The following is a 115,343-nucleotide window of genomic DNA, read 5'->3' on the forward strand; positions in this document are numbered from 1 at the left end:
GGCACTCTAATGAGACTGCCGGTGACAAACCGGAGGAAGGTGGGGATGACGTCAAGTCCTCATGGCCCTTATGAGCAGGGCTTCACACGTCATACAATGGTCGGTACAGAGGGTTGCCAAGCCGCGAGGTGGAGCTAATCTCAGAAAACCGATCGTAGTCCGGATCGCACTCTGCAACTCGAGTGCGTGAAGTCGGAATCGCTAGTAATCGCAGATCAGCATGCTGCGGTGAATACGTTCCCGGGTCTTGTACACACCGCCCGTCACACCATGGGAGTGAGTTTCACCAGAAGTGGGTAGGCTAACCGTAAGGAGGCCGCTTACCACGGTGGGATTCATGACTGGGGTGAAGTCGTAACAAGGTAGCCGTAGGGGAACCTGCGGCTGGATCACCTCCTTTCTAGAGAATGGCGATTGCCAAGTACTTACAGCCTATCGGTTATTCAAGTTAAGGGCATTTTGATGAAAACCGGCGCGACTCTGCGTTGGAAAGCTCCTCGTGTACTGGATGTACACGTCGTCGCCTTCCGCCTTGATTCGCTTGGTTTTGATCAAAATGAAGTTGTGGATGCCACGACTTCATAAGTCAACTGGGTTTGTAGCTCAGCTGGTTAGAGCACTGTGTTGATAACGCAGGGGTCGTAGGTTCGAGTCCTACCAGACCCACCAGTTACACTCTGGGTGTTCTGATGAGCACTACAGAAAGCCATTTTTGTGCCAGGCAAGGCGCGAGGGCGCGACGTGTACAGATGTACACGAGCGACGGAGCAACGCAGCATGGGACAAAAAGAGGGGGATTAGCTCAGTTGGGAGAGCACCTGCTTTGCAAGCAGGGGGTCGTCGGTTCGATCCCGTCATCCTCCACCATACGCCGCAAACAAAATCGAATTGAGAAGTTTGATTCTGTTTGCGTTGTTAGCGTGCAGCGAAAGCTGCTCAGCAATACGCCCGATCTTTAACAAACTGAAGAAGCCGAATATATAAGACGGCGAGATGAAAACGTAGAGTTAACTCTTTACGCAGACAAATCGTCATCTTGGGTATTTGATTGTATCTAAGGCTGCGTCGCCATATCAAAAGGGGCGGTGCAGTCGTCGCACAAACACTCTCTGTCGTTTTGGTGATCTAGGTTACTGAAATGATAGGGTCAAGCGACTAAGTGCATCTGGTGGATGCCTTGGCGATCACAGGCGATGAAGGACGTGTAAGCCTGCGAAAAGCGCGGGGGAGCTGGCAATAGAGCTTTGATCCCGCGATGTCCGAATGGGGAAACCCCTCCGCAAGGAGATCCCTGACTGAATCCATAGGTCAGTGGAGGCGAACCGAGTGAACTGAAACATCTAAGTAACTCGAGGAATAGAAATCAACCGAGATTCCGTAAGTAGTGGCGAGCGAACGCGGAACAGCCTGTATGTGTTATGAGTTGCGTTAGTGGAATGGAATGGAAAGTCCAGCCGTAGTGGGTGATAGCCCCGTACACGAAAACGCATCGCAAGAACTAGGCATACGAGAAGTAGGGCGGGACACGCGAAATCCTGTCTGAAGATGGGGGGACCATCCTCCAAGGCTAAATACTCGTGATCGACCGATAGTGAACCAGTACCGTGAGGGAAAGGCGAAAAGAACCCCGGGAGGGGAGTGAAATAGAACCTGAAACCGGATGCATACAAACAGTGGGAGCGGACTTGTTCCGTGACTGCGTACCTTTTGTATAATGGGTCAGCGACTTACGTTCAGTAGCGAGCTTAACCGAATAGGGGAGGCGTAGGGAAACCGAGTCCGAATAGGGCGATTGAGTTGCTGGGCGTAGACCCGAAACCGAGTGATCTATCCATGGCCAGGATGAAGGTGCGGTAACACGCACTGGAGGTCCGAACCCACTAGTGTTGCAAAACTAGGGGATGAGCTGTGGATAGGGGTGAAAGGCTAAACAAACTCGGAGATAGCTGGTTCTCCCCGAAAACTATTTAGGTAGTGCCTCATGTATCACTTCCGGGGGTAAAGCACTGTTATGGCTAGGGGGTCATTGCGATTTACCAAACCATGGCAAACTCTGAATACCGGAAAGTGCGAGCATGGGAGACAGACGGTGGGTGCTAACGTCCATCGTCAAGAGGGAAACAACCCAGACCGCCAGCTAAGGTCCCAAATGATCAGTTAAGTGGTAAACGAAGTGGGAAGGCCTAGACAGCCAGGATGTTGGCTTAGAAGCAGCCATCATTTAAAGAAAGCGTAATAGCTCACTGGTCGAGTCGTCCTGCGCGGAAGATGTAACGGGGCTCAAACTGATAACCGAAGCTGCGGATGCACAGTTTACTGTGCGTGGTAGGGGAGCGTTCTGTAGGTCTGTGAAGGTGTCTCGTAAGGGATGCTGGAGATATCAGAAGTGCGAATGCTGACATGAGTAGCGATAAAGCGGGTGAAAAGCCCGCTCGCCGAAAGCCCAAGGTTTCCTACGCAACGTTCATCGGCGTAGGGTGAGTCGGCCCCTAAGGCGAGGCTGAAAAGCGTAGTCGATGGGAAACGGGTTAAAATTCCCGTACTTTTATGTAGTGCGATGTGGGGACGGAGAAGGTTAGGTCAGCAGACGGTTGGAAGTGTCTGTTCAAGCCGGTAGGCTGGAGAGGTAGGCAAATCCGCCTCTCCTTAAGGCCGAGACGTGATAACGAGGGTCTACGGACCTGAAGTGACTGATACCACGCTTCCAGGAAAAGCCACTAAGCTTCAGCTACATAAGAACCGTACCGCAAACCGACACAGGTGGGCAGGATGAGAATTCTAAGGCGCTTGAGAGAACTCAGGAGAAGGAACTCGGCAAATTGATACCGTAACTTCGGGAGAAGGTATGCCTGTTGAGGTGTAGTGATTTACTCACGAAGCTTTGACAGGTCGCAGAGAATCGGTGGCTGCGACTGTTTAACAAAAACACAGCACTGTGCCAACACGAAAGTGGACGTATACGGTGTGACGCCTGCCCGGTGCCGGAAGGTTAAGTGATGGGGTGCAAGCTCTTGATCGAAGCCCCGGTAAACGGCGGCCGTAACTATAACGGTCCTAAGGTAGCGAAATTCCTTGTCGGGTAAGTTCCGACCCGCACGAATGGCGTAACGATGGCCACACTGTCTCCTCCTGAGACTCAGCGAAGTTGAAGTGTTTGTGAAGATGCAATCTCCCCGCTGCTAGACGGAAAGACCCCGTGAACCTTTACTGTAGCTTTGCATTGGACTTTGAACAGACTTGTGTAGGATAGGTGGGAGGCTTTGAAGCTGAGACGCTAGTTTCAGTGGAGCCGACCTTGAAATACCACCCTGGTGTGTTTGAGGTTCTAACCTTGGTCCGTGATCCGGATTGGGGACAGTGCATGGTAGGCAGTTTGACTGGGGCGGTCTCCTCCCAAAGTGTAACGGAGGAGTTCGAAGGTTACCTAGGTACGGTCGGAAATCGTGCTGATAGTGCAATGGCAAAAGGTAGCTTAACTGCGAGACCGACAAGTCGAGCAGGTGCGAAAGCAGGACATAGTGATCCGGTGGTTCTGAATGGAAGGGCCATCGCTCAACGGATAAAAGGTACTCCGGGGATAACAGGCTGATACCGCCCAAGAGTTCACATCGACGGCGGTGTTTGGCACCTCGATGTCGGCTCATCACATCCTGGGGCTGTAGCCGGTCCCAAGGGTATGGCTGTTCGCCATTTAAAGTGGTACGTGAGCTGGGTTCAAAACGTCGTGAGACAGTTTGGTCCCTATCTGCAGTGGGCGTTGGAAGTTTGACGGGGGCTGCTCCTAGTACGAGAGGACCGGAGTGGACGAACCTCTGGTGTACCGGTTGTCACGCCAGTGGCATCGCCGGGTAGCTAAGTTCGGAAGAGATAACCGCTGAAAGCATCTAAGCGGGAAACTTGCCTGAAGATGAGACTTCCCTGGAGGCTTGACCTCCCTGAAGAGTCGTTCGAGACCAGGACGTTGATAGGTCGGGTGTGGAAGCGCTGTGAGGCGTGAAGCTAACCGATACTAATTGCTCGTGAGGCTTGATCCTATCATTTGAGTGGCTTGGGATAGCGTGCGAATCTGTGATTCGTTCAGCAGCCAAGGCGCGAGATGGAGTGTGTGTGCGACACAATCAGATACCGAATATTCGAGAATCAGGGCGATGCTTTGATTCAGGCTTCTTGAGTTTGTACCAGTTTATGTCTGGTGGCCATAGCGAGGTGGTCCCACGCCTTCCCATCCCGAACAGGACCGTGAAACGCCTTAGCGCCGATGATAGTGTGGCATTCGCCATGTGAAAGTAGGACACCGCCAGACGCCCGATAACGAAGCCCAGCTCAGACGAGCTGGGCTTTGTGCATTGGTGGGCCGCGCCGCGCCCCAAACACAAGCCCCGCCGGGTATCCGGCGGGGCTTTGTCGTTTCAGCGGTACTGCATCAGCTCGACCGGCGCGCCGTTGACCTCGATGAAGGCGACGGTCAGTCCCGGGCTGGGACTGTTCGGGGCGATCAGCAGCTTGTGTCCGGCCAGCGCCTGCTCCAGATCGTCGACCTCGAACGCGATGTGAGGCACCCGCTTGACCAGCTCGGGATAGGGCGCGTCTTCCCAGTAGCGCTGCCACTGGATGCCGAAGGCGTTGTCCTGGTGGTCGCTGACCGTCATCTTCAGGTGGGGCAGGTCGATCTCGTTGTCGAAACGCCCGCTCGTCGGTATCCCGATGTGGTTGTATCTCATACGCAGTCCCCGGTGAACGGCGATAAAAAATCCCCGCTGTCTTGGACAGCGGGGACGGCGGGGAAATCCTGTCTATCGATGACGAGGCTTAGCGATCCAGTCCGCCCAGCAGCACGTATTTGATCTCCAGGTAATCCTCGATGCCGTACTTCGAGCCCTCGCGGCCCAGGCCGGATTGCTTGACGCCGCCGAACGGCGCCGCCTCATTGGACAAGAGGCCGCTGTTGACGGCCACCATGCCGTATTCCAGGCCTTCGGCGACGCGGAAGATGCGGCCGACGTCGCGGGCGTAGAAGTAGCTGGCCAGGCCGAACTCGGTGTCGTTGGCCAGGCGGATCGCCTCTTCCTCGGTCTTGAAGCGGAACAACGGCGCCAGCGGGCCGAAAGTCTCCTCGCGCGCGACCTTCATGTCGCTGCTGACGTCGGCGATCAGCGTCGGCTCGAAGAAGGTGTGGCCGAGCGCGTGGCGCTTGCCGCCGGCGATCAGCCGGCCGCCCTTGGCCAGCGCGTCGGCGATGTGCTCTTCCACCTTGGCCACGGCGCTCTGGTCTATCAGCGGTCCTTGGGTGATGCCGGCCTCCAGGCCGTTGCCGACCTTCAGCGTGGCGACGGCGGCGGCGAACTTCTCGGCGAAGGCGTCGTAGACGCCGTCCTGCACGTAGATGCGGTTGGCGCAGACGCAGGTCTGGCCGGCGTTGCGGTATTTGGAGATCAGCGCGCCCTCGACCGCGGCGTCGAGGTCGGCGTCGTCGAAGACGATGAAGGGCGCATTGCCGCCCAGTTCCATCGATACCTTCTTGACGGTGCCGGCGCATTGGGCGATCAGCTTGCGGCCGACCTCGGTGGAGCCGGTGAACGAGAACTTCTTCACGGTGTCGCTGCCGGTCAGCACGGCGCCGATTTCGCTGGAGCCGCCGGTGATCACCGAGAACACGCCCGGCGGGATGCCGGCGCGCTCGGCCAGCTCGGCCAGCGCCAGAGCCGACAGCGGCGTCTGGCTGGCCGGGCGGACCACCATGGTGCAGCCGGCGGCCAGCGCCGGCGCGGCCTTGCGGGTTATCATCGCGCTGGGGAAGTTCCACGGCGTGATGGCGGCGGTGACGCCTATCGGCTCCTTGCTCACCAGCACGCGGCGGTCGCCGGCCGGGCCGGGCACGATGTCGCCGTAGACGCGCTTGGCTTCTTCGGCGTACCACTCGATATAGCTGGCGCCGTAGGCGATCTCGCCCTTGGCCTCGGCCAGCGGCTTGCCCTGTTCCGAGGTCAGGATCACCGCCAGGTCCTGCTGGTGGGCCATGATCAGGTCGAACCAGCGGCGCAGGATGGCGGCGCGTTCCTTGGCGCTCTTGGCCTTCCAGGCCGGGAAGGCGCGGGCGGCGGCGGCCACCGCGCGCTCGGCTTCGGCTGCGCCCATCTTCGGCACCCTGCCTATGGTTTCATCGGTGGCCGGGTTGTGCACGGCGATGGTCTGGCCGCCGTCGGCGTCCAGCCATCGGCCGTCAAGATAGCACTGCTGGCGCAGCAGCTTGGAGTCTTGCAGATTCAGCATGCGGGGTATTCCTTGAGCAAACGAGCGGACGCGCCGTCAGGCGGGACCGCTCGCGTAGGGGAGATCAGTCGATCAGGCCTTCAGCGCCGCTTCCAGCTTGCCCAGCGCCTCGGCGAAGACGTCGTCCTCTATGGTCAGCGGGAACAGGAAGCGCACCACATTGGCGTAGACGCCGCAGGTCAGCAGGATCAGGCCGTTGTCCAGCGCGTGCTGCTGCACTTTCTTCGCGAACTCCGGATCCGGATTGCGGCTGCCGGCCTGGTTGAACTCGACGGCGATCATCGCGCCCAGGCCGCGCACTTCCGCGATCTGAGGCACGGCCGATTTCAGCCCGTTCAGCTTTTCCTTCAGCGCGTCGCCGAGGCGCACCGCGCGCTCGGTCAGCTTTTCGCCGTCGATGACGTCCAGCACCGCGTGGGCGGCGGCCAGCGCCAGCGGATTGCCGGCGTAGGTGCCGCCGAGACCGCCCGGCGCCGGCGCATCCATCACTTCGGCGCGGCCGGTGACGGCGGACAGCGGGAAGCCGCCGGCCAGCGACTTGGCCATGGTGATCAGGTCCGGGACCGCATCGAAATGCTCGCTGGCCAGCAGCTTGCCGGTGCGGGCGAAGCCTGACTGCACCTCGTCGGCGATCAAGAGGATGCCGTGGCGGTCGCACAGTTCGCGCAGCGCCTTCACCCATTCGGCCGGCGCGGCATAGAAGCCGCCTTCGCCTTGCACCGGTTCGTAGATGATGGCGGCGACGCGGGCCGGATCGATGTCGAATTTGAACAGCTTTTCCAGGCCGGCCAGCGAGTCCTGCACCGACACGCCGTGCAGCGCGTTCGGATACGGCGCGTGGTAGACGTCGCTGGGGAAGGGGCCGAAGCCCAGCTTGTACGGCGCGACCTTGCCGGTCAGCGCCATGCCCATCAGCGTGCGGCCGTGGAAGGCGCCGCCGAAGGCGATGACGCCGGGACGGCCGGTGGCGGCGCGGGCGATCTTGACCGCGTTTTCCACCGCCTCGGCGCCGGTGGTGAACAGGGCGGTCTTCTTCGCGTGCTTGCCGGGCGTCAGCCGGTTCAGTTTTTCGGCCAGGCTGATGTAGGACTCGTACGGCACCACCTGATAGCAGGTATGGCTGAAGCGGGACAGCTGCTCGGCCACCGCGGCTTCCACCTTCGGGTGCAGGTGGCCGGTATTGAGCACGCCTATGCCGCCGGCGAAGTCGATATAGCGCCGGCCCTCGGTGTCCCATACCTCGGCGTTCTTCGCGCGTTCGGCGAAGAAGCCGCACATGACACCGACGCCGCGTGGGGTGGCGTCGGCCTTGCGTTGCAACAGTTGCTGCTGGCTCATGGAATTCTCCTGGGGCCGGGCGATCGTGGCGCCGCCGCGGCATGGTCGATACGGCGCCGGCGGGAGCCGGCGCGTCTGCGGATCATTCTATGAGCGTGTTTAGCAAAAAGCCACACGTGCAGTAAAAAATTAAACACGTGTGGCGCGGCGGGTACAGCGGTGTCAGCGGGCGATCAGCTGGTTGACGTCGCTGAGCACCTGCGGCTCCAGCTGGCCGGCCGATTGCGCCAGCGCCAGCCGCGCGGTCAGATAGCTGTACTTGGCGTTGGCCAGCGTGGTCAGCGCGCTGTAATAGGCCTGCTCGGCCTGCAGCAGGTCTATGCTGGTCCGTATGCCCACTTCCTTGCCCAGCCGGGTCGATTCCACCTTGCTCTTCGCCGAGACCAGCAGCTGTTGCTGGGCGCGCACCAGCGCGGCGCCGTTGGTGACCCCGAGAAACGCCTTGCGCACGTCTTCGCGGACCTGGCGGCGGGAGGCCTCCAGCTGCTCGCGCGCGGCGTCGCGCAGCGCGACCGCCTCGCGAACCTGGGAACTGATGCCGCCGCCGGCGAACAGCGGCACGGTGACGGTGACGCCGATCTGGCTGCCGCGGCTGTGTTGCATGCCGGGCAAGGTGGTGGTGGACTGGTTGCTGACGCTGTCGTTGTAGCCGGCCGTCAGGTTGACGGTGGGCAGGTGATTGCCGCGTTTTTCGGTGATGGTCTGCTCGGCCAGTTGAAGATTCTGCTCGGCGCTCTTGATTTTCAGGCTGTTCCGCTGAGCCATGTCTATCCAGGCGTCCAGGCCGGCCGGTTTCGGCGACTCCAGCGGCAGTTGCTCGCGCACCGTCTGGATGCCGGCCGGGTCTAGCCCGGTCAGCCGTTGCAGATTGTGCTGCGCCAGCTCCAGATTATTGGCGTCGCTGATCTCCTGCGCGACGGCGCCGTCGTAGCCGGCCTGCGCCTCGTTGGTGTCGGTGATGGTGGCGGTGCCGACTTCGAAGGCGGTCTTGGCCTGCTGCAGCAGATTCAGATAGGTCTTCTTGCTGGCGCGGGTGGCGGCCAGCGTGTCCTGGGCGCGCAGCACGTCGAAATAGGCCTGCGAGATGTCGAGGATCAACTGTTGTTCGGCGGCGTCGTAGGTGGTGTCGGCCAGCTCGGTGCCTATCTTGCCCTTCTTGTAGCCGGTGTATTTGCCGACGTCGAACAGCGGCTGCTGCACATTGACGCTGTAGCCGTGGGTTTCGTAGTGCATGTCGGAGGCCGGGTTGCCGGAGGCGTCCAGCAGGACCTTGGGCTGCAGCGGATTGTTGTAGTTGTAGCTGCCCGTGGCGCTGATCTGCGGCAGAAGCTGGCTGCGGCCCTGCACCAGCTTCTCCTGGCCGGCGTCGCGCTGGGCGCGCGAGACCGCGAAGTCGGCGTTGTAGTTGCGGGCAGCCTGCCAGGCGCCGACGAGGTCGAAGGCGTGGCCGGGAGAGGAAAGGCCCAGCATCAGCATGGCGGCGGGCAGGGCGAGGCGAGTGTTCTTCATCTGTTGCTCGTTATTCTTGCTGTTGAATCGGACGCCGCTGTTCGCCGCGCGACACGCCGAACCACTGGGCGTACAGCGCGGGCAGGAACAACAGGGTCAATACGGTGGCCACCAGCAGGCCCCCCATGATGGCCACCGCCATCGGTCCCCAGAAGGTGCTGCGGGTCAGCGGGATCATCGCCAGGATGGCGGCCAATGCCGTCAGCATTATGGGCCTAAAGCGCCGGACTGTGGAACCGATGATGGCTTCAAAGCGGTCTATGCCCTCGCCGATGTCCTGTTCTATCTGGTCCACCAGAATCACCGAATTGCGCATGATCATGCCGGACAGCGCGATCACCCCCAGCATCGCGACGAAGCCGAACGGGGCCTGGAAGGCAATCAGCGTAAGGGTCACGCCTATCATGCCCAGCGGCGCGGTCAGCACCACCATCAGCGTGCGCTGGAAGCTGTGCAGCTGCAGCATCAGGAGTGTCAGAACTACAACAATCATCAACGGCGCCACCGCGGCGATCGCCCGCTGCGACTTGCCGCTGGACTCCAGCGTGCCGCCGGTCTCGATGTGGTAGCCCAGCGGCAGCGTCTTCTCCAGCGCCTGCATCTGCGGCGCCAGCTGGCTGGAGACGTCGGCGCCCTGGACGCCGTCGGCGACGTCGGCGTTGACGGTGATCGTCGGCAGCCGGTTGCGGCGCCAGATGATGCCTTCCTCCGGCTGGTAGCGGATATGGCCGATCTGCGACACCGGCACGAAGCGGCCGCTGCCTGTCTGTATCATCAGATTGCCGAGGCCGGCGACGTTCTTCTGCTCGGCCGGATTCAGCCGCGCGACGATGGCTATGCTCTGGTTGTCCTCGCGGTAGGCGCTGACGGCGGAGCCGGAAATCAGCATCTGCAATTGCTGCGACAATTGCTGGGAGCTCAGGCCCAGCGCGCCGGCCTTGTCCTGGTCTATGTCTATCCGCAGCGCCTTCACCTGCTCGCCCCAGTTCTGGTTGACGTGCAGCGCGGCCGGATGCTTGCGCATCAGCGCCTCCACCTTGTCGGCGATCGCGCGCACCTGATCGTGGTCCGGCCCCATCACGCGGAACTGCACCGGATAGCCGACCGGCGGGCCGTTCTCCAGCCGGGTGACGCGGCCGCGCACCAGCGGGAAGTCGTTGTCGAACAGCTTCTCCAGCCGCGCCTTCACCTTCTCGCGCACGTGCTCGTCGCCGGTCATCACCATCAGCTGCGCGTAGTTGACGTGCTGCTGCTGCTGGTCCAGCGGCAGATAGAAGCGCGGACTGCCGCTGCCGACATAGCTGGTGACGCTGACGACGTCCGGATCGGCCTTGACCAGTTTCTCCATCTTCTCCACCTGCTCCAGTGTCGCGTGGTAGCTGGCGCCGCGCGGCAGCCACATGTCCACCATCAGTTCCGGCCGGTTGGACGAGGGGAAGAACTGCTGGGCGACGAAGAGCTTGAACGCGATCAGAGACAGGACGAAGACGGCCAGCGTGGCGGCGATCACCGTCTTGCGGCGGTCCAGGCACCATTCGACCATCCGGCGGAAACGCTGGTAGAACGGTCGCTGGTAGACATCGTGATGCTCGCCCTGGTGCGCGTGCGCCGGCAGCAGCTTGTAGCCCAGATAAGGCGTGAACACCACGGCGACGATCCATGACAGCACCAGTGCGATGCCGACGACGGCGAACAGGCTGAACACGTACTCGCCGGCCATGGACTTGGCCAGGCCCACCGGCAGGAAGGTGGCGGCGGTGATCAGCGTGCCGGTCAGCATAGGGAAGGCGGTGCTGGTATAGGCGTAGGTGGCGGCCTGGAACTTGTTCCAGCCCTGTTCCAGCTTCAGCGCCATCATTTCCACCGCGATGATGGCGTCGTCGACCAAGAGGCCCAGCGCGATGATCAGCGAGCCCAGCGAGATGCGCTGCAGGTCGATATTGAAGAAGTACATCGCCAGGAAGGTCATCGCCAGCACCAGCGGGATGGACAGCGCCACCACGATGCCGGTGCGCAGGCCCAGGCTGAAGAAGCTGACGGCGAGCACGATGACCACCGCCTCGACCAGCGAGCGCATGAATTCCCCGACCGCGTCGTGGACCACCTTGGGCTGGTCCGACACCGCGTGGATCTCGACGCCTATCGGCAGCTTGCCCTTGATGGCGGCGATGGAGGCGTCCAGATTGGCGCCCAGCTTCAGCACGTCGCCGCCGCTCTTCATGCTGATGGCCAGCGCCAGCACCGGCTTGCCGTTGTAGCGCACGCTGGTGGCCGGCGGGTCGATGTAGCCGCGCGAGACGGTGGCGATGTCGCCGAGGCGGAAGGTCTTGCCGCCGACGGCCACCGGCGTCGCGGCGACGGCCGCCACCGAGTCGTACTTGCCGGTGGGCCGCACCCAGATGCGGTCGCTGGCGGTCTCGAAGGTGCCGGCCGGCGTCATCGCGTTCTGCTGCTGCAGCGCCTGCCAGATCGCGCGGCTGTCCAGGCCGAGGCTGGCCAGCTTGGCGCTGGACAGGTCGACGTGTATCTGCTGCTCCTGCCTGCCCAGCACCTGGACCTTGGCCACGTCCGGCACCCGCAGCAATTCCTGCTTGGCGGCCTCGACGTAGCGGCGCAGCTCCTCGTAGCCGAAACCGTCGCCGCTGAAGGCGTAGATATTGCCGAAGGTGTCGCCGAACTCGTCGTTGAAGAACGGCCCCTGCGTTCCCGACGGCAGCGTGTAGGCGATGTCGCCCAGCTTCTTGCGCACCTGGTACCACAGCTGCGGCACGTTCTTCGGCGGGACGTCCTCGCGCAGCGACACCACCAGCAGGCTCTCGCCCGGCTTGGTATAGCTTTGCACGTAGTCGATCTCGCCCATCTCCTGCAGCTTTTCCTCCAGCTTGTCGGTGACCTGCCGTTCCATTTCGACGGTGCTGGCGCCGGGCCAGTTGGCCTGCACCAGCATCGCCTTGAACGTGAATTCCGGGTCTTCTTTCTGGCCCAGCTGGGTGTAGGCCCAGGCGCCGGCCAGCATCAGCATCACCATCAGGTAGCGCACCAGCGGCTGGTGGCGCAGCGCCCATTCGGACAGATTCAATTTCTTCATCGCGCCTTCCTCACCGGTCCAGCAGCTTGACGCGCTGGCCTTCGCGCAGCAGGTGCACGCCGGCGGTGACGATCTTGTCGCCGGAGGCGACGCCGGAGGCGATGGCGGCGCCGCCGTCGTCTATCGCCGCCACCTCGACGGGCCTGCGGCTGACGCGCAGCGTCTTGCCGTCTATCGCCCATACATAGTGACGGCCTTGCAGGTCCAGCACGGCGGTCAGCGGCAGACGCAGCCGGCCGGCCGCGCGAGCCGGCAGCTGCACGCTGGCGGTCATGCCCAGTTGCAGCGCGTGGCTGTCGCCGGCCAGCGCGATGCGCGCCGGATAGGTTCGGGTGGCCGGATCGGCGTCGGCGGCCAGCTCGCGCAACTTGCCCTCCAGCGGCGCGCCGCCCTTCCACAGCGTCACGCGGAAGGCGGCGGCCTTGCGCACCGCGTCCAGCGCGTTTTCCGGCACCTGGATGGCGACCTCGCGCGCGCCGTCCTGCGACAGCCTGGCCACCGGCTGGCCGGCGGCGACGACCAGGCCGGGCTCGGCCGTCATCTGGCCGACGACGCCGTCGGCGTCGGCCGTCAGCGTCGCGTAGCCGGTCTGGTTGCGGCTGGACGACAGCGCCGCGCGGGCCTGGTCGACCTTGGCCTGGGCGGCGTTGACGCCGTTCTGCTGCGCGTCCACCTGGGCCTGGCTGACGAACTGCTTCGCCAGCAGCTCGCGGTAGCGTTTCAGATTCAGTCGCTGCTGGGCGAGGTCGGAGTCGGCGGCGGCCAGTTGCGCCTGCTTGGCGGCCAGGTCCAGCTGGTAGTCGCTGGGGTCCAGCCGCGCCAGCGCCTGGCCTTTCTTCACGTGCTCGCCGCTGTTGACGAGTTTGGCCACCACCTTGCCGGCGACGCGGAAGGCGAGCTGGGTCTCGTGGCGGGCGCGGATCTCGCCGGCGTAGCTGTCGCCGGCCTGGTCGGCGTCGGCGCCGGCGACGACGTAGCGCACCGGGCGGATGTCTTCGGGAGCGGCGGCCTTGTCCTGGCAGGCCGACAGGCCAAGCGTGGCGGCGAGCGCTAGGCCGGCTGTGAGCGGGCGTTTCATCATTGCGGGTCCTGGGGGGCGGTCTGGTGCATGCCTTGCAGCATCAGTTGCAGCGAGGTCTTGAGGAATTGCAGCGGGTCCTGGGAGATGCTGTCGCAGCAGCCGGGGACCAGCGCGAACGAATGGCTGAGTATCATCGTCATCATCATCGGCGCGGTCAGCGTGTCTATCGCGTAATCGAGATGGAGCGGGCGGAACTCGCCGCTGTCCATGCCGCGCTGGATGATGTGGCCGAGCAGCTGGCGCGCCGGCAGTATCGCCTCGTCGTAGTAGAAGCGCGTCAGTTCGGGGAAGTTGGTGGCCTCGGCCGCCATCAGCTTGCACAGGCCGGCGGCGCGGGTGGAGCCGATGTGGATCCACCAGTCCTCCAGCGCCAGCATCAAGAGCTGGCTGCTGCTGAAGCCGTGCAGCTGTTCCAGCTGCGCGCTCATCGCGTGGACGCGGGCGACGATGGTTTCGCGGACCACCGCCTTGAATATCTCTTCCTTGTTCTGGAAGTACAGATACGGCGTGCCCTTGGTGACGCCGGCGGCGCGGGCGATGTCTTCCATCTTGGTCGCGAGATAGCCCTTGTCGACGAACAGCGTCAGCGCGGCGTCGAGTATCTCGCCCGGGCGGGCGTCCTTCTTGCGCTGCCAGCGGCTGGAGCCGGTTTCTCCCATGTCGATCTTTCTGAATGTTCGTTCAGTAATTTCGGCACTGTAGGCCTTTCGGCCAGGATCCGGCAATTAATAAATCACAGTTCAGCAATTGTCGTGATTAAAATGCAACACCGTAATCCGAAATCGCCGACCAGCCGTTAAGCGTTGGAGAGCCAGCTACAAGGAGAGAAGAACGTGGCAACAGACGCAGCCGAGAAGGCGAACATCCTGGCCGAGGCACTGCCTTACATCCGCCAGTTCGCCGGCAAGACCATCGTGATCAAGTACGGCGGCAACGCGATGACCGACGAGGCGCTGAAGGAAGGCTTCGCCAAGGACGTGGTGCTGCTGAAACTGGTGGGCATGAATCCGGTGGTGGTGCACGGCGGCGGTCCGCAGATCAACGACCTGCTGGCGCGGGTCGGCAAGCAGGGCGAGTTCGTCCAGGGCATGCGCGTCACCGACGCCGAGACGATGGAAGTGGTGGAAATGGTGCTGGGCGGCCTGGTCAACAAGGAGATCGTGTCGCTGATCAACAAGCACGGCGGCAAGGCGGTGGGCCTGACCGGCAAGGACGGCCATTTCATCCGCGCCCGCAAGCTGTTCCTGAAGGCCGACGGCGACGAGGCGGTCGATATCGGCCAGGTCGGCGAGATCGAGGCGATAGACCCGTCGCTGGTGTCGCTGCTGGACAGTCAGGACTTCATTCCGGTGGTGGCGCCGATAGGCGTCGGCGTCGACGGCGAGGCCTACAACATCAACGCCGACCTGGTGGCCGGCAAGCTGGCCGAGACGCTGAAGGCGGAGAAGCTGGTGCTGATGACCAATACGCCGGGCGTGCTGGACAAGCAGGGCCAGCTACTGACCGGGCTGACCGCGCAGCGCATCGACGAGTTGTTCGCCGACGGCACGATTTCCGGCGGCATGCTGCCTAAGATCAGCTCGGCGCTGGACGCCGCGAAGAACGGCGTCAACTCGGTCCACATCATAGACGGCCGCGTCAAGCACGCGCTGCTGCTGGAAATCCTGACCGCCACCGGCGTCGGCACGATGATACGGGCCTGACCTGGCCCGGCGGCCCCTCTCCCGGCGGCGGCCATTGTTCTATAGTAACGGCATACCGAGGCGGCGGCGCGATGCGCCGCGGCCGCGGCGTCACAGAGCGAAAAAAGGGGAGAGGCAGCATGCAAACCGTAAGGCAACTGATGGATGGGAAGTCCAACCGCGCGCTGGTGTACGTGACGCCGGACAGCACGGTGTTCCAGGCGCTGCAGGTGATGGCCGAGAACGATATCGGCGCGGTGCTGGTGATGGAGTCCGGCGACATCGTCGGCATCTTCTCCGAACGCGACTACGCGCGCCGCATCGTGTTGCAGGGCCGCACCTCGGCCGGGACCAAGGTGCGCGACATCATGACCAGCCGCGTCGTCTACGTGACGCCGCAGCAGACGCTGGACGAATGCATGTCGCTGATGACCGAGAAGCGCATCCGCCACCTGCCGGTGATGGAGGGGCAGACCGTGCTCGGCATCCTGTCGATCGGCGACCTGGTGCGCGCGACGATAGACGAGCAGGCGCAGGTGATCAACCACCTGGTGCACTACATCCAGTCGGCCTGAGAGACGGTTCACGCTCTTGTCCGGCGGCGGCCTGCCGCCGGATGCCGGGCGCGGAAAGCGGCCCGCCTTGTGCGGGCCGTCGTCGTTCGCTACATCGGCACGATGCGCAGCCGCAGCGCCCGCAGCGCCGGCGCCACCGTTTCCCGCATCGCGGCCTCGTCGAAGGCGAAGGCCGGGCCGCTGGCGTTCAGCGCCATCGCCGGCTGGCCGGGCAACAGCGCCGGCAGATGGATGCCGACCGCCATCACGTCCGGCTCGTACTCGCCGAACGACGCCGTGTAGCCGCGCAGCCGGTAGTCGGCGCAGGCCTGGCGCAGCCGCGCCTCCAACTGCGGCCAGTCGCCGCCGTGGCGCGCGGCCAACAGCGGCAGCAGCGCTTCGCGCTCGGCCGGCGGCAGGCCGGCGAAATAGGCCCGGCCTATCGCCGTGGTGGCCAGCGGCACCCGCGAGCCGGTGGCCAGCTGCACCGACACCCGCGCCTGGCTGCGGCAGGTTTCCAGATACACCATGTCGCTGCCGTCGCAGAGCGCCAGGCTGACCGACACATTGTTGGCCAGCGCGAACTCCCGCATCAGCGGCGCCGCCGCCGCGCGCACGTCGTAGCCGGCCAGCGCCGCCGTCCCCAGCGCCAACAGCGCCAGCCCCAGCCGGTACTGGCCGCCGTCGCCGTCCTGCTGCAGATAGCCGAGCCGGGTCAGCGTATGGCTGAGCCGCGATACCGTCGATTTCGGCAGCCCGGTGCGCCGCGCCAGTTCCTGGTTGGACAGCGTGCCCTCGCCGGGGCGGAAGGCCGCCAGCACCTCCAGGCCGCGCGCCAGCGCCGTGATGAATTGCCGATCTTCCTGTTGCATCCCTGTCCTCATTGCGGCAACGGTTTTGCCACATGACAGGTAAATCGCTTTACAAGTCGGTGGCAGAGTGTTTAGTCTATTTTGCATAGTGAAATCGAATTCCGCAATGCGGAACTGATTGGGAGAAGGCAAATGGCAGCACACTCGCAGCGCGCCCGGTTCGCCTGGGAAGATCCGTTGTTGTTGGACGAGGAGTTGACCGACGAGGAGCGCCTGGTGCGGCAGAGCGCGCACGAGTATTGCCAGCAGCGGCTGATGCCGCGGGTGCTGACCGCCAACCGCGAGGAACGCTTCGATCGCGAGATCATCAGGGAGATGGGCGAGCTGGGCCTGCTGGGCTGCACGATAGAAGGCTACGGCTGCGCCGGCCTGTCCCACGTCGCCTACGGATTGGTGGCGCGCGAAGTCGAGCGGGTCGATTCCGGCTACCGTTCGGCGATGAGCGTGCAGTCGTCCTTGGTGATGCACCCGATCTGGGCCTACGGTTCCGACGCGCAGAAGGACAAATACCTGCCCAAGCTCGCCAGCGGCGAGTGGCTGGGCTGCTTCGGCCTGACCGAGCCCGATTCCGGCTCCGACCCGGCCAGCATGAAGACCCGCGCCCGCAAGGTCGACGGCGGCTACCTGCTGTCCGGCAGCAAGATGTGGATCACCAACAGCCCGGCCGCCGACGTGTTCGTGGTCTGGGCCAAGGACGACGACGACGAGATCCGCGGCTTCGTGCTGGAAAAAGGCATGAAGGGCCTGTCGGCGCCGGCGATACACGGCAAGTTCTCGTTGCGCGCGTCCATCACCGGCGAGATCGTCATGGACGACGTGCTGGTGCCGGACGATCAGCTGCTGCCCGGCGTCAAGGGCCTGAAGGGCCCGTTCGGCTGCCTGAACAAGGCGCGTTACGGCATCGCCTGGGGCGCGATGGGCGCCGCCGAGTTCTGCTGGCACGCGGCTCGCCAGTACACGCTGGACCGCCAACAGTTCGGCCGGCCGCTGGCCGCCAACCAACTGATACAGCTGAAGCTGGCCAATATGCAGACCGAGATCGCGCTGGGCCTGTCGGCCGCGCTGCGCGTCGGCCGCCTGATGGACGAGGGCCGCGCCGCGCCGGAAATGATCTCGCTGATCAAGCGCAACAACTGCGGCAAGGCGCTGGACATCGCCCGCGTCGCCCGCGACATGCACGGCGGCAACGGCATCAGCGATGAATTCCATGTGATCCGTCACGTGATGAATCTGGAAGCCGTCAACACTTATGAGGGCACGCACGATGTGCACGCTCTGATTCTGGGCCGAGCCCAGACCGGTATTCAGGCATTTGCCTGATAAGCCGGCGCGGCCGGAGGGCCGGCCGCGCCGTTGATTCCTGTCTGTCCTTTGTTGGCCCGGCTTGCCGGGCCACTTTTTTTATCGCGGCCGAGCCAGCGGCTCGGCGGCGACGGGCGCCCGAAAGGCGGAAAGCTTGCGCCGGCGGGCGGCATCATGATGGCGAGCGGTGAAGGAGAGCGCGATGGCGGGGGCGTTGGCGGGCATCAAGGTGGTGGATCTGAGCCGGGTGTTGGCGGGGCCGTGGGCCGGCCAGCTGCTGGCCGATCTGGGGGCGGACGTGGTCAAGATAGAAAAGCCCGGCAGCGGCGACGATACCCGGCAGTGGGCGCCGCCCAGCCTGCCGGACGGCCGCGCCGCCTATTATCTGTGCGCCAATCGCGGCAAGCGCTCGCTGACGGTGGACATCGCCCAGCCGGCCGGCCAGGAGATCGTCCGCCGGCTGGTCGCCGACGCCGACGTGGTGCTGGAGAACTACAAGGTCGGCGGGCTGAAGAAGTACGGGCTGGACTACGACAGCCTGAAGGCCGTCAATCCCAGGCTGGTGTACTGTTCGATCACCGGCTTCGGCCAGACCGGCCCCTATGCCGACTCCGCCGGCTACGACTACATCGTCCAGGGCATGTCCGGGCTGATGAGCATCACCGGCCCGTCCGACGGCGAGCCGCACAAGGTCGGCGTCGCCGTGTCCGACCTGTTCACCGGCCTCTATGCCGCCAACGCGGTGCAGGCGGCGCTGATCGCCCGCGAGCGCACCGGCGCCGGCCAGCATGTCGACATGGCGCTGTTCGACTGCTCGCTGGCGATGCTGGCCAACGTCGCGTCCAACTGGCTGGTCGGGCATAATGTGCCGCCGCGGCTGGGCAACGCCCACGCCAATATCGTGCCCTACCAGGTGTTCGCCGCCTCCGACGGCCATTTCATCCTGGCCTGCGGCAACGACAAGCAGTTCGCCGAGGTGTGCCGGCTGGTCGGCCAGCCGCAATGGGCGCGCGATCCGCGCTACGCGACCAATCCGCAGCGCGTCGCCCACCGCGTGCAGCTGGTGCCGCTGCTGGCCCAGGCCTTCCGCCATCACGGCCGCGACCACTGGTTGGAGACGCTGGACAAGGCCGGCGTGCCCTGCGGGCCGATCAACACGGTGGCCGAGGCTTTCGCCGATCCGCAGGCGCAGATCCGCGGCATGGAGATGACGATGGAGGACGCCGCCGGCCGGCAAGTGCCGATGGTAGGGTGTCCGATCAAACTTTCCGGCACGCCGGTCGAGTACAATCTAGCCCCTCCCGATCTGGGAGAACATACTGAGCAGATCTTGCGCGCGTTGGGTTACGTGGATTCGGACATTGTCGCATTGCGGCACAATGGCACCGTTTAAACGCTTGTTTGATTTTGACGAGGTGACATCTTCATAGCATGATGTCCGGAAAATCAAACCCGTCCCGGCGGGCGCAAAGGAGAAACGGTGCAACGCGAATACATGGAATACGACGTGGTGATCGTCGGCGGCGGCCCTTCCGGCCTGACCGCGGCGATCCGTCTGAAACAGCTGGCGGCCGAACAGGGCCGCGACATCAGCGTCTGTCTGCTGGAGAAGGGCTCCGAGATCGGCGCCCACATCCTGTCCGGCGCGGTGATCGAAACCGGCGCGCTGGCCGAGCTGCTGCCGAACTGGCGGGAGCTGGACGCGCCGCTGAACACGCCGGCGCTGTCGGACCGCTTCCTCTATCTGACCGAGACCGAGTCCATCCAGCTGCCGACGCCGCCGCAGATGCACAACAAGGGCAATTACATCGTCAGCCTGGGCAATTTCTGCCGCTGGCTGGCGCAGCAGGCGGAAAACCTCGGCGTCGAGATCTATCCGGGCTTCGCCGCCGCCGAAGTGCTGTACCACGAGGACGGCTCGGTCAAGGGCGTGGCCACCGGCAACGTCGGCACCGGCAAGAACGGCGAGCTGGAAGGCGAGCCGGGCATGGAGTTGTGGGCCAAGCAGACCATCTTCGCCGAAGGCTGTAGGGGCTCGCTGACCAAGACGCTGCTGTCGCGCTTCCATCTGAGCGACGGCGCCGATCCGCAGACCTTCGGCATAGGCATCAAGGAATTGTGGGAGGTGAAGCCGGAAAACCATCAGCCCGGCCACATCACCCACACCGTCGGCTGGCCGATGGACACCGCGACCTACGGCGGCTCCTTCCTCTACCATCTGGAAGACAATCTGGTCGCCGTCGGCTTCGTCGTCGGCCTCGATTACCAGAATCCCTATCTGTCGCCGTTCGAGGAGTTCCAGCGCTTCAAGACCCATCCGGCGATCAAGACGGTGTTCGACGGCGGCCGCCGCGTGTCCTACGGCGCCCGCGCGCTGAGCGAGGGCGGCCTGCAGAGCCTGCCCAGGCTGACCTTCCCCGGCGGCCTCCTGGTCGGCGACACCGCCGGCTTCCTCAACGTGCCGAAGATCAAGGGCACCCACACCGCGATGAAGTCGGCGATGCTGGCGGCCGAGGCGGTGTTCGAGCTCTTGGGCGACGAGGCGCAGGTCCAGGGCGGCGAGGCCAAGGCCTATTCGGCCAAGTTCAAGCAGAGCTGGCTGCACGATGAGCTGCACAAGGTGCGCAACATCCGGCCGTCGTTCCGCTGGGGCCTGTGGCCGGCGATGATCTATTCGGCGCTGGACACCTATGTGTTCCGAGGCCGCGCGCCGTGGACCCTGCATCACAAGCATGCCGACAACGAGGCGTTGCGCCCGGCCGACGAGTTCAGCCCCATCGCCTATCCGAAGCCGGACGGCGTGCTGACCTTCGACCGCCTGTCGTCGGTGTTCATCTCCAACGCCAACCACAGCGAGGACCAGCCGGCCCACCTGAAGCTGAAGGACGCGTCGGTGCCGATCGCCGTCAACCTGGCCAAGTACGACGCGCCGGAACAGCGCTACTGCCCGGCCGGCGTCTACGAGATCGTCGGACGCGACGAAGGCAAGCCGCGGCTGCAGATCAATGCGCAGAACTGCGTGCACTGCAAGACCTGCGACATCAAGGATCCGACGCAGAACATCAACTGGGTGACGCCGGAGGGCGGCGGCGGGCCGAACTACCCGAATATGTGATCGGGCGTTTCGCGCCGCGAGGCCGGGTTTTCCGTCGGGAAACCCGGCTTTTTCGTTTTGATCGCCGCCAGGTCTTGCGAAACAATGGCTTGACGGCGGCCGCCATCGTTGGCAGCATGGACGGCATGCTCGAACGCACCGTGTTTTTCGCCCATGCCTATTATTGGTACCGCCCCTCCCGGCGGCGCCAGGGATAGGCTCGGCAGCGAGATTCGCGAAGCCATCGAGTCATTCCCGACCATGCCGCCGGACTCCGGCGGCATTTGTCTTTTCAGCGTCACGCAACAAATGGTCTCCGGAGAGGCGGCAAGCTTCCCTCCAGGAGACAGTGCCATGAACGAAGTCAGCGACGTCCTTACACTCGCCATCAGCCGCAGCCTGCCCAGCGCGGCGCTGCCGCTGTACCCGGTCGCCCTGGCGGCCGACGGCGAGGCGCTGGCCTATCGTCCCGGGCCGCCGACGGCGCTGCCGGACGGCGCCTGCCTGTCGGAGGCGCTGTTGCCGGAAATCCGTCTGCTGGCGCTGCGCCTGGCGTTGACCCGGGGCTGGCCGGAAGGGCGGACGCCGGACCGTGTCGCCGACGCGGCCGACTGGCTGGCGGCGCGCATCCTGCTGCTCGAATGGCGGCAGGTGGAACTGGCGCTGGGCGAGCTGGCGCTGCTGGACGAGGCCAACCGCCGCGCGCGGGCGCTGTCCGACGCGCGGGGGATGGTCTTCGAGCCGGTGCTGCCGATATTGCTGCCGGCCGGTCGAGCGGCCGGCGCCTGGCGGGGCTGGCGCGCGCATCCGCTGCCGCAAGGCGGCGTGGCCGAGGCCAGCCGGCGCTGTCGTGAACGATTGGCGGCGCGTTTTGCCGAACTGTCTGGACAATGAACAGGAGAACCGGCCCATGGAGCTGGAGTTGCACGACGAGAACGAGCGCAAGCTGAACAATCTGACGCTGGCGGTATACATTCTGCAGGCGGTCGGACTGCTGGTCGGCGTCACCGCGCTGATCGGCGTCATCGTCAACTACGTCAAGCGCGACGATGTGCGCGGCACGCTGTACGAAAGCCACTTCGAATGGCAGATCCGCACCTTCTGGCTGGCGCTGCTCGGCTATGTCGTCGGTTTTGCGACGCTGTGGCTCTTGGTCGGCGGCGTGGTGCTGTTCGCGGTGTGGGTGTGGTACATCTACCGCGTGGTGAAGGGCTTCCTGTACTTCAACGACCGCAAGACTATGCCGGCGCGCTAGGACGCGCCCGGGCCGGGGGTTTTGCCGACGGCCCGACTTTGGCACAATGCCCAACCTCTATCTATACCTGCCATCATGCAAGCTGAAGACCTGCAAGCCCTGACCACCCGAGTGATGCCGTTCGGCAAGCACAAGGGCACGCTGATCTGCGAATTGCCCGGCAATTATCTGAACTGGTTCGCCCGCGAGGGTTTTCCGCCCGGCGAGATCGGTCGGCTGCTGCAACTGATGCAGGAACTGGACCACAACGGTCTGACTTACCTGCTGGACCCGATTAGAAAGCGTTGAACAATGGCAATCCAATGGTTCCCCGGCCATATGAACAAGGCGCGCAAGGACGTCGCCGAGCGCCTGAAGGACATCGATGTCGTCATCGAGATGCTGGACGCCCGGCTGCCGGCGTCCAGCGCCAATCCTATGCTGGCGCGCATGGCCAAGGGCAAGCCCAGGCTGATGCTGCTGAACAAGCAGGATCTGGCCGATCCGGCCGTCACCGAGCAATGGCTGGCCTGGTACCGCGCCAAGAAACAGACCGAGGCGCTGGGCATGGACGCCGGCGAGCGGGCGCCGGCGCAGCGGCTGATCGCCGCCTGCCGCGCGCTCGCCCCCAACCGCGGCGGATTGGAGAAGCCGCTGCGCGTGCTGATCTGCGGCATTCCCAATGTCGGCAAGTCCACGCTGATCAACAGCATGTCCAGCCGCAAGATCGCCAAGACCGGCAATATGCCGGGCGTCACCAAGAACGAGCAGCGCATCATCCTGGCCGACGATTTCGAGCTGTACGACACGCCGGGCATGCTGTGGCCGAAGATCGAGGTGGAAGAGGGCGGTTACAACCTGGCCGCCAGCGGCGCCGTCGGCCGCAACGCGATGGATGAGGAGGAGGTGGCGCTGGAGCTGCTGAAATACCTGCTGGCCCATTACCGCGCCGAACTGGCCGCCCGCTACAAGTTCGACGAGGAGGCGCTGGACGGCGCGCAGGACTGGCAGGCGCTGGAGCTGATAGGCAAGCGCCGCGGCGCGGTGCTGTCCGGCGGCCGCATCAATATGCAGAAGGCCGCCGAGATCGTGCTGACCGATTTCCGCGACGGCCAGACCGGCCGCATCACGCTGGAGCGCCCGGAAGAGTGGCAGGAGTGGGAGAAACGCGCCAAGATTCTCGCCGCCGAGCGGGCCATTCTCAAGGAAGAGAAGCTGAAAGAGAAAGAAGGCCGCAAGCAAGGCAGCCGCTGACGTAAAAAAGCCCGGAATATCCGGGTTTTTTTATTGGCGGTGGAAGGCTCTTAGGCCATGGTGTCGACGATGCTGCCGTTGGTGCTGTCGGCCACCGCCTCGCCGGCCAGCGACGGATTGCTCTGCAGGATCGTCGCCCAGTTGCCGTTCAGGGCGGAGGCGGCGCCGCTGCCGCCGCCCAGCATCTGCGACACGATCTGCTGATCGCTGCTGTCCTGCGCCGACTCGCCGCCGCTGGGCGTGAGCACGCCGCCCTGCAGCGTGCCGGCGGTGGCGAAACCGTTCAGCAGGCCGGCGGCGTCGTAGGTGGAGACGTCGCCGCCGCTGCCGCCCAGCAGAACGATGGCGCTGGAATCCTGGGCGAGCTGGGCCGCCTCGCCGGCGAGGGCCGGCGTGGCCTTGCCGTTCTGCACCACCGGCGACGGCACGGTGCCGCCGTTCAGAAGCGCGGCGCTGGCCAGCGAAATCTGCGCGGTTTGGCTGATGCTCATGACGGGCCCTCCGGTGAAACTGCCTTCGGTATCAGTATCGGCAGTTTGTCCCTTGGACTCAACGGCGCTTAACGGCTGCTAACAAAACAAGGACTTGGCCCGGATTTCATCCGCGCAGAAGCAGGGCGACGCCGGCGGCGGCGAACAGCAGCATCAGCAGCTGGCCGGCCCGCACGCTCCAGTGCGCGCCGGCTTCCAGGCAGGCCTGCTGAGGGTCGGCCGGGTTGTAGCGCACAGACACCGCCGCGCCGACCGGATAGCGGCCGACGGTGTCGGCGGCCAGCGTCTGGCTGCCGCCGAAGCCGGCGTCGGGAATGCGGACGTTGCCGGCGCGGTAGGTCCGGCCGTTGGCCTGGTAGCGGTAGACGACGTCGGCGCGGTATTCGCGCTGATCGCCGTTGTCGCCGCCGCGGCGCAGCCGCCATTCGACGGCGCTGCGCTCGACGGCGCCGACGGCGAGCGGCCAGTCCTGGGCGGCGTTGGCCAGCTGCGCCTGGCGCCACAGCCAGCAGAAGCCGGCGACGCTGGCGGCGATCAGCAGCAGGGCGAAGAGTTTGGCCGGCATCAGACCGAGTTGCCGGGCTGTTCGAACCAGCCGGCCAGGATGGCCTGGGCGGCGACCTGGTCCAGCGCCGGCTTCTGCTTGCGGCCCTTCTTGACGCCGGCTTCCTCCAGCAGCTGCTCGGCGATCACCGAGGTGTAGCGCTCGTCCACCAGCCATACCGGCAGGCCGAAGCGGCCCTTCAGCCGGTTGGCGAAGCGGCGCGACAGCGCGGAAAGCTCATGTTCCTCGCCGTCCGGATGCATAGGCAGGCCGACGACCAGCTGGGCGGGCCGCCATTCCTCTATCAGCTTGGCGATGGCGGCGAAGCGCTCGTCGGTGACCGGCGTGTCTATCGTCGCCAGCGGATGGGGGATGCCGAGCATCGTGTCGCCGACGGCGACGCCGATGCGGCGCTCGCCGAAATCGAAAGCCAGTGCGCAACCTTCAGGCATGGCCGACATCCGACGACAGCAGCGAGGGGTCGAAACCCAGCAGCGCCATCGCGGCGTCGTAGCGCGCCTCGCACGGCAGTCCGAAGATGATGGCGGGATCGGCCGGAACCGTCAGCCAGCCGTTGTCGGCGATCTCCTTTTCCAGCTGGCCGGCCGACCAGCCGGCATAGCCGAGCGAGATCAGCAGCTGTTCGGGCTTCTTGCCCTCGGACACGGCCACCAGCACGTCCTTGGACGTGGTCAGCGCGATGTCGTCGGTGACCATCAGGCTGGACTGCCAGTTGCCGGCCGGCTGGTGCAGCACGAAGCCGCGGTCCGGCTGCACCGGGCCGCCGAAGTAGACCAGGCCGGTGCGGGTGTCCTCGTCGTCCAGCGGCAGGTCGATCTGGTCGAACAGCTGGGCCATCGCGATGCCGGACGGCTTGTTGACGATCAGGCCCATTGCGCCGTGTTCGCCGTGCTCGCACAGGTAGACCAGCGATTTGGCGAACAGCGGATCACCCATGCCGGGCATGGCGATCAGGAAGTGATTGCACAGCGATAAGGATTCCATACGGCCATTATGGCACAACTGCCATGCCGGCTGGCTAGGGCATTTTGCCGCGGGAACGCGACGCCACCGTTGCCGGCGGCGGCCTGATAAAATAAACGATTGCCCCCTTCGCAGCGAGGATGTTTTGCGCCTGACCCATATCAAGCTCGCCGGCTTCAAGTCCTTCGTCGATCCCACCAGCATCGCGGTGCCGGGACAATTGGTGGCGGTGATCGGCCCCAACGGCTGCGGCAAGTCGAACGTGATCGACGCCGTTCGCTGGGTGCTGGGCGAGTCGTCGGCCAAGCAGCTGCGCGGCGAATCGATGCAGGACGTGATCTTCAACGGCTCGTCCGGCCGCAAGCCGGTGTCGCGCGCCTCGGTGGAGCTGGTGTTCGACAACGCCGACGGCCAGCTGACCGGCCCGTGGGGCCAGTACGCCGAAGTGGCGATCAAGCGGGTGCTGACGCGGCAGGGCGAATCCAGCTACTACATCAACAGCCAGCAGGTCCGGCGACGCGACATCACCGACCTCTTCCTCGGCACCGGCGTCGGCGCGCGCGGCTACGCGGTGATCGAGCAGGGCATGATCTCGCGCATCATCGAGGCGCGGCCGGAAGAGCTGCGCGCCTATCTGGAGGAGGCGGCCGGCGTGTCCAAGTACAAGGAGCGCCGCCGCGAGACCGAGAACCGCCTGTCCGATACCCGAGCCAATCTGGAGCGCATCGCCGATCTGAGGCAGGAACTGGAACGTCAGGTGGAGCGGCTGTCCGAGCAGGCCGAGGTGGCCGCGCAATACCACGACATGCGCGGCGCGCTGAGCCACAAGCAGAACCTGCTGGCGCTGGCGCGACGCGAGGAGGCCGCCCGCAGCGAGGCGCACGCCCGCGGCGAGCTGGCGAGGATAGAGACCGAGGAAGCCGCCTTCGAGGCGGCGGTCACCCATCTGGAAACCGAGCAGGAGACGGTGCGCGAGCAGCATTTCGCCGCCAGCGACGCGGTGCACGAGGCGCAGCAGCGCTTGTTCGAGGCCAACGCCCAACTGGCGCGTTTGGAAGAAGCGCAGCGCCACCGAGAGCAGAGCCGGCAGCGGCTGGAGCGCGATCTGGCCGCCGCCGGCAGCGAGCGCCAGCAACTGGCCGACAGCCGCCGCCAGGCCGAGTCCGAGCTGGACGACTGGCTGCCCAGGCTGGAGGAGGCGCAGCTGAGGCAGGAGGAGGCGCAGATGGCGCTGGAGGACGGCGCCGACGAGCTGCCCGGCGCCGAGGCGGCCTTCCGCCAGCTGGACCAGCAGCAGTCGCAGCTGACCGCGCAGCAGGCCAATCTGACCCGCGAGCGCGATCTGTCGCGGCAGAAGATCGAACACTGGCAGCGCGGCATGCAGCAGCTGGACGGCCGCGACGCCGCGCTGACGCGCGAACTGTCCGATCTGAACCTGCCCGAGCACAAGGCGCTGGACGCGGCGCAACAGGAAGTCGACAAGGCCAGGGCCGCGTTGGACGCGGTGCGGGCGCGGCTGGTGGCCGACGAAGCCAAGCAGGCCGACCTGGCGGCCGAACGGGAAAAGCTGGACCAGCAGCTGGCCGGCCTGCGCACCGAGATGGCGCGCGCCGAGGCCGAGGCCGCCGCGCTGGCGGCGCTGCTGCAGCGCGAGGCGGCCGACGAGCAGCTGGCCGGCTGGCTGGAGACGCACGGCCTGGCCGACGCGCCGCAGCTATGGCAATCGCTGCGGGTGGGCGCGCGCTGGCAGACGGCGCTGGAGGCGGTGCTGGGCGAGCGTCTGTCGGCCCGCGCGGCAGGTCTGCCCAAGGCGCAGCCGCCGGCGGCGCTGGCCGTGGTCGACGGCGCGGGCCGCGCCGAGCCTGCGCTGCCGCGGCGAAGCTGGCCGGCCCTGCTGGACCAGGTCGGCGCGGACGCGCCGTTCGACGCCGCGCTGGCCGACTGGCTGGCCGGCGTCTATCTGGCCGATACCTTGGACGAGGCGCTGGCGCGCCGAGGCGAGCTGGGCGCCGGCGAGTGCTGGCTGACGCCGGAAGGCCACCGCGTCGACGCCGCCAGCGCGCGCTATCACGCCGAGGCCAGCGGCGACGGCCTGATGGCGCGCAAGCAGCTGCTGGACCAGGCCCGCGCCCGCGCCGAGACGCTGGGGCCGGAAATCGAGGCCTTGCAGAGAAAGCGCGACGGCCTGCTGAGCATGGGCAATATGCTGGCCGAGGCGGTGCGCGGCCAGAAGGGTTCGCTGACCCGGCTGGAGGCCGAGCTGAACGCCGCGACGCTGGAGCACGTCAAGCTGGACCAGGCGGCGCGGCAGGGCGCGGCGCGCTTGTCGGCGATAGAGGCCGAGCGCGGCCGCATCGCCGAGGAGCGGCAGCACGCGGCCGAAGGCGTCGCCGAAGCCGAGTTGCTGGGCGAGGAGGCGGCGCTGACGCTGGAGGAACTGGCCTTGCAGCTGGAGGAGGTCAGGCTGGCGCGGCTGAACGCCGAGACCCGGCTGGAGCTGGCACGCAACAAGGCGCGCGACGCCGAGCGCGTGCTGCACGAGATCAAGCTGGCCCTGCACAGCGCCGAACAGAAGGTGGCCGAGCTGTCGCGCCGCGGCCGCGAGCTGGCCGACCGCGACGAGCAGCTGCAGGAAAGGCTGGAGACGCTGGCCGTCGAGGCGGACACGGTGGACGAGGCGGTGCCGGAGGAGGCGCTGCAGCTGGCGCTGGCCGAGCGCGAGACGCGCGAGGGCGAACTGTCGGCCGCGCGCGACCGGCTGAACCAGCTGACCGAGCGGATGCGCGAGATCAGCCAGCGCCAGCACGAGGCCAACGCCGCCTTGCCGGCGCTGCGCGAGGCGCGTTCCGATTGGTTGCTGAAGCATCAGGAGGCCAGGCTGGCGATGGAGCGCTTCGCCGAGGAGCTGGCGCAGGCCGGCGCCGACGAGACAGCCTTGCTGGCCGATCTGAACGAGGGGGTGAAGCCGAACGCGCTGGCCGCCGAGATCGCCCGGCTGGCGCGCGCGCTGGAAGGACTGGGCGCGGTCAATCTGGCGGCGTTGCAGGAGCTGGAGGAGGCGAAGAAGCGCGGCGAATACCTGCAAAGCCAGTCCGACGACCTGAACCAGGCGATGGCGACGCTGGAAGAGGCCATCGCCAAGATAGACGGCGAGACCCGCGACATGCTGCAAGTGACCTACGACGCCGTCAACGCCAAGATGCGCGAATTCTTCCCGACGCTGTTCGGCGGCGGCCGCGCCGAGCTGGTGCTGACCGGCGAGGACCTGCTGGACGCCGGCGTGCAGATCATCGCCCAGCCGCCGGGCAAGAAGAACAGCACCATCCATCTGCTGTCCGGCGGCGAGAAGGCGCTGACGGCGATGAGCCTGGTGTTCTCGCTGTTTTCGCTGAATCCGGCGCCGTTCTGCCTCTTGGACGAGGTGGACGCGCCGTTGGACGACGCCAATACCAGCCGCTTCTGCGACCTGGTCAAGCAGATGTCCGAACGCACCCAGTTCCTCTATATTTCCCACAACCGGCTGACGATGGAAATGGCCGAGCAACTGGTCGGCGTGACGATGCAGGAGCAGGGCGTCAGCCGCATCGTGGCGGTGGACATCGTGGAAGCGCTGAAGATGCGGGAGACGGCCTAGCGTTCGTCGGTGCCGGTGTTGACGCCGCGCAAGGCCGGGCGGCGGCCGGCGATGGCATACTGCGCCGCCGGCCTGTCGGACTGACGAGGACAGTCCGGCCGCGTCGTCCTGTCATTGTGGAAGTCGAGTCATGACCGTAAGCATCAAACGCTGGGAGCCGGAGAATCCCATTTTCTGGCTGAGCCGCGGCCGCGGCATCGCCCGGCGCAATCTGTGGCTGTCCATTTTCTCGCTGCACCTGAACTTCAATATCTGGATGATGTGGAGCATGGTGGTGGTCAATCTGCCGGCCGTCGGCTTTTTGATCTCCGCCCAGCAGCAATTCCTGTTGGTGTCGATTCCGCCCTTGGTCGGCGCGCTGATGCGGCTGATCTATTCCTGGATCTGGAGCTGGGTAGGCGGCGGCCTGTGGCTGGGCTTGTCGACGCTGCTGCTGCTGTTGCCGGCCTGGGGCGTCGGCGCGGTGGTGACCGACATCTCGTCGCCGTTCTGGCAATTGCTGCTGGTCGCCGGCCTCTGCGGCGTCGGCGGCGGCGCCAGCGCCTCGCATCTGTCGAATACCAGCTTCTTCTTCCCCCGCGCGGAAAAAGGCCTGGCGATGGGGCTGAACGCCGGTTTCGGCAATCTCGGCGCATCGGTCGCCCAGCTGCTGATCCCGCTGTGCATACTCTACCCGCTGTTCGGCGGCTGGGCCGGCGAGCCGCAGGTGTGGGGGCATGGCGGCGAGGTGCATTTCGTCTGGTTGCAGAACGCCGCCTATGTCTGGCTGCCGGCCATCCTGCTGATCGCGCTGGCCTGCCTGTTGTACGCGCACGACCTGCCGAAGCTGCGGATCACGCCGCGGGACCAGCTGGACGCGATGAAGGATGCCCATACCTGGTATATCTGCCTGCTGTACATGGGCAGCTACGGCACCTTCCTCGGCTTCGCCGCCGCCTTTCCGCTGCTGGCGCGCAGCATGTTCCCGCTGGTGGACGCCAGCCCCTATCTGTTCGTCGGGCCCATGGTCTGCGCCTTGTCGCGGCCGCTGGGCGGCTGGATGGGAGACCGCGTCGGCGGCGGCATCGCCACCGTCGCCAGCAATCTGGCGATGGCCGTGGGCACGGCCGGCGTCTATTTCAGCCTGCCCGCCGCCGGCGACGGCGGCTCGTTCTGGCTGTTTCTGGCGATGTTCCAGCTGATCTTCTTCGCCTCCGGCGTCGGCAACGGCTCGTCCTACCAGCTGGCGCCCAAGGTCTTCCTGATCCTGGCCGGGCGCGAGGCGCAGCGTCTGGGGACCGATCCGCGGCTGGCCTATCAGCGCGGCGGCAGGCGCGGGGCGTCGGCGATGAACGTCAGCTCGGTGCTGGCGGCTTTCGGCGGCTTCGTGATCCCCAAGGCCTTCGGCTCTTCGTTGAGCTGGTTCGGCAGCGTGCTGCCGGCCTTCGCGATGTTCTTCGCCTTCTATCTGCTGTGCACGGCGGTGGCGTGGTGGCAGTACAGCCGGCCGCAGGCGGCGCTGCGGTGCTGAAGCGCAGCTGAACGGGCGCCAAAAATTCAGCCCTCCGGCGCGGCGCCGGTTTCGGGGCCGCAGCGGAGGGCGTCCTGGCGCGGTGGGAGCCGCGCCATTCGGGAGGCCGAGGGCCTCCCGGCGCTACCGGATCACGCCGGTTCGTTCTCCTGCTGCTCCAGCGCCTGGCTGAAGCTTTGGCGCAGGCGGCCCAGCTCGTTGCAGAAGCCGGACAGGTCCTGTTCGCCGAATTGCTGGAAGGCGTTGTGCATGTAGTCCAGATGGGCCGGAAACGCTTGATTGAACAACTGCTGGCCATATGGAGTCAAAGCGACGAAGACACTGCGGCGGTCGTTGGGTTGCATGCTGCGCGTGACGATGCCCTTGTCTTCGAGGCGGTCGAGTACGCCGGTCAGCGTGCCCTTGGTGATCAGCGTGTGATCGGACAGTTCCTTGCAGTTCATGCCCTGGCTGTTGCCCAGCGTCGTCACCACGTCGAACTGTGGCGGCGTCAGCCCCAGCCGGCGGATGTTGTAGCTGGCGAACTGTTCAAAGGCCTGGTAAGTGCGCGACAATTCGCGTACGACAGGCAGGAAACTGGCTTGATCGGATTTTTTCATCGAAAGAGTCCCCGTGCTGTTCTAAGCAGTGTTGTACAGACTAGTACGGCCCTGTAACAGAGTTATCTCCAATTCTGGCACGCGATTGGGATAAATTCGCCTGTCTGAAATGTCATGTTCATCTTGGCGAACTTTCCCGGCTCGGCCAGTCCTGATTGCGCCGAATTTCCCGGGCGACGCGCCGTAAACGCTTGGACCGCATGACGTCTGCTTGGCAGGCGGTTTTGTCAAGCGTTTTTGTATTGCCAAATGGTGCGCGGCAGCGGGCTTTCGTTATAATGAGCGTGGAATGCCCGTGCCGGATGCGGGTTGGCCGCCTGGCAGACTGCAGCCGGCCGGCGACAGGATAATAGCGGGAAGCCGCCGAACGATATGGCCCTACCGGACAGGGCGGCTTCGATTATTCGCCTTAATGCGGACTGGCTGATGAGCGAATTGCAGATTGGTGTTTTGATATTGGGCGGCGGCGTGATCGCCCTGGTGGTCGGTTTCAACATGTTTCAGGAATGGCGCTTCCGCAAGCGGACGCACCAGGCTTTCGCGCGCCCGCACGGCGACGTGCTGCTGGACGTGCCGAAGAACAATGTCCGCGACGGCATGCGCGCCGACCGGATGGAGCCGGTATTGCTGGACGACGAGCCGGACGACGCCGACATGGACGAGCCGTTCGAGCCGCAGCTGCCGGACGAGCCGCCGCCGGCGCGCCCGTCGCAGGACTTCGCCGCCGCCTCCGCGGCCAGCGTCGAGGTGCCGGTGATAGACGAGGAGGAGGAGGCCGAGCTGGCGCTGGACTCCGCCGACCATCAGGCGCTGGTGGTGGCGATGCTCGATCCGTCGCTGGATTTCATCGCCGAGGTGGTGTTCCACGAGCCGCACGAACTGGCGGCGATGCCGCGCTTCAACGTCGGCAAGCGCACGCAGCTGATAGGCCGCACCGAGCGCGGCCTGTGGAAGGTGGCCGAGGCGCTGCCGGGCACCCGCTACAAGCAGATCAACGTCAGCATGCAGATGGTCGATCGCTCCGGCGCGGTCAGCGAGCAGGAACTGGCGGCCTTCTGCCAGCAGGTGTCCCGCTTCGCCGAGGACCACGACGCCGCGGTCAGCTTCCCGCAGCGCCAGCAGAAGCTGGTGGCGGCGCGCGAACTGGACCGCTTCTGCGCCGACGTCGACGTGCTGATAGGCATCAACATCGTGCCGAAGTCGTCGATAGAGGGCGCGCGGCTGCGCAGCTTCGCCGAGGCCGCCGGCCTGCAACTGGAGCCGGACGGCGCCTTCCACTATCTGGCCGATTCCGGCAACACCCTGTATTCGCTGGTGGCGGCCGACCAGATGCCGTTCACTTTCCACACGCTGCTGGACAAGTCCTTCCCGGCGCTGACGCTGCTGTTCGACGTGCCGCGCGTCGCCGGCGGCGTCGACGTGTTCGACCGCGCCGTGCATTTCGCCCACCAGCTGGCGCAGGAATTCGACGCCCAACTGGTCGACGACAACCGTCGCACATTGAGCGACACCGGCCTGGCCCGCATCCGCGACCAGCTGCTGCACATCTACGGCAGCATGGACGACCGCGGTATCGCGCCGGGCAGCGTGGCCGCCTTGCGACTGTTCGCCTGAGCGATAAATTCATTATCACGGGGCCGGCCTTGCCGGCCCTTTTGCCGTTCGAGAGTTTCCGATGACCGCACACGAACTGCGCGCAGCCGAGCTGCGCGAGCTGCTGAACCGCTACGGCCACGAATACTATGTGCTGGACGCGCCGACGGTGCCCGACGCCGAATACGACAGGCTGTTCCGCGAATTGCAGGCGCTGGAGGAGGCCGACCCTGGCTTGGCTGTTTCCGATTCCCCGACCCGCCGCGTCGGCGGCGCGCCGCTGGCCGAATTCGACGGCGTCGTCCACGCGGTGCCGATGCTGTCGCTCGCCAACGCTTTCTCCGACATGCAGCTGACCGACCCGGCCGAACGCCACGCCGAATTGATCCAGTTCGACGAGCGGGTGCGCAAGGGCCTGGACGCGGCCGAGATCGAGTACGCGACCGAGCCGAAGTTCGACGGCCTGGCGATCTCGCTGCTGTATGAAAACGGCGTGTTGAGCCGCGCCGCCACCCGCGGCGACGGCGTGACCGGCGAGCAGGTGACCGAGAATGTCCGCACGATACGCGCGATTCCGCTGCGCCTGGCCGGCGCGAATCCGCCGGCGCTGCTGGAGGTGCGCGGCGAGGTGCTGATGCTGAAGCGCGACTTCGAGCGCTTGAACGCCGAGCAGGCCGCCCGCGGCGACAAGACCTTCGCCAATCCTCGCAACGCCGCCGCCGGCAGCCTGCGCCAGCTCGATTCGCGGATCACCGCCCAACGCCGGCTGTCCTTCTTCGCCTATGCGATCGCCCGCGTCGACGGCGCCGCCTGGCCCGCCACCCACGCCGGCGAGATGGCCTGGCTCGCGGCGCTGGGCTTCCCGGTCGTCGACGAGAGCCTGCGGCCGGTGGTCCGCGGCGTCGACGGCCTGGCCGGCTACTATCAGGACGTGCTGGCGCGCCGTGCCGGCCTGCCGTTCGAGATCGACGGCGTGGTGTACAAGGTGAACCGCCGCGACCAGCAGGACGCGCTGGGCTTCGTGTCGCGCGCGCCGCGCTGGGCCATCGCCCACAAGTTCCCGGCCGAAGAGGCGCTGACCTGCGTCGAGGCCATCGAGGAGCAGGTGGGCCGCACCGGCGCGATCACGCCGGTGGCGCGGCTGAAGCCGGTCTTCGTCGGCGGCGTCACCGTCACCAACGCGACGCTGCACAATGAGGACGAGGTGCGGCGCAAGGACGTGCGCGTAGGCGACACCGTCGTCGTGCGCCGCGCCGGCGACGTGATTCCCGAGGTGGTGTCGGTGGTGCTGGAGCGGCGGCCGATGAAGCCGGCCGAAGGCGGCGACCTGTTCAGCGACGGCAAGGAGCCGCAATATCCGGCCTACCGTCTGCCGACGGCCTGTCCGGTGTGCGGCAGCCACGTGGTGCGCGAGGAGGGCGAGGCCATCGCCCGTTGTTCCGGCGGCCTGTCCTGCCGCGCGCAGCGCAGCCAGGCGATACAGCATTTCGCCGGCCGGCGGATGATGGACATCGACGGCCTGGGCGAGCGCTATATCGACAAGCTGGTCGAGTACGGCTACGTGAAGAGCGTGGCCGACCTGTACCGGCTGAAACTGGACGACCTGCTGGAGATGAAGCGCCGCGCCGACGAGGACGAGGGCGTGACGCCGGAGACGGTCAAGGCCGGCAAGGTGGCCAGCAAGTGGGCGGAAAACCTGATAACGGCGATAGACGCCAGCCGCGCGCCGCCGCTGGCGCGGCTCTTGTTCGCGCTGGGCATACGCCATGTCGGCGAATCAACGGCCAAGACGCTGGCCGACTGGCTGGGAACGATGGCGCTGATACGCCGCAGCCCGGCCGCGTTGTTCGCCGCGCTGCCCGACATCGGCGGCGTCGTCGCCGATTCGCTGGCCGACTTCTTCTCCGAGGACAACAATGAAAGGGCGCTGGACGCGTTGCTGGCCGAGGTGAGGCCGGCCGACGAGCGCGCGCCGTCGCCCAGGCTGCGCGAGCGGCTGGACGACGCGGCGCTGCTGGCGCGGCTGGCCATCCCGCGGCTGACCGAGGTGCGCAGCCAGCAGCTGGCGGCGCAGCGCAGCCTGTCCTGGCTGGCGGCCAGCGAGCGGCGTGCGCTGCTGGAGCTGGAGCTGCCGGCCGAGGTGATCAACGCGCTGGCCGACTGGCTGGACGAACCGGGCCGCCGGGCGGCGCTGGCCGGCCTGGCCGGCCTGCGGGACGAAATACTGTCCAGCCTGCCGGCCGAGGCCGAGACGGCGGCGCGGCCGCTGGACGGCAAGACGCTGGTACTGACCGGCACGCTGCCGACCCTGAGCCGCGACCAGGCCAAGGCGCTGATCGAGGCGGCCGGCGGCAAGGTGTCCGGCAGCGTGTCGAAGAAGACGCATTACGTGGTGGCTGGCGAGGAGGCGGGCAGCAAGCTCGCCAAGGCGCAGGAGCTCGGCGTGGCGGTATTGGACGAGGCCGGCCTGCAGGCATTGCTGGCCGCAAATTGACGGAGGCCGCATGGCGTTGAAGGCAGTGGTGACGGCGGATTTCGACGAGGGCAACCGCCGGGTGGCGGCCGGAGACTGGCAAGGCGCGATCGCGGCGTTCGACCGCTGCCTGCTGGCCAATCCAAAAGACTGGCAGGCGCTGGCCAACCGGGCGGGCGCCCGCCTGCAGTCCGGCGACAACGCGCGCGCGCTGGACGACTACATGGCGGCGGCGGCGCTGAATCCGGCCTCGGCCAATATCAAGAGCAATCTGGCGGTGCTGCTGAAGGAGCTCGGCGAGCTGGAACTGGCCGGCCAGTTGCTGGAGGAGGCGCTGGCGGCCGAGCCCGGCCATGTGGACGCCTGGAGCAATCTGGGCGTGGTGCGCCAGCATCAGCTGCGCTACCAGGACGCGATCGCCTGTTTCCTGAAGGCGATAGAACTCGACGGCCTGACGCCGGCCCGCTGCAATAATCTGGGCAATGTCTGCACCAGCGCGCTGCTGCTGGACGACGCGATCGCCGTGTTGCAGGGCGGGCTGGGCCTGGCGCCCGACGACGCCAATCTGCAGTTCAGCCTGTCGATCGCGCTGCTGCTGGCCGGCCGCTACGCCGAGGCCTGGCCGCTGTACGAGGCGCGCTGGCGCAGCATACTCGAACCGCGCCATGACGGCCGCCGCTGGGACGGCGGGCCGTTGGGAAAGCGCGTGCTGCTGCTGTGGGCCGAGCAGGGCCTGGGCGACAGCCTGCAGATGGCGCGTTTCCTGCCGCGCCTCCGCGCCGAGCATCCGGACGCCAGGCTGTTGCTGGCCTGCCCGGAACCGTTCCACCGCTTGTTCGCCCAGTTCGACGGCGTCGAGCTGCTGCCGCCGGACGCGTCCCCGGCCCACGACTGCCAGCTGCCGCTGATGTCGCTGCCGGGCGCGCTGGGCGTGACGCTGGACAATCTGCCGTCGGCGCCGTATCTGCGGGCGGTGGCGACCCGGACGCCGCCGCTGCCGGACAGCGGGCGGCCGAAGGTCGGCGTGGTGTGGGAAAGCGGCCGCTGGGGCGTAGGCATAGCCGACGCCTGGCGCCAGCACAAGTCGGTGCCGCCGGCGCTGTTCGCCGAGATCTGCCGCGTGCCGGGCGTCGACTTCGTCGCGCTGCAGCCGGGCGAGTTGCCGGCCGAGCTGCAAGGACTGGTCGCGCAGCCGGCCATCGCCGACTTCGCCGACACCGCCGCGCTGGCGGCGCAGCTGGATCTGGTGATCTGCGTCGACACCGCCATCCTGCATCTGGCCGGCGCGATGGGCAAGCCGGTCTGGGCGCTGCTGCGCGCCGAGAGCGCGCCGTTCTTCCTCGCCGACGCCGCCGTCGCGCCGTGGTATCCGTCGGTGCGGCTGTGGCGACAGCCACGGCCCGGAGACTGGACGCCGGTGATCCGGGACGCGGCGGCGGCGCTGTCGGCGCCACAGACATTTTGAGCGCGGGCGAAGAAGGGCTAGAATGCGGCGCTGTCTATATCGCAAAACACTTTTGTGGCAGAACCAAGATGAAGAAGATCACCAAAGCCGTGTTTCCGGTTGCCGGCCTGGGCACCCGTTTTCTGCCGGCTACCAAGGCCAGTCCGAAGGAGATGCTGCCCATCGTCGACAAGCCGCTGATCCAGTATGCGGTGGAGGAGGCGATCGCGGCCGGCATGACCGAGCTGATCTTCATCACCGGCCGCAACAAGCGCTCGATCGAGGATCATTTCGACAAGGCCTACGAGCTGGAGACCGAGCTCGAGTACAAGAACAAGCAGAAGCTGCTGCAACTGGTGCAGGAAATCATTCCGCCCGGCGTCAGCTGCATCTATATCCGCCAGACGGAGGCGCTGGGCCTGGGCCACGCGGTGCTGTGCGCGCGGCCGGTGGTCGGCGACGAGCCGTTCGCCGTGATCCTGGCCGACGACCTGATCGAGGGCGCGCCGGGCGCGATGGAGCAGATGGTGAAGCTGTTCGACGAAACGCACACCTCGGTGCTCGGCGTCGAGACGGTGGCACCGGAAGAAACCGGCTCCTATGGCATCGTCAAGACGGTGCGTGACGGGCAGGGCCATCAGCGCGTCGAGCACATCGTCGAGAAGCCCAGGCCGGAAGAGGCGCCGTCGAATCTGGCGGTGGTCGGGCGCTACATCCTGACGCCGCGCATCTTCGACAAGCTGGTCAATACCGCGGCCGGCGCCGGCGGCGAAATCCAGCTGACCGACGGCATCGCCGCGCTGATGAAGAGCGAGTCGGTGCTGGCGCTGCCGTTCAAGGGCACCCGCTACGACTGCGGCTCCAAGCTGGGTTATTTGAAGGCCACCGTCAACTATGGCCTGCGGCACCACGAGGTGGCGGATGATTTCGCCGCTTTTCTGCGAGAGCTGAAACTCAGCTGACCGTTTTTTCGATCGCGCCGCCGCTGGCGGCGCAGCCTGTTCTGTAAGGAGTCATCATGCCTAATATTGCCGAAGCCCGCGGCCTGATCAACAGCGCCGACGTGCTGTTCACCGCCGAGGAAGTCAGCGCCGCCGTCGATCGGATGGCGGTGGAAATCACCGAAAAACTGGGCGAGGAATATCCGCTGGTGCTGTCGGTGATGGGCGGCGCGGTGGTGTTCACCGGCCAGCTGCTGCCGCGTCTGGCCTTCCCGCTGGACTTCGACTACGTCCACGTTTCCCGCTACGGCGACAAGACCCACGGCGGCGAGCTGGTGTGGAAGCAGGCGCCGAAGGAAGACGTGCGCGACCGCGTGGTGCTGGTGCTGGACGACATCCTGGACGAGGGCCACACGATGGCCGCGATCCGCGACAAGGTGATGGCCATGGGCGCCAAGGCCTGTTACAGCGGCGTGTTCGCCAACAAGCTGATCAGCAAGGAAAAGCCGCTGAGCGCCGATTTCGTCGGTCTGGACGTGCCGGACCGCTACGTGTTCGGCTACGGCATGGACGTGCGCGGCGCCTGGCGCAATCTGCCCGCGATCTACGCGCTGAAGTAAGCCGTCCATCCGGCGATATCCGGCCGCGACGGGCTTTGCCCGGCGCGGCTTTTTCATGGCTCAGGCCGGCGGCGCCTGCATCAGCTCGCGCAGCCGCTGCAAGGTGTTCTGCAACTGCCGGTCGATGCCGGCCTGCATCAGGTCCAGATGGCGTATGGTGTCGCCGAACTCGCCGACGGCCTGGTCCAGCTTGTATTCCTGCTCGTCGGTCAGGCCGAAGCCTATCGCCAGCTGCTGCACGCGGCCGCAGAACTCCAGCACCTGCTCGCTGATCTCGGCGTTGGCGCGGGCATGTTGCGATTCCAGCGCCGCCAGCGCCTCGCTCATCTCGCGGACGCTGACGCCGAGCACCTGGGTCTGGCGCTGAAGCAGCGCCTCGTTGCGTATGTTCTGCAGCCGTCGCTCGGCGGCGTCGGCGATCAGCGCCAGGTGGTCGCGCAGGCGGCCGATGCGGTCCGGGTCGTCCTCCGGCATATTGTGCAGCAGCAGCGTCAGGTCCGGGTAGTTGATGCACATGCGGTTGCGGAAGGTGAAGATGCGCTCCATCGCCTGCATATTGTCGAGGATGGAACTGGCCAGCGGCGAGCAGACCTCGCCGTCGGCGTCGAGGTCCAGCACGCTGTAGTCGGGCCGACGCAGCCGCAGGCTGGCTATCAGGCCGTAGCCGCTGCGTATGCTTTCCAGCACCTGGCGCGCCAGCATGGTCTCGCTGACGCAGTCCTGGGTGCGGCGCATGAATTCCAGCACGGTGCCGAGTTCGCCGGCATTGGTCATCACGTCGAAGGCCAGCGTGCGGGCGCTGGCGATCTCGGCGGTAAGCTGCTGTTTCTGCCGGCGCGCGCGTTGCGCCAGCTGCACCTTGTAGCGCAGCTCCTCACCGTCTATCGGCTTGCCGAGGAAGTCGTCGCAACCGGCGTCCAGCCCGGTCAGCTTGGCCTCGTTGCCGGTGTTCGACGACAGGAAGACGATCTGCATCTGGCCGTCGGCGGCGCGCAGCTCGCGGCAGACCGTGAAGCCGTCCATGCCGGGCATGATCACGTCGCACAACGCCATCTCGGGACCGCCTCCGTCGTTCAGCGCCGCCAGCGCCTCCTCGCCGGACGCGAACAGCCGCAGCGGCCAGTCGCCGCCCAGTTCGTCCTGGATGAACATCCGCTGCAGCGGGTCGTCGTCTATCGCCCAGATGGTGAAATCCGCGTTTTCCATTGCCTCCCCCGTCTCTGTCGGCCGCGCGGGCCGTTCCTGTTCAATCTATAGTCCGTTCGCCGGCAGGCAGCCCGACCGCCTGGCCGATCTGCCGCAAGACCAGGCGGAGCCGGCGCCGGACTTCCTGCTGCAGCGCGGCGGCTTCCGGCGCTCCCGGCTGCTCGCAGGCCTGTTCCAGCAGGCTGGCCGCTTCCGCCAGCGATTCCGCGCCGACGGTGCGGGCGCCGCCCTTCAGCGTGTGCGCGTGGCGCAGCAGCGTCTCCCAGTCCTGCCGGCGGACGCAGCTGTCCAGCCCGGCGCTTTCGCGCTGCCAGTGTTCGGCGAAGTGGCGCAGCATCCGGCCATAGCGTTTCCGGTTGCCGCGCATACGCTCCAGCGCGCCGGCGGTGTCGAATTGCACCAGCGCCGTCAGGTCCGGCTCGTCGTCGTCGGCCGCGGGCTCGACGGCTGCCGGCGCTTCGGCCTCGGCCTGCGGGCACCACCTGGCCAGCGTCTGCCAGAAGGCGTCCAGATCGATGGGCTTGCTCAGGTAGTCGTCCATGCCGGCGGCCAGCGCCTGCCGCCTGTCCTCGGAGCGGGCGCTGGCCGTCATCGCGACGATGGGCAGGCGCTGACGGCCGGGCAGCGCGCGGATGCGCCGCGTCGCCTCCAGACCGTCCATCACCGGCATCTGCATGTCCATCAGCACCAGGTCGTAGTCGCGGCGGGCCGCGGCGTCCAGCGCCTGCTGCCCGTCGGCGGCCTCGTCGATTTCGGCGCCGGCCTCGCTCAGCAGCTCGTGGGCGTATTCGCGGTTGAAGGCGTTGTCCTCCACCAGCAGCACGCGGCGGCCGCGCAGCGAGATGTCGCCGACGGCCACCTGCTGCGGAGGACAGTCTTCCTCCCCGGCCCTGGGCAGCGGCAGGTCTATCGTGAAGGCCGAGCCCTGGCCGACCTGGCTCTCCACCCGTATGGCGCCGCGCATCGCCTCCACCAGCTGGCGGCTGATCGCCAGGCCCAGGCCGGTGCCGCCGAAGCGGCGGGTGGTGGACGCGTCGGCCTGCATGAACTGGTTGAACAGATTGGCCAGGGTCTCCTCGTCCATGCCTATGCCGCTGTCGCGGATGACGAAGCGGCAGACGACGGCCTGTTCCGTCTCCTCGAGGAAGCCGGCCTCCAGGCTGACGTAGCCGTTCTCGGTGAATTTCACCGCATTGGACAGCAGATTGGTCAGCACCTGTTTGAGCCGCAGCGCGTCGCCGAGGACGGCGCCGTGGAAGCCGGACGGCCAGTCGGCCCGCAGTCGCAGCCGCTTCTGGTCGGCCAGCGGCTCGATCAGCGACAGCGCCTGCCGGCAGATGTCTTCGAGTCGGAACGGATGGACGTCCAGCGTGAAGCGGCCGGAGCGGTATTTGGAGAAGTCCAGGATGTCGTTGATGATGCCGAGCAGCGATCTGGCCGCCTCGTGCACTTTCTGCAGGTAGTCGCGCTGCTGCTCGTCGAGGCCGGTGTGCAGCGCCAGATCGGCGAAGCCTATGATGGCGTTCATCGGCGTGCGGATCTCGTGGCTCATATTGGCGATGAACTCGTCTTTCAGCCGGTCGGCGGAATGGGCCTCGTGCAGCGCGCGCTCCAGATCGTTGGTCCGCTCGGCCACCAACTGCGACAGCCGCGCCTGCTGGTCGACCAGGAAGGCCTCGGCCTCCTTTTGCAGGCTGATGTCGGACAGGGTGCCGCGCACCCGGCGCGGCTGGCCGGCGGCGTCGCGCTCTATCACCGCGCTCTTGTTCAGCACCCAGCAATACAGACCGTTGCGCTTGCGCACCCGGTAGCGGGTTTCGACGAAGGGCGCCTGGTCTGCCAGCAGCGCGCGCAGGCCCTGATTGCGCGAGGCCACGTCGTCCGGGTGGATCAGCGCGTTCCACTGGCTGGCGGAGCCGTTGATCGCGTCGGGCAGATAGCCCAGCTGGGCCAGCCAGCCGGGGGACAGCTGCATCGCGCCGCTTTGCACATCGTATTCGAACACGCCCATGCCGGTCGATTCCAGCGCCTCGCGCCAGCTTTGTTCATTGCTGCGCACCGATTCGGATGCTTCGACCTGGGCGCTGATGTCGTGCTGCTCGGCGACGAAGTGGGTCAGCAGGCCGTGGTGGTCGAAGATCGGGGTCAGCGCCAGATTGTTCCAGAAGCGGCTGCCGTCCTTGCGCTGATTGCACAGCAGCGCCGACACCGGTTCGGCGTTGGCGATCGCGTGGTCCAGCCTGGCCAGCGTGGCCGGATCGTTGTCGTCGCCGCGCCAGAAGCGCAGGCCGCGGCGGCGGATCTCGTCCTTGTCGTAGCCGCTGATCCGGCACAGCCCGTCGTTGACGAAGACGGTGGACAGCCGGCGGTCGCGGGCGTCGGCGATCAGCACGCCGGTCGACATCGACTCGATGCCGCGCAGCAGCAGGTGGACCTGCTCGTCGGCCTCGCGCATCCGGGTGATGTCGTTGAAGATCAGCGCCGTGCAATCGTGGTCCGGCCCCTTCTGCCGCAGCGGCACGCCGACGAGCCGGAGCCAGATCCGCGCGCCGTCGCGGGGCACCGCCAGCACCACCCCGTCGCGCGCCAGCCTGAGGCGGCCGTTCTGCCGCTCCGGCGCGAACGGCGTGCCGTCTTCCAGCGTGCCGTCCTGCCACAGCGCGGCCACGTCGCTTCCTTCCAGCTCGGCCTGCGGCGTGCCGAGTATCCGCGCCGCAGACGGATTGCAGGCCAGCACCCGGCCGGCGCCGTCGTGGATCAGCACGCCCTCGTCCAGCGCGTCCACTACGGCGCGGTAGCGCTGTTCGCCGGCGCGCAAGGCCATTTCCAGCCGCTGCTGCTCGCTGTTGTCGACGATGATGCCGACGAATTGCCGCTGGCCGTTGGCCTGGAACTCGCTGGTCGACAGATGCAGGGGAAAGATGTCGCCGTTCTTGCGCAGGCCCTGGGCATGGACCTCGAAGCGCTCGGCCGCCGCGGCGCCGCGCTGCAGATAAGCGGCGAGATAGTGTTGGTGCCGGCTGTGGTAGGGCTCGGGCATCAAGACCGTGACCGGTTGATCCAGGAGCTCGGCGGCGGCGTAGCCGAACATCCGCTCGGCGGCATGGTTGAACAGGCCGATGCGGCCGTCGACGTCGATGGTGATGAAGGCTTCGCCGGCGTTGTCGATGATGCTGGACAGATAGGCTTGCTGCTGGCGCAGATTGCGCAGTTGCCGGCGTTGGCGCAATAGGAGCGACGACGCCGGGCCGAGCGCCGCCGCGGCGACGGCCAATGCCAGCCACAGCCCGGCGGGGACGGTCGCCGGGAAGGCCGGGTACAGGATGGACGCGATCAGCGCCGGCGGCAGCGCGGCCGGCAGCAGCCAGCGGTACAGGAAAGGTTTCAGCAAGACCCACCTCATGACGAACGGGGAAAATGAGGAGCGCGCTGATCTAGTTGTAGTACGAGAGCGGCGCCTGGGGGAAGGCGCCGTCGCTGTCCCGAAGGCCGAATCAGGCGGCCAGCGGGGCGTGGTGCTGCAGCCGGACCGGCCAGCGGTAGACCGACAGCAGGCGCTCAGGCGTCAGCGTCTGGCGCGGCGCGCCGCAGGCGACCAGCCGGCCGTCCTGCAGCAGCGCCGCCTGGTCGGCGTACTCGGCCGCCAGCGCCAGATCGTGCAGCACCTGGACCACGGTCTTGCCCTGGGCCGCCAGTTCGCGCAGCAGCAACTGCAGCTTGTGCTGGTGGCGCAGGTCCAGGTGGTTGGTCGGCTCGTCCAGCAGGATGACCGGCGCCTGCTGCGCCAGCGCGCGGGCGATGGCCGCCCGCTGCCGTTCGCCGCCGGACAGCGAGTCCAGCCGGGAGCGGGCGTGGCCGTCCATTTCGACGACGGCGATGGCGGCGTCCACCGCCTCGCGGTCGAGCGGGGCCGGGCGGCCGAAGGCGCCCAGATACGGCATCCGGCCCAGCGCGACGAATTCGGCCACCGTCAGCGGCAGGTCGGCCGGCAGGTGCTGCGGCACCCAGCCTATCCGCCGGGCGCGTTCGCGCGGCGCCATCCGGCTGACGCACTGCCCGCCGAGACGCACCGCGCCGGCGCTGGGCGCGGCCAGGCCGGCCAGCAGCCGCAGCAGCGTGGTCTTGCCGGCGCCGTTGGGCCCCAGCAGCGCGCTGACCTGGCCGGCAGGCAGGTCCAGCCGGATGTCCTGCAGCAGCGGACGGCCGCCGACGCGGTAGCCCAGTTCGCGGACCTTCAGGGTGTAGGATTCAGCCATTGCTCGCGCTCCGTTGTTGACGGCGGAAAAGCCAGATGAAGAAAGGCGGACCGGCGAAGGCGGCCATCAGGCCCACCGGCAGGTCCAGCGGCCAGGCGATATTGCGCGCCAGCGTGTCCACCGCCAGCAGGAACAGCGCGCCGGCCCAGGCCGACAGCAGGATCAGCCGGCGGCGGCAGCCGCCGACCAGCAGCGACAGCGCGTTCGGTATCATCATGCCGACGAAGCCGATGACGCCGGACAGCGCGACGGCGCCGCCGGTGGCCAGCGCGGCGCCTATCGCGGCCAGCCTGCGGGTGCGGCGGGTGTCTATGCCCAGCGAGCGCGCGGTCTCCTCGCCCAAGAGCAGGCAGTCGAGGTCGCGGCCTATCGCGCACAGCAGCGCGACGCCGAGGCCGGCGACCAGCAGGCAGACCGACAGCCGGCCCGGCAGCGCCGAGCCGAGGTTGCCGGCCAGCCAGCTGCTGGCCGAGCGCAGCGTCAGGTCGTCGGACAGGAACAGGATCAGGCTGGATGCCGCGCCGCAGAAGGCGCCGACGACCAGGCCCATCAGCAGCAGGCCGGCCAGTCCGCCGCGGGCCAGCCGCGCCAGCAGCAGGATCAGCCAGGTGGCGGCGAGGCCGCCGCCGAAGGCCGCCAGCGGCAGCGACAGGCCGGTCAGGCCCAGCGCCAGCACGGCGATCACCGCCAGCGCGGCGCCGCCCGAGGTGCCGATCAGGCCGGGATCGGCCAGCGGGTTGCGGAACAGCGCCTGCAGCGCGGCGCCGCTGGCGGCCAGCGCCGCGCCGACGCCGAGCGCCGCGGCCACGCGCGGCAGCCTCAGCTCGCTGACCAGCGGATCGGCGAAGTCCGGCCAGGCCAGATGGCCGGCCGAGCTGGACAGCGCCAGCAGCGGCAGCGCGACGCTGGCGACGACGAGGGCCGGCCACAGCCAGCGGTGGGCGCCGCTCACATCTTCACCATCTGTTCCACGACGGCCGGGCTGCCCAGGCCGATCAGCATGCCCTGCTGCGGGGGCAGCTGGTAGACGCGGCCCTGCTTGCCTGCCGGCGTCGCGGCGATTTCCGGACGGCGCGAGAAGGCCTCCTTGCCGCCGTAGACCGCCGAAGTGTGGCTGCCCAGGATGATGACGTCGGGCTTCAGCGCCTGCCAGGCGTCGCGGCCCAGCGGCTTGAAGCCGCTGAGGCCGGCCGCGGCGTTGACGCCGCCGGCGGCGCGGATCAGCGTGTCCGAGGCGGTGTCGCGGCCGGCCACCAGGCTGCCGTCGTAGCTGACCAGGTAGCGGACGGCGCGCGCCGGGCGCGGCTGCATGCCCCGCTGCCAGTCGCCGGCCAGCTTGGCGGCGGCGGCGTCGCGGCCCAGCAGGCCGCCTATCCTGCGTATCGCCTCGGCGAAGTCGCGGCCGTCCTCGCGCGCGCCGACCTCCTCGGCGCGCAGCTTCAACCGCTTCAGCTGCGGCCACAGCGTAGTCGGTTGGGCGGCGGCGCTGCCCAGCACCAGCGTCGGCTTCAGCCTGGCGATGGTCTCGGCGTTCAGGGCGCGCGAGAAGCCGACGACCTGAGCGTGGGCGAGCTCGGGCTCGCGGCTGCTGCGGTCGCGGCCGACGACTTCGCCGGCCGCGCCGAGCGCGACGACGATTTCGGCGATGTCCGGCGTCACCACCACCAGCCGCTCGGCAGCGGAGGCGGTCAGCGGCAGCGCGGCCAGCAGCAGGCCGGCCAGCAGGGGCTTACGCGACATCGGCCTGCTCCAGCGGCGGCAGCTCGCCCAGCAGCTTCACCCATTCCGCCCGCTCCGGACGGCCGGGCTTGCGTTCGCCGAAGAAGGTGGCCAGCGATTCGCCGGCCTCGTCGAACAGTTCCAGCGAGGTGACCACGCCGTTGTCGCCGGGCTTGCGGGTGACCCAGGCCTCGGCGATCAGGTCGGTGCGCAGATGCAGGTTGAAGTCGGGATCGAGCACGTTCAGCCAGTCGCCGACCACCTGCACATTGCGGACCGGGCCGGTGTGGATCTGTATCATGCCGCGGTTGCCGGCGAAGACCATGATCGGCGCTTCGATGGCGGCGGCGCGGCGCAGCAGCTGCTCGACCGCGTCTTCGCGGACGCGCCAGGCCTGGCCGGCCGGCGCCAGCCTGAAGCCCTGGCGGCGCGACACCTGCCAGCGGCGCAGGAAGGGGTGGAAGGCGTGCACGTCGGCGAGGCTCTGCCACTCGGCCTGGAAGGCGTCGCGGTCTATGGCCTCGTCCGGCTGCTCGGCGGCGGCCGCGGCGACCGGCTCCAGTTCCAGCGCGGCGGCGGCCGGCGCGGCGAAGCGCGCGAGCAGCGCGTCGAAGGCGGCGACGTCGCTGTCGGCGGTCAGGTAGACCTTGTGCACCGCCTCGCCATGGCGGTCGAAGAACTGCAGGCTACGCTGGACGCCGCGCGGCGTCTCGCTGCGCAGCGCGAAGCCGTGGCGCCAGTGGAACAGGAAGATGCGCAGGTCGATGACGGGGTTGATGGCGAGGCCGACCTTGCCGTCGATGTCGACATTGGCGTAGTCGCCCTTGGTCTCATGGACGCAGGCGTGGTTGCGCGTCAGCGCCATCACGCGGCCCAGCGGGGCAAGCGACGCCAGGATCTCCGGCCATTCGGCGCGCAGCGGCACGGCGGCCGGATCGGCGGCCACCAGCTCGCATTCGCTGACCTCCAGCAGTCCGGCGGCGTCGCGCGCGCGCAGTTTGGGTTGGCTGGCTTTGAGCGTCAGATAGCGGTCCCATAGCTGGCTCATGGTTTCCTCCTGTTGTTGCGGGCGGGCGGCGTGGCCGCCCGCCCCGGATCGATGATCAGAACTGGTATTCGACGCTGGCGCTGACATTGCGGCCCGGCTGGGTGTAGCGGTCCAGCGTCGGGTCGTTTGCGGCCATGCCGCGCACGTCGGCGGCCTTCCAGTACTTGCGGTCGAAGATATTGAACACGCCGGCGCGCACCGTGGTGCCCTTGGCCGGTTTCCAGTAGGCGGTCAGGTCCAGCGTCGCGTAGCCCGGGGCGGCGAAGCCGGAGGTCTGCGCGTTGGACGACGGCGACAGCGCCACCGACGGCACGCGCTTGTTGCCGGCGGCCGCTCGCAGCAGCGCCTCGCCGCCGAAGCGCGCCTGGTCGTAGCGCAGGCCCAGCACCGCCGACAGCGGCGCGATCGAGCCCAGCGGCGTGTGGCTGTCCAGATCCTGGCCGTGGGCGTAGGCGATGGAGGCCTGGGTCTGCCAGCCCGGCGCGAAGCGCCAGGCGGCGCGCGCTTCGGCGCCCTTGATGTCGACGCGTCCGATGTTCTGGTACTGGTAGGTCAGCAGACCGCCGACGACGCCGAGACTCTGCTGCTCGATGAAGTCGCGGTAGCGGTTCTGATAGGCGCTCAGACCGAAATCGAAGCTGTCCCACTGGCCCTTCAGGCCCAGTTCGAAGCCGCGGCTGGTTTCCGATTTCAGATTCGGATTGGCGATCACCTGGTAGCCGTAGCCGCGGTTGACGAAGGCCATGTTCGCGTCGTCGAACGGCGGCGCGCGGAAGCCGGACGACAGCTGGGCGAAGCCGGTGTAATGGCCGGCGAACGGCACGCTCAGGCCCAGCTTGGGCGAGAAGGCGCCGTCGCTGAACGACGGCACCGCCTGGCCGCCGCTGTTGGCGTAGGCCTGGTCGGGCTGGGTGTTCATCTTGTAGTGGTCCCAGCGCAGCGACGGCGACAGTGCGACGCCGTTGGCGAACTTCATCTCGTCCTGCACGAACAGGCCGACGCGGTCCGAGGTGCTGTCCGGGAAGGTCTTGCTGGGGAAGATCTCGCCGCCGATGGCGTTGGTCGCGGCGCCGTTGGCGTTGTACTGCGTCTTCATCCGCGGCCGACTGGTGTCGGTGCGGGACAGGTCCACGCCCCACAGCAGCTGGTGCTCGGCCGACAGCGCGGCGAAGCGCTGCTCGGCGTCCAGGCTCAGGCCGACGATCTTCTGGTAGAAGTTGTAATTGGACCGGACCCGGCTCTGGTCGCCGAACAGGCTGTAGCTGTCGTCGGCATTGTTCAGCTTCTGCTGGTAGAGCTTGACCGCCAGGCGGTCCAGCGGGCCCAGCTGGCGGGCTTCCCAGGCCAGCGACGCGCGGTTGCGCAGCGTGCGGTCGGCGGCGGTCTGGGCCAGTTGCGCCGGCACCGGGCGGCCGCGGGAGACATAGGCCGGATACAGCGTGTTCAGCAGATTGGTGTCGGTGTCGCGGCGATAGTGTTCCAGCGTCAGCTCCAGCCTTTGCTGTTCGCTCAGCCTGTAGCCGAGCTTGGCCAGCACGCTGTCGCTGTTCCAGTCCTGCGGGTTCGGCGCGGTGCGCGAGGTGGTGCGGCTGTCGTTGCCGCCCTGGTTGTCGGTCGCGTGGCCGTTGCGGTGGGTGTAGATCAGCATCGCGTCGGCGCGATCGCCCTTGACGCCGACGCCGGCGCTGCCGCCCCAGCTGTTGTCGGCGCCGGTGGCCAAGCCCTTGACGCTGCCGCCGACGCCGCGGTCTTCGGGCACGAAGTCGTCGACGGTCTTGGTGCGGTAGCCGATCACGCCGCCGATGGCGTCCGAGCCGTACAGGCTGGAGGTCGGACCCTTGACGATGTCGATCGCGCGCAGCGTTTCCAGCTCGACGAAATCTCGGCCGGAGATCGCGCCGTTGCCGGCGCCGCCGCCGGCATAGGCTTCCGGCAGCCGCTCGCCGTCTATCAGCATCAGGATGCGGTTGCCGTCTATGCCGCGTATGGTCCAGCCGGCGTTGCCGCGGCGGTTCGGGTCGGCGGCCACTTCGACGCCGGGCTCGTATTTGGCCGCGTCGGCGATGTCGCGGACCAGGCGGTCGTCCAGCTTGTGGCGCGACACCACGGTGGCGTTGGGCGCGGTCTCCGCCAGCGGCTTCTCGCTGCGATGGGCGGTGACCTGGACCGTGTCCAGCGTCGGCGGTGCGGTGTCGGCGAAGGCCGGCCAGGCGGCGGCCAGGCTCAGCATCAGAGGGGTGGCGCGGAACAATGCCATGGAAACTCCATTATCGTTGTCGTTTCCGCTGGCTGGCTGTCGGCTGGCTTGCGGGGTCCTGCTTGTTTGCGAGAGCTATTGAACGCGAGGGCTACTTGATCAGTATCAATTTGCCGTTGCGGGTCAGCTGCAGGCGGTACAGCTCCCCCTGATGCTCGATCAGGATCTCGCGTCCGGCGCCGAACAGCTGGCGGCTGTGCAGCAGCGGAGGGGCGGGGGACTTGCTCGCGACGGGTGGCTTGGTATTCATTTGCTAATGATAACCATTATCATTGACGACTATCAAGAGAATTTCATGCCAATGTGTTTGGCATTGCCGGCGGGCAGCCTCCACCCCATATGCAACTTCAAGAAAATTAGCCGAGCAGGGCCGGCGGGACGCCGATTTCTTGTCCGCAGCCGCGCGGATTCGGACATAATTCATAGCGAAAGCGGCGGAATGGCACAGGCCATCGTCTCGCAATGAGGCCGCGGATAACGACAAGTGGGGAGACGGACATGTTGGCAATCATCGGGGGGAGCGGACTCGCTCAGCTGTCGGTGTTGGAAGTGACCCATCGCCAGGTTGTGCGCACGCCGTACGGCGATCCGTCCTGCGCGCTGACTTTCGGCAAGATCGCCGGCCAGAACGTGGTGTTCATCGCCCGCCACGGCTACGGCCATTCGCTGGCGCCGCACGAAATCAATTACCGGGCCAATCTGTGGGCGCTGCACGACCAGGGCGTCAAGGGCGTGATCGCCATCGGCACCGTCGGCGGCATCCGGCCGGACATGGCGCCGGGCCGGCTCGTCGTGCCCGACGACATCATCGATTACAGCTGGGGCCGCAAGCACACCTATTTCGAAGGACCCGAGCGGCCCGTCGTGCACGCCGAATTCACCAGCCCCTACGACGAGAGCCTGCGCGACAGGCTGATGACGGCGATCAAGGCTACCGGCATCAGCGGCGTCCACGGCGGCGTCTACGCCTGCACCCAGGGGCCGAGGCTGGAGAGCGCGGCCGAAGTCTCCAGGCTGGAGCGCGACGGCGCCGACATCGTCGGCATGACCGGCATGCCCGAGGCGGGGCTGGCGCGCGAGCTGGACCTGCCGTACGCCCACCTGTGCCTGGTCAGCAACTGGGCCGCCGGCAAGGGACATCAGCGCAGCGTCGAGTTCGATCCGGCGGTGGCGGCGAAGAGCGTGCAGGATCTGATGGGCACGCTGCAGGCCGTTTTCAACGACTGACGGCGCGGACCGCGCGCGAAAGCGCCGGCCCGGCGGCCGGCGGCGTCCGTCTTGCGCTCAAGCTCCCCGTATTTCAGGTCGATAGATAGCGGACAGGTCGCGGCTTTCGCCCGGCCGGCCGCATCGGGAGCAGCCGCTGTCCCGTCCGGTCCGGCCGGCCGGGCGCGAAACCGGCCGCGCGGCGCCCAGGCGGGCGCGGTCGGAAGTGGATGAAGTCAATGCTTAGGCCCGCGCTGTCGGGTGCGATGAGAAAGAAGAAGTATGAAAGCTGTGATTTTGGCCGGAGGCCTTGGCACGCGTATCAGCGAAGAATCCCACCTTCGGCCGAAGCCGATGATAGAGATCGGCGGCAAACCTATCATATGGCATATCCTGAAGATCTACTCCGCCCACGGCATCAACGATTTCATCATCTGCCTCGGCTACAAGGGCTATGTGATCAAAGAGTATTTCGCCAACTACTTCCTGCACAGTTCCGATGTGACGCTGGACTTGAGCAATAACCAGATGTTCGTCCACGAGCGCCATGCCGAGCCCTGGCGCGTGACCCTGGTCGACACCGGGGAGGACACGCAGACCGGCGGCCGGCTGGGCAGGGTGCGCCGGCATCTGGAGAACGAACGCGATTTCTGCTTCACCTACGGCGACGGCGTCAGCGATATCGACATCAGCGCCGTCATCGCCCATCACCGCGAGCAGCGGGCCGAGGCGACGGTGACGGCGGTGTATCCGCCGGGCCGCTTCGGCGCGCTGGAGATACGCAATCAGCGCGTCGAGTTCTTCAAGGAAAAGCCGCGCGGCGACGGCGGCATGATCAACGGCGGTTTCTTCGTGCTGAACCCGTCGGTCTTCGATCTGATAGACGGCGACGGCTGCGTGTGGGAGGCCGATCCGCTGGAGGCGCTGGCCCACCGCGGCCAGTTGGCCGCCTACGAGCACCGCGGCTTCTGGCAGCCTATGGACACGCTGCGCGACAAGAATCTGCTGGAGGAGCTGTGGACCAGCGGGGAGGCGCCATGGAAGCAGTGGTGAACGCCGCCTTCTGGCGCGGCCGCCGGGTTTTCCTGACCGGACACACCGGCTTCAAGGGCGGCTGGCTCAGCCTTTGGCTGCACAGCCTGGGCGCCCGCGTCCACGGTTATTCGCTGCCGCCGGACGGCCAGCCCTCGCTGTTCGGCGCGGCCGATGTCGGCGGCCGGACGACGAGCACGCTGGCCGACGTGTGCGACGCCGGGGCGCTGTCGGCGGCGATGCGCGACTGCGGGCCGTCCGTCGTCTTCCATCTGGCGGCGCAGCCGCTGGTCCGGCGCGGCTATGCCGATCCGCTGGAAACCTTCTCGACCAATGTGATGGGCACCGCCAATCTGCTGGAGGCCGTGCGGCAATGCCCGGGCGTCGAGGCGGTGGTGGTGGTGACCACCGACAAATGCTACGAAAACCATGAATGGCCGTGGGCCTACCGCGAGAGCGACGCGCTCGGCGGCCACGACCCGTACAGCAGCAGCAAGGCCTGCGCCGAGCTGGTATGCGCCTCCTACCGCCGCTCCTTCCCCGAAGCCTGCGCCGCCGTCGCGACGGCGCGCGCCGGCAACGTCATCGGCGGCGGCGACTGGGCGGCCGACCGGCTGGTGCCGGACCTGCTGCGAGCCTTCGACGAAGGCCGCCCGCTGGCGATACGCAGCCCGGACGCCGTCCGGCCCTGGCAGCACGTGCTGGAGCCGCTGGCCGGCTATCTGCGGCTGGCCGAGCGCCTGGCCTCGGGACAGGACGGCGCCGCCGCGGCGTGGAATTTCGGCCCCGGCGACGGCAGCGACCGGCCGGTGTCCTGGGTGGCGGACACGCTGGCCCGCCTGCGCGGCGAAGGCGCCGGCTGGCACCGGGACGGCGGCGGACACCCGCACGAGGCCGGCCTGCTGAGGCTGGACAGCGCCAAGGCCCGGACGGCGCTGGGCTGGGCGCCGCGCTGGGACCTGGAGGCGGCGCTGTCGGCGACGCTGGCCTGGCATCAGGCTTGGCGGCGCGGCGAGGACATGCAAGACTTCACCCTCGGCCAGATCGCGGCCTATGCGGGCGCGTAATTCGGAGAATCAAGGAATGACAGATACCACCCGCGAGGCCATCCTCGCCCTGGTGCGACAATACGCCGAAGAGCGCTTCGCCCAGACCGCGTTCACGCCGGGACAGACCGCCGTGCCGCCGTCCGGCAAGGTCATCGGCGCCGCCGAAGTGGCCAATATGGTCGACGCGGCGCTGGACGGCTGGCTGACCACCGGGCGCTTCAACGCCGATTTCGAGTCTAGGCTGGCCGCCTTCATCGGCCTGCCGCATGTGCTGACCGTCAACTCCGGCTCGTCGGCCAATCTGGTGGCCTTCACCGCGCTGACCTCGCCCAAACTGGGCGAGCGGGCGATTCGGCCCGGCGACGAGGTGATCACCGTGGCGGCGGGTTTCCCGACCACGGTCAACCCCATCATCCAGAACGGCGCGGTGCCGGTCTTCGTCGACGTGCAGTTGCCGACCTACAATATCGACGCCGATCTGCTGGAGGCCGCGCTGTCGCCGCGCACCAAGGCCGTCATGATCGCCCACACGCTGGGCAACCCCTTCGACCTGGAAAAAGTGGCCGCCTTCGCCCGCAAGCACGGCCTGTGGCTGGTGGAGGACTGCTGCGACGCGCTGGGCTCCACCTTCAACGGCCAGAAGGTCGGCACCTTCGGCGACATCGGCACCTTGAGCTTCTATCCGGCCCACCACATCACGATGGGCGAGGGCGGCGCGGTATTCACCCGCGATCCGCAGCTGAGGCTGATCATGGAATCGGTGCGCGACTGGGGCCGCGACTGCTATTGCGCGCCTGGGCGCGACAATACCTGCGGCAAGCGCTTCGGCTGGCAATTGGGCCAGCTGCCCTGCGGCTACGACCACAAATACACCTATTCCCACATGGGATACAACCTCAAGATCAGCGATATGCAGGCGGCCTGCGGCCTGGCCCAGCTGGACCGGCTGGAAGGCTTCATCGCCGCGCGCAAGCGCAACTTCGCCTTCTTGAGCGAGCGCCTGCAAAGCTGCGCCGAATTCCTGGTGCTGCCGGAGGCGACGCCGGGCTCCGATCCGTCGTGGTTCGGCTTTCCGCTGACGCTGAGACCCGAGGCCCAGGTCGGCCGCGTCGAGCTGCTGAACTACCTGGACCAGCACCGGATCGGCACCCGGCTGCTGTTCGCCGGCAACCTGACCCGGCAACCGTATATGCAGGGCCGGCACTACCGCTGCGCGACGCCGCTGCCGGTCACCGACCGCATCATGAACGACACCTTCTGGATCGGCCTGTATCCGGGCCTGTCCCAGCAGATGCTGGATTTCACCGCCGGGAAGCTGGAAACCTTCCTCGGCGCCAATTTCGACTGAAAGAGAGGCCCATCATGCGAAAGCCGTTATTCATCTTCGAGATGGCCAACAACCACATGGGCAATGTCGACCACGGCATTGCGCTGATCCGCGCGATACGCGAATCCTGCAAGGGCTTCGATTTCGACTTCGGTTTCAAGCTGCAGTACCGCAATCTGGACACCTTCATCCACTCGAGCTTCCGCGGCCGCGACGACGTCAAATACGTCAAGCGCTTCGAGGAGACCCGGCTGCAGCCGGAGCAGATGCTGGGGCTGGTGCGCGAGATGAAGGAGCATGGCTTCAAGACCATCTGCACGCCGTTCGACGAGGCCTCGGTGGACCTGATCGAGGAGCACGGCATCGAGATCATCAAGATCGCCAGCTGCTCGTTCACCGACTGGCCGCTGCTCGAGCGCATCGCGCGCAGCGACAAGCCGGTGGTGGCCTCCACCGCCGGCGCCCGGCGCGAGGACATCGACAATGTGGTCAGCTTCATGCTGCACCGGGACAAGGATCTGACCATCATGCACTGCGTGGCCGAGTATCCGACGCCGGACGAGCATCTGAATCTGGCCCGGATCAAACAGCTGCGCGAGCAGTACGCCGGCGTGCGCATCGGCTATTCGACGCATGAGGATCCGGAGCTGATGGAGCCGGTGATGCTGGCCGTCGCCCAGGGCGCGACGGTGTTCGAAAAGCACGTGGCGCTGCCGACCGAGCAGTACGCCGCCAACAACTACTCGGCGACGCCGGAGCAGATACGGCGCTGGATACAGGCCGCCGCCCGCGCCTTCGCGATGCTGGGCGACGGCGCCGGCGATCCGGCGTCGGAGACGGAGCAGGCCAGCCTGCGCTCCTTGCGGCGCGGCGTGTTCGCCACCCGGCCGATCGCGGCCGGCGAGAGCCTTTCCGCCGACAATGTCACCTTCGCCTTTCCGCCGGTGGAAGGGCAGCTGACCGCCAACGAGTGGTCGAAATACACCCATTACACCGCCACCGCCGACATCGCCGCCGACGCCCCCATCATGGGCGCGCAGCTGCAGCCGCAGCATCTGCGCGACAAGGTGATGAAGACGGTGGACGCCGTCAAGGCGCTGTTCAAGACCGCCAACATCGTGGTGCCGGGCCGCTCGGACCTGGAGATCTCGCACCATTACGGCCTGGAGCGCTTCGACGAATTCGGCCTGTCGATGCTGACGGTGATCAACCGCGAGTACTGCAAGAAGCTGATCGTGATGCTGCCGGGCCAGACCCATCCGGAGCAGTACCATCTGAAGAAGGAAGAGACCTTCATCGTGCTGTACGGCGACATCACCATCTGGCTGGACGGCGAGGAGCGGCAGGCGGGGGCCGGCGACGTGATCACCGTGCAGCGCGGCGTGCGCCACCGCTTCCACACCGCGGGCGGCGTGGTGTTCGAGGAGATTTCGTCCACCCACTTCAAGGACGACTCCTATTACACCGACGAGGCGATCAGCGCCAACAAGGACCGCAAGACCCATTTGACTTACTGGATGTGACGATGACCGCCAAGCTTGTCCGCTTATCGGACTATGTGATGGATTTCCTGGCCGCGCGCGGCGTGCGCCACGTGTTCCTGCTGCCCGGCGGCGGCGCGATGCATCTGAACGATGCCGTCGCGCTGCAGCCCGATCTGACCGCCGTGCCCTGCCACCACGAGCAGGCCTGCGGCATCGCCGCCGAGGCCTACGGCCGGCAGACCGGACGGGCCGGCGTCGCGCTGGTGACCACCGGTCCCGGCGCCACCAACATCCTGACGCCGGTGGCCGGCGCCTGGATAGAATCGCTGCCGCTGCTGGTGATTTCCGGCCAGGTGAAGCGCGCCGACCTGCTGCAGGGCAGCGGCCTGCGCCAGAAGGGCGTGCAGGAAGTCGACATCGTCGCGATGGCCAGGCCGGTGACCAAGTACGCCGTCACCGTCACCGATCCGCAGTCGATACGCCGGCATCTGGAGGAGGCGCTGCACCTGGCGCACAGCGGCCGTCCGGGCCCGGTGTGGCTGGACATCCCGCTGGATGTGCAGGCCGCGCCGATCGATCCCGCCGGTCTGGCGGGCTACGAGCCGCAGGCCGAGGCCAAAGCGGCCGGCCCGGACTATGTTTCCACGATAGCCGCGATGCTGAGGCAGGCCGAGCGGCCGCTGATCCTCGCCGGCCACGGCGTGCGCATCGCCGGCGGCGCCGACGCGCTGCGCCGCCTCAGCGAAACGCTGCAGGTGCCGGTGGCCGCCACCTGGAACGCGATGGATCTGGTGCCGTGGGACAGCCCGCTGTGCGCCGGCCGTCCCGGCGTCGTCGCGCTGCGCCCCGGCAATTTCGCGGTGCAGAATTGCGACCTGCTGATCGCCGTCGGCACCCGACTCGACAACATCCTCACCGCCTACAATCCGAAGGGCTTCGCCCGAGCGGCGCGCAAGATCGTCGTCGACGTCGACGCCGCCGAGATCGCCAAGCTGGACATGGAGATCGAGCTGCCGCTGGTGATGGACGCCAGGCAGTGCCTGGACGGCCTCCTGGCCGGCGCCGACAGCCTGCCCAAGGCCAGATGGCAGCCATGGCTGGACCGCTGCGCCGACTGGAAGCGCCGCTACCCGGTGCAGGACGGCGCGCCGTTCCCGACCTCCGGCCGGATCAGCCACTATCATTTCGTCGACGCGCTGTCCGACGCGGCGCCGGAGAACACGCTGATCTCCACCGGCAGCTCGGGCCTGGCGGTCGAGGTGTTCTACACCGCCTTCCGCAACAAGCCGGGCCAGCGGGTCTTCCTGACCTCGGGTCTGGGCTCGATGGGCTACGGTCTGCCGGCGGCGATAGGCGCCTGCCTCGGCAACGGTTCCAAGCCGATGATAGCGGTCGAGAGCGACGGCAGCCTGCAGCTGAACCTGCAGGAGCTGGCGACGCTGAAGGCGCTGCAACTGCCTATCCGCCTGTTCATCATGAACAACAACGGCTACGCCTCCATCCGCAACACCCAGCGCAATTATTTCGACAGCCGCTACGTCGGCACCGGGCCGGAAGCCGGCGTGGTGATTCCGGACGTGCTGGAGCTGGCCGAGGCCTATGGCCTGCCGGCGCTGCGCATCGCGCGCGTCGAGGAACTGGCCGAAGGCCTGGCGACGGTGCTGGCCCATCCGGGGCCGATACTGTGCGACGTCAGGCTGAACGAGAACGAGACGCTGCAGCCCAAGGCCGCCGCCTTGCCGCAGCCGGACGGATCCATGCTGTCGATGCCGCTGGAGGACATGTCGCCGCTGCTGCCGCTGGAGACGCTGCGCGCCGAAATGCTGATTCCGCTGCTGCCGGCGTCGGAAACCGCCAAGCGGGGCGTTTGAGCGATGGCCGCCATCGAGCACTGCCGCCTGTGCGCGCAGCCGCTGTTTCCCGAGCCGCTGCTGGTGCAGCATGACATGCCGGCCGCAGCCCAGGGCCTGCCGACCGCCGAACAGCTGCCCGACGACCGCGGCGTGCGACTGGCGCTGCGCCAGTGCGGCGGCTGCGGTCTGGCGCAGCTGGACGCCGAGCCGGTGCCTTACTGGCGCGACGTGATCCGCGCCGCCGGCATTTCGCCGGAAATGCGCGATTTCCGCCTGGGGCAGTTTGGCGCCTGGCTGGAACGGCACGGCCTGAAGGGCCGCAAGGTGCTGGAGGTCGGCTGCGGCCGCGGCGAGTATCTGTCGCTGCTGGCCGAGGCCGGCGCCGACGCCTACGGCGTCGAGCATCTCGAGGACTCGGTGGACGCCTGTGCCCGGGCGGGACTGCGCGTGGAGCGCGGTTTCGTCGACGGTCCGGAAACGCGTTTGTCGGCGGGCCCGTTCGACGGTTTCATGATACTGAACTTCCTCGAGCACATCCCGAGCGCCCACCTGACGCTGCGGGGCATCGCCGCCAACCTGGCCGACGGCGCAGTCGGCATGGTGGAAGTGCCCAATTTCGATATGATCGTCGAGAAGGGCCTGTTCGCCGAGTTCATCCCGGACCACCTGTTCTACTTCACCGAGGGCACGCTCAGACGCCTGTTGGAGGCCAACGGCTTCGAGGTGCTGGACTGCCGCGCCGAATGGCACGACTACGTGCTGTCGGCCATCGTCAGGAAGCGCGCGCCGCAGGACCTGTCGGCGCTGGCCGCCTGCCAGGGCGCGCTACGCGCGTCCTTCGACGATTTCCTCGGCCGCTTCGGGGAGGGCAGGGTGGCGATCTGGGGCGCCGGCCACCAGGCGCTGGCGCTGATCAGCCTGATGGACATCGCCGGCCGCATCCGCTACGTGCTGGATTCCGCGCCGTTCAAGCAGGGCCGCTACACGCCGGCCACCCACCTGCCCATCGTGCCGCCGCAGAGGCTGCAGGACGGCGAGGTGGACGCGGTCATCGTGCTGGCGGCAAGCTATTCGGCCGAGGTGGTGCGCCAGATCCAGGCCCGGCACGGCGAACGCTTCGCCATCGCCTGGCTGGACGGCAACCGTCTGCAGACCGTATCCCCGGAGACCCGGCCATGCTGAACCGTTCGATAGACCGGCAACAGGCCGTTCTCGACGCGATAGACACCTTGAGGCAGGCGGTCGGCTCGGCGCGCGAAGGCCTGCCGGAGGACATCTTCCTCTTCGTCAGCAGCCTGACCCCGCTGATCAATGTCGACCTGCTGATACGCGACGAGCGGGGGCGGACGCTGCTGACCTGGCGCGACGACCGCTATTGCGGTCCGGGCTGGCACATTCCGGGCGGCATCATCCGTTTCAAGGAAAGCTCGGCCGACCGCATCGCCGCCGTCGCCGCCCACGAGCTGGGCGCCGCCGTCAGCTTCGACCCGCATCCGCTGTGCCGGCACGAGATGCTGGTCCCGAAGCGCGACGTCCGCGGCCATTTCATCTCGCTGCTGCACGCCTGCCGCCTGGAGACGCCGCCGGATCCCGGCCGTCGCTTCGACCCGGCGGCGCCGCGCGCCGGCGACTGGGCCTGGCACGCGCGCTGTCCGGACGACCTGATTCCGGTGCAGCGGGTCTACCGCGGCTATATCGACGACGATCCCGCGCTGCGCGGCGGCCCGGTGATTCAAGTTTCGGGCGGAAATGCCGAAGACCATTAGTAGAAATGCGCAAACGAACAAGCAGACAGAAGCGATATTCTGCACCGCCTCTCTGATACACTCGAAACAGCTGACTGCCATCGCGAAAGGCTCGCGGCCGCCGCGCCGCCGCGATGGTTAGGAGACACCATATGAACGCTCCTCTGGAAACCACCAACCTGGCGCTGAGCCAGGCAGAGCAGGCGAAACGCAACGACCTCGCCCGGCGCAAGCCCTATGTCGCGGCCAAGCTGGCGCGCATCGCCGAAATGGAAGAGCGGGGCGAGATCAGTCCCATCATCCGCCTGGAAAAGAGTTATCTGTGCAATTTCAAGTGCACGCACTGCTCGGCCGAATACTATATGGACCGCCACCTGAAGAATGTGATCAAGGTGGTCGACACCCGCAGCAAGATGGATTACGAGGACATCCGCAATCTGTCGCGGCAGGCCGACGAGCTGGGCCTGGCCCGCTTCGTGATCACCGGCGGCGAGCCGCTGGTGATGAAGGATTTCGACCAGGTGATCGAGGCGCTGGATCCGGACAAGCACTACATCATCACCGACAGCAACGGCTGGTTCCTTGATCTGGAGCGCGCCAAGCACCTGAAGTCCATCGGCGTCGAGAAAGTGCAGATCTCGCTGGACAGCTTCGTCGAGAAGGACCACGACAACTTCCGCAACAAGCCCGGCTCGTACAAGCGGGTGATGCGCGCCGTCGACGCTTGTCTGGACGCCGGCCTGAACCTGATCCTGTCGACCGTGCTGGTCAAGGGCCGGGCCAGGACCGAGGAGTTCCGCCAGATGTGCGAATACGTCACCGCGCGCGGCATCGGCCTGTACGTGTCCTACGCCAAGCCGACCGGCTCGTGCACCGAGCACCCGGAATTCGTCATCGAGAAAGAGGACGCCGACATCCTGCGCCAGCTGGAGAAGGAGTACAACGTCTTCTCCCACATGACGCCTTCCTACGGCTCGCACAAGGGCTGCATCACCGTGAAGGGCATCATCACCGTCACGTCGACGATGGAAGTGACGCCGTGCCCGTATATCGACTTCTCGATCGGCAATCTGCGCGAGACTTCGCTGAAGGAAGTGCTGGCGCGCGGCATGCGCAATCCGTGGCTGGGGCCGCATCGCCCCGACTGCCTGATCGGCGAGGATCCGAAGTTCATCAAGATCCACACCGAAAAGACCGCCGGCGCCAAGTTCCTGCCGCTGCCGTGGGGACAGGGCTTCTCCGACAACGATTCGCTGTACGATTGACGACGGCAGCAAAGGTTTCATCCATGAACGCACCAGACATGATCCAGCCGGGCACCGACGCGCCGCGCTTCGACGAACACGGCCGATGCCTGCCCCGCGCCGACACCCGCGCGGCCTGCCACCGGCAGACCCGGCGCTACTTCCTGCCGGCGCAGCCGCAGATCGACTACGCCGCGATACACCGCCGCATCGCCGCCCAGCTGGACGGCGTCGCGCCGGACGCGGCCGATTTCGAACGGCGCGCCCGCGGCGTGCTGGCCGGCATCGAGGCCGATCCGGCCACCCGCAGCCTGCTGAACGGCGTCCACGTGCCCTTCTTCCTGCCGCAGGCCAGCCACGACGACATCGGCGAGGCGCTGGAAGCCCGCTATCTGCCGGCCTTGGAGCGGGCCTACGCCGAGGCCCTGCCGGAGTACGGCTTCGTCAACCACCACAAGGCCGGTCTGTCCGGCGTGCTGACGCCGGCCGACGGCTCCCGCCACCAGGACCTGATCGCGGCGATGGCCCGCGGGCCGGTCGTCGGCGTCTATTTCCCCTGCCTGCTGGAGTATTCGCTGCCGGCGGCCGTCGAGCAGATGGCCGACCTGCCTGCGCACTTCCTGCTGGCCGGAGGCTACGACACCGCGGCGGCCTTCATCGGCTCGCCGGACCTGTTGCTGCGCAAGGACGGCTATCCGCCGCTGTTGTGGCTGTCCGGCCTCGACGGCGAGAAGGAGGGCGTCGGCTACCATTTCGAGGCCTACGGCTACGATCTGACCTTCAACCGCCGCGTCCATCAGGGCATGGCGGCCGAGTACTGGGCCAGCGGCCTGGTCGTGCTGGCCCAGTAGCCGCAGCATGCCAGCCGTTTGCGACGCCCGCGGCAGGCTGGGCGCCGACCTGGACGCCATCCTGGTCCGCAAGCCCGAGGTATGGGAGGCGCTGCAAGGCGCCTCGCTGTTCGTCAGCGGCGGGACCGGCTGGTTCGGCCGCTGGCTGCTGGAGGCCGTCGCCCACGCCAATGCGGCGCTGGGCGCCGACATCACGGTGCTGGCGCTGAGCCGCGATCCCGCCGCCTTCGCGCGGCGGGCGCCGCATCTGGCCGCCAATCCGGCGATACGCTTCCACGCCGGCGACGTGCGCGACTTCGCATTCCCCAGGCAGCGCTTCACCCACTTCATCCACGCGGCGACGACGTCGGCGCACGAGACCTTCAACGGCGAAGACCCGCTGAGCAAGTTCGACACCCTGGTCGCCGGCACCCGGCGCGTGTTGGACTTCGCCGCCGAGTCCGGCGCCGGGCATTTCCTGTTCACCAGCTCCGGCGCCGCCTACGGTCCGTCGCCGCAGGGCCTGCCGCTGCGGGAGGACGACGCGCTGGCGCCGGACACGATGGATGCGGCCAGCGCGCTGGGACAGGCCAAGCGAGCGGCGGAGTTCCTGTGCGCCGCCTATGCGCGGCGGCACGGCTGGCAGTTGAGCGTCGCCCGCTGCTTTTCCTTCGTCGGCCCGTTCATGCCGCTGGACATTCACTATGCCATCGGCAATTTCATGCTGAGCGCGATGCGCAAAGAGCCTATCATCATCAAAGGAGACGGCAGTCCGTTCCGCTCCTACCTGTATATGGGGGATCTGGTGGTCTGGCTGCTGGCGCTGCTGCGGCGCGAGGGCGAGCCGCGGCTGTTCAATGTGGGATCGGACGCGGCCGTCTCGATCGCCGAACTGGCGCATCTGGTCCGCGACCGCATCCACCCGGAGGGCGAGGTCAGGATACTGGGGAGGGCGGAGACCAGCGTCGGCAATCCGGTGCGCAATCTATACGTGCCCGACATCGGTCTCGCCCGCGAGGCGCTGGGCCTGGCGCCGTGGACATCGCTGGGAGACGCGATCCAGTATTCAGTCGAAGCATTTCGCGAAGCGTGACGCCGTCCGCCGGGCCCGGCTACCGCCCGGCCAACCGGCGCCGCGGAAACGGCGCCGGTTTCTCATGCATGGAATTCAAGAAAGCAAGAAGATATGCAGATCGAAAAAAAATTCTACAATGAGAACCACCAGCCTTATTACATCTGCGCGCCGGGCTATGCCCGGGTCTCCAACGGCATCCGCGCGATGCACCTGCTGTGCCACTACCTGAACAAGCTGGGGGAGGAGGCCTATGTCTTCTCTCCGGAAACCAATCCCGCGCTGCGCACGCCCTATCTGACCCAGGACATCGTCGACCGCCACAAGGCGAGCAAGCGATCGCCCATCGTCGTCTATCCGGAAGTGGTGCACGGCAATCCGCTGAACGGCGAGGCGGTGGTGCGCTACATCCTGAATCATCCGGGCCTGCTCGGCGGCCCCAAGGACTATCCGGCGTCGGACATGCTGGTGTTCTGGCAGCACGATTACGTCGACTTCTCCAAATACCCGGACCCGTCCTACATCTTCATCCCGTCGATAGACACGGCGATCTTCAATAACGACGACAATCCGGACGACGGCAAACGCCACCGGAAGCTGATCTATCCGGGGCGTTACACGCGGGCGCAGCAGGACTTCCCCGAGCTGTTCGACGACGCCACCGTCATCACCTATGACTGGCCGGAAAGCCACGAAGCGCTGGCGGCGCTGCTGCGGGAGGGCAAGGTGCTGTACACCTTCGCCAATTCGGCGATCATTTCCGAGGCGCTGCTGTGCGGCTGCCCGGTGGTGATCAAGGAAACGCAGTTCACCAGGAAGCCCGAGGAGCGGGCCGGCGACATGAAGGCGCTGGCCTTGCCGGGCGTCACGTTCGAGGACGCGCCGGACGCCATCGCCGCCGCGTTGGCGAAAACGCGGGATTACCAGCAGGTCTACCACCAGTATCAGCTCGAGCTGCTGCAACAGCTGGAGCATTTCATCGCCGCGTCGCAGAAACTGCCGCAAAGCGGTCCGAACGAGATCGTCTTCCCGTCGCTGCGGCCGCCGGAGGCCCCGGTCGACCCGGCGCAGCAGGCCTACGACGCCTGGACGGTCCGCCACGAGCTGAAACCCTTCCATGCGCAGATCCACGCCGAGCGCATGGTGCGCGGCTGGGGCGGACAGCCGCACTTCATCATCCTGATGCCGCTGAGCGCCGACGATCAGCAGCTGGCGGTGAAGTCGATCAACGCGCTGACGCAGCAACTGTACAAGCAGTGGCAGCTGATCTTCGTCGCCGATTTCGACGCGCCGAGCGAGGCCTTGCTGGGATCGGACACGCTGGGCTGGCTGCGCATAGACGACGCGCGCGATCCGGCCCAGCTGACGCAGGCCTACGCCGCCGTGCTCGGCGCGCTGCCCTGCGACTGGATAGGCATCCTGCCCGCGGGGGCCGAGCTCGAAGGCCACGCGCTGCTGTCGCTGGGAGACTACGCCGCGCTGCATCCGGAATGGCTGGCGATCTACAGCGACTGCGACACGCTGGGAGCGGACGGCAAACGCAGCCGGCCGGCGTTCAAGCCCGATTTCAACCTCGATCTGCTGCGCGGCGCCGACTACATCGGTCCGGCGGTCTGGTTCAAGCGCGACGCGCTGCAGGAGGCGGGCGCCTTCGCCGAGGCGCCCGGCGCCGACCGCTACGACGCCGTGTGGCGCCTGCATGACGCCTACGGCGCCGGCGTCATCGGTCATATCGCCGACGTGCTGGCCCACTTGCCGGACGGCGCGCCGCCGCAGGACGAGGCCGCGCTGGGCCAGGCGCTGGCCGCGCATCTGGCGCGCCAGCGCTGCGCCGCCGAGATCGAGCCGGGGCAGGCTGTCGGCAGCCGCCGCGTCCGCTATCCGGCGGCGGCGGGCGCCAAGGTGTCCGTCGTCGTCGCCGACGCCGACGACGGCGCCTGCCTGGCGCCGTGCATAGCGGCGCTGCTGGCCGGCGGCGCCGACGCCGTCGCCGAGATCCTGGCGGTGGCGCCGGCCGATGCCGAGCTGCCGGCCGGGGCGCGGCTGCTGCGCTGCGAGCCCGAACTCGGTCTGGCCGGCCGCCTCCAGCTGGGCGCCGAGGCGGCCGGCGGCGACTATCTGCTGCTGCTGGACAGCCGCATCGAAATCATAGGGACGGACTGGCTGCCGACCCTGCTCGGCCTGGCGTCGCGCGCCGAGGTCGGCGCCGTCGCGCCGCGCTTGCTGCGGCCCGACGGCAAGGCGATCTGGCGCGGACCGCTGCTGCTGGGCGCCGACGACGGCGCCGGCTCGGTCTTCGACGACGCCGACGCGTCGGCGCCGGGCCATCTGGGCCGGCAGCTGGTCGAACACAATCCGGGCGCCGTGCTGCTCGACTGCCTGCTGCTGTCGCGCGAGCGCTACCGGCAGGTCGGCGGCATCGACGCCGGGCTGGACGGCCCGCTGAGCGCCGCCGTCGACCTGAGCCTGAAGCTGCGCGCGGCCGGCGGGCTGCTGGTCTGGACGCCGTTCGCTTCGGCGCTGCGGCACCGGGGCGCGGCGGCCGACGACGCGGCGGGTTTCGACGATCGGGCGCTGTACCCGCGCTGGTACGGCGAGCTGTCGCGCGACGCGGCCCATAACCGCCATCTGAGCCTGGACAGCCGCCGGGCCTTCGAGATCGAGAATGTGTTCTCGGCCGAATGGGACGGCAGCTTCCACGAGCGCACGCGGATACTGGCGTTGCCGGCGGCTTCCGGCGTCGGGCGGCTGCAGGCGCCGCTGGCGCGTCTGATCGAGGACGGCCAGTGCCTGGGCACGCTGCTGCCGTCCGGGGAGCGGCTGCCCGGCACAGGCGAGTTCGAGCGGCTCGCGCCGGACGTGCTGGTGCAGGCGGCGCGTTTCGACCCGGCCTTCCTGGCCTGGCTGCGGCGCCATCGCCAGCGTCGTCCCGACATCCTGTCGGTGCTGATGCTGGACGCGCTGGACGCCGTCGACGGTCCGGCCTACGCGACGGCCCAGCTGCGGGCGATGGCCCGCGAGGTCGACAGAATCGTCGTGCCGACCGAACCGTTGCGCGAGCTCGTCGCGACGTTCGCGGCCGACGTCCGCCTGGTGCCGGACGCGCTCGACGATGCGCGTTGGAACGATCTGACGGCGCTGCGGCGCATAGGCAAGAAGCCCAGGGTGGGCTGGGTCGGATCGAGGGAGGAGGCCGGCGATCTGCTGCTGCTGTCCGGACTGATCCTGGCCACCGCCGACGAGATCGAATGGGTGGTGCTCGGCGATTGCCCGGAGGCGATCCGGCCGTATCTGGAGGAATATCATCCGTTCGATCTGGACGGCGAGCGCTACCCGATCAAGCTGGCCAGCCTGTGTCTCGATCTGGCGGTGATGCCCAAGGTCGTCCATTTCGGCAATCAGACGGCGAGCCCGCTGCGTCTGTTCGAGTACGGCGCGATCGGCGTGCCGGTGATCTGCACCGCGCTCGACGCCGTGCGCGGCGCGCAGGCGCCGGTGGCGCTGGTCGACAACGATATGGCCAGCTGGGGCCAGGCGCTGCGGGCGCGGACCGGCGATCTGGACGCGGCCGGCCGCGAAGGCGACGCCTTGCGCGCCTGGGTCAGGGAAAATTGCATGCTCAGCCAGCGCTTGCCCTTATGGCAGCAGGTGTTTGGCCGATAATGTGGTAACGGCGCGGCGTCCTCGACGGAGGACGCCGCGCGGGCGGCGCCTCGGACAGGCCGCCGGCGGGCAGTAGACGCAGACTTTATTCCGGTATTCAAACGATTGCGTATCGGCGGATGGTCCCGTGATGCGGGGCCGGCAGCCGATCGGGGAGGGATGAATGAAGAAAGTGCTGTTTGTCGTACCGATGCATATTTCCTGGGATTCGTTCACTAAGCCCGAGTTCTACAATGTGCAGCTGGCCAAGAGCGATGGCAAGGTTTACAACATCCCGCGCACCGACCTGCCGCTGGGGCCGTTGTCGATCTCGGCCTATCTGAAGAAATTCCTGCCGCTGGACGTCAAGCTGATCGACTTCAACGCCGAGGTCAACGCGCTGGACGCCGTGCCCTTCGACTGCTTCGAGGCCCTGTGCCGGCATTTCTTCGAGCAGATCCGGGATTTCCAGCCCGACTTCGTCGGCATCTCCTCGCTGTTCAGCCCGTCCTTCGCCAACTTCATGGACTGCGGGCGGATGGCGCGCGAGGTTTGGCCGGACAGCCTGGTGATAGGCGGCGGCAACATCCCGACCAACAGCTACGAGCAGATCTACCGCGAAATGGGCTGCACCTTCTTCGACGGCCTGTGCTTCGGCGAGGGCGAGAAGCCTATGCTGAATCTGCTGCAGGCCGAGGACCCGCGCGCCTTCCTGGAAAGCTCCGACACCTGGATCACGCGCGCCAAGGTGATGGGCGAGATGCTGTTCGCGCCCAAGCACGACTTCATCGACGATCTGGACGAGATTCCGTTCTTCGACTACGACCTGTGCGATATCGACAAGCACGAGATCAACCAGGTCGTCGCCTCCTACCACAATCTGGACAAGACCCGCGGCTTCCACGTGATGACCTCGCGCGGCTGCCCGTTCCTGTGCACCTTCTGCGCCTCGCACCGGACCCACGGCCGTTCGATGCGCTACCACTCGCTGGACCGGGTCAGGGAGGATTTCACCCGCCTGGTCGAGAAGTACAAGGCGGAGACGGTGATCTTCCAGGACGACCACCTGATGGCCGATTCGGACCGGGTCTACAAGATTCTCGACATCGTCAAATCGCTGAATCTGCATTCGGTCTACCAGAACGGCCTGACGCTTTACGCGCTGGACCGCCCGATGCTGGAGGCCTTCTGGGACGCCGGCGTCCGCCACCTGGTGCTGCCGGTCGAGAGCGGCAGCGAGAAGGTGTTGAAGAAGCAGATGAAAAAACCGCTGAAGATGAAGATCTCCGAGCGGGTGGCCAGGGATTGCCGCGAGCTGGGCATCTACACCAACACCAATATCCTGATCGGCATGCCCGGCGAGACCAAGGCTGACCTGGAGGAGGCCAGGCACAATCTGCGCGAGATCGCGTCGAACTGGTTCAACATCGCCTGCGCCAGCCCCATCGTCGGCAGCGAGATTCACGAAATCTCCCGCGACAAGGGCTACATCAAGATCAATGCGCTGGGCTCGGACTACCGCACCGCCGTCATCAATACCGAGGACTTCAGTTCCGACTTCATCCAGGAGTACCAGTACTTCATGAACCTGGACCTGAACTTCGTCCACAACTACGACATACGCTGCGGCAATTACGCCTGGGCCGAGCGCGGCCTGAAAAACGTGCTGAGGCTGAAGAGCGACCATGCGCTGGCCCATTACTATCTGGCCGTGTGCTACCGGGAGACCGGCAGGGCGGAACTGGCCGCCCGGCATCACGACAGCTATCTCGAGGCGGTGAAAGGCCGGTTCTGGGGCCGATGGGCCTGGATTTTCGGCCTGGAGGGCGTCAATCCCGACGACTGGTCCGCCGCCGACTACGGCCTGCTGGGCGAGATTCTGCAGCCGCCGGCCGACGAGTGCCCGCTGCCGATGGCGGCGCAGGCATGAGCCGTCCGGGCCGGCTCCCGCCGGCCCGGACGAGCGGAAAATTCGCTTAATGATATCGGCGCCGTCATGGCGGCGGGTTTTCTGTTGTACGCTTACGGAATTGAGGACGGACCACCGCCGGCGGCGGCCGTCCGCCTCGCCCGCTCTATTGGCCGCTGCGCCGCCGACTCGCGCGCAGCGGCTTCGATTCATTCATGACCCAGCGAGCCGCAGCCATGAACTCTCAGGAAAATAATGTGGAACCACAAGAAACTCGCAAGCCGCGCATAGGGGTGCTGACCCGCGACCTGCAGGACGCCGCCTGCTACAAGCTCAGGCTCGGCGATCCGCTCGGCCTGATGTCGCCGGTGGTGGACGCCTATCTGTTCCGGAACCAGGCCGAGTTCAGCTTCGAGGCCGTCTACCCGTTCAAGGACGACCGCGAGTTCGTCGACGCGATGGACATGTTCGTCGTCCAGCGCCTGTTCCCGTATCCGGAGTTCCGACCGGTGCTGGAGATGATAGTGGAGTCCGGCAAGCCCATCGTCTACGAGCTGGACGACTGGCTGCTGAATGTGCCGGAACAGCACGTGATGTACGATCTGTGCTGGCCGGCCTTCGAAGGCATAGAGTGGCTGCTGCCGAAATGCTCGCTGGTCACCGTGTCGACCGAGGTGCTGGCCGGCAAGGTCAGGCCGTATAACGACAAGGTCTTCGTCTTCCCGAACCATCTGGCGCAGGGGCGGCTCGTGGAGCCGCAGCCGCACAGCGGCCAGATCACCATAGGCTTCGCCGGCACCAGCACCCACGGCAAGGACGTCGAGATGATTTCGTCGGCGCTGCTGCGGATCTACCACGAGTACGCCGGCCAGGTGAAGTTCGTGTTCTGGGGCGACGTGCCGCCGGACTTCGTCGGCATCAAGGATGTGCGCAAGGTGCCGGAGTTCGTCACCTACAACGAATACCTGGCCGAACTGGCCAAGCTGAAGATAGACATCGGCGTCGCGCCGCTGGTGAAGAGCGACTTCAACGATTACAAGTCCGACCTGAAATGGCTGGAGTACGCGGTGGTCGGCGCGGCCGCCGTGGTGTCCGACGTGCTGCCGTACGCCGGCCTGAAGGACGGCGAACTGGCGGTGGTGGCGGAAAACACCGAAGACGGGTGGGTGGCCGGCATCAGCAAGCTGATCGACGATCCGGCGCTGCGCGCCCGCCAGGCCGAGAAGGCGCGGCGCCACGTGCTGGACCATAGGCTGCTGGAACGGCACGTCGGCGATCTGCTGGCCGAATACGCCAAGCTGCTGCCGGCAAGGCTGCAGCCGCAGCCGCTGACGCAACCGGGTCCCATCATTCCGTACACGCTGGGCGAGACCGACATCGACGGCTCCAAGGCCTACCGCAAGTGGGTGAAGCGCCACCAGCTGCGCGAGGTGCACGCCGAGCAGCTGGCCGAGCGGATGATGCTGGGTTGGAAGCAGGTGCCGCTGTTCAATCTGATCATGCTGGCGCCGTCGGCCAAGCTGGCGCGGCTGTCGGAAAGCTTCACCGCGATGGAGGACCTGTTGTACCGGAACTGGCGCCTGATCGTGATTTCCGACGCCTCCGAGCCGGATCCGGTGTTCAGCAGCAGCCCCCAGCTCGGCTGGGTGCAGCTGGACAGCATGGACGACGATTCCCAGGTCGCCGCGGTGGTCAACGGCATCATCGCCGACGTGCCGTCGGACTGGGTGATGCTGCTGCCGGCCGGCGCGCGCTTGCAGCCGAACGCGCTGGCGCGGCTGGGCGAGGAAATCCACGCGCATCCGGAATACGGCGCCATCTATTGCGACCACGACGTGGTCTCGCCGATGGGCAAGCGCTTCCGTCCGGCCTTCCTGCCGGACTTCTCGCCCGAATACCTGCGCTCGATGGATTACGTCAGCTACGCGGTGGCCTTCAGCCGGGAGACGCTGGCCAAGATAGGCGGCATCCAGCCGTATCCGCGCGCCCACTGCTACGACGCGCTGCTGCGCGTGTACGAGGGCGGGGACCGCGGCGCGATCGGCCACATCGACGACATGCTGGTTTCCCTGCCCTGGGTCGATCCCAAGACCGACAGCCTCGGCAACGCCTCGCGCCGGGTGGCGCTGGAGAGCCACGCGGCCCGCTGCGGCCTGCCGGTGACGCTGCTCGACGGCCTGGTGCCGGGCACCTTCTGCTACCAGTACCAGCTGCTGGCCTCGCCGCTGGTATCGGTGATCATCCCGAACAAGGACAAGCTGGAGTGCCTCGAGCCCTGCCTGAACAGCCTGTTCGGCATCACCGGCTACCAGAATTTCGAGGTGCTGATCGTCGACAACGCCTCGGAGGATCCGGAAACCTTCGAATACTACGAGAAGGTCCAGGCCCGCTATCCGGGCCGGGTGCAGGTTCTCAGCTACGACGCGCCGTTCAATTTCTCGGCCCAGTGCAATATCGGCGCCCGCGCGGCGCGCGGCGAGTATCTGCTGCTGCTGAACAACGATACCGAGGTGGTGTTCCCGCACTGGCTTGAGCGGATGCTGGCGACGGCGCAGCAGCCCGGCGTCGGCGCCGTCGGCGCCCGCCTGCTGTATCCGGAGATCGGCCAGGTGCAGCACGCCGGCATCGTGCTGGGCATGCCCGGCGGCATGTACTCGGTGGCCGACCACGTGTTCGAGAGCCTGGACTACCTGTACGCCGGCTATCTGAACCGCAGCCTGACGATGCAGAACTACTCGGCGGTCACCGCCGCCTGCCTGCTGGTCGAGAAGCAGATCTACGACGCGGTCGGCGGCATGGACGAGGAGGTGTTCCAGGTCTGCTTCAACGACGTCGACTTCTGCCTGAAGGTCCAGGCGGGCGGCCTGCGCAACGTCTACAACCCCTTCGTCGTGCTCTACCACCATCACGCCAAGAGCATAGGTCGGGTGACCACCGACCCGCGGCCGGCCTTGCGCGCGGCGGTGCGCGAGCGGGAGGAGATGGAGGCGATGCTGGAGCGCTGGCTGCCGGTGATCGCGAACGACCCCGGCTTCAACCGCCATCTGTCGCTGCGCACGCGGCGCGTGGCGATAGAGTCGGACCGCCTGGTCGCCTGGGACGCCAAGCTGCCCGGACGCAAGCGGGTGCTCGGCATTCCGGTGCCGGGCGGCAGCGGCGAGTACCGGCTGAGCCAGCCGCTGTCGGTGCTGCAGGAGAAGGGCAAGCTGGACGGCGAGATCCACCAGCCGTCGGCCGGCATCGCGACCGTGGTCGAGCTGGCGCGCCAGGCGCCCAACACCGTGCTGCTGCACACCGGCATCAGCGATTACATCTACGAGACCATCGGTGCCTACCGCCGCTACCTGCCCGACCTGCGCATCGTGTTCGGCCTGGACGACCTGGTCGGCGGCGTGCCGGAGAAGAGCAGCCTGTACGACCACTGGTCGCGCCACTATCCGGACGCCAAGCAGCGGCTGCGCCGCGTGCTGAAGCTGTGCGACGCCGCCGTGGTGTCGACGCAGCCGCTGGCCGACTTCATCGAGAAGATGGTCGGCGAGGTGGTGGTCGCGCCCAACCGGCTGCGCAGAAGCATCTGGGGCGACCTGAAGTCGCAGCGGCGGGCAGGCGACAAGCCGCGCGTCGGCTGGGTCGGCGCCGGCCAGCACCGCGGCGACCTGGAGCTGATACACGAGGTGATCCTGGCCACCTACAAGGAGGTGGACTGGGTGTTCATGGGCATGTGCCTGCCGCAGTTCCGCCCGTATGTGAAGGAGATGCACCACGCGGTGCCGTTCGGCGAGTACGCCGCCAAGGTGGCCAGCCTCAACCTGGACCTGGCGGTGGCGCCGCTGGAGCTCAATCCGTTCAACGAGGCCAAGAGCAATCTGCGGCTCTTGGAGTACGGCGTGCTGGGTTGGCCGGTGGTGTGCACCGACATCTATCCGTACCAGACCAACGGCGCGCCGGTCTGCCGCGTGCCGAACCGGGCCGAGGCCTGGATAGAGGCGATACGCGCCCGCGTCAACGATCTGGACGGGCTGGCGAAGGAGGGCGACGCGCTGAAGGCCTGGTTCGACCGCGACTACTGGCTGGAGGACCACTACGAGGAATGGTTCCGCGTTTTGCACGGCTGAGCCGCCCAAACGCCCGCGCACGGCCCCTCCGGGGGCCGTTTTCATTTGATACGCGCCGATTCGGCGCGTATTTTTGGTAATAGTGCCATTTTCATAAGCATTCCCCGGCCGGAGCCGATCTTGCTGTCAACAGGCAAGAACTTTCGATGGTCCTCTGGGCCGATAAGGGGAATGAAATGGCAATCACCGTCAATACCAACCTGGCCTCGCTGCAGGCGCAGATCAATCTGAACAGCTCCAGCAACTCGCTGTCCCAGTCGCTGGCCCGTCTGTCTTCCGGCCTGCGCGTCAACAGCGCGAAGGACGACGCCGCCGGCCTGGCGATTTCCCAGACCCTGACCTCGGCCATCCGCGGCAACAACCAGGCGATCAAGAACGCCAACGACGGCATCTCCGTCGGCCAGACGGCCGAAGGCGCGCTGGGCCAGATCGCCAACAACCTGCAGCGCATCCGCGAAATCGCCGTGCAGGCGTCGAACGGCTCGGTCAGCAACACCAACCGTTCGCAGCTGCAGAACGAAGTGGACCAGCTGACCCAGGAAATCTCGCGTATCGTCCAGACCACCGAGTTCAACGGCACCAAGCTGCTGTCCGGCGGCGCGACGCTGACCTTCCAGGTCGGTTCGTCCGGCTCCTCCGACAACCAGGTTTCGGTGTCCGCCACCGACCTGACCTCCGGCACCACGCTGAAGTCGTACAACTCCGCGCTGACCGCCACCGGCACGATCAACGTCACCACCCAGGGCAGCGCCTCGGCCATCCTGTCCTCGCTGGACGCCGACATCTCGCAGATCTCCAATGTGCGTTCGACCTTCGGCGCCGTGCAGAACCGCTTCGACGCCGTGGTGTCGAACCTGCAGAACTACACGTCCAACCTGACCGCCGCCAACAGCCGCATCATGGACGTCGACTTCGCGTCGGAAACCGCCAACCTGACCAAGAACCAGATTCTGCAACAGGCCGGCAGCTCCATCCTGAAGCAGGCCAACTCGCTGCCGCAGTCGGCGCTGACCCTGCTGCAATAAATCGGGGAGTCGGCCCGGCCGCCGCGGTAAGAGGCGGCGCCGGGCCAGGCGGAACAAGGGTTTTGGCGATGGAGACGACGATGGGCTGAGGCGGGGTGCGCAAGACGCGACGAAAGAAAATGTGAAAATTCACGTTTTCGCCGTAAAGTTCGGAATGTGCCGGCCGATATGCAGTGTAAGCAAGCCTCTTTGCCCACACTGAGTATCAGGAGAGTCATCATGGCCATTACCGTCAATACCAATATTTCGTCGCTGCAAGCGCAGCTGAACCTGAACAATTCGCAGATGTCGCTGTCCCAGTCGCTGGCCCGTCTGTCTTCCGGCCTGCGCGTGAACAGCGCCAAGGACGATGCTGCCGGTCTGGCCATTTCGCAGACCCTGACTTCGGCCATCCGCGGCAACAACCAGGCGATCAGCAACGCCAACGACGGTATCTCCGTCGGTCAGACCGCTGAAGGCGCGCTGGGCCAGATCGCGAACAACCTGCAGCGTATCCGCGAAATCGCGGTGCAGTCCGCCAACGCCTCCGTCAGCAACACCAACCGTTCGCAGTTGCAGAACGAAGTGGACCAGCTGACCCAAGAAATCTCGCGTATCGTGCAGACCACCCAGTTCAACGGCACCCAGCTGTTGTCCGGTAGCGCGGTGCTGACTTTCCAGGTCGGTTCGTCCGGCGCCAGCAGCAACCAGGTTTCGATTTCGTCGGTGGACATGACCTCGGCGGGCGTGCTGTGTAGCTACAGCTCGGCGCTGACCGCGACCGGTACGATCAACATCACCACCCAGTCCGGCGCCTCGGCCATCCTGTCGTCCCTGGACTCCGACATCGCGGAAATCTCCACGGTGCGTTCGACCTGGGGTTCGGTGCAGAACCGGTTTGACGCCGTCGTCGCCAACCTGCAAAACTACGTGCAAAACCTGACCGCGGCCAATAGCCGGATCGTGGACGTGGACTTTGCTTCGGAAACGGCTAACCTGACTAAGAACCAGATTCTGCAACAGGCCGGCGCGTCGATTCTGAAACAGGCCAATACTCTGCCTCAAGCAGCCTTGACGCTGCTGCAATAGGTGTAAACTGATGGTATAGCCAGTCTGCAGCTCCGGTCGGGCAGCCGGAGCTGTAGCCATTAGGAGCGTGATCATGCAAATTCCTTCCATTTTGTCGCCAGCAACAACCGCTGCAGCCGCTCCTGTGCCTCGTCAGCAACTGGTTGAATTGGCACAAGCGCCTTCTAATGACCCGAATCAGCCGGTACTGGCCGATTCGAGCCAGGCTGTCGCCGCGGCTGGGCAGAGCCAGCAGCAACAGTCTTCTGCCGATGCGCAGCAAAAGCAGCAAACCGATCCCAAGCAACTGCAGGACTCGGTAAACCAGCTCAACAGTATGGCGGAGGAACTCAACAACAGCTCCTTGCAGTTTTCCGTCGACAAGGACACCGGCTCCACCGTGGTCAAGGTCGTCGACAAGGACAACAACAAGGTGATCCGCCAGATTCCGTCCGAGGAGGCGTTGCGCATCGCGAAGGCGATCGGCGACTTCAAGGGACTCCTGCTGAAGGACAAAGCCTGATCTGATTGTCCCGATGCGGCTAGAAACATGGGGATAACATGACAGCCATTACCAGTTCCGTGGGTGCATTGGATGTACAGGGCATCGTCAGCCAGCTGATGATGATTGAAAGACAACCGCTCAGCGCCAGCATGCAGCGGTCGAATCAGTACAACACGCAGCTCAGTACGGTCGGCAAGCTCAGTTCGTCGTTGTCTGCCCTGCAGACGGCGATGACTTCGTTGGCTTCCGGGCGCTTCCTGCAGGTGTTCAAGGCCTCGGTCAGCGATACGTCGATGGCCGCCGTCTCGACCAGCAGCGGCGGCAACTCCGGCACGTTTCAGATTTCGGTCGGCAATCTCGCCACCAACCGGCAACTGGTGTTCGACCAGCTCGGCGGCCAGAACATCACCGATCCGAAGGCCGTGATCAGCGGCGCGCCGGATGAGTTGACCTTCCAGATCAACGGCAAGACGCAGACCGTCAAGCTGCGCGACAAGCCGGGCGACCAGGTGACGCTGCAGACGATCAACGACAAGATCAACAGCGCCGGCGTCGGCCTGAACGCGTCCGTCGTGCAGAACGGCACACAGTACAAGCTGGTGCTGGCGTCCAGCGAATCCGGCACCGACAACCAGTTCAAGATCACCGGCGGCGGGAGCGATTCGGGCGACACCGCCGGATCGACGCTGGCCGGTCTGACGCAGAGCTCCACCGGCGCCCAGGAGTCGCAGAACGCGAAGAACGCCAGCCTGACGGTCAACGGCGTCGCGATCTCGGCCGGCAGCAACAAGATCAGCAGCGCGGTGCCGGGCGTCGAACTGGACCTGTACAAGACGGGCAGCTTCACGGTGACGCTGGCGCCGGACAATGTCGGCATCGGCAAGGGCCTGCAGTCCTTCGTCGACGCCTACAACCAGGTGATCAGCGACGTCAAGGACGCGCGCAGCGGCACGCTGAAGGGCAACGCGTCGGTGCTGGACATCCAGACCCGGCTGCAACAGGTGCTGGCGACCGGCGTTCCCGGCGCCGACCCGGTCAATTCGGTGGCCTTCCTGGCGCAGGTCGGCATCTCGCTGCAGAAGGACGGCACGCTGAAGCTGGACCAGAACGCGTTCAACGACGCGTTGAAGAAGGACAAGCAGGCGGTGAGCAATCTGTTCGGCAACCCGGCCAATACCGGTTTCGCCCAGCGCTTCAACCAGGAGATCAACTCGATGCTGGGGCCGAACGGCGTGATCGAAACCAGCAAGGCCTCGATCAAGAGCCGCGTCAACACCGAGACCCAGCTGCAAAGTTCGCTGCAGGCGCGACTGGACTCGAAGCAGACCCAGCTGATCCAGCAGTACACGGCGCTGAACAAGACGCTGGCGCAGATGCAGTCCGGCTCCAACAGCCTGTTCAATATGATTTCCAAGTAGAATCGAGCGCCGGGCGGCGTCCGCCGCCCGGTGGTTCGAGAAAGTGACCCATGCTGAATTCACGAATGCTCAAGCAGTTCAATCAGGCCTATTCCAACGATGCCCTGAAGACTGCGGTTTACGGCGCCAGCCCGGTTGGCATCGTCGTCATGCTTTACGAGGGCGCGGTCAAGGCCTTGAATTCGGCGAGTCTGGCCATCGACGCCGGTCGTTTCGACGAAAAGGCGCGGATGATCTCCAAGGCGGTCGACATCCTCGAGGGCCTGCGGGTGTCGCTCGATCTGGATCTGGCGTCCGAGGCGGCCGTCAATCTGAACGACCTCTACATCTATATGAAATTGCGGCTCGCCAAGGCCAGCCTGAAGAACGACAAGGAAATCCTGGCCGAAGTCCGGACGCTGTTGGAAACCATCCTGCCGGCCTGGCAGCAGGTGGACAGGAGCGGCGGCGCCAAGCAGGAAGCTGCCGGTGCGCAGCCGGGAGCCTGAGCGCGGACATGGAGCGGCAATTTGCGATGACGGCGGCCGGACTGGCCGAATTGATAGACGCGCTGGAGCCGCTGGCAACGAAGTTGCTGGAGGCGGCCGGCAAACAGGAGCGGCCCAGCTTCATCGAGCTGTACCGCCACCACGAGGCCTATACCCAGCAGCTGCTCAGGCGGCTGGAGGCCGGGGAGCGGCAGCATTTGACCGACAGGCAGCGAGAGACGCTGCAGCGCGTGCTGGCGCTGCGCGAACAGATCCAGCAGCGGATAGCCGGCTGGGCCGAGCAGGTGAAGGGCGAGCTGCGCGCGCTGAGCCAGAGTTCGAAGCTGAATCGCGAGTATAAATGAGCGCCCGGCGGTCGCCGCCCGGCGCCGGCCGGGGCGCGGCCGGAACGCAGGGTTTCGACTTGGGTTGCGCCGTGTTTCGCCATACACTTAAAGTCAATGCGGATGCTCACCCGAGGGGAATTCTCCATGTCCGGCGCCTTCTTCCCTTACCTGATGGCTGTACTGTGGCTCGCTCTGGCGGCGGCCGGCGTCTACCTGTTCGGCAGGCTGCGTCGGCTGGAGGGCAAGCGCGACAGTCTGACGGCGCTCTATCTGGATCAGCAGCAGCAGCAGATCAGCGCCTTGCAGCGCGACGTCGCCCGACTGCAGTCCCGTTTCGAGCATCAGGCGCAGGGCGAGTCGGGCCTCAGTCCGTACAACCAAGCAATCGAAATGATACGCCAGGGGCTGACCGCCTCCGAGGTGGCGTCGCGTTGCGGCATTTCCCGCAGCGAGGCCGAGCTGATCGTTTCCCTCTACCGCAATAGTCCGACTTCATGATTCCGTCGTTGCCGAATGCCGTAGCCGCGTCCACGCAAGGATCGGCGCAGAGCCTCCCCCAGCTTAGAACCGCGATAGACAGCGTCAAGCTGTTGGAGGCGCTCACCCAGCCGGGCAAGATGCCGTCGCTGATGGTGGGCGAGTTGCTGACCGCCAAGGTGGCCGATCAGCTCGGCAACAATCAGCTGGCGGTATTGATCAAGAACGCGCTGTTCACGCTGAGCCTGCCGCAGGGCGTGACGCTGTCCGGCGATACGCTGAACCTGAAGGTGGCGTCGCTGGAGCCGGCGCTGACCTTCGTGCTGCAGGACGGCGGCAAGGACGCGGCGCCGCCGCCGCAGGACGGCTCGGTGGCGGTCAAGCTCAGCCAGGCCTCGCGTTATCTGACCACCTTGCTCGGTTCGGGCCAGCCTGAGGCCGCCAGCAAGCCGCTGCAGCTGGATGCGGCGCAGCAGCCGCCGGCGCAGTTGGCCAAGCAACTGCAGCAGGACGTCAGGCAGAGCGGCCTGTTCTACGAGTCGCACCTGAAGGACTACAGCAACGGCCTGCATCCGCTGGAGCAGCTGAAACAGGAGCCGCAGGCCAAGCTGACGCTGACGCTGCAGGCGCTGGACAGCGAGCAGAAGGCCGGCGCGGCGGCCGGCGCCAAGCCGCAGGCGCAGCTGCAGGAGCTGGGTGGCCTGGTCCAGCGCCAATTGGACGGCCTGGAGAACCGCGCGGTCCAGTTCCAGGGCATGGCCTGGCCGGGCCAGCCGATGCAGCTGATGATCGAGCAGGAAAAGCTCGAGAACGAGCGGCGCGGCAGCGGAGACGAGGACATCCCGACGTGGAACACCAGTCTGGCGCTGGAATTGCCGGCGCTGGGCGGCATGGCGGTGAGGGTGCGCCTGGTCGGCCAGACGGTGCAGGTGTCGTTCAAGGCCGACGAGGAGGACACCGGCCAGATGATACGCCAGCATGCGGCCCGGCTGCAGAGCGGCATGGCGGCCGCCGGCCTGACGCTGGCCGGCCTGATGGTGAGCCAGCATGAGTAGCGCCGGGCAGGACGACGACAAGCGCCGTTCGGCGGTGGCGCTGTCGTATCAGGACGGACAGCGCTCGCCGCGTGTGGTGGCCAAGGGCTATGGCCAGATGGCGCAGCGCATCATCGAATGCGCGCAGGAGGCCGGCGTCTTCGTCCACGATTCGCCGGAACTGGTATCGCTGCTGATGCAGGTCGATCTCGACAAGCACATCCCGCCGGAGCTCTACCGCGCGGTCGCTGAAATCCTGGCCTTCGTCTACTACCTGGAGCGCCGCGCCGGCTCCGAGGACGCCGAATTCGAAGACTGGCTGGCCGGTCGGCAGAGCCCGGTCGGCAACCCCTGATCGCTTCCCCACTGGCGCCGCCCGGCGCAATCGCCTATGCTCGGCCGATTGTCGAGTGAGGAGGGGAGTGTCATGCATATCGGATATATCGGCCTGGGCATCATGGGACGCCCCTGCGTGCTCAATCTGCTGAAGGCCGGCCACCGGGTCAGCGTGTGGGCGCGTAGGCGCGAAAGCGCGGCGCCGCTGCTGGAGGCGGGCGCGCATTGGGCGGACAGCCCGGCCGCGCTGGCGGCCGAAGTGGAGGTGCTGGTCAGCAATGTGTCCGACACCGCCGACGTCGAGGCCGTGTTGCTGGGCGAGAACGGCGCGGCGCGCGGCGCGCGTCCGGGCCTGGTGTGCGTGGACATGAGCACCATCGCGCCGAACGGCGCGCGGCGCATCGCCGCCGCGCTGGCCGAGCGGGGCATAGACTTTCTCGACTGCCCGGTGTCCGGCGGCGAAGTCGGGGCCGTCAACGGCACGCTGACCATCATGGTCGGCGGCAGGGCCGAGGCGCTGGAAAAGGCGATGCCGGCGCTGCGGGCGATGGGACAGACCATCACCCGCATCGGCGACAGCGGCGCCGGCCAGGTGGCCAAGGCCTGCAATCAGATCGCGGTGGCGGTCGGCGTGGCGGCGGTGGCGGAAATCGTCAAGCTGGCCCGGGCCTGCGACGTCGATCCGGCGCCGGTGCGCGCCGCGCTGCTGGGCGGCTTCGCCCAGAGCCGGGTGCTGGACGTGCACGGCCAGCGGATGATAGACGACAACTACGCGCCGGGCTTCAAGGCCAAGCTGCACGCCAAGGACATGCACATCGTGCTCGATACCGCGCGCGAGCAGGGCATCAGCCTGCCGGCGGCCGAACGTACGATGCAACTGATAGACCAGCTGGTGGCGCAAGGCGACGGCGAGCTCGACTCGTCGGCCATCGCCAGGCTGATCTGGCAGCAGAACTGAACGTCTTGCCGGAAAAAAAACGGGCCGCGATCATGCGGCCCGTTTTTCATATTCGTTGCTTGCGCCGGAATCAGGCGATGCGGTCTTTCAGTTGCTTGCTGGCGACGAAGGCGACCTTGCGCTTGGCGGCGATCTGGATGGTTTCGCCGGTTTTCGGATTGCGGCCGGTGCGGGCGGCACTTTCCTTCACCTTGAACTTGCCGGCCATGATGCTGATCTCGCCGTTGCCGGCCAGCGTGTCCAGCAGGACTTCGTCGAAAGCGCCCAGCACGCGCAGTACGTCGGCTTTGTTCAGGCCGGACTTGTCGGAGAGGAGGGCAATCAGTTCGGCTTTGGTCATGTGTGCGTCTTTCGCTTAGGGTAAAACCCCATTTTCTGCGATTTCCTCGCCCGGATAAAGGTAAAAAAGCATAGTTCGCTTATAAATGGTCGGCGATGTGTTGCGGAGCGGCCCCGCCAGGTGGGGCCCGCGAGCGTTGCGTGCCCGAAAGCGGGCTGTCCGCGGAGGCCGCAGGCTCTTAAAATGCGCATTTTCGCAATCGGAAGGAGTGAAGTATGCGTGCAGTCTCGATGATGGCGGCCGCCGCGGCGGCGCTGCTGCTGGCGCTGGCCGCGCCGCCGGTCCTGGCCCAGCGGGTGACCGGATCGACCAATCTGGTGACCGGGGACGGCGCGTCCGCCCGCGAGGGCAGGACGGCCCGCTCCAGAGCCAAGCCGGCCGGCGCCACGGCCCGTTGCCGGGACGGCAGCTACAGCTATAGCCGCCGCCACGCCTGCGCCGGCCATCGCGGCGTCGCCAGGCGTTATCGCTAGCGCGATGCGAAAGCCCGCCGGGAGGCGGGCCTGGAGGACGCGGTCGACGGCGGCGACTTATTCACAGAAGGCCGGCATCCGCGGACTTGTCCACAGCTTGGCCGGCAGGCGCGCCGGCGGGGCGGCGGGAACCGACAAAAAGGCCATAAGGAAGCGGCGATCCGCGCGATGGCCTTGGCGCGGCGCGACGGCGGCAGCTAAAATGCTTATGGCATTTCAAAAGGGAAGATCATATGCGCCTAGCCGTCCTAGCCTTTGCCGCGCTGCTGGCCGTCCAGCCGGTTTTCGCGAAAAAACCCAGCCAGACCGACAACGATGCGCCGAACGAGTCCCAGCTTGTCGAGCACGGCAGCTACAGGAATTCGGACGGCAAGGAGGTGCACAGCCCGGCGCACTCGAAGAACGGCAAGGCGCCGGCTGGCGCCTCGGCCAAGTGCAGGGACGGCACATACAGCTTCAGCGCGCACAGGCGAGGCACCTGCTCGCATCACGGCGGCGTGGCGGCCTGGCTGTAGCGCATGGAAAAACTCTGACCGGCGGGACGCCGCTCACAGCTTGAAGCGTGAGGTGACGTGCTGCAGGCTTTGCGACAGCGAGTCCAGCTCGCCGGAGGTGGTGGCCAGTTCCTGCACCGTCGCGCTGTTCTGCTCGGCCATCTGCGACACCTGCTCCATGCTTTGCGCCAGCGTCAGGCTGGCGGCGCGCTGCTCCGACAGGCTGGAGGTGATGCTGGCTATCGTGCCGACGATGGACTGGGTGTTGTTCTCGATCTCCTGCATCGACATGCTGGCCTCGCTGGCGCTGCCGGACACCGCTTCGACGCTGGTCAGGCTGCCGGCCATGCTGTCGACCACCCGATGGGCGTTCTGCTGGATGGAGCCTATCATCTGGGTGATTTCCTGGGCCGAGCTGGTGGTGCGCTCGGCGAGCTTTCTGACTTCGTCGGCGACGACGGCGAAGCCGCGGCCCATCTCGCCGGCGCGCGCCGCCTCGATCGCCGCGTTCAAGGCCAGGAGATTGGTCTGATCGGCGACGTCGCGGATCACGGTGACGATATTGCCTATGCGCTGTACCTCGTTGGTCAGGTTCTGCATCTGCTCCGAAGTGCTGGCGACTGACTGCGACACGGTGCCGATCTGGCCCACCGAGGCCTGCACGTTGTGGCCGCCGCGGCTGGCCATCTCCCCGGCGGCGCGGGCCTGGTCGGAGGCCTGGTCGGCGTTGTCGGCCACATGATTGATGCTGACGGTCAGCTGCTCTATGGTTGCGGCGGCCGAGGTGGTGGCCTCTGACTGGCGCTGGGCGCCGTTGGCCACTTCCTTCGACATGCTGGACAGCTCGCGCGCGGCGTTGGACACATTGTGCGCGTTCCGCTGGATGCTGGACACCACCTCGCGCAGTCCCTGGCGCATTTCCTGGATGTCGCGGGCGATGATGATGGCTTCATCGCGCGCGGACGGCAGCGATTCGTCGGCGCCCGACAGGTCGCCCTGCTTGATCTGATGCACCAGTTCCACCGAGTGCTGCAGCGGCGTGGTGATCATCCGGGAGATCCACCACGCGGCCATCGCCCCCAGCGCCAGCGCCAGCAGCGTGATCGTGATCATCAGGTTGCGGGCCTGATCATAGCTGTCCTGGCCCTCCTGCACGGCCTGCAGCATCCGGTCGCCCTGGTATTTGGCCAGATCCTTCAGCGCCGCCATGAAGGCGTTGTTGGCGACCGTGAAATGCTGCTTCAGAAAAGCATAGGCCGGCGCGCCCTTGCCGGTGCGCGCCAGCTTGTACATCGTCTCGTATTGCTGGGCCAGCACGGCGCGCGCCTCTTTGGCCTTGTCCATCAGCGCGCGGCCCTGCGGCGTCGCGATCAGCTTGTCCAGCGCCTCCATATCCTTGGTGTTGGATGCGCGCAGGCTTTCCACCTTGGCGATCTCCGCCTCTATCATCTCCGGCTCGGGCGCGATGATGGCGTTGCGCACGCCGCGGCCGACGTCCAGCGTGGTGGTCGTGATGCGGTTGACCAGCGCCACCTTCGGGTAGCGGTTGTCGGTGATGTCGCGGGTCTTCTGCTGTAGATTGTCCATCTTGTACATCGCCAGGCCGACGACGATCAGCAGCATCGCCAGCAATGAGCCGAATCCGAGAAAAAGTTTCTGCCTGACCGTCAGCTGATAAAGCATCGCGCGTCTCCACGGTTGTCCTATAGACAAGCTAAATGCATAACCATTTTCATATTAGAACCTGTTTGCAATTTTTTTCCCGGCATTGGCGGTTTTTCGCCGCCGATGTCGGTTTCCCATCGTTGGGGAACGGTTTTCGCTCTAGGAGGGCGGCCGAATGCCGGTATCCGGACTGGAAGAAAGGTCAGGGGAGGCGTAACCATCCTGTCTGGCCGGGCTGGAGCAGAGGAGGGGGCGCTGACTGATGATTGCGTAAGCGCCGGAAAGCCTTTCCTGGCCATGATCCGGCTATTCGCGTTTGTACGCGCGCAAACCGGGCATGCTCCCGTTTCGCGTCATCTTGCCGAGGCTCGGCGCGGATGAGCCTCTCGTCCACAGCGGTTTGTGGCTGCGACGCTGTGAGGGTTGTGCGGCAAGATGGTTTGCCGCAAGCGGCGGCGAGCCTCGCGGCTCAGAAACGATGTGTCAGTGGAAACAGCGCGATGCCGAGCAGCGCCGCGCCGGCAACGATGACCGGTTCCGGCAGTGTCTTCCATCGCCAAAGCAAGCCGGCGGTGCAGATCGCCAGCAGCGCGGTGGGCAGGTCGGTCAGCGAGCGCTGCGCCAGCACCACTACCGAGCCTGCGATGGCGCCGATTGCCGCCGCGGTGATGCCATCGACGAAAGCCATCAGGCCCGGGCGCTTGCCGTGCTTCTTGAAATGCGGCGCCGCCAGCACCGTGATCAGATAGCACGGCAGGAAAGTGGCCAGCGCCGCCAGGCACGCGCCGGGCAAGCCTGCCACCAGATAGCCGATGAAGCCCGTGGTGATCACCACCGGCCCAGGCGTGATCATCGCCACCGCCACCGCGTCGACGAACTGCTTGTCGGTCAGCCAATGATGCTCGCTGACGATGCCGCCATAGAGGAAAGGCACGATGGCGAGGCCCGAACCGAAGACGAAGGCGCCGGCCTTGGCGAAAAACACGGTCAGTTGCAGCAATAGGCCAGGATCGGTCGCGGCGGGCAACAGCGGCAGCGGCAGCGGCAATGCCGCGCCCAGCGCGCCCGGAGAGGGCCGGGGCCGGCAGCGCGACAGCCAGACCAACAGTCCGGCCGCAATGAACAGCCAGGCGATCTCGGACTGGGTAATGATGGTGACCAGCGCCAGCGCCGCGAAGATGGCCCACAGCATGCGGTCGCTTTTCAGGTTCCTGGTCGCCAGCTTGTGCGCGCTGATCGCCATGATGCCGATCACGGCGGCGCCGACGCCATAGAACACCGCCTGCATCCAGGGCAGGCCGCCTAAGGTCCGATAGGCCCAACCCAGCGCCAGCACCATCAGGAAGGACGGCAGCACGAAGGCCAGGCCGGCGGCGGTGGCGCCCAAGACGCGGTAATGGACATAGCCGAGGTAGATTGCCAGCTGGGCCGCCAGCGGCCCCGGGGCGATCTGCGCCAGCGCGATGCCCTCCTTGTAATCTGCCTCGGCTATCCAGCCGCGCTGCTCGACCAGGTCGCGATGCATGTAGCCGACCAGTGCCACCGGGCCGCCGAAGCCCAGCGCGCCCAGCCGCAGGAAATAGCGCGTCAGCTGCCACAAGCTGTATCGGATCGGCGCGGTGGGAGGGGCCGTCATGATTCGACTCCTGGACCGGCGGTCGACGACCCGGCCGGTGTGAAATGGACATGTAGTGAATTTAGCACTTGCGAAATCCGGGCGCGTATTTGTTCGTCGTTCGGGAACCGGGCCGACCGGCACGAAAGAAAGCCCGCGCGGCGGGCTGGGTGGCAATATGCCGGAATGGCCTTGCGGTGCCGTCGCGCCGATATTGGCCGCGATCTTCTTCAGGATGCCCGATCTCCGATGCGCGCCGGCAGGAAGGCGCACTGTCCGATGAAGTGCCAGCGTATGTAGTCCGCCGTGCCGGCCAGGTTGGAGGCGCGCCACGGCCGGTAGCGGGCGCCGCACAGTCCCATGGCGGCGTTGCCGCGGTGCGGCGTATGCAGTCCTACCATCTGGACCGCGCGCTGGCGCGCATCGGGCACGGTGGTTTCGCCGCTCCAGTGCCGGCAGCGCATGCAGTCGTTGACCCGGCCGGCGAGGCGTTCCGCTTCGGCGCGCGGCAGGCCGCCGTCGTGTTCGATGATCGCGGCGCGCTCTTCGACGGCTTCCCGATCGTCGTCGGCATCGACGCCGGCGTGGTGGCGGGCGAGGTGGGCATCGAGGGCGGCGGCCAGTTCGGCCGGCGGCACGCCGTCGCGCGAGATCTGCGCGCGCAGCAGCGACCGCCATTCGGCGCGATCGGCGCCGGACCAGCGCTCCAGCCGGCAGATCCGCTCGACCCGCCGGTTCAGCCCGGCGGGCAGGGCGGCCGATGACGGCTTGGCCTCTTCGCAGGCGAGAGGCCGGCATGTTTTCCGCGGCGCTTGTTTGTCGGCGCCGAGCCATTGCTGCATATTCATTCTTTTCCCTCCGGCACGGGATACGGCATCCTGTGTCCTGATCCGCGTCTTGCGGATGCATTGCAGCGTGCGCTGTTCGTCGGGGAAGATGAAGCCGACACCGTTCAGGCAAGCGGCCTGCGTTTCGGGGGCCGGTGCCGGCGTTGGCGTTCCGGGAGGGGATGGATCGGGCTGGAAATGAATAAAGCCCCGGCTGGCGGGGCTTTGCGGTTTCGGCGGCTAGGCGCGCTTACTCGATGTTCTGGATCTGTTCGCGCATCTGTTCGATCAGCACCTTCAGTTCGACCGAGGCCTGGGTGGTGTCGGTGGAGACCGACTTGGAGCCCAGCGTGTTGGCTTCGCGGTTCAATTCCTGCATCAGGAAGTCCAGCCGCTTGCCGGACTGGCCGCCGGATTTCAGGATGCGGCGCACTTCGGTGAGGTGGGTGCTCAGCCGCGACAGCTCCTCGTCCACGTCTATCTTCTGCGCGAACAGCGCGAATTCCTGCTTCAGCCTGTCCTCGTCGACGCTGCCCAGCGCCTCCTGCAGCCGGCCGGACAGCTTGGCCATATAGCTGTCGAGGATCTGCGGCAGCTTGGGCTTGATCGCGGCGACGATGGCCTCCATCGCCTCTATCCTTTCGATCAGCACCGCCTTCAGCTTTTCGCCTTCGCGGCCGCGAGAGGCGTTGAAGTCGGCCAGCGCGGTCTGCAGCGCGTCCAGGCACAGCTGGTGCAGCACTTCCGGCGCCAGTTCGTTGCTTTTCAGCACGCCGGGCCAGCGCATCAGTTCGCCGACCGACAGGCCCTTGCCGTCGCCGCAGCGTTGCTGCACGTCGCGGGAGACTTCGAGCAGGCGGTCGAGAAGGGCGTGATTCAATTCCAGCGTCGGGGCGGCGCTGTCCACCTGGTTCAGGCCGACGCGGCATTCCAGCTTGCCGCGGGTGACGCGGGCGGCGATCTGTTCGCGCAGCTGCGGTTCGATGATGCGCAATTCTTCCGGCAGGCGCATCTGCACGTCGAGGTAGCGATGATTGACCGCTCGGACCTCCAGGCTCAACATGCCACCGGGGAATTCCCGGGTGGCGGCGGCAAAGCCGGTCATGCTCAGTATCATGCGGGGCTCCTATTGCGAATCCAATTTCAAAATGCCGGGCCCGAATTGCTTTGCTAAGCTCAATTCAGGGCCAGTGGACACTATAACAACTGCCATCCGATGACTCAATCCAGCAAGCAGACCGCGCTACCGCCTGGCTATCGCCTGGCGGAGTACACCATTGTGCGCCAGTTGTCGGTCGGCGGCTTCAGCGTCGTCTATCTGGCGCTGGACGATGCCGACCGCAAATTCGCGATCAAGGAATACCTGCCGCGCAATCTGGCCGAGCGCAATCAGGAGGACGGGGTGACGGTGCCGCATGAGATGGATCGCGACGCCTTCAATCTGGGTCTGAAGTGCTTTTTCGAGGAGGGACGGGTGCTGTCCGGCATCTCCCATCCGACCGTGGTGCGGGTCAGCAATTTCTTCCGCGCCAACCAGACGGTGTACATGGTGATGGAGTATGCCGACGGCCGCTCGCTGGGACGGGAGCTGGAACTCGCCGGCGGCAGGATGGAGGAGAGGCTGATCCGCAAGTGGTTCGCCGCGCTGCTGTCCGGGCTGCGCGAGGTGCACAGCCAGCGCTTGCTGCATCTGGACATCAAGCCGGCCAATATCTATCTGCGTCGCAGCGGGGTGCCGCTGCTGCTGGATTTCGGCGCGGCGCGGCAGACGCTGTCGCGCCGCGACAAGCATTTCGCCGCGATGTACACGCCGGGTTTCGCGGCCCCGGAGCAGTACGAGCGCGATCAGCCGCTGGGGCCGTGGACCGATATTTACGGGATAGGCGCCTGTCTGTACGTGTGCATGGGCGGCGCGACGCCGCAAAACGCCAAGGCGCGGAGCGAGAGCGACGCGCTGGTGCCGGCGGCCAAGGCTTTCGGCCATTTGTACTCGCGCGAGTTGCTGGCCTTGTGCGACCGTTGCCTGGCCTTGTCGCCGGACGACAGGCCGGCGACGGTGCTGGAAGTCCAGAAGTGCCTGCAGCAGACCGAATACAGCAAGCCGGAGAAGCCGGCGGCGGAGGGCAACCGGCTGATGGGATGGATCCGCGGCCTGGCCGGCGGCCGGCGTCGAGAGGGGACGGAATGAAACTGTCTATTTTCCAGGAAAGCCGGATCGGCGGCCGTAGCTACAATCAGGATCGGCTGGCCATCGCCCATTCGACTGAAACGGTGATGCTGGTGGTGGCCGACGGCATGGGCGGCCATATGCGCGGCGAGGTGGCGGCCCAGATCACCGTCGATCTGCTCTGCGAGTTGTTCTACCAGCAGGCGGCGCCTACGCTCAGCTACCCGAACCGTTTCCTGGTCAACGCGATCAGCTCGGTGCACCAGGTGATCCTGGAGTACGCCGCCGATCATAGACTGCCCGACGTGCCCAGCACCACGGTGGTGGCGGCCATTCTGCAGCACGGGCAGCTGTACTGGTGCCATGTCGGCGACTCGCGCCTGTATCTGCTCGATCAGCGGGGGCTGAGGCTGCGTTCGCGCGACCATTCCCAGGTCCAGCGCATGATAGATCTGGGTACGCTGAGCGAGGAGGCGGCCAAGACCCATCCGGAGCGCAACAAGATCTACAACTGCCTGGGCGCGTCCAGCGATCCGGACATCGATATCGGCGAGCGGCAGAGCATCGCCGCCGGCAGCTCGGTCCTGCTGTGCACCGACGGCCTGTGGTCGCAGGTGCAGGATGCCGAGATGGAGAAGGTCTTCGCCGGGCGCAACGTCAACCAGGTGCTGCCGGCGCTGATCAATGTCGCCGAGCGCCGGGCCGGCGCCGGCGGCGACAATCTGTCGGCGCTGGCGGTGACGCTGCTGGACGACTCGCTGGAACTGGGCGAGCGCGCCGATGTGCTGGACACCGAGAAGACGCCGCCGCAGAAGGGCGGGCGCCTGATCCTGGAGTCGAATCTCGCGACGATGCACCAGGAGATACTGGCCAGCCAGGTGGACAAGGACAGCTGAGTGCGGCGACCGGGCGCAGGCGGAGTATAATCGCCGTCGTTCCCACTTTCCGTCCAAGGCCATCGATGCGACCTTCCCAACGTAATGCCGACGCGCTGCGCGTCGTCCGACTGACCCGTGGCTACACCCGGCATGCCGAAGGCTCGGTGCTGGTGGAGTTCGGCGACACCAAGGTGATCTGCACCGCCAGCGTCGAGGAGACCGTGCCGTCCTTTCTGAAAGGCAAGGGCCAGGGCTGGGTGACGGCGGAATACGGCATGCTGCCGCGCTCCACCGGCAGCCGGATGCGGCGCGAGGCCGCCGCCGGCAAGCAGTCCGGCCGCACGCAGGAAATCCAGCGCCTGATCGGCCGCTCGCTGCGCGCCGTCACCGACCTCGCCAAGCTGGGCGAGCGCCAGATCGTCATCGACTGCGACGTGATCCAGGCCGACGGCGGCACCCGCACCGCTAGCATCACCGGCGCCTACGTGGCGCTGGCCGACGCGATCCAGGGCCTGATGGCCGCCGGCAAGTTGAACGCCAGCCCGCTGCGCGACCAGGTGGCGGCGGTATCGGTCGGCGTCTACCAGGGCGTGCCGGTGCTGGACCTCGACTATCCGGAGGATTCGGCCTGCGAGACCGATATGAATGTGGTGATGACCGGCAACGGCCGCTTCGTCGAGGTGCAGGGCACCGCCGAGGGCGAGCCGTTCAGCGAGGAGGAGATGAGCGCGATGCTGGCGCTGGCGCGCAAGGGCATCGCCGAGCTGCTGGCGCTGCAGCGCGAGGCGCTGGCCGGCTGAGCGACTGTCCGCCGGATGCCGGAAGGCCGCCCTTGGGCGGCTTTCTCATTTCTTGGCCGGAGATTTGGCGATGAAGGCGCGCAAGGCCTGTTCGAACATCGGCGCCGACACGCTCATATTGTCTTCCAGCTTGCGGCGAGAGGCCGGCGGCGCCGAACTCTGTACCGCGACGATGGTGGCCTGGCCCTTGGCGTCGATCGCGAAGATCGGCGAGCCGCTATTGCCTTCCAGCGTGTCGCAGCGGTGGGTCAGGCGGCCGTCTTCGCGCAGGGCGATGGCCTTGCAGCCGTGGTGGGCGCGCAGATGGCGCTGGTCGTCGACCGGGTAGCCGCCCTGGGTGACGGTCCATTGGCGGCTGGCCAGCAGCGCCTTCAGCGCCTTGGCGTCGCCGGAGAACACCGGCACCGTGCCCTGGCTGTTGCCCAGCGGGGTGGCCAGCCGCACGAAGGCGAAGTCGCGCGGCGCGATGCGCGGTGGAATGTACAGGCCGTCGCGCTTGCGGATCAGCCCTTTCAGAAAGGCCTTGTCCACCTGCACTTCCTTGATCCGGCTCAGCGCCGTGTATTCGTCGCCCCACAGGCCGACGGTGAAGCTGACGGCGGGGTCGAAGCGGCCCTTCTCGTCGACGAAGCAGTGGCCGGCGGTCAGCACCACGTCGGGGGCCACCAGCGTGCCGGTGCAGATGGTGCGGGAGCGGGTTTCCAGCTGGCCCACCGTCTGCCACGGCATGCGGTCGGGCTTTTCCAGCACGCGGTCGTCGAGGCCGAAGAACAGGATCTTGTGCTCCTTGCTGAGCGGAGCGGCGTGGAGGAGCGGGGACAGCAGGGCGAGGCAGAGGGCGAGGCGCTTCATCGGGCGGAGTCCTGAAATGACAACGGGGCGCAGAGCGCCCCGTGAAAGCGATGCCGCGAGCTTCAGGCTGCGGCGCCGATGCCGGAATTACTTGGCAGCGGAAGCGGCTTTCTTGCCAGCGTGCTTGGCGGCCTTCTTAGCCGGAGCGGACGCGTCCTTCTTGGCAGCTTGAGCCTTTTGAGCGGCGGAAGCTTCCTTCTTGGCAGCGTGGTGCTTCTTGGCGTGGTGCTTGTGAGCCTTCTTGGCTACCGGAGCGGAAGCGTCGGCCTTGGCAGCTTGAGCCTTTTGAGCGGCGGAAGCTTCCTTCTTGGCGGCGTGGTGCTTCTTGGCGTGGTGCTTGTGAGCCTTCTTGGCTACCGGAGCGGAAGCGTCGGCCTTGGCAGCTTGAGCCTTTTGAGCGGCGGAAGCTTCCTTCTTGGCGGCGTGGTGCTTCTTGGCGTGGTGCTTGTGAGCCTTCTTGGCTACCGGAGCGGAAGCGTCGGCCTTGGCGGCTTGGGCTTTCTGAGCGGAAGCTTCTTTCTTGGCGGCGTGCTTCTTGGCCTTCTTGGCCTTCGGAGCGGACGCGTCAGCCTTGGCGGCTTGAGCCTTCTGAGCGGAGGCTTCCTTCTTGGCTACGTGCTTCTTGGCCTTCTTGGCCTTCGGAGCGGAAGCGTCGGCCTTGGCGGCTTGAGCTTTTTGAGCAGCGGAAGCTTCCTTCTTGGCGGCGTGCTTCTTGGCTACGTGCTTGTGAGCCTTCTTGGCCTTCGGAGCGGAAGCGTCGGCCTTGGCGGCTTGGGCTTTCTGAGCGGAGGCTTCCTTCTTGCCAGCGTGCTTGTGAGCCTTCTTGGCTTTCGGAGCGGAGGCGTCGGACTTAGCGGCTTGAGCTTTTTGAGCGGAAGCTACTTTTTTCTTTTCAGCTTTCTTGGCCTTGTGGATGGCCGGAGCGGAAGCAGCAGCTTTTTCAGCGGCGAAGCCGTTGGCGGACACCAGGCTGAAAGCAGCGGTCAGGGCGAGCAGAGCCAGCTTTTTCATTTACGAAACTCCTAAGTTTCTTTCGATTGGGGTGAAACGGACCCGTAAAAGTCCTAATTCAGGGCGAGATGCTATCTGTGGCAAGGGGGAGCGTCTAGGGGAGGCGTGTATCTCAATGTTACAAAATGTACATCAGGCGGTCGGCCAACGCAGCAGGAAGCGCGCGCCGCCCATGGGCGAGCTCTCCACCTTGATGCTGCCGCGGTGGGCGCGGGCGATGCCGGCGACGATGGCGAGGCCGAGTCCATGGCCGCCGGTCTTGCGGCCGCGGCTCTCGTCCAGCCGGACGAAGGGGTCGAACACCCGTTCGCGGTCGGCTTCCGGTATGCCCGGACCGTCGTCGTCGACGATGATGCAGCAATGCTGCTGATCTATCAGGATGTGGGTGGCCACGACGGCGTTGGCGTGCCGGCGGGCGTTGGACAGCAGATTGTCCAGCGCGCGGGTGATCATGTGCTCGTCGGCGGTGATGTCCAGCGTCTCGCCTACCGGTTCTATCCAGTGGATTTCCTGCGCCAGCGCCGCCTGGCCGGCGATGCGCTCGCGCGCCCACGGCAGCGCGTTGAATGTGCTCAGCTGCAGCGGCGCCTCGGGCCGGTCCAGCCGGGCGTGGAACAGCAGTTCCTCCACCAGCTTGTCTATCGCCGTCAGGTCGCGTTCTATCGCCTGCCGCTCCGGCGACGTCTCGTCGCCCTCCAGCAGCGCCAGCCGGTAGCGCAGCCGGGCCAGCGGCGTGCGCAGCTCGTGGGCGACGGCGTTGGTCAGCGTCTTCTTGCTGTTGATCAGCGCGCCGATATTGTCGGCCATGTGGTTGAAGGCGACGCCCAGGTGGTGGACGCCGGAGTGCGGCGGCAGGTCGACGCGGGCCGACAGGTCGCCGTTGGCCAGTTGGCCGGCGGTGCGCTCCAGCGCCACCAGGTCGCGCCAGTGCGGACGCATCCACAGGAAGACCGGAATCGCCAGCGACAGGCCCAGGAGCCCCAGCAGCGCGTAGTCGAACCATTTGAGCCGGTGCAGGAAGAACAGGTAGCGCAGCGGGCCGGCCACCAGCAGGTAGTTGCTGTCCTGCAGTTTCTGCAGGAACAGGTATTTGTCCTCCAGCATCACGATCTCGCCGCGGTCCAGCGCCTGGCGCGATTCGTCGTCGAGAATGTAGTTGCTCATTTTCTCGACCTTGACGCGGAAGGTGAAGCCGTAGTCGGCATTGGCCAGCGTCTCGCTCCAGCGGTCTTCCGGCACGCCGCGCAGATCGGCCTCGATCAGCGACAGCGTGGTGCGCAGGAGGTCGGCCAGGTAGCGTTCGCCGACATCGTCGACGGCCTGCTTGTACACGACGCCGACCATGACGACGGCGACCAGGAAGCAGGCCATCAGCAGCAGGTAGAACTGGATGAACAGGCGGCGCATCCGCGCTTACTCCCAGCCGGACAGCGAGAACAGATAGCCGCGGTTGCGCACGGTCTTGATGCGGAACGGCTCGCTGGGATTGTCGCCCAGCTTCTTGCGCAGCCGCGAGATGGCCACGTCTATGCTGCGATCCAGGCCGTCGTAGCTGACGCCGCGCATTTCCTTCAGCAGGATGTCGCGGTTCAGCGTCTCGCCGGCGTGGCTGGCCAACAGCCACAGCAGGTCGAAGTCCGATGTCGACAGCGGGATCTTCTCGCCGGCCAGGATCACGTCTCGGCTGACCGGGTCGATGGACAGCTGGCCGAACACCGCCTTGCGCGAACCCTTGGCCGGCTGAGCCTCGGCCGTCGGCTGCGCCGGGCGCAGATTGCGCAACTGGGCGCGCAGCCGCGCCACCAGCACCGACGGCGGCGTGGTCTTCAGGATGTAGTCGTTGGCACCCAGCTCCAGGCCCAGGATCTGGTTCATGTCGCTGTCCAGCGAAGTCAGCATGATGATGGGGCCGTCGAACTTGGGCCTCAGCTCGCGGCAGATCGACAGGCCGTCCTTGCCCGGCAGCATGATGTCCAGCAGCACCATGTCCGGCTTCTCGCGGGCGATGGTGTCGAGCGCGGCGTCGCCGCGCGGCTCGATCACCACTTCCATTTCGTGGCGGGACAGAAAATCGCTGATCAGTTCGGCGAGGTCGGCGTCGTCTTCGACGAATACGATGCGATGGGTCATGCGGGTATCCATGCGGTTGATTGGCGGTTCGCCGGCAAGTATCGCGCGCCGGGGGCCGCGGCTCAAGTGCGCACAGCCGTCAGGCGGGCTCCCGGCCGGGCAGGAACAGCGGATTGAAGCCGATGCGCCCGAAGCCCGCTTCGCCGGCCAGCAGATCCAGCGCCAGGCTGGCCAGGTCGTCGGCGCAGGCTTCCGCGTCGGCATCCTGCAACTGCGATATCTGCTTGAGCGCGCCGTGGCATTCGCCGCAGGCTTCCACTTCGCGCGCGCCGCGCTCCCGATGCGGCTGCTGATGGTCGGGCGGGGCGGGGACGTGGTCCAGCGCCGCCAGCGAGTAATAGCTGAGGCCGCGGCTGTTGCCGCAGGACAGGCAGCGCACCCGGCCAAGCGGCCAGGCGTGGCTGCACATCGAGCACACCACGTAGCGCTGGGCGTGGCCGCTGTCGCCGCGCAGCAGCAGCGAGGCCAGCGGCAGACCGCCGCAGCATGGGCAGCGCGAGTCCTGGCTTTGCGGCTCTGGCAGCGGCCGCTGCCGGATGCTGCGGGTGGCCTGGGCCTGCAGGGCGGCGCCCAGCAGCGGCAGCGCGGCGAACAGGGGACCGTCCACCGGGTAGTCGCCGTTGATCAGCCGCTCGGCCAGCCGGCTGAGCGCGGCGGCGTCCAGCGCGAGCAAGGCGCCCGATGCGGCCAGGACCTGCGCCGGAAGCTGCGGCTGCAAGGCCTGGGCCAGCTTTTCGAGCGCGGCGCGCGGATCGAGCCGCGACGCGTCGTGCAAGGCCTGCTGCTGCTGGCAGATGGCGGCGCACAAACGCAGAAAATCGGCCATCGCGTGGCCGTCGGCCAATCGCAGCAGCCGGTCGGCGCGGCGGGAGAAGATGTCGGTCGGCGGCCGCAGCACGGACGGGCTCATCAGCGGGATGTCGCCGGCGCGGATCTGTTCGGCCGGCAGGAGGGGTTGGGTGGGTGTCATCGTTGATCGCGGCGGTTGATTCCGGATGAAGCGCCGGCAGGTGTCCGCAAGGCCAAGCCCCAAGGCTCGCCTGCCGTCGCCGGATAGGTTTTATTTCTTTCCCGTCATTTCCTTGTACCAGCCCGGATGGTGCTTCTTCGCCCAGGCATCGGTGACCACGCCCTCCACCATCGCCCGTATCGTGCCCTTCACCCACAGCGCGGCGTAGACGTGGACGATGATGCTGGCGATCAGCAGGGTGGCGGCCCAGGCGTGCAGCAGCAGGGCCAGCCGGATCACCGGGATGGGGAAATAGCCGGAAAAGTACTGGCGCCAGGCGATGAGGCCGGTGAGCAGCATGACGGCCACGCACACGGTCATGATCCAGAACATCGCCTTCTGGCCGCCGTTGTATTTGCCGACCTCGACGGTTTCATGGCCGCGCAGTACGTCCTTCACCGCCATCATCCACTTGATGTCCTGGCCGTTGATCAGGTTGCGCCGCCAATAGCGGAAGAACTGGACGAAAAAGCCGACGAACATCAGCACGCCGACGAAGGGGTGCACCATGCGCGCCAGCTGCGGCGTGCCGAACACGCCGGTCAGCCAGAAGAAGGCCGGGTAGAACAGCGCCAGGCCGGACAGCGCCAGCAGCACGAAGCAGACGGCGACGATCCAGTGGTTGATCCGCTCGGCGGCGCTGTAGCGTTGCAGCAGTTTTTCCTTCATCGCTTGTCCTCCTCGCGCGTTTCGCTTTCCGCTTCGTCATCGGCGCGGTTGGGGCCGACGGTGATGTAGTGCAGGAAGCCGAACAGGCCGGCGGCGGCGATGCCTATCGTCGCCAGCGGCTTGAGCCAGCCCTTCCACAGTTGCACGGTGGGGCTGATTTCCGGGTTGTTGGGGAGGCCGGAGTACTGCTCCGGCTTGTCTGCGTGGTGCAGCACGTACATCACGTGCGTGCCGCCGACGCCTTGCGGATCGTACAGGCCGGCGTGCTGATAGCCGCGCTGCTGCAGGTCGGCCACCCGTTCCGCCGCCACTTCCTTCATGTCCTCCTTGGAGCCGAACTGTATGGCCCCGGTGGGACAGGTCTTGACGCAGGCCGGCTCCAGGCCGACGGCGACGCGGTCCGAGCACAGCGTGCACTTGTAGGCCTTGTTGTCTTCCTTGCTGATGCGCGGGATGTCGAACGGACAGCCGGCGATGCAGTAGCCGCAGCCTATGCAGTTTTCCTGGTGGAAATCGACGATGCCGTTGCTGTACTGGACGATGGCGCCCGGCGACGGACAGGCTTTCAGACAGCCGGGGTCGGCGCAGTGCATGCAGCCGTCCTTGCGGATCAGCCATTCCAGCTTGCCGTTGCTTTCCTCCTCGGCGAAGCGCATCACCGTCCAGGCCTTGGCGGACAGGTCGGTCGGATTGTCGTAGACGCCGATGTTGTGGCCGACTTCCTCGCGGATGTCGTTCCACTCGGAACAGGCCACCTGGCAGGCCTTGCAGCCTATGCAGGTGGAGGTGTCGATCAGCTTGGCCACCTCCAGGGTCTGGCGGACCTTGGGGCTTTCGGTCGGGCTGGCGGAGCGGCGATGGATGTCCAGCGATTGCAATGGCATGGCCGGGGTTCCTTACAGTTTTTCCAGCTTGACCAGGAAGGCCTTGTATTCGGGCGTCTGCGTATTGCAGTCGCCGACCGCGGGCGGCAGCGAATTGGTCAGGTAGCCCGGCCGCGCCACGCCCTCCCAGCCCCAGTGCAGCGGGATGCCGATCTGGTGCACGGTCTGGCCGTTGACCTTCAGCGCCATCAGCCGCTTGGTGACCACCGCCTTGGCCTTGACGAAGCCGCGCTTGGAGCTGACCTTGACCATGTCGCCCTGGGCGATGCCTTTTTCGCGTGCCAGGACTTCGCCGATCTCGACGAACTGCTCGGGCTGGGCGATGGCGCTCAAGAGCACCGACTTGGTCCAGAACTGGAAGTGCTCGGTCAGCCGGTAAGTCGTCCCGACGTAGGGGAAGTCCTGGTGCGTGCCCAGCCGCTTCCTGTCGCTGTCGAACAGCCGCACCGCCGGGCTGGACACCACCTTGGGGTGCAGCGGATTGGTGCCGATCGGGCTTTCCATCGGCTCGTAATGCTCGGGGAAGGGACCGTCCACCAGCTTGTCGGCGCAGAACAGCCGGCCCACGCCCTCCGGGTTCATGATGAAGGGCATCATGCCGGAGTCCGGCGCGGCGTCTGCCTTGAAGTCCGGCACGTCGCCGCCCACCCATTTCTCGCCGTTCCAGCTGATCAGCTTGCGCGCGGGGTCCCACGGCTTGCCCGACGGATCGCAGGAGGCGCGGTTGTACAGGATGCGACGGTTGGCCGGCCACGACCACGACCAGCCCGGCGTGTTGCCGAGGCCGGTGTCGGTGTTGTCGCGGCGCGCCATCTGGTTGCCGGCCTGCGGCCAGCAGCCGGAGAAGATCCAACAGGCGCAGGCGGTGCGGCCGTCGTCCTGCAGCACGGCGAAGCCGGGGATCTGTTCGCCCTTCTTCACCAATGTCTTGCCGGGGTCGGCCGGGTCCGGCAGATCGGCCAGCGCCTTGCCGTTCATTTCCATCGCCAGCTCGCTGGGCGTCGGAGCCTTGGGGTTGCGGTAGTTCCAGTTGACCTTGAGGATGGGCTCGGCCAGTTTGCCGCCTTCCTTGCGATAGAGATCGCGGATGGCGACGAACAATTCGCCGATGATTTCGTTGTCGCCCCTGGCCTCGCCCGGCGGCTCGGCGCCTTTCCAGTGCCATTGCAGCCAGCGCGCGGAGTTGACGATGGAGCCGTCCTCCTCGGCGAAACAGGTGGACGGCAGCCGGAACACCGTGGTCTGGATCTTGGCCGGATCGACGTCGTGCGCGTCGCCGTGGTTCTGCCAGAAGGTGGAGGTCTCGGTGGCGATCGGGTCGATGATCACCATGTACTTGAGCTTGGAGAAGGCCTCGGTCACCTTGGCGGCGTCGGGGAAGCTGGCCAGCGGGTTGAAGCCCTGCACGATGAAGCCGTTCATCTTGCCCTGGTACATCAGCTCGGCCATGTGCAGCACGTCGTACATCTTGTCCCACTTGGGCAGCCAGTCGTAGCCCCAGTTATTGTCCTTGCTCGCGTTGTCGCCCCACATCCATTTCATCAGGCTGACGAAGAACTTGGGCGTGTTGCTCCAGTAGTTGAACTGCTTCGCCTGCAGGGTCTTGGGCGTGGTCTTGGCGAGGTAAGTGGCCAGGTCCGGGTGGTCGGCCTCGCTGGGCAGCGTCAGGTAGCCGGGCAGGCTGGTGGACAGCAGGCCCAGGTCGGACAGGCCCTGGATGTTGGAGTGGCCGCGCAGCGCGTTGACGCCGCCGCCGGGCATGCCGATATTGCCGAGCAGGAGCTGGATCATCGCCATGGTGCGGATGTTCTGCGAGCCGGTGGTGTGCTGGGTCCAGCCCAGCGCGTACAGGATGGTGCCGGCCTTGTCCGGGCGGGCGGTCTCGCCCAGCTCCTTGCACACCTGCAGAAAGCCGTCCACCGGCGTGCCGCAGATGGTGTTGACCATTTCCGGCGTGTAGCGCGAGTAGTGCTGCTTCAACAGCTGCCAGACGCAGCGCGGGTGTTGCAGCGTCGGATCGGTCCTGGCGTAGCCGTCGTCGCCCAGCTCGTAGTTCCAGCTGCTCTTGTCGTACTTGCCCTTGGCCGCGTCGTAGCCGGAGAACAGGCCTTCGTCGAAGCGGTAGTCGTCGCGGACGATCAGCGCGGCGTTGGTGTAGGCCTTGACGTAGTCCCAGTGGATCTTGTCGTGCTGGATCAGCCAGTTGATCACGCCGCCGAGGAAGGCGATGTCCGAGCCGACGCGGATCGGCAGGTAGAGGTCGGACACCGAGGCGGTGCGGTTGTAGCGCGGGTCGACGACGATCAGCCGCGTGCCGCGGGTCTTCTTCGCCTCTATCGCCCATTTGAAGCCCACCGGGTGGGCCTCGGCGGCGTTGCCGCCCATCACCAGGATGAAGTCGGCGTTCTTGATGTCCACCCAGCTGTTGGTCATCGCGCCGCGGCCGAAGGTGGAGGCCAGCGCCGACACCGTCGGGCCGTGGCAGACGCGGGCCTGGGCGTCGGTGGCGACGATGCCCAGGCTGCGGATGAATTTCTGCGAGATGATGCCGGTTTCGTTGGAGCCGGCCGAGGCGGTCAGCATCGCGGTGGACAGCCAGCGGTTGATCGGCACGCCGGCGGCGTTTTTCTCGACGATGTGCGCGTCGCGGTCGTCCTTCATCAGCCGGGCGATGCGGGAAATCGCCTCGTCCCAGCTTATGCGCTTCCATTCGCCGCTGCCGGCTTCGCGCACTTCCGGGTAGCGCAGCCGCTTGGGGCTGTGGATGAAATCGAGCAGGCCGGCGCCCTTCGGACAGAGAGAGCCGCGGCTGACCGGATGGTCCGGGTCGCCCTCGATATGGTAGATCTCGCCGTGCGTGTTCTTGGCGCCGTCGCCGAGGCCGTACAGGATCAGTCCGCAGCCGACGGAGCAGTAGGTACAGGTGTTGCGCGTTTCGCGCGCGCCCATCAGCTTGAACTGCCTGACTTCGGCCAGCGCCTGCTGCGGCGCGAAGCCCATGGCGACCAGGCTGGAGGCGCCCAGCTGCGCCGCGGTCAGCTTGAACAGCTGACGTCTGGTGACTTCCATCGTCCATTTCCTCCAGGGTATCCGCATCGTAAGCGAATGGACGGATATCCATACTTGATGGATTTTTTCTATCTTTTATTCTTTTATGTTACTCCGCCGCAGAAACAATGACCACCTTATTGACATGGCTTTTCGGGGCGCGACGGGCCGGGGCCGAGGAGAAGGCGTGATGGCGGGAGGAGATGAGGCCAGGTCGCTGCGGCTAACCGGCGGGCGGCGGGGCGATTGCCCGCGCCGTCCGTCCAGTTCTTTGTAGCAGTTTTATTGCAATGTATAGAGTACTAATTTTGCCTGTCTGCGTCTTGCGGGGCTTGCCAGCCGCCGCCCAGCGCCTTCAGCAGGCCGACGCCGGCCGTCAGCTGGCCGCCGCGCAGCTGGGCCTGCGTCCGCTGCGCCGCCAGCTGGCTCTGCCGCGCGGCCGCCAGCGTCAGCGCGCTGTCCAGGCCTTCGCGGTAGCGCAGCCGGCTGATCGCGTAGGCCTGGTCCTGCTTGCGCACCGCCTCGTCCTGCAGGCGGCGCGCCTGGTCCAGCCCGTGCAGCGCGCCCAGCGCGTCCTGGGCCTCCTGCACCGCCTGCAGCACGGTCTGGCGGTAGCCGGCCAGTGCGGCGCGGTAACCTGCCTCGGCGTAGGCGACGCCGGCGGCGGTCTTGCCGTTGTCGAACAAGGTCTGCGTCGCCTGCAGGCCTATGCCCCAGATCAGCGCCGGCGTGGAGAACAGATTGGCGAGGCCGGTCGATTCGCTGCCCAGATAGGTCGGCGCCAGCGTCAGTTGAGGGAAATACGCGGCCTTGGCGACGCCGATCTGGGCATTGGCGGCGGCCATCGCCCTTTCGGCCGACGCGATGTCCGGACGGCGCTGCAGCAGCGCGCTGGGGGCGCCGGCCGGCACCGCAGGCAGCGTGTCGGGGAGCTTGCCCGGCGCGAGCCGGAACGAGGCGGCCGGCGCGCCGCTGAGCGTGGCCAGCAGGTCTTCGCTGGCGCGGCGTTGATTGAGCAGCAGCTCGCGCTGGGCACGGCTGGCGGCGACGGTCGCGGCCTGCTGCGCTTCGTCGCCGGCGGAGGCGAGGCCCGCCCGGTGGCGGATGCCGGTCAGCTCCAGCACCCGCTGCTGCGCGTCGAGGATGCCGTCCAGCAGGCGGATCTCTTCGTCCTCTTGGCGCAGTTGCAGATAGGCGCTGGCCAGCTGGGCGGTCAGCAGCAGTTCGACGTTGGCGCGATCGGCGGCGGCCTGTTCGGCGCCGGCTCGCGCGCTTTCGATGTCGCGCCGCACCCGGCCCAGCCAGTCTATCTCGTAGCTGACGCTGAGCATCGGCTTCAGATCGCTTTGCACGGTGCTGCTGCCGGCGGTGCCGTAGGCGGATTGCGGCCGCTCGGCGGACAGGCGGCTGCGGGTGGCCGCGGCGCCCGCCGCGAGCGTCGGCAGCGCGGCGGCACCGTGGATGCGGCTTTGCGCCTGGGCCTGGTCCAACCTGGCCAGCGCCAGTTGCAGCGTCGGGCTGCGCACCAGCGCGTCGGCCTCCAGCCGGTTCAGTTCCTCGTCGCCGAATTGCCGCCACCATTCGCGCTTGGGCAGGCCGTCGGCGGGCGCCGCCGGCAGCCAGCCGGCCTCGCTCTTCCATTGCGCCGGCAAGTCGCTGGCCGGCCGCTGGTAGTCGGGGCCGACGGCGCAGCCGCTCAGCGCGGCGGCGATCAGCAGGGGAAGCGCGCGCATGGCCTCATTCCCCCTTGGCCGGGGCGACGACGCTGACCGGCTGGCCTTCGTTGATCGAGTCCGGCGGGTTGACGATCACGCGGTCGCCCGGTTTCAGGCCGGCGCGGATTTCCACTTCGTGGCCGAAATCGGTGCCGACGGACACCGGTTGCAGATGGACCTTGCCGTCGGCGCCGGCCAGCGCGACGCGGCTGCCCTTGGCGCCGAACTGCAGCGTATTGGTCGGCAGCGTCAGGCGCTGGCCGGCGGGCAGTTTGAACGAAACGTCGACGTACTGGCCGGGCATCAGGCCGTGGTCGGCGTTGGCCACCGCCACTTCCACCTGCAGCGTGCGCGTCGCCGCGTCGAGGGCGCCGGCGGTCCGCACCACCTTGCCGGTGGCCGGACGGTCCGGCGCCTCCTGGCGTGCGATGCGCACCGTCTCGCCGACGCGGACATCGGCGGCGCGCGATTGCGGCACGTAGGCGTACAGGTGCAGCTTGTCGATCTGGGCGGTGGCGAACAGCGCCTGCGCGCTGCCGCCGTTGCCGGCGTTGACCAGGCTGCCGGTGTCGATATTGCGGCGGGTGACGATGCCGTCGAACGGCGCGACGACGCGGGCGAAGTCCTGCTGGTCGCGCAGCCGCTTCAGCTCGGCCTCGGTCTGCTGGTAGGCGGCCTGTTTCTCGTCGAATTCCTGCTGCGATACGGCGTCCTGCGCGCGCAAGGTCTTCCAGCGCAGATAGGCGGTCCTGGCCAGCGCGAAGTTGGCCTGGGCTTCCTGCACCTGCTTGTCGATGTCCGGAATGTCCAGTTCGGCCAGCAGCTCGCCCTTCCTCACCGGCTGGCCTATGTCCTTGTACCAGCGTTTGATGTAGCCGTTGGTGCGGGCGTAGATCTGAGCCTCGGCCATGCCCTGCAGCGTGGCCGGCAGCGTCAGCGACGCTTCGCCGTGGCCCTGGCGGGGCGTCACCACGTCGACGGTGAGCACCGCGCTGCGGGCTGCTTCGCGGGCCAGCGCCTCGGCGTTGGCGTGACGGACCAGCAGCGTGCGGCCGAGGCCGATCAGCAGCAGCGCGACGGCGACGACGGCGACGACGCGCGCCTTGCGCACCACGGCGCCGCGGCGGCTGTGGTGCAGATGGAGTTCGGGCAGGCCCTGATGGGCGTGGCGTGGGTCAGTCATGGCGAGAATCCTGTGCCGGAGCCGCGGGCGCGTCGGCCGCGTGTTGTTTGCGTTGTGCCAGGTAGCGGTGGAAGCTGGCGAACACCACCGGTACGAACAGCAGGGTGGAGACGGTGGCGAACAAGAGGCCGCCGATCACGGCGCGGCCGAGCGGCGCGTTCTGCTCCGAGCCCTCGCCTATGCCTATCGCCATCGGAATCATGCCTATGATCATCGCCAGCGCCGTCATCAAGACCGGGCGCAGCCGGGTGGCGCCGGCCTCCAGCGCCGCCGACAGCGGCGGCAGGCCGTCCTGCAGCCGGTGCCGGGCGAACGACACCACCAGGATGCTGTTGGCGGTGGCCACCCCCATGGTCATGATGGCGCCGGTCAGCGCCGGCACCGACAGGTCGGTGCCGGTGACGATCAGCATCCAGGCGATGCCGGCCAGCGCCGCCGGCAGCGCGCTGACGATGATGAACGGGTCCAGCCAGGACTGGAAGTTCACCACGATCAGCAGGTAGACCAGCACGATGGCGCCGAGGATGCCGACGCCGAGGCCGATGTAGGACGAGCGCATCGTCTCCACCTGGCCGCGCAGCCCGACACGGCTGCCCTTCGGCAGATGGGCCTCCTCCTCGTTGATCGCCTTCTGGATCGCCGAGGCCACCGAGCCGAGGTCGCGGCCGCGCGCGCTGGCGTAGATGTCTATCGACGGCAGGATGTTGTAGCGGGTGACGATGGCGGCTGTCCGGCCCGGGCTGGTCTGCACCAGATTGCCCAGCGTCTGCTCGCCGGCGCCGCGGCTGCCCGGCGCGTTGACCGGCAGCTGCAGCAGCTGGTCCAGCGAGCCGATCCGGTATTGCGGCGCCTGCGCCTGCAGATTGTAGACGATGCTGTTGGCCGGGTTCAGCCAGAAGGCCGGCTGGGTCTGCTGGCTGCCGGACAACGGCAACAGCAGGTTCTGCGCGACGTCCAGCGGCGCGATGCCCATGCCCTGCAGCCGGGTCCGGTCCATGTCCAGCTTGATCGCCGGCGCGTCCAGCCGCTGGTGGATGTGGACGTCGGCGGCGCCCGGAATCGCCTTGATCCGGGTCTGCAGGCGGCCGGCGAAGGCGGCGTTCTCGGCATAGTTCTTGCCGAAGATCTGCACGTCGATCGCGGCCGGCGAGCCGAAATTCAGGATCTGGGTGATGATGTCGGCCGGCTGGAAGAAGAACTCCACGCCGGGGAAGCGGCGCTCCAGCCTGGCAGGCAGCGCGGCGATGTAGTCGGCGCTGGGCTGGTGGCCGGGTTTCAGCGAGATCAGCACGTCGGTGTCCAGCGTTCCTATGGTGCCGGAGTTGCTGTACGACAGATTGATGCCGCTGTACGGCAGGCCGATGTTGTCGATGATGGAGTCCAGGTCCTGCGGCGGGATCACCTTGCGGATCTCGGCGTCGACCTGGTCGGCCAGGATGGCGGTGTTCTCGATGCGGGTGCCGGTGGGCGCGCGCACGTGCAGCTTGATCTGGCCGGTGTCGACTTCGGGGAACAGGTCGCGGCCCAGCAGCAGATACAGGCCGCAGGAGGCGAGGCAGAAGCCGAGGAAGGCGGCGATGAAGCCCTTGCGGTGCGTCAGCAGGTGGCTGAGCAGGTGCACGTACCACTCGCGCAGCCGCTCGAAGCGGGCGTTGAAGCCTTCGTGCACGCGGTGTATCCAGGCGGAGACGCGGCCGTCGTGATGGCGGTGTCCCATCAGCAGTAGCGCCAGCGTCGGCACCAGCGTCCGCGACAGCACGTAGGAGGCCAGCATCGCGAACACCACCGCCTCGGCCATCGGCACGAACAGATAGCGCGCCACGCCCTCCAGAAAGAACATCGGCACGAAGACGATGCAGATGCACAGCGTGGAGACGAAGGCCGGCACGGCGATCTCGCCGGCGCCGTCCAGGATGGCGGTGTACAGCGGCGAGCCCATGTGCAGGTGGCGCTCGATGTTCTCGATGGTCACCGTGGCGTCGTCGACCAGGATGCCGACCGCCAGCGCCAGGCCGCCCAGCGTCATCACGTTGATGGTCTCGCCCACCATGTGCAGCGCGACGATGGACGAGAAGATGGACAGCGGGATGGAGACGGCGATGATGGAAGTGGTGCGCCAGTTGCCGAGGAAAAGCAGCAGCATCACCGCGGTCAGCACGGCGGCCACCAGCGCCTCGTGGATCACGCCTTCCACCGCCGTCTTGACGAAGACGGACTGGTCGGCCAGCAGGCTGACGTGCAGGTCCTTGGGCAGCAGCGGCAGCAGGCCGGGCAGCTTGTCCTTCAGGTGGCCCACCACGTCCAGCGTCGACGCGCCGCCGTTCTTGTAGATGGACATCATCAGGCCGCGCTGGCCGTTCTGCTTGACGATATTGGTCTGCGGAGAGAAGCCGTCGCGCACGTGGGCGACTTCGCGCAGGAAGACGGTGGCGCCGTTGGCGCTCCGCACCGGGATGTTGTTCAGACCGGCTATGGTGTCCGGCGAGCCGTTCAGCTCGATGTCGTACTCGGTGTCGCCTATCTTGGCGGTGCCGGACGGCAGCGCCAGGTTCTGGCTGTTGACCGCGTTGATCACGTCGGTCGGCGTCAGCCCCTTGGCGGCGATCGCGCGGGTGTCCAGGTCCACCGACAGCAGCCTGACCTTGCCGCCGTAGGGATAGGGGATGGCGATGCCCGGTATCGTCACCAGCTGGGGCCTGAGCGTGTTGATGGCGGTGTCGAACACGTCCTGCTCGGACATCGATTTGCTGGCCATGCCGATCTGGATCACCGGCACACTGGACGCGGTGTACTTGATGACCAGCGGCGGCGTCGCGCCGGGCGGCATCTGCTTGACCACCGCCTGCGACACCGACACCACCTGGGCGATGGCGGTCTGGATGTTGACGTTCGGCTGGAAGAAGATCTTGATGATGGAGATGCCGGCCAGCGACTGCGATTCGATGTGCTCGATGTCGTTGACGGTGGTGGTCAGTATCCGCTCGTGCGTCTGCGTGATGCGATCGGCCATCTGCTGCGGCGCCAGACCGCCGTAGCCCCAGATCACGCTGATCACCGGAATGTCGATTTCCGGCAGCACGTCCACCGGCGTGCGCATGATCGCCAGCGGGGTGGCCAGCAGGATGATGATGGCCATCACGATGAAGGTATAAGGCCGTTTCAGGGCCGTTTCGACAATCCACATATTGTACGGCTTGCCTCTCTATCGATTGCGGCGCGCTTATTGCGGCCCGCGCAGCGCCTTGTTGCAGCTTATGCCAGCGGCGGGGCGTTCTGCGGACCGATTGTGCTTGGCGCTGACGGAGTTTTTGTTAATGAGTGATGCGGCGTCGCCATGGCAGCGCGCTGGCATATCCGCTGGCGTTCAAGCTGGATTAACTGGTCAGGCGACCGCGGCGTTGACACTTTTGGGCGGGACAGTGAAAAAATAATCTACTTTATTATATTCGACAGTAGAAACCCCGCCGCGCACGGGGCGGGGCGGGGTCGGGGACGGCGGCGCAAACGGATCAGGCCGGTTTGCGCGCGTAGTGGTTCAGCGAGACGACGCGGGTCTTGCCGATGCGGTGGCGGTAGATCTCGCGCAGATAGCACACCGCCTTCTGCACGTGCTCGCGGGTCAGCCGGATGTCGTTGATCGACACGAACTTCTTGCTGTCGCGTATCAGCTCGCGGTATTTCTTCTCGTACATCGGCTTGATCGCGAACCAGTTGGTGTCGAGGATCTTGGCCGGGTTCTCGTACTCGTTGAGCAAGCGTTCCAGCACCGTCTCGTCGAAGTGCTCGGCGGTGATCAGGTCGAGTATCGCCTTGTCCAGGCTGTCGTCGAAACGGTGGTTGCCGTGGGCGAAGCAGCGCTTGATGTAGGCGACGATCAGCGTCAGGAAGTCGTCGCTGAGGCAGGGGCTCTTGGCGACCAGCGTCGTCAGCGACAGATTGGCCGACGCGCCTATCACCAGCGCGTAGCGTTTCAGCGTGGTGCTGGGGAACAGGTCGTTCAGGTGGCGCTTCAGCCGGTTCAGGTCCAGATAGGACAGCTTGTAGCCTTTGGGCAGCGACAGGATGGCCACCACCGACGAGCAGTTCTGGAAGAAGAACAGCTGATTCAGCTTGTCTGCCGAATAGCCCGACTGCTTGTAGTCGGCGAGCGCCGCGCGGTAGCTGGCCGATTCTATCGGCAGCAGGCTGATGCCCTCGATAGACTGGGTCTGCTGGTTGAAATGCGGCAGGTCGATCGAGCGGAAGAACAGGTCGTCGATGTCCAGCTTGTTGACGAAGCCGTCCGAGCCCAGCGGGTCGGTCACCACCGATTCGGCGTAGGCCACCGCCACCGGACCGGCCAGGCTCATGAACAAGTCGTTGGCGTCCAGCCGTATCGTCTCGCCCATGTCTATGCCGGCGCGCAGGAAGTAGTTCTCGTCGTAGTCGCTGGTGACGGCCTGGGCGGTCAGGATGTTGAAGATCTGCTGCGAGATGTACTGGTTGGCGTGGCGCTCCATCGCGTTGACGTCGAGATGCTCGATGTCGCCGCCTTCGCTTTCCTCGGCGTAGCGCATGATGTCGTTGGAGATCAGCATCATCGCGTTCCACGGGCGGATGCGGCGCATCACGCTTTCGGCGCCGGCCTCCTCGTTGTCGAAGTTGTAGGAGAAGTCCCACTCCTCGGACAGGTATTTGCACAGCAGCCGGCCGGCGTTGATGTGCAGCGCTTCCGAACCCTCGGCGTGCTGGCCGGAGATATTGGGCAGGATGCAGATGCCGCTGGTGAATATCGGCTCGAACACGAAGCCGTAGTCGTCCTGGTCCGCCTTGCCGCCCTCGCCGCGGGTCTCGAAGGTCTTGCTCATGTAGGCGTACTGCTGGGCCAGGCCGAATTCCGACGCCATGCCGGAGCCGGTGCCGCCGCCGGCGCTGAAGATGTAGAAATACAGCCTCGACTGGTTGGCCTTGATGCCGCAGGAATCGACCAGATAGGAGTGGATCAGCGTCCAGTCCGGGTCGGAGAAGCTCAGCGTGTCCTTGTTCAGGATGATCTTGGCCAGGTACTGGCCCAGTATCGGCGCGTTGCCGGCGCCGCCGGCGTGGATCTCGGCCAGATCCATGATCTTCAGCTTGTTGTAGTTGTTGATGAAGTCGCCTTGTTCGCCGCGGCGCGAGAAGCGGATGCGGCCTTTGATGTCCTTGTCCAGATCGCCCAGCATCACCATCGGTTCGATCAGGAAGGCCGGCTTCGCCGCCTTGTGCTGCGACAGCAGGTTGCGGCGCAGCCAGCGTCTCGGCCGCTGTTCCTGCTCCGGCGCGCTCTTGTCGTCCTGATTGAATTCGTTCAGGTAGAACTTGCGGGCGTTGTAGACCAGCGTCGCCACGTCCAGCGCGATATTGGAGCCGCAGCGTCCGAGGCCGATCAGGCAGACCGACGGGAACGGCCGCTCCATGTCTATGCCCTGTCCGTCCTCGGTCTCGCGCGCGAAGGCCATGCCGCGCAGCGTGTCCAGGTGTTGCAGGATGCGGTTGGTGTCGTGCTCGATGAAGTATTGGTACAGGCCGGCCTGGCCGCGCTCGTTCAGCTGGAGCAGATGACGGGAAGAGGGCGGCAGCGGGGAGGCGGCGGCGGTTTCGTCATCGGCGGCGGGGGGATTCGAGGATTGGTCGTACATAGATTGCATGATCATCCATTCTCTCTTCGGGTTGCCCATTGTCGCGGGTGGTTGCGCCTGGCGGTCCTGGCGGTCCGCGGCGGGCGCAGTGCGAGTTTTTTTTGGTGTTATTCACACTCCATTGTCAGGCGCAATCGACTTTTTGACCACTAAATTCTGTACCCGACGTCATGTGTTCACTGTGGACTGTGGACGGGCAGGTAAAAAAAACGCCGCCTGCGACAGCAGGCGGCGTTCGGGGCGGAGGGCGGTCGCGCTCAGATGCGGCGCGCCAGCTCCTCGGCCTTGCCCAGATAGTTGGACGGAGTCAGCTCCAGCAGGCTGGCCTTGACCGTCTCCGGCAGTTCCAGGCTGCGGATGAAGGCGTGCAGCGTTTCGCGGGTGATGCCGCCCTTGCCGCGCGTCAGCTCCTTCAGCTGCTCGTACGGATTGGCCACGCCGTAGCGGCGCATCACGGTCTGCACCGGCTCGGCCAGCAGCTCCCAGGCATTGTCCAGCTCGGTGGCGATCAGCTGCGGGTTGATCTCCAGCTTGTTCAGGCCCTTCAGGCAGGACTTCAGGCCCAGCATGGTGTAGCCGAAGCCGACGCCCATATTGCGCAGCACGGTGGAGTCGGTCAGGTCGCGCTGCCAGCGGGAGATCGGCAGCTTTTCCGCCAGGTGGCCCATGATGGCGTTGGCCATGCCGAGGTTGCCTTCGGAATTCTCGAAGTCGATCGGATTGACCTTGTGCGGCATCGTCGAACTGCCCACTTCGTCCTTCTTCACCTTCTGCTTGAAGTAGCCCAGCGAGATATAGCCCCAGACGTCGCGGTTCAGGTCGATCAGGATGGTGTTGATCCGCATCGCGACCTGGTACAGCTCGGCCATGTAGTCGTGCGGTTCGATCTGTATCGTGTACGGGTTGAAGGTCAGGCCCAGGCCGGTGACGAAGCGGCCGCACAGGCTTTCCCAGTCGATGTCCGGGTAGGCGGCCAGGTGGGCGTTGTAGTTGCCGACGGCGCCGTTGATCTTGCCGAGGATTTCCTGGTGCACCAGCTGCTCGCGCTGGCGCTTCAGCCGGTAGACGGTGTTGGCCAATTCCTTGCCCATCGTCGACGGCGTCGCCGGCTGGCCGTGGGTGCGGCACATCATCGGCACGCTGGCCAGTTCGTGCGACAGCTTCTGCAGCTTGTGGATCACCTCGTCCAGCATCGGCAGCAGCACGGTATTGCGCGCGGTCTTCAGCATCAGCGCGTGGCTGAGGTTGTTGATGTCCTCGGAGGTGCAGGCGAAGTGGATGAACTCGCCGGCCGCCATCACTTCCGGATTGCCGGACAGGCGTTCCTTCAGCCAGTATTCGATCGCCTTGACGTCGTGGTTGGTGCGCACCTCGATCGCCTTCACCTCTTCGCCGTGCTCGACGCTGAAGTTGGCGATCACGTCGTCGATCTCGCGGATGGTGGCGTCGGAGAACGGCCTGACCTCCTCGATGCCGGGCTCGGCGGCCAGCATCTTCAGCCATTCCAGTTCCACCTTGACGCGGCACTTCATCAGACCGAATTCGGAGAACAGGTTGCGCAGGCCTTCCACCTGGGCGGCGTAACGGCCGTCCAGCGGGGAGAGGGCGGTCAACGTAGTCAGATTCATGCTGAGTATTTCCAAACGTGATTTGCCAAACTGCGGCGGGTTGCTAGTACAAATTCGTTTCAGGCCGCGCCGTCCGCCAGCCGGCGCCTGAGGCCGGCGGCCAGTTGGCCGGCCGCCTCGGGACGGAAGCGGAAGAACAGCTCGGGCTCTATCATTTCCAGTTCCATGATGGCGAGCCGTCCGGCGTCGTCGCGGATCAGGTCGACGCGCGCGTACAGCACGTCGAACGGCACCGCGCGCACTGCCGCCTCGGCGAAGGCGATCTCCTCGTCGCTGGCGGCGTGAGGATGGACGCTGCCGCCGTAATCGTCCTGCACGCGGAAGTCGCCGGACTTCGGCGTTTTGCGGATCGCGTGGCTGAAGCGGCCGTCGACCACCATCAGCGACAGCTCTCCGTCCTCCAGCACCTGGCGCTGGAACGGCTGCAGCAGCATCGATTCGGCTTCCACCAGTTCGCCGAACACGCATTCCAGACGGCCGGCGTCGCCGGCGTCGAAACGGTAGGTGTGGCGCGCGTTGCCGGATACCGCCGGCTTCAGGATCAGCTCCTGCCAGCCGCTGGCGTCGACCAGTTGCGCCAGGGACCGCCGTTCGCCTTTTTCAATGTAGCGGGTGGGCACGATGGCGACGCCCTTATTTTCCAGCTCGACGAGGTAGCGCTTGTCCAGATTCCAGCGTATCAGCTCGGCGGCGTTGAACAGCCGGCATTGCCGCGACGCGCGTTCAAGCCAAGGCGCGAATTCGCCGAAGCGCTCGAAATAATCCCAGGTGGTGCGGAACAGCAGCGAGCGGGCCTGGCGCCAGTCGAAACCGGCATCGTCCCAGGCGAGGCGGCAGACCGTCAGGCCGGCGTCGCGCAGCGCGTCCAGCACCAGGCCATCCTCGCGGTGCACCTGGCGGCTGTACCAGTCGTCCGCCCGGAATGCCAGCTGCCGGCTGTCGGTCAATACCACGACGTCAAACAACATGTCTCGATCTCAAAAGAAACGGGCGACTGGCGCCCGTTGTTTTTGCTTACATGCCGGGCATCATGCCCTTCATGCCGCGCATCATCTTCATCAGCCCGCCCTTGGACGAGAACTGCTTCATCATCTTCTGCATCTGTTCGAACTGCGCCAGCAGGCGGTTCACTTCCTGCACGGTGACGCCGGAGCCGGTGGCGATGCGGCGCTTGCGGCTGGCCTTGATCAGCTCGGGCTTGCGGCGCTCCTCCATCGTCATCGAATTGATGATGCCCTCGATGCGGCGCATCGATTTTTCCGCCTCGGCGCCCTGTATGCCCTTGGCCATCTGGCCGATCTGGCCCGGCATCTTCTCCAGCAGATTGGACATGCCGCCCATCTTCTTCATCTGCTGCATCTGGGCCTTGAAGTCCTCCAGGTCGAAGCCCTTGCCGGACTTCAGCTTCTTGGCCATCGCCTCGGCTTCCTGGTGGTCTATGCCTTTCTGGACTTCCTCGATCAGCGACAGCACGTCGCCCATGCCGAGGATGCGGCTGGCGATGCGGTCAGGATGGAAGGGCTCCAGGCCGGAGACCTTTTCGCCGACGCCGATGAACTTGATCGGCTTGCCGGTGACGTGGCGCACCGACAAGGCGGCGCCGCCGCGCGAGTCGCCGTCCATCTTGGTCAGCACCACGCCGGTCAGCGGCAGCGCGTCGTTGAAGGCCTTGGCGGTGTTGACCGCGTCCTGGCCCTGCATCGCGTCGACGACGAACAGCGTCTCCACCGGATTGACCGCCGCGTGCAGCGCCTTGATCTCCTCCATCATCGCCTCGTCGATGGCGAGACGGCCGGCGGTGTCGACCAGCAGCACGTCGAAGAAGTGGCGGCGCGCGTGATCGATCGCGGCGCGGGCGATGTCGACCGGCTTCTGCTTCTCGTCGGACGGGAACCATTCGACGCCGACCTGGGCGGCCAGCAGCTTCAGCTGTTCGATGGCGGCCGGGCGGTAGACGTCGGCCGACACGACCAGCACCTTCTTCTTCTGGCCTTCCTTCAGCCGCTTCGCCAGCTTGCCGACGGTGGTGGTCTTGCCGGCGCCCTGCAGGCCGGCCATCAGCACGATGGCCGGCGGAACGGCGGCCAGGTTGAGCTCGTCGTTCTTTTCGCCCATCAGCTTGACGAGCTCTTCGTTGACGACGCCGACCAGCGCCTGGCCCGGAGTCAGGCTGCCCATCACGTCCTGGCCCAGCGCGCGCTCCTTCACCTCGGCGATGAAGGTCTTGACGACGGGCAGCGCCACGTCGGCCTCCAAGAGCGCCATGCGCACTTCGCGCATCGCGTCCTGGATATTGGATTCGGTCAGCCGCGCGTTGCCGCGCAGGGTTTTCATCACGCCGGACAGGCGGTTGGTCAGGTTGTCTAGCATGGTGCTGTCCTTACTCTCTGCCAACGAACGGCAGCTTGGTGTAGACTCTCAAACTGTCGATTTTACCACGAGCCGCCCGGGCCGCGCCCGGATTTGATCACATACCTTTATATGACCAACCTCCTGCTCGTTCTGTCCCTGTTCCTGATCCTGTCCTACGGGGCCTTTACCTGGCATTACCTGGCCAACTGGAAAGGCGCCGCGCGCTGGCCGCGCAACCCCCGGCTGGAGCACAGCCTGCTGGGCGCGCTGTTGTTGCTGCAGGCGGTGGTGGTGGTGGCGCCGTTGAGCGTCAGCGGCGGTTTGTCGCTGGGCGTCGGCCACGCGCTGAGCGTGGTGGTGTGGATCATGCTGCTGATCTATTGGACCTGCAGCTTCTTCTACAAGGTGGAAGGCTTGCAGCTGTTCATGATGCCGTTGGCGATGGCGGCGCTGGCCTTCGCCATCGTCTTCCCGGGGCGCCACATGGTCAGCGACCTGTCCAACCCGGCCTTCGTCATGCATATCCTGGTGTCGATGCTGGCCTACAGCCTGTTCGCCATCGGCGCGCTGATCGCGCTGTTGATGTTGTTGCTGGAGCGGGCGCTGCACCACCGGCGGGTGTCGATGCTGGCCCGGCAGCTGCCGCCGCTGCTGACCTTGGAAAAAATGATGTTCCAGGTGATCGCCGTCGGCTTCCTGTTGCTGACCCTGGCGCTGGTCAGCGGCGTGGCGTTCTCGGAGGAGGTGTTCGGCAAGGCGGCGGCGCTGACCCACAAGACGGTGTTCAGCGTGATTTCCTGGCTGCTGTTCGCCGCGCTGCTGCTGGGGCGGCGGCTGAAAGGCTGGCGCGGGCGGGTGGCGATACGCTGGACGCTGGCCGGTTTCCTGTCATTGATGCTGGCATACGTCGGTAGCAAGGTGGTCTTAGAATTGATCCTGCAGCGCGGCTGACCGCGCGCCGCGCCGAACAAACTATCCACGCACCCGCCACAAGGAGCTTGCCATGAAGAAGCTGTTCGCCATCCTCGCCGTTCTGCTGCTGTCGTGCAATCTGGCCTGGGCCGCCGTCAATCTGAACACCGCCACCGCCCAGCAACTGGAGTCGCTGAACGGCATCGGGCCGGTCAAGGCCAAGGCCATCGTCGACTACCGCACGAAGAACGGCCCGTTCAAGACCGTAGACGATCTGAAGAAGGTGCCCGGCATCGGGGACAAGACGCTGGACAAGCTGCGCAAGGAGCTGACGGTCGGTGGCGCCGCGCCGGCGGCCAAGCCCGCGGCCAAACCGGCGAAGGCTGCCGAGAAGCCCGCGCCCGCCGCCAAGTGACGCGCCGCAGGCCGACAAGCTTCGGAACCGCCACCCGCTAGCCGGCTGGCGGTTTTTTCATGCCCTGGGGATTTCTTGCATGGCCGGCGCGGCGGCGGGATCGCGGCATTTCTGTTGGCAAAAAGAAACACAATGATGGATGTGTTGTTTTTTACGCAGTCCCGTCGGCCGGCGGAGGGCGGTCGGAAGGCTTTTCAAACAAGGGTATGGCGGGTTTTTGTTGTTTTTTTGGGAATTTTCCAGCGCGGGCATCGGCTGATCTTTGTTTTTTTGCAACGCCGGTCTTATATTGCTTTCAGCGATCGACGGAATATACCGTCGGCACATAAATGTCCGGGCTGTCGGGCGACCGGCAAGTCAACAGGACAAAATCAACTGACTTGAAAGGATCTGCAATGAACAAGAAGCTCATCGCTTTGGCGCTGGCCGCCCTGCCTGCAGCAGCCATGGCGGACGTCACCATCTACGGCACGATCAAAGGCGGTATCGAGAGCAACAAGACCTACAGCTCTTCGCTCGGTTTCGACAGCAACGGCAACCCGCGCAGCGGCGTCCAGGTCAACGACTGGATCTCCAGCATCGGTTTCAAGGGCACTGAAGATCTGGGCAGCGGCCTGAAGGCGATCTGGCAGGTCGAAAGCCGCCTGCATATCGACGGCACCAACGGCGCCGCGAACAAGGCCTCGTCCGATGGCTTCGCGACCCGCGACAGCTTCCTCGGCCTGGCCGGCGACGCCTGGGGTAAGTTCCGTTTCGGCCGCCTGTCCAACTACGCCAACTCCGACATGGAGCAAGTCGACCCGGGTAGCTACTTCGGCGGCTACAGCGACGAGAGCGTCGCCGGCCTGGGCATGTTCACCCGCCTTGACGGCCGCGTGAACAACGCGATGCGCTACGACAGCCCGAACTGGGCCGGCTTCAGCTTCGCCCTGCTGTACGGCACCGACGAAAACCGCGTGACCGGCAGCAACGGCTCCCGTACCAACAACCAGACCTGGAACCTGGGCCTGAGCTACGAAAACTCCGGCTTCTTCGGCAAGTACAACTACGAAAACTGGGGCGACGCCGACCAGCTGGGCACCACGAAGAACTGGCACCGTCTGGAAGCCGGCTACAACGCCAACAATCTGTATGTCGCCCTGGGCTACCAGCAGATCGAAGGCTACGGCTTCGGCTCGTACTACAACAGCACGCTCGGCGCCGTGGTGAATCTGGCGCTGCTGAATGCCGGCGCGACCCAGGCCCAGATCAACGCTGCCAAGCTGAAGACCAAGGAAGCGGCGTTCACCGTCGGCTACAGCTTCGGCCCGCTGACCCCGTACTTCACCTATGCCAAGGGCTATAACGCCAGCTTGAACGGTACCGACATCAGCAACAGCGGTTACGACCAGTACCTGCTGTCTCTGAACTACGCTCTGTCCAAGCGCACCAGCGTCTACACTTCCGCCGGCAATGTGAAGTGGAAGGGCGGCATTTCTTCGGAAAACTCCTTCGGTCTGGGCCTGGTTCACAGCTTCTGATCGCCGGACCGGATTATTCCGATCGAAAAGGACTGCTTCGGCGGTCCTTTTTTTATTTTCCGACGGCGCCGGGCATGGCCGAAACGGCGAAATCGCCGTCAAAACGCTTGCCGAGCGGGATTTGTGTCGGAGCGGCGGCGGTATTTTGCATATAATATCGGCACAGCCTGTGCCTGATCGCGATCAGAAAGTTCAAAACGGGATCGATTTCGCCTATGGAAGCTTCGGCAGGAATTTCCGGCCTGGGAAGGGCCCTGGTTCAGCACAATATGCTGTTGCAACAGGATGCCGACGCCATTCAGCGCCAGGCGACCGCATCCCATATCAGCTTCGTCGAGCAGCTGATTCTCAGCAAGAAGATGAGCGCCCGCGACGTCGCGGTCTTCGCTTCGCGCATCTTCGGCTACCCCTTGCTGGACATGGGGACGCTGGATACCGAGCAGTTGCCGAAGGGCCTGGTCGACGAGGACCTGATAGGCAGCCGCCGGCTGCTGCCGCTGCTGAAGCGCGGCAACAAGCTTTATATCGGCACGTCGGACCCGACCCAGACCTCGGCCTATCACGCGATCACGTTCAAGACCGGCCTGACGGTGGAGATCGTCGTCGTCGAGGACGACAAGCTGTCGAAGACGTTGGGGCGCTATCAGGACAATTCGACGTCGGCGCTGAAGGAATTGGAGAACGAAGACTTCGGCGATCTGGAGTTCGCCGATCCGGACGCGCAGATCGAGTCCGGCCCCCAGGTCGAGGTCGACGACGCGCCGGTGGTGAAATTCATCCACAAGATGCTGCTGGACGCGATAGGCGGCGGCGCCTCCGACATCCATTTCGAGCCGTACGAGAAGTATTACCGCATCCGCTACCGGGTCGACGGGATATTGAAGGAGGTGGCGCAGCCGCCCTTGCTGCTGAAGGAGAAGATCGCCTCCCGCATCAAGGTGATTTCCAAGCTCGACATCTCGGAAAAGCGGGTGCCGCAGGACGGCCGGATGAAGCTGGTGATTTCGAAGAGCCGGGCCATCGATTTCCGCGTCAGCACCTTGCCGACCCTGTACGGCGAGAAGATCGTGATGCGGATACTGGATTCGTCGTCGGCGTCGCTGGACATCGAGCAGCTCGGCTTCGAGCCGGAGCAGAAGAAGCTGCTGCTCGACGCGATCGCCCGGCCGTACGGCATGGTGCTGGTCACCGGGCCGACCGGCAGCGGCAAGACGGTGTCGCTGTACACCTGCCTGAACATCCTGAACAAGTCCGACATCAATATCTCCACCGCCGAGGACCCGGTGGAAATCAACCTGCCCGGCATCAACCAGGTCAACGTCAACGAGCGGGCCGGCCTCAGCTTCGCGTCGGCGCTGAAGGCCTTTCTGCGGCAGGACCCCGATGTGATCATGGTCGGCGAGATCCGCGATTTCGAGACGGCCGACATCGCGATCAAGGCGGCGCAGACCGGCCATATGGTGTTTTCGACGCTGCATACCAACAACGCGCCGGCCACGCTGACGCGGATGCTGAATATGGGAGTGGCGCCGTTCAACGTCGCGAGCTCGGTGTTGCTGATCATGGCGCAGCGGCTGGCGCGCCGGCTGTGCAACCATTGCAAGCAGCCGGTGGACATTCCGGAGGAGGCGCTGTTGCGGGCCGGCTTCGCCAAGGAGCAGTTGGACGGCAGCTGGCGGCCCTACGGTCCGGTCGGCTGCGAGGAATGCCGCAACACCGGCTACCGGGGCCGCACCGGCCTCTACGAAGTGATGCCGATCAGCGACGCGATGACGCGGCTGATCATGAAGAACGGCACCGCGGTCGACATCGCCGACCTGGCGCGCGAGGAGGGCATGGTCGATCTGCGCCACGCCGGTCTGATCAAGGTCAGACAGGGCGTCACCTCGCTGGCTGAAATCGAGGCGGTGACCAACGACTGAGCCGGCGAGAGGCCGGCCGGAAACGGACAGGGAAGGATGGACCGATGGCGACAGCGACGGCCAAGAAGGCAAGTCCCGGTTACATCTGGGAATGGGAAGGCAAGGACAAGTCCGGCAGGCTGATACGCGGCGAATTGCGCGCCGAGTCCGAAACGGTGGCCAAGACCCAGCTGCGGCGCCAGGGCATCAATGTGGTCAAGATCCGCAAGCGCCGCGCCGGCTTCGGCAAGCGGATCACCGAGAAGGACATCGCGCTGTTCACCCGGCAGCTGTCGACGATGATGCGCGCCGGCGTGCCCTTGCTGCAGGCCTTCGACATCGCCGCCAAGGGGCATGGCAACCCGGCGGTGACGCGGATGCTGCTGGAGGTCCGCGCCGATGTCGAGACCGGCCTGTCGCTGGCCGAGGCCTTCCGCAAGCGGCCGCTGTATTTCGACAAGCTGTTCTGCAACATCATC

92 protein-coding genes, 2 tRNA genes and 3 rRNA genes (2 of these 97 cut by a window edge) are annotated in these 115,343 nt (G+C 66.2%); 55 read left to right on the forward strand and 42 right to left on the reverse strand.

What is annotated here, in order from left to right:
- The 5 genes from WNM05_RS04535 to rrf form a co-directional block, all read left to right on the forward strand.
- Positions 1 to 400, forward strand: a 16S ribosomal RNA gene (locus WNM05_RS04535) (it extends 1,136 nt beyond the left edge of the window).
- A gap of 192 nt (positions 401 to 592) precedes the next feature.
- Positions 593 to 669, forward strand: a tRNA-Ile gene (locus tag WNM05_RS04540).
- A 122-nt stretch (positions 670 to 791) separates the two neighbouring features.
- Positions 792 to 867, forward strand: a tRNA-Ala gene (locus WNM05_RS04545).
- Between the two features lie 278 nt (positions 868 to 1,145).
- Positions 1,146 to 4,034, forward strand: a 23S ribosomal RNA gene (locus WNM05_RS04550).
- A gap of 154 nt (positions 4,035 to 4,188) precedes the next feature.
- Positions 4,189 to 4,303, forward strand: a 5S ribosomal RNA gene (rrf, locus tag WNM05_RS04555).
- Together the 16S, 23S and 5S rRNA genes with 2 tRNA genes alongside form the textbook arrangement of a ribosomal RNA operon.
- 106 nt (positions 4,304 to 4,409) lie before the next feature.
- Here rrf and WNM05_RS04560 read toward each other — a convergent pair.
- From WNM05_RS04560 to WNM05_RS04590, 7 genes are all read right to left on the reverse strand, one after another.
- Positions 4,410 to 4,721, reverse strand: coding sequence for a VOC family protein (locus WNM05_RS04560; RefSeq protein ID WP_434632870.1), 312 nt, complete (start codon positions 4,719 to 4,721; stop codon positions 4,410 to 4,412).
- An 88-nt stretch (positions 4,722 to 4,809) separates the two neighbouring features.
- Positions 4,810 to 6,270: an NADP-dependent succinate-semialdehyde dehydrogenase gene (gabD, locus tag WNM05_RS04565; protein ID WP_434632871.1), complete on the reverse strand. Its 1,461-nt coding sequence runs from the start codon at positions 6,268 to 6,270 to the stop codon at positions 4,810 to 4,812.
- A 72-nt stretch (positions 6,271 to 6,342) separates the two neighbouring features.
- On the reverse strand, positions 6,343 to 7,608 hold the full coding sequence (gene gabT, locus WNM05_RS04570) for a 4-aminobutyrate--2-oxoglutarate transaminase (RefSeq protein ID WP_434632872.1): 1,266 nt from the start codon (positions 7,606 to 7,608) through the stop codon (positions 6,343 to 6,345).
- Between the two features lie 162 nt (positions 7,609 to 7,770).
- Positions 7,771 to 9,117, reverse strand: coding sequence for a TolC family outer membrane protein (locus WNM05_RS04575; RefSeq protein WP_434632874.1), 1,347 nt, complete (start codon positions 9,115 to 9,117; stop codon positions 7,771 to 7,773).
- A gap of 10 nt (positions 9,118 to 9,127) precedes the next feature.
- Positions 9,128 to 12,205, reverse strand: a complete 3,078-nt coding sequence (locus WNM05_RS04580; RefSeq protein ID WP_434632876.1) for an efflux RND transporter permease subunit — start codon at positions 12,203 to 12,205, stop codon at positions 9,128 to 9,130.
- 10 nt (positions 12,206 to 12,215) lie between these two features.
- On the reverse strand, positions 12,216 to 13,283 hold the full coding sequence (locus WNM05_RS04585) for an efflux RND transporter periplasmic adaptor subunit (RefSeq protein WP_434632877.1): 1,068 nt from the start codon (positions 13,281 to 13,283) through the stop codon (positions 12,216 to 12,218).
- On the reverse strand, positions 13,283 to 13,945 hold the full coding sequence (locus WNM05_RS04590; protein ID WP_434632878.1) for a TetR/AcrR family transcriptional regulator: 663 nt from the start codon (positions 13,943 to 13,945) through the stop codon (positions 13,283 to 13,285). Before WNM05_RS04590 ends, WNM05_RS04585 begins: the two co-directional genes overlap by 1 nt.
- Positions 13,946 to 14,119: 174 nt before the next feature.
- Here WNM05_RS04590 and argB point away from each other — a divergent pair, with 174 nt between their 5' ends.
- Positions 14,120 to 14,989 carry an acetylglutamate kinase gene (argB, locus tag WNM05_RS04595; protein WP_434632880.1) on the forward strand — a complete coding sequence of 290 codons (870 nt, stop codon included), beginning with the start codon at positions 14,120 to 14,122 and terminating at the stop codon, positions 14,987 to 14,989.
- 119 nt (positions 14,990 to 15,108) lie between these two features.
- Positions 15,109 to 15,543 carry a CBS domain-containing protein gene (locus tag WNM05_RS04600; RefSeq protein ID WP_101706804.1) on the forward strand — a complete coding sequence of 145 codons (435 nt, stop codon included), beginning with the start codon at positions 15,109 to 15,111 and terminating at the stop codon, positions 15,541 to 15,543.
- 89 nt (positions 15,544 to 15,632) lie between these two features.
- Here WNM05_RS04600 and WNM05_RS04605 read toward each other — a convergent pair whose 3' ends face one another.
- Positions 15,633 to 16,394, reverse strand: coding sequence for an IclR family transcriptional regulator (locus tag WNM05_RS04605; RefSeq protein WP_434632881.1), 762 nt, complete (start codon positions 16,392 to 16,394; stop codon positions 15,633 to 15,635).
- A gap of 132 nt (positions 16,395 to 16,526) precedes the next feature.
- On the opposite strand from WNM05_RS04605, the gene WNM05_RS04610 reads away from it, so the two are divergent.
- The 3 genes from WNM05_RS04610 (at position 16,527) to WNM05_RS04620 (ending at position 20,811) form a co-directional block, all read left to right on the forward strand.
- Positions 16,527 to 17,714, forward strand: a complete 1,188-nt coding sequence (locus WNM05_RS04610) for an acyl-CoA dehydrogenase (RefSeq protein WP_434632882.1) — start codon at positions 16,527 to 16,529, stop codon at positions 17,712 to 17,714.
- 184 nt (positions 17,715 to 17,898) lie between these two features.
- Complete coding sequence (locus WNM05_RS04615; protein ID WP_434632884.1) at positions 17,899 to 19,089, forward strand: CaiB/BaiF CoA transferase family protein; 1,191 nt, start codon at positions 17,899 to 17,901, stop codon at positions 19,087 to 19,089.
- A 102-nt stretch (positions 19,090 to 19,191) separates the two neighbouring features.
- Positions 19,192 to 20,811: an electron transfer flavoprotein-ubiquinone oxidoreductase gene (locus tag WNM05_RS04620; RefSeq protein ID WP_434635117.1), complete on the forward strand. Its 1,620-nt coding sequence runs from the start codon at positions 19,192 to 19,194 to the stop codon at positions 20,809 to 20,811.
- On the opposite strand, the gene WNM05_RS04625 is transcribed toward WNM05_RS04620, so the two are convergent.
- On the reverse strand, positions 20,796 to 21,092 hold the full coding sequence (locus WNM05_RS04625; RefSeq protein WP_434632885.1) for a hypothetical protein: 297 nt from the start codon (positions 21,090 to 21,092) through the stop codon (positions 20,796 to 20,798). The genes WNM05_RS04620 and WNM05_RS04625 overlap by 16 nt on opposite strands.
- 52 nt (positions 21,093 to 21,144) lie before the next feature.
- Here WNM05_RS04625 and WNM05_RS04630 point away from each other — a divergent pair, with 52 nt between their 5' ends.
- From WNM05_RS04630 to ylqF, 4 genes are all read left to right on the forward strand, one after another.
- The gene (locus tag WNM05_RS04630) at positions 21,145 to 21,684 is read left to right on the forward strand and encodes a hypothetical protein (RefSeq protein WP_434632886.1); all 540 of its coding nucleotides are present in this window, start codon (positions 21,145 to 21,147) and stop codon (positions 21,682 to 21,684) included.
- 16 nt (positions 21,685 to 21,700) lie between these two features.
- Positions 21,701 to 22,045, forward strand: a complete 345-nt coding sequence (locus tag WNM05_RS04635; protein ID WP_434632887.1) for a DUF4870 family protein — start codon at positions 21,701 to 21,703, stop codon at positions 22,043 to 22,045.
- A 75-nt stretch (positions 22,046 to 22,120) separates the two neighbouring features.
- On the forward strand, positions 22,121 to 22,333 hold the full coding sequence (locus tag WNM05_RS04640) for a DUF3820 family protein (RefSeq protein WP_434632888.1): 213 nt from the start codon (positions 22,121 to 22,123) through the stop codon (positions 22,331 to 22,333).
- Between the two features lie 3 nt (positions 22,334 to 22,336).
- Positions 22,337 to 23,278, forward strand: coding sequence for a ribosome biogenesis GTPase YlqF (ylqF, locus tag WNM05_RS04645; RefSeq protein ID WP_434632889.1), 942 nt, complete (start codon positions 22,337 to 22,339; stop codon positions 23,276 to 23,278).
- A gap of 50 nt (positions 23,279 to 23,328) precedes the next feature.
- Here the strand turns inward: ylqF and WNM05_RS04650 are convergent, their stop codons facing one another.
- The 4 genes from WNM05_RS04650 to WNM05_RS04665 form a co-directional block, all read right to left on the reverse strand.
- A complete protein-coding gene (locus tag WNM05_RS04650) occupies positions 23,329 to 23,769 on the reverse strand; it encodes a hypothetical protein (protein ID WP_434632891.1) in 441 nt (146 codons plus the stop codon).
- A 106-nt stretch (positions 23,770 to 23,875) separates the two neighbouring features.
- On the reverse strand, positions 23,876 to 24,334 hold the full coding sequence (locus tag WNM05_RS04655; RefSeq protein WP_434632893.1) for a DUF3592 domain-containing protein: 459 nt from the start codon (positions 24,332 to 24,334) through the stop codon (positions 23,876 to 23,878).
- Positions 24,334 to 24,774 carry a Holliday junction resolvase RuvX gene (ruvX, locus tag WNM05_RS04660; protein WP_434632894.1) on the reverse strand — a complete coding sequence of 147 codons (441 nt, stop codon included), beginning with the start codon at positions 24,772 to 24,774 and terminating at the stop codon, positions 24,334 to 24,336. The genes WNM05_RS04655 and ruvX overlap by 1 nt, the downstream gene beginning before the upstream one ends.
- Positions 24,758 to 25,318 (reverse strand): YqgE/AlgH family protein, encoded by a 561-nt coding sequence (locus WNM05_RS04665; protein WP_434632897.1) that lies wholly within the window; start codon positions 25,316 to 25,318, stop codon positions 24,758 to 24,760. The genes ruvX and WNM05_RS04665 overlap by 17 nt, the downstream gene beginning before the upstream one ends.
- 124 nt (positions 25,319 to 25,442) lie before the next feature.
- On the opposite strand from WNM05_RS04665, the gene smc reads away from it, so the two are divergent.
- Complete coding sequence (smc, locus tag WNM05_RS04670) at positions 25,443 to 28,931, forward strand: chromosome segregation protein SMC (RefSeq protein WP_434632900.1); 3,489 nt, start codon at positions 25,443 to 25,445, stop codon at positions 28,929 to 28,931.
- 130 nt (positions 28,932 to 29,061) lie between these two features.
- Positions 29,062 to 30,441, forward strand: coding sequence for an MFS transporter (locus WNM05_RS04675; RefSeq protein ID WP_434632902.1), 1,380 nt, complete (start codon positions 29,062 to 29,064; stop codon positions 30,439 to 30,441).
- Positions 30,442 to 30,572: 131 nt separating this feature from the next.
- On the opposite strand, the gene WNM05_RS04680 is transcribed toward WNM05_RS04675, so the two are convergent.
- On the reverse strand, positions 30,573 to 31,040 hold the full coding sequence (locus tag WNM05_RS04680; RefSeq protein ID WP_101706818.1) for a MarR family winged helix-turn-helix transcriptional regulator: 468 nt from the start codon (positions 31,038 to 31,040) through the stop codon (positions 30,573 to 30,575).
- A 426-nt stretch (positions 31,041 to 31,466) separates the two neighbouring features.
- Here WNM05_RS04680 and WNM05_RS04685 point away from each other — a divergent pair, with 426 nt between their 5' ends.
- The 5 genes from WNM05_RS04685 (at position 31,467) to WNM05_RS04705 (ending at position 38,111) form a co-directional block, all read left to right on the forward strand.
- A complete protein-coding gene (locus WNM05_RS04685; protein ID WP_434632904.1) occupies positions 31,467 to 32,654 on the forward strand; it encodes a cell division protein ZipA C-terminal FtsZ-binding domain-containing protein in 1,188 nt (395 codons plus the stop codon).
- 61 nt (positions 32,655 to 32,715) lie between these two features.
- Positions 32,716 to 35,127: an NAD-dependent DNA ligase LigA gene (gene ligA / locus WNM05_RS04690; protein WP_434632906.1), complete on the forward strand. Its 2,412-nt coding sequence runs from the start codon at positions 32,716 to 32,718 to the stop codon at positions 35,125 to 35,127.
- A 10-nt stretch (positions 35,128 to 35,137) separates the two neighbouring features.
- On the forward strand, positions 35,138 to 36,571 hold the full coding sequence (locus tag WNM05_RS04695; protein ID WP_434632907.1) for a tetratricopeptide repeat protein: 1,434 nt from the start codon (positions 35,138 to 35,140) through the stop codon (positions 36,569 to 36,571).
- Positions 36,572 to 36,639: 68 nt separating this feature from the next.
- Positions 36,640 to 37,512 carry a UTP--glucose-1-phosphate uridylyltransferase GalU gene (gene galU, locus WNM05_RS04700; protein WP_434632908.1) on the forward strand — a complete coding sequence of 291 codons (873 nt, stop codon included), beginning with the start codon at positions 36,640 to 36,642 and terminating at the stop codon, positions 37,510 to 37,512.
- Between the two features lie 56 nt (positions 37,513 to 37,568).
- Positions 37,569 to 38,111 (forward strand): hypoxanthine-guanine phosphoribosyltransferase, encoded by a 543-nt coding sequence (locus tag WNM05_RS04705; protein WP_434632909.1) that lies wholly within the window; start codon positions 37,569 to 37,571, stop codon positions 38,109 to 38,111.
- Between the two features lie 60 nt (positions 38,112 to 38,171).
- On the opposite strand, the gene WNM05_RS04710 is transcribed toward WNM05_RS04705, so the two are convergent.
- From WNM05_RS04710 to hemP, 8 genes are all read right to left on the reverse strand, one after another.
- Complete coding sequence (locus WNM05_RS04710) at positions 38,172 to 39,317, reverse strand: response regulator transcription factor (RefSeq protein WP_434632910.1); 1,146 nt, start codon at positions 39,315 to 39,317, stop codon at positions 38,172 to 38,174.
- A 40-nt stretch (positions 39,318 to 39,357) separates the two neighbouring features.
- Positions 39,358 to 42,708 carry a PAS domain S-box protein gene (locus WNM05_RS04715; protein WP_434632911.1) on the reverse strand — a complete coding sequence of 1,117 codons (3,351 nt, stop codon included), beginning with the start codon at positions 42,706 to 42,708 and terminating at the stop codon, positions 39,358 to 39,360.
- Positions 42,709 to 42,811: 103 nt separating this feature from the next.
- Complete coding sequence (locus WNM05_RS04720) at positions 42,812 to 43,573, reverse strand: ABC transporter ATP-binding protein (protein ID WP_434632912.1); 762 nt, start codon at positions 43,571 to 43,573, stop codon at positions 42,812 to 42,814.
- On the reverse strand, positions 43,566 to 44,504 hold the full coding sequence (locus WNM05_RS04725; protein WP_434635118.1) for a FecCD family ABC transporter permease: 939 nt from the start codon (positions 44,502 to 44,504) through the stop codon (positions 43,566 to 43,568). The genes WNM05_RS04720 and WNM05_RS04725 overlap by 8 nt, the downstream gene beginning before the upstream one ends.
- 17 nt (positions 44,505 to 44,521) lie before the next feature.
- Positions 44,522 to 45,313, reverse strand: coding sequence for a heme/hemin ABC transporter substrate-binding protein (locus tag WNM05_RS04730; RefSeq protein ID WP_434632915.1), 792 nt, complete (start codon positions 45,311 to 45,313; stop codon positions 44,522 to 44,524).
- Positions 45,303 to 46,340, reverse strand: coding sequence for a hemin-degrading factor (locus tag WNM05_RS04735; RefSeq protein ID WP_434632916.1), 1,038 nt, complete (start codon positions 46,338 to 46,340; stop codon positions 45,303 to 45,305). Before WNM05_RS04735 ends, WNM05_RS04730 begins: the two co-directional genes overlap by 11 nt.
- Before the next feature lie 55 nt (positions 46,341 to 46,395).
- Positions 46,396 to 48,597, reverse strand: a complete 2,202-nt coding sequence (locus WNM05_RS04740; RefSeq protein ID WP_434632919.1) for a TonB-dependent hemoglobin/transferrin/lactoferrin family receptor — start codon at positions 48,595 to 48,597, stop codon at positions 46,396 to 46,398.
- A 91-nt stretch (positions 48,598 to 48,688) separates the two neighbouring features.
- The gene (gene hemP, locus WNM05_RS04745) at positions 48,689 to 48,847 is read right to left on the reverse strand and encodes a hemin uptake protein HemP (protein WP_434632920.1); all 159 of its coding nucleotides are present in this window, start codon (positions 48,845 to 48,847) and stop codon (positions 48,689 to 48,691) included.
- A gap of 248 nt (positions 48,848 to 49,095) precedes the next feature.
- Between hemP and WNM05_RS04750 the strand changes: the two genes are divergently transcribed.
- The 24 genes from WNM05_RS04750 to WNM05_RS04865 all read left to right on the forward strand — a co-directional run bounded on the left by WNM05_RS04750 (position 49,096) and on the right by WNM05_RS04865 (position 78,719).
- Positions 49,096 to 49,824: an S-methyl-5'-thioinosine phosphorylase gene (locus WNM05_RS04750; protein WP_434632922.1), complete on the forward strand. Its 729-nt coding sequence runs from the start codon at positions 49,096 to 49,098 to the stop codon at positions 49,822 to 49,824.
- A gap of 261 nt (positions 49,825 to 50,085) precedes the next feature.
- Positions 50,086 to 50,856: a glucose-1-phosphate cytidylyltransferase gene (gene rfbF / locus WNM05_RS04755; RefSeq protein ID WP_434632923.1), complete on the forward strand. Its 771-nt coding sequence runs from the start codon at positions 50,086 to 50,088 to the stop codon at positions 50,854 to 50,856.
- The gene (rfbG, locus tag WNM05_RS04760; RefSeq protein WP_434632925.1) at positions 50,841 to 51,902 is read left to right on the forward strand and encodes a CDP-glucose 4,6-dehydratase; all 1,062 of its coding nucleotides are present in this window, start codon (positions 50,841 to 50,843) and stop codon (positions 51,900 to 51,902) included. The genes rfbF and rfbG overlap by 16 nt, the downstream gene beginning before the upstream one ends.
- Before the next feature lie 16 nt (positions 51,903 to 51,918).
- Positions 51,919 to 53,232, forward strand: a complete 1,314-nt coding sequence (rfbH, locus tag WNM05_RS04765) for a lipopolysaccharide biosynthesis protein RfbH (RefSeq protein WP_434632927.1) — start codon at positions 51,919 to 51,921, stop codon at positions 53,230 to 53,232.
- 14 nt (positions 53,233 to 53,246) lie between these two features.
- Positions 53,247 to 54,734, forward strand: a complete 1,488-nt coding sequence (locus tag WNM05_RS04770; protein WP_434632928.1) for an N-acetylneuraminate synthase family protein — start codon at positions 53,247 to 53,249, stop codon at positions 54,732 to 54,734.
- A gap of 2 nt (positions 54,735 to 54,736) precedes the next feature.
- Positions 54,737 to 56,566, forward strand: a complete 1,830-nt coding sequence (locus WNM05_RS04775) for a thiamine pyrophosphate-binding protein (protein ID WP_434632930.1) — start codon at positions 54,737 to 54,739, stop codon at positions 56,564 to 56,566.
- Positions 56,567 to 56,569: 3 nt separating this feature from the next.
- On the forward strand, positions 56,570 to 57,730 hold the full coding sequence (locus WNM05_RS04780) for a methyltransferase domain-containing protein (RefSeq protein ID WP_434632931.1): 1,161 nt from the start codon (positions 56,570 to 56,572) through the stop codon (positions 57,728 to 57,730).
- A complete protein-coding gene (locus WNM05_RS04785) occupies positions 57,724 to 58,314 on the forward strand; it encodes an NUDIX hydrolase (RefSeq protein WP_434632932.1) in 591 nt (196 codons plus the stop codon). Before WNM05_RS04780 ends, WNM05_RS04785 begins: the two co-directional genes overlap by 7 nt.
- A 131-nt stretch (positions 58,315 to 58,445) precedes the next feature.
- Complete coding sequence (locus WNM05_RS04790; RefSeq protein WP_434632933.1) at positions 58,446 to 59,558, forward strand: radical SAM/SPASM domain-containing protein; 1,113 nt, start codon at positions 58,446 to 58,448, stop codon at positions 59,556 to 59,558.
- A gap of 23 nt (positions 59,559 to 59,581) precedes the next feature.
- Positions 59,582 to 60,388, forward strand: a complete 807-nt coding sequence (locus WNM05_RS04795; RefSeq protein ID WP_434632936.1) for a hypothetical protein — start codon at positions 59,582 to 59,584, stop codon at positions 60,386 to 60,388.
- A 7-nt stretch (positions 60,389 to 60,395) separates the two neighbouring features.
- The gene (locus tag WNM05_RS04800; RefSeq protein ID WP_434632937.1) at positions 60,396 to 61,460 is read left to right on the forward strand and encodes an NAD-dependent epimerase/dehydratase family protein; all 1,065 of its coding nucleotides are present in this window, start codon (positions 60,396 to 60,398) and stop codon (positions 61,458 to 61,460) included.
- A gap of 93 nt (positions 61,461 to 61,553) precedes the next feature.
- Positions 61,554 to 65,102: a hypothetical protein gene (locus WNM05_RS04805; protein ID WP_434632940.1), complete on the forward strand. Its 3,549-nt coding sequence runs from the start codon at positions 61,554 to 61,556 to the stop codon at positions 65,100 to 65,102.
- 163 nt (positions 65,103 to 65,265) lie between these two features.
- Positions 65,266 to 67,011, forward strand: a complete 1,746-nt coding sequence (locus WNM05_RS04810) for a radical SAM protein (protein WP_434632941.1) — start codon at positions 65,266 to 65,268, stop codon at positions 67,009 to 67,011.
- 236 nt (positions 67,012 to 67,247) lie between these two features.
- Entirely contained in the window at positions 67,248 to 71,105 is a 3,858-nt protein-coding gene (locus tag WNM05_RS04815; RefSeq protein ID WP_434632942.1) for a glycosyltransferase, read from the forward strand.
- A 176-nt stretch (positions 71,106 to 71,281) separates the two neighbouring features.
- The gene (locus tag WNM05_RS04820) at positions 71,282 to 72,130 is read left to right on the forward strand and encodes a flagellin (protein ID WP_434632943.1); all 849 of its coding nucleotides are present in this window, start codon (positions 71,282 to 71,284) and stop codon (positions 72,128 to 72,130) included.
- A 219-nt stretch (positions 72,131 to 72,349) separates the two neighbouring features.
- A complete protein-coding gene (locus WNM05_RS04825; protein ID WP_434632944.1) occupies positions 72,350 to 73,198 on the forward strand; it encodes a flagellin in 849 nt (282 codons plus the stop codon).
- 73 nt (positions 73,199 to 73,271) lie between these two features.
- On the forward strand, positions 73,272 to 73,700 hold the full coding sequence (locus WNM05_RS04830; RefSeq protein WP_101706844.1) for a flagellar protein FlaG: 429 nt from the start codon (positions 73,272 to 73,274) through the stop codon (positions 73,698 to 73,700).
- A gap of 38 nt (positions 73,701 to 73,738) precedes the next feature.
- On the forward strand, positions 73,739 to 75,100 hold the full coding sequence (gene fliD / locus WNM05_RS04835; protein WP_434632945.1) for a flagellar filament capping protein FliD: 1,362 nt from the start codon (positions 73,739 to 73,741) through the stop codon (positions 75,098 to 75,100).
- Positions 75,101 to 75,150: 50 nt separating this feature from the next.
- A complete protein-coding gene (gene fliS, locus WNM05_RS04840; protein ID WP_434632946.1) occupies positions 75,151 to 75,588 on the forward strand; it encodes a flagellar export chaperone FliS in 438 nt (145 codons plus the stop codon).
- Between the two features lie 8 nt (positions 75,589 to 75,596).
- Positions 75,597 to 75,932 (forward strand): flagellar protein FliT, encoded by a 336-nt coding sequence (gene fliT / locus WNM05_RS04845; RefSeq protein ID WP_434632947.1) that lies wholly within the window; start codon positions 75,597 to 75,599, stop codon positions 75,930 to 75,932.
- Between the two features lie 126 nt (positions 75,933 to 76,058).
- A complete protein-coding gene (locus WNM05_RS04850) occupies positions 76,059 to 76,412 on the forward strand; it encodes a DUF2802 domain-containing protein (RefSeq protein WP_434632948.1) in 354 nt (117 codons plus the stop codon).
- Positions 76,413 to 76,420: 8 nt separating this feature from the next.
- Positions 76,421 to 77,446, forward strand: coding sequence for a flagellar hook-length control protein FliK (locus WNM05_RS04855; protein WP_434632949.1), 1,026 nt, complete (start codon positions 76,421 to 76,423; stop codon positions 77,444 to 77,446).
- Complete coding sequence (locus WNM05_RS04860; protein ID WP_434632950.1) at positions 77,439 to 77,780, forward strand: EscU/YscU/HrcU family type III secretion system export apparatus switch protein; 342 nt, start codon at positions 77,439 to 77,441, stop codon at positions 77,778 to 77,780. The genes WNM05_RS04855 and WNM05_RS04860 overlap by 8 nt, the downstream gene beginning before the upstream one ends.
- Positions 77,781 to 77,852: 72 nt before the next feature.
- Positions 77,853 to 78,719 (forward strand): NAD(P)-dependent oxidoreductase, encoded by an 867-nt coding sequence (locus tag WNM05_RS04865; RefSeq protein ID WP_434632951.1) that lies wholly within the window; start codon positions 77,853 to 77,855, stop codon positions 78,717 to 78,719.
- A 70-nt stretch (positions 78,720 to 78,789) separates the two neighbouring features.
- Here WNM05_RS04865 and WNM05_RS04870 read toward each other — a convergent pair whose 3' ends face one another.
- Entirely contained in the window at positions 78,790 to 79,059 is a 270-nt protein-coding gene (locus WNM05_RS04870) for an HU family DNA-binding protein (RefSeq protein ID WP_101706852.1), read from the reverse strand.
- A 215-nt stretch (positions 79,060 to 79,274) separates the two neighbouring features.
- Here WNM05_RS04870 and WNM05_RS04875 point away from each other — a divergent pair, with 215 nt between their 5' ends.
- Positions 79,275 to 79,532, forward strand: a complete 258-nt coding sequence (locus WNM05_RS04875; protein WP_434632953.1) for a DUF3761 domain-containing protein — start codon at positions 79,275 to 79,277, stop codon at positions 79,530 to 79,532.
- 233 nt (positions 79,533 to 79,765) lie between these two features.
- Positions 79,766 to 80,047 carry a DUF3761 domain-containing protein gene (locus WNM05_RS04880; RefSeq protein ID WP_434632954.1) on the forward strand — a complete coding sequence of 94 codons (282 nt, stop codon included), beginning with the start codon at positions 79,766 to 79,768 and terminating at the stop codon, positions 80,045 to 80,047.
- Between the two features lie 33 nt (positions 80,048 to 80,080).
- Here WNM05_RS04880 and WNM05_RS04885 read toward each other — a convergent pair whose 3' ends face one another.
- From WNM05_RS04885 to WNM05_RS04900, 4 genes are all read right to left on the reverse strand, one after another.
- Positions 80,081 to 81,709 carry a methyl-accepting chemotaxis protein gene (locus WNM05_RS04885; protein WP_434632956.1) on the reverse strand — a complete coding sequence of 543 codons (1,629 nt, stop codon included), beginning with the start codon at positions 81,707 to 81,709 and terminating at the stop codon, positions 80,081 to 80,083.
- Between the two features lie 451 nt (positions 81,710 to 82,160).
- The gene (locus WNM05_RS04890) at positions 82,161 to 83,327 is read right to left on the reverse strand and encodes a chromate transporter (RefSeq protein WP_434632958.1); all 1,167 of its coding nucleotides are present in this window, start codon (positions 83,325 to 83,327) and stop codon (positions 82,161 to 82,163) included.
- 209 nt (positions 83,328 to 83,536) lie between these two features.
- Positions 83,537 to 84,154: a hypothetical protein gene (locus WNM05_RS04895; protein WP_434632961.1), complete on the reverse strand. Its 618-nt coding sequence runs from the start codon at positions 84,152 to 84,154 to the stop codon at positions 83,537 to 83,539.
- Between the two features lie 229 nt (positions 84,155 to 84,383).
- Positions 84,384 to 85,250, reverse strand: coding sequence for a YicC/YloC family endoribonuclease (locus WNM05_RS04900; protein WP_434632963.1), 867 nt, complete (start codon positions 85,248 to 85,250; stop codon positions 84,384 to 84,386).
- A gap of 99 nt (positions 85,251 to 85,349) precedes the next feature.
- Between WNM05_RS04900 and WNM05_RS04905 the strand changes: the two genes are divergently transcribed.
- The 3 genes from WNM05_RS04905 to rph all read left to right on the forward strand — a co-directional run bounded on the left by WNM05_RS04905 (position 85,350) and on the right by rph (position 87,978).
- Positions 85,350 to 86,321, forward strand: a complete 972-nt coding sequence (locus tag WNM05_RS04905; RefSeq protein WP_434632965.1) for a serine/threonine protein kinase — start codon at positions 85,350 to 85,352, stop codon at positions 86,319 to 86,321.
- Positions 86,318 to 87,196, forward strand: coding sequence for a PP2C family protein-serine/threonine phosphatase (locus WNM05_RS04910; protein WP_434632967.1), 879 nt, complete (start codon positions 86,318 to 86,320; stop codon positions 87,194 to 87,196). The genes WNM05_RS04905 and WNM05_RS04910 overlap by 4 nt, the downstream gene beginning before the upstream one ends.
- Positions 87,197 to 87,261: 65 nt before the next feature.
- Positions 87,262 to 87,978, forward strand: coding sequence for a ribonuclease PH (gene rph / locus WNM05_RS04915; protein WP_434632970.1), 717 nt, complete (start codon positions 87,262 to 87,264; stop codon positions 87,976 to 87,978).
- 45 nt (positions 87,979 to 88,023) lie between these two features.
- Here the strand turns inward: rph and WNM05_RS04920 are convergent, their stop codons facing one another.
- From WNM05_RS04920 to ffh, 15 genes are all read right to left on the reverse strand, one after another.
- Positions 88,024 to 88,830, reverse strand: a complete 807-nt coding sequence (locus WNM05_RS04920) for a trypsin-like serine peptidase (protein ID WP_434632973.1) — start codon at positions 88,828 to 88,830, stop codon at positions 88,024 to 88,026.
- Positions 88,831 to 88,917: 87 nt separating this feature from the next.
- Positions 88,918 to 89,841 carry a hypothetical protein gene (locus WNM05_RS04925; protein WP_101706863.1) on the reverse strand — a complete coding sequence of 308 codons (924 nt, stop codon included), beginning with the start codon at positions 89,839 to 89,841 and terminating at the stop codon, positions 88,918 to 88,920.
- Between the two features lie 132 nt (positions 89,842 to 89,973).
- The gene (rstB, locus tag WNM05_RS04930) at positions 89,974 to 91,248 is read right to left on the reverse strand and encodes a two-component system sensor histidine kinase RstB (protein WP_434632975.1); all 1,275 of its coding nucleotides are present in this window, start codon (positions 91,246 to 91,248) and stop codon (positions 89,974 to 89,976) included.
- A gap of 6 nt (positions 91,249 to 91,254) precedes the next feature.
- Positions 91,255 to 91,971, reverse strand: coding sequence for a two-component system response regulator RstA (gene rstA, locus WNM05_RS04935; RefSeq protein ID WP_434632976.1), 717 nt, complete (start codon positions 91,969 to 91,971; stop codon positions 91,255 to 91,257).
- 79 nt (positions 91,972 to 92,050) lie between these two features.
- Positions 92,051 to 92,941 (reverse strand): formate dehydrogenase accessory protein FdhE domain-containing protein, encoded by an 891-nt coding sequence (gene fdhE / locus WNM05_RS04940; protein WP_434632978.1) that lies wholly within the window; start codon positions 92,939 to 92,941, stop codon positions 92,051 to 92,053.
- Between the two features lie 90 nt (positions 92,942 to 93,031).
- Positions 93,032 to 93,649 carry a formate dehydrogenase subunit gamma gene (locus WNM05_RS04945; RefSeq protein WP_434632980.1) on the reverse strand — a complete coding sequence of 206 codons (618 nt, stop codon included), beginning with the start codon at positions 93,647 to 93,649 and terminating at the stop codon, positions 93,032 to 93,034.
- Positions 93,646 to 94,533, reverse strand: a complete 888-nt coding sequence (fdxH, locus tag WNM05_RS04950) for a formate dehydrogenase subunit beta (protein WP_434632982.1) — start codon at positions 94,531 to 94,533, stop codon at positions 93,646 to 93,648. The genes WNM05_RS04945 and fdxH overlap by 4 nt, the downstream gene beginning before the upstream one ends.
- A gap of 12 nt (positions 94,534 to 94,545) precedes the next feature.
- Positions 94,546 to 97,602 (reverse strand): formate dehydrogenase-N subunit alpha, encoded by a 3,057-nt coding sequence (fdnG, locus tag WNM05_RS04955; protein WP_434632985.1) that lies wholly within the window; start codon positions 97,600 to 97,602, stop codon positions 94,546 to 94,548.
- Between the two features lie 281 nt (positions 97,603 to 97,883).
- Positions 97,884 to 99,314: an efflux transporter outer membrane subunit gene (locus WNM05_RS04960; RefSeq protein WP_434632988.1), complete on the reverse strand. Its 1,431-nt coding sequence runs from the start codon at positions 99,312 to 99,314 to the stop codon at positions 97,884 to 97,886.
- A gap of 4 nt (positions 99,315 to 99,318) precedes the next feature.
- Positions 99,319 to 100,479 carry an efflux RND transporter periplasmic adaptor subunit gene (locus WNM05_RS04965; protein ID WP_434632990.1) on the reverse strand — a complete coding sequence of 387 codons (1,161 nt, stop codon included), beginning with the start codon at positions 100,477 to 100,479 and terminating at the stop codon, positions 99,319 to 99,321.
- Positions 100,472 to 103,663, reverse strand: coding sequence for an efflux RND transporter permease subunit (locus WNM05_RS04970; RefSeq protein WP_434632993.1), 3,192 nt, complete (start codon positions 103,661 to 103,663; stop codon positions 100,472 to 100,474). The genes WNM05_RS04965 and WNM05_RS04970 overlap by 8 nt, the downstream gene beginning before the upstream one ends.
- Before the next feature lie 325 nt (positions 103,664 to 103,988).
- Positions 103,989 to 106,151, reverse strand: a complete 2,163-nt coding sequence (locus WNM05_RS04975; RefSeq protein ID WP_434632994.1) for a hypothetical protein — start codon at positions 106,149 to 106,151, stop codon at positions 103,989 to 103,991.
- A 242-nt stretch (positions 106,152 to 106,393) separates the two neighbouring features.
- A complete protein-coding gene (gene purB / locus WNM05_RS04980; RefSeq protein ID WP_434632997.1) occupies positions 106,394 to 107,764 on the reverse strand; it encodes an adenylosuccinate lyase in 1,371 nt (456 codons plus the stop codon).
- A gap of 59 nt (positions 107,765 to 107,823) precedes the next feature.
- The gene (locus WNM05_RS04985; RefSeq protein ID WP_434632998.1) at positions 107,824 to 108,732 is read right to left on the reverse strand and encodes an ATP-grasp domain-containing protein; all 909 of its coding nucleotides are present in this window, start codon (positions 108,730 to 108,732) and stop codon (positions 107,824 to 107,826) included.
- A 46-nt stretch (positions 108,733 to 108,778) separates the two neighbouring features.
- Positions 108,779 to 110,134 (reverse strand): signal recognition particle protein, encoded by a 1,356-nt coding sequence (gene ffh / locus WNM05_RS04990; RefSeq protein WP_434633000.1) that lies wholly within the window; start codon positions 110,132 to 110,134, stop codon positions 108,779 to 108,781.
- A 111-nt stretch (positions 110,135 to 110,245) separates the two neighbouring features.
- Here ffh and WNM05_RS04995 point away from each other — a divergent pair, with 111 nt between their 5' ends.
- The 5 genes from WNM05_RS04995 to WNM05_RS05015 all read left to right on the forward strand — a co-directional run.
- Entirely contained in the window at positions 110,246 to 111,067 is an 822-nt protein-coding gene (locus WNM05_RS04995; RefSeq protein ID WP_434633002.1) for a cytochrome C assembly family protein, read from the forward strand.
- 52 nt (positions 111,068 to 111,119) lie between these two features.
- Positions 111,120 to 111,443 (forward strand): ComEA family DNA-binding protein, encoded by a 324-nt coding sequence (locus tag WNM05_RS05000; RefSeq protein WP_434633004.1) that lies wholly within the window; start codon positions 111,120 to 111,122, stop codon positions 111,441 to 111,443.
- A gap of 395 nt (positions 111,444 to 111,838) precedes the next feature.
- The gene (locus WNM05_RS05005) at positions 111,839 to 112,963 is read left to right on the forward strand and encodes a porin (RefSeq protein ID WP_434633005.1); all 1,125 of its coding nucleotides are present in this window, start codon (positions 111,839 to 111,841) and stop codon (positions 112,961 to 112,963) included.
- 215 nt (positions 112,964 to 113,178) lie between these two features.
- Positions 113,179 to 114,885 (forward strand): type IV-A pilus assembly ATPase PilB, encoded by a 1,707-nt coding sequence (gene pilB / locus WNM05_RS05010; RefSeq protein WP_434633006.1) that lies wholly within the window; start codon positions 113,179 to 113,181, stop codon positions 114,883 to 114,885.
- 44 nt (positions 114,886 to 114,929) lie between these two features.
- A protein-coding gene (locus WNM05_RS05015) for a type II secretion system F family protein (protein WP_434633007.1) crosses the window boundary here: on the forward strand, positions 114,930 to 115,343 show its start. The gene runs 810 nt beyond the window's last position; only the first 414 of its 1,224 coding nucleotides appear in the window; the start codon lies at positions 114,930 to 114,932; its stop codon lies off the right edge, out of view.

The sequence above is a fragment of the Chromobacterium sp. CV08 genome (assembly GCF_051129845.1).
Taxonomy (GTDB): domain Bacteria; phylum Pseudomonadota; class Gammaproteobacteria; order Burkholderiales; family Chromobacteriaceae; genus Chromobacterium.

Bases quoted from the DNA above. Each gene is read 5' to 3' on its own strand.
- WNM05_RS04695 (WP_434632907.1), top strand. From the start codon at position 35,138: ATGGCGTTGAAGGCAGTGGTGACGGCGGATTTCGACGAGGGCAACCGC.
- WNM05_RS04735 (WP_434632916.1), bottom strand. From the start codon at position 46,340: ATGAGCCAGCTATGGGACCGCTATCTGACGCTCAAAGCCAGCCAACCC.
- WNM05_RS04680 (WP_101706818.1), bottom strand. From the start codon at position 31,040: ATGAAAAAATCCGATCAAGCCAGTTTCCTGCCTGTCGTACGCGAATTG.
- fliT (WP_434632947.1), top strand. From the start codon at position 75,597: ATGGAGCGGCAATTTGCGATGACGGCGGCCGGACTGGCCGAATTGATA.
- ruvX (WP_434632894.1), bottom strand. From the start codon at position 24,774: ATGTCGGCCATGCCTGAAGGTTGCGCACTGGCTTTCGATTTCGGCGAG.
- WNM05_RS04820 (WP_434632943.1), top strand. From the start codon at position 71,282: ATGGCAATCACCGTCAATACCAACCTGGCCTCGCTGCAGGCGCAGATC.
- WNM05_RS04780 (WP_434632931.1), top strand. From the start codon at position 56,570: ATGGCCGCCATCGAGCACTGCCGCCTGTGCGCGCAGCCGCTGTTTCCC.
- WNM05_RS04580 (WP_434632876.1), bottom strand. From the start codon at position 12,205: ATGAAGAAATTGAATCTGTCCGAATGGGCGCTGCGCCACCAGCCGCTG.
- WNM05_RS04965 (WP_434632990.1), bottom strand. From the start codon at position 100,479: ATGACTGACCCACGCCACGCCCATCAGGGCCTGCCCGAACTCCATCTG.
- WNM05_RS04910 (WP_434632967.1), top strand. From the start codon at position 86,318: ATGAAACTGTCTATTTTCCAGGAAAGCCGGATCGGCGGCCGTAGCTAC.
- WNM05_RS04885 (WP_434632956.1), bottom strand. From the start codon at position 81,709: ATGCTTTATCAGCTGACGGTCAGGCAGAAACTTTTTCTCGGATTCGGC.
- WNM05_RS04905 (WP_434632965.1), top strand. From the start codon at position 85,350: ATGACTCAATCCAGCAAGCAGACCGCGCTACCGCCTGGCTATCGCCTG.
- rph (WP_434632970.1), top strand. From the start codon at position 87,262: ATGCGACCTTCCCAACGTAATGCCGACGCGCTGCGCGTCGTCCGACTG.
- WNM05_RS04805 (WP_434632940.1), top strand. From the start codon at position 61,554: ATGCAGATCGAAAAAAAATTCTACAATGAGAACCACCAGCCTTATTAC.
- fdhE (WP_434632978.1), bottom strand. From the start codon at position 92,941: ATGACACCCACCCAACCCCTCCTGCCGGCCGAACAGATCCGCGCCGGC.
- WNM05_RS04650 (WP_434632891.1), bottom strand. From the start codon at position 23,769: ATGAGCATCAGCCAAACCGCGCAGATTTCGCTGGCCAGCGCCGCGCTT.
- WNM05_RS04610 (WP_434632882.1), top strand. From the start codon at position 16,527: ATGGCAGCACACTCGCAGCGCGCCCGGTTCGCCTGGGAAGATCCGTTG.
- WNM05_RS04740 (WP_434632919.1), bottom strand. From the start codon at position 48,597: ATGGCATTGTTCCGCGCCACCCCTCTGATGCTGAGCCTGGCCGCCGCC.
- WNM05_RS04900 (WP_434632963.1), bottom strand. From the start codon at position 85,250: ATGATACTGAGCATGACCGGCTTTGCCGCCGCCACCCGGGAATTCCCC.
- WNM05_RS04685 (WP_434632904.1), top strand. From the start codon at position 31,467: ATGAGCGAATTGCAGATTGGTGTTTTGATATTGGGCGGCGGCGTGATC.
- WNM05_RS04875 (WP_434632953.1), top strand. From the start codon at position 79,275: ATGCGTGCAGTCTCGATGATGGCGGCCGCCGCGGCGGCGCTGCTGCTG.
- WNM05_RS04575 (WP_434632874.1), bottom strand. From the start codon at position 9,117: ATGAAGAACACTCGCCTCGCCCTGCCCGCCGCCATGCTGATGCTGGGC.
- WNM05_RS04600 (WP_101706804.1), top strand. From the start codon at position 15,109: ATGCAAACCGTAAGGCAACTGATGGATGGGAAGTCCAACCGCGCGCTG.
- WNM05_RS04635 (WP_434632887.1), top strand. From the start codon at position 21,701: ATGGAGCTGGAGTTGCACGACGAGAACGAGCGCAAGCTGAACAATCTG.
- WNM05_RS04865 (WP_434632951.1), top strand. From the start codon at position 77,853: ATGCATATCGGATATATCGGCCTGGGCATCATGGGACGCCCCTGCGTG.
- WNM05_RS04960 (WP_434632988.1), bottom strand. From the start codon at position 99,314: ATGCGCGCGCTTCCCCTGCTGATCGCCGCCGCGCTGAGCGGCTGCGCC.
- WNM05_RS05005 (WP_434633005.1), top strand. From the start codon at position 111,839: ATGAACAAGAAGCTCATCGCTTTGGCGCTGGCCGCCCTGCCTGCAGCA.
- WNM05_RS04880 (WP_434632954.1), top strand. From the start codon at position 79,766: ATGCGCCTAGCCGTCCTAGCCTTTGCCGCGCTGCTGGCCGTCCAGCCG.
- WNM05_RS04710 (WP_434632910.1), bottom strand. From the start codon at position 39,317: ATGGAAAACGCGGATTTCACCATCTGGGCGATAGACGACGACCCGCTG.
- WNM05_RS04705 (WP_434632909.1), top strand. From the start codon at position 37,569: ATGCCTAATATTGCCGAAGCCCGCGGCCTGATCAACAGCGCCGACGTG.
- WNM05_RS04675 (WP_434632902.1), top strand. From the start codon at position 29,062: ATGACCGTAAGCATCAAACGCTGGGAGCCGGAGAATCCCATTTTCTGG.
- gabD (WP_434632871.1), bottom strand. From the start codon at position 6,270: ATGCTGAATCTGCAAGACTCCAAGCTGCTGCGCCAGCAGTGCTATCTT.
- WNM05_RS04560 (WP_434632870.1), bottom strand. From the start codon at position 4,721: ATGAGATACAACCACATCGGGATACCGACGAGCGGGCGTTTCGACAAC.
- WNM05_RS04995 (WP_434633002.1), top strand. From the start codon at position 110,246: ATGACCAACCTCCTGCTCGTTCTGTCCCTGTTCCTGATCCTGTCCTAC.
- WNM05_RS04655 (WP_434632893.1), bottom strand. From the start codon at position 24,334: ATGCCGGCCAAACTCTTCGCCCTGCTGCTGATCGCCGCCAGCGTCGCC.
- WNM05_RS04630 (WP_434632886.1), top strand. From the start codon at position 21,145: ATGAACGAAGTCAGCGACGTCCTTACACTCGCCATCAGCCGCAGCCTG.
- gabT (WP_434632872.1), bottom strand. From the start codon at position 7,608: ATGAGCCAGCAGCAACTGTTGCAACGCAAGGCCGACGCCACCCCACGC.
- WNM05_RS04640 (WP_434632888.1), top strand. From the start codon at position 22,121: ATGCAAGCTGAAGACCTGCAAGCCCTGACCACCCGAGTGATGCCGTTC.
- fliD (WP_434632945.1), top strand. From the start codon at position 73,739: ATGACAGCCATTACCAGTTCCGTGGGTGCATTGGATGTACAGGGCATC.
- WNM05_RS04870 (WP_101706852.1), bottom strand. From the start codon at position 79,059: ATGACCAAAGCCGAACTGATTGCCCTCCTCTCCGACAAGTCCGGCCTG.
- rfbH (WP_434632927.1), top strand. From the start codon at position 51,919: ATGACAGATACCACCCGCGAGGCCATCCTCGCCCTGGTGCGACAATAC.
- rstA (WP_434632976.1), bottom strand. From the start codon at position 91,971: ATGACCCATCGCATCGTATTCGTCGAAGACGACGCCGACCTCGCCGAA.
- WNM05_RS04825 (WP_434632944.1), top strand. From the start codon at position 72,350: ATGGCCATTACCGTCAATACCAATATTTCGTCGCTGCAAGCGCAGCTG.
- WNM05_RS04785 (WP_434632932.1), top strand. From the start codon at position 57,724: ATGCTGAACCGTTCGATAGACCGGCAACAGGCCGTTCTCGACGCGATA.
- fdxH (WP_434632982.1), bottom strand. From the start codon at position 94,533: ATGCCATTGCAATCGCTGGACATCCATCGCCGCTCCGCCAGCCCGACC.
- WNM05_RS04730 (WP_434632915.1), bottom strand. From the start codon at position 45,313: ATGTCGCGTAAGCCCCTGCTGGCCGGCCTGCTGCTGGCCGCGCTGCCG.
- WNM05_RS04605 (WP_434632881.1), bottom strand. From the start codon at position 16,394: ATGCAACAGGAAGATCGGCAATTCATCACGGCGCTGGCGCGCGGCCTG.
- ylqF (WP_434632889.1), top strand. From the start codon at position 22,337: ATGGCAATCCAATGGTTCCCCGGCCATATGAACAAGGCGCGCAAGGAC.
- WNM05_RS04945 (WP_434632980.1), bottom strand. From the start codon at position 93,649: ATGAAGGAAAAACTGCTGCAACGCTACAGCGCCGCCGAGCGGATCAAC.
- rstB (WP_434632975.1), bottom strand. From the start codon at position 91,248: ATGCGCCGCCTGTTCATCCAGTTCTACCTGCTGCTGATGGCCTGCTTC.
- WNM05_RS04925 (WP_101706863.1), bottom strand. From the start codon at position 89,841: ATGAAAAAGCTGGCTCTGCTCGCCCTGACCGCTGCTTTCAGCCTGGTG.
- ffh (WP_434633000.1), bottom strand. From the start codon at position 110,134: ATGCTAGACAACCTGACCAACCGCCTGTCCGGCGTGATGAAAACCCTG.
- WNM05_RS04615 (WP_434632884.1), top strand. From the start codon at position 17,899: ATGGCGGGGGCGTTGGCGGGCATCAAGGTGGTGGATCTGAGCCGGGTG.
- WNM05_RS05000 (WP_434633004.1), top strand. From the start codon at position 111,120: ATGAAGAAGCTGTTCGCCATCCTCGCCGTTCTGCTGCTGTCGTGCAAT.
- WNM05_RS04890 (WP_434632958.1), bottom strand. From the start codon at position 83,327: ATGACGGCCCCTCCCACCGCGCCGATCCGATACAGCTTGTGGCAGCTG.
- WNM05_RS04810 (WP_434632941.1), top strand. From the start codon at position 65,266: ATGAAGAAAGTGCTGTTTGTCGTACCGATGCATATTTCCTGGGATTCG.
- rfbF (WP_434632923.1), top strand. From the start codon at position 50,086: ATGAAAGCTGTGATTTTGGCCGGAGGCCTTGGCACGCGTATCAGCGAA.
- WNM05_RS04590 (WP_434632878.1), bottom strand. From the start codon at position 13,945: ATGGGAGAAACCGGCTCCAGCCGCTGGCAGCGCAAGAAGGACGCCCGC.
- WNM05_RS04970 (WP_434632993.1), bottom strand. From the start codon at position 103,663: ATGTGGATTGTCGAAACGGCCCTGAAACGGCCTTATACCTTCATCGTG.
- fdnG (WP_434632985.1), bottom strand. From the start codon at position 97,602: ATGGAAGTCACCAGACGTCAGCTGTTCAAGCTGACCGCGGCGCAGCTG.
- WNM05_RS04800 (WP_434632937.1), top strand. From the start codon at position 60,396: ATGCCAGCCGTTTGCGACGCCCGCGGCAGGCTGGGCGCCGACCTGGAC.
- purB (WP_434632997.1), bottom strand. From the start codon at position 107,764: ATGAATCTGACTACGTTGACCGCCCTCTCCCCGCTGGACGGCCGTTAC.
- hemP (WP_434632920.1), bottom strand. From the start codon at position 48,847: ATGAATACCAAGCCACCCGTCGCGAGCAAGTCCCCCGCCCCTCCGCTG.
- WNM05_RS04750 (WP_434632922.1), top strand. From the start codon at position 49,096: ATGTTGGCAATCATCGGGGGGAGCGGACTCGCTCAGCTGTCGGTGTTG.
- WNM05_RS04770 (WP_434632928.1), top strand. From the start codon at position 53,247: ATGCGAAAGCCGTTATTCATCTTCGAGATGGCCAACAACCACATGGGC.
- WNM05_RS04665 (WP_434632897.1), bottom strand. From the start codon at position 25,318: ATGGAATCCTTATCGCTGTGCAATCACTTCCTGATCGCCATGCCCGGC.
- pilB (WP_434633006.1), top strand. From the start codon at position 113,179: ATGGAAGCTTCGGCAGGAATTTCCGGCCTGGGAAGGGCCCTGGTTCAG.
- WNM05_RS04920 (WP_434632973.1), bottom strand. From the start codon at position 88,830: ATGAAGCGCCTCGCCCTCTGCCTCGCCCTGCTGTCCCCGCTCCTCCAC.
- WNM05_RS04720 (WP_434632912.1), bottom strand. From the start codon at position 43,573: ATGGCTGAATCCTACACCCTGAAGGTCCGCGAACTGGGCTACCGCGTC.
- galU (WP_434632908.1), top strand. From the start codon at position 36,640: ATGAAGAAGATCACCAAAGCCGTGTTTCCGGTTGCCGGCCTGGGCACC.
- WNM05_RS04975 (WP_434632994.1), bottom strand. From the start codon at position 106,151: ATGATCATGCAATCTATGTACGACCAATCCTCGAATCCCCCCGCCGCC.
- WNM05_RS04795 (WP_434632936.1), top strand. From the start codon at position 59,582: ATGAACGCACCAGACATGATCCAGCCGGGCACCGACGCGCCGCGCTTC.
- WNM05_RS04895 (WP_434632961.1), bottom strand. From the start codon at position 84,154: ATGAATATGCAGCAATGGCTCGGCGCCGACAAACAAGCGCCGCGGAAA.
- WNM05_RS04775 (WP_434632930.1), top strand. From the start codon at position 54,737: ATGACCGCCAAGCTTGTCCGCTTATCGGACTATGTGATGGATTTCCTG.
- WNM05_RS04985 (WP_434632998.1), bottom strand. From the start codon at position 108,732: ATGTTGTTTGACGTCGTGGTATTGACCGACAGCCGGCAGCTGGCATTC.
- WNM05_RS04860 (WP_434632950.1), top strand. From the start codon at position 77,439: ATGAGTAGCGCCGGGCAGGACGACGACAAGCGCCGTTCGGCGGTGGCG.
- fliS (WP_434632946.1), top strand. From the start codon at position 75,151: ATGCTGAATTCACGAATGCTCAAGCAGTTCAATCAGGCCTATTCCAAC.
- WNM05_RS04790 (WP_434632933.1), top strand. From the start codon at position 58,446: ATGAACGCTCCTCTGGAAACCACCAACCTGGCGCTGAGCCAGGCAGAG.
- WNM05_RS04585 (WP_434632877.1), bottom strand. From the start codon at position 13,283: ATGAAACGCCCGCTCACAGCCGGCCTAGCGCTCGCCGCCACGCTTGGC.
- WNM05_RS04620 (WP_434635117.1), top strand. From the start codon at position 19,192: ATGGAATACGACGTGGTGATCGTCGGCGGCGGCCCTTCCGGCCTGACC.
- ligA (WP_434632906.1), top strand. From the start codon at position 32,716: ATGACCGCACACGAACTGCGCGCAGCCGAGCTGCGCGAGCTGCTGAAC.
- WNM05_RS04830 (WP_101706844.1), top strand. From the start codon at position 73,272: ATGCAAATTCCTTCCATTTTGTCGCCAGCAACAACCGCTGCAGCCGCT.
- WNM05_RS04850 (WP_434632948.1), top strand. From the start codon at position 76,059: ATGTCCGGCGCCTTCTTCCCTTACCTGATGGCTGTACTGTGGCTCGCT.
- rfbG (WP_434632925.1), top strand. From the start codon at position 50,841: ATGGAAGCAGTGGTGAACGCCGCCTTCTGGCGCGGCCGCCGGGTTTTC.